Source organism: Sphingopyxis sp. 550B (assembly GCF_057401805.1).
Map to the genome: position 1 here is coordinate 1,273,244 of NZ_CM171610.1, position 110,647 is coordinate 1,383,890.

At 68.0% G+C, this 110,647-nt stretch carries 114 protein-coding genes (2 of these 114 cut by a window edge); 69 read left to right on the plus strand and 45 right to left on the minus strand.

The features are described 5' to 3' along the window. The 5 genes in view from AC2S9W_RS05920 to gp17 are tightly spaced (at most 16 nt apart) and all read left to right on the plus strand, a layout consistent with a single transcriptional unit that may run on beyond the window. Window positions 1-254: the end of a tail fiber domain-containing protein gene (locus AC2S9W_RS05920; RefSeq protein WP_104959298.1), read on the plus strand. It extends 1,267 nt beyond the left edge of the window; only the last 254 of its 1,521 coding nucleotides appear in the window; its start codon lies off the left edge, out of view; the stop codon is at window positions 252-254. Beyond that, entirely contained in the window at window positions 251-409 is a 159-nt protein-coding gene (locus AC2S9W_RS05925) for a hypothetical protein (protein ID WP_156483119.1), read from the plus strand. Before AC2S9W_RS05920 ends, AC2S9W_RS05925 begins: the two co-directional genes overlap by 4 nt. Before the next feature lie 16 nt (window positions 410-425). Further along, window positions 426-707: a phage fiber-tail adaptor protein gene (locus tag AC2S9W_RS05930; protein ID WP_076073764.1), complete on the plus strand. Its 282-nt coding sequence runs from the start codon at window positions 426-428 to the stop codon at window positions 705-707. Continuing rightward, window positions 704-1,249, plus strand: coding sequence for a head-tail connector protein (locus tag AC2S9W_RS05935; RefSeq protein ID WP_076073767.1), 546 nt, complete (start codon window positions 704-706; stop codon window positions 1,247-1,249). Before AC2S9W_RS05930 ends, AC2S9W_RS05935 begins: the two co-directional genes overlap by 4 nt. After that, window positions 1,249-1,659: a tail completion protein gp17 gene (gene gp17 / locus AC2S9W_RS05940; RefSeq protein WP_076073768.1), complete on the plus strand. Its 411-nt coding sequence runs from the start codon at window positions 1,249-1,251 to the stop codon at window positions 1,657-1,659. The genes AC2S9W_RS05935 and gp17 overlap by 1 nt, the downstream gene beginning before the upstream one ends. Window positions 1,660-1,745: 86 nt before the next feature. On the opposite strand, the gene AC2S9W_RS05945 is transcribed toward gp17, so the two are convergent. Beyond that, entirely contained in the window at window positions 1,746-2,084 is a 339-nt protein-coding gene (locus AC2S9W_RS05945) for a hypothetical protein (RefSeq protein WP_067112904.1), read from the minus strand. A 46-nt stretch (window positions 2,085-2,130) separates the two neighbouring features. Between AC2S9W_RS05945 and AC2S9W_RS05950 the strand changes: the two genes are divergently transcribed. The 11 genes from AC2S9W_RS05950 to AC2S9W_RS06000 all read left to right on the plus strand — a co-directional run bounded on the left by AC2S9W_RS05950 (window position 2,131) and on the right by AC2S9W_RS06000 (window position 11,171). Further along, a complete protein-coding gene (locus AC2S9W_RS05950; protein ID WP_067112902.1) occupies window positions 2,131-2,538 on the plus strand; it encodes a phage tail tube protein in 408 nt (135 codons plus the stop codon). Then, a complete protein-coding gene (locus tag AC2S9W_RS05955; protein ID WP_076073770.1) occupies window positions 2,535-2,849 on the plus strand; it encodes a gene transfer agent family protein in 315 nt (104 codons plus the stop codon). The genes AC2S9W_RS05950 and AC2S9W_RS05955 overlap by 4 nt, the downstream gene beginning before the upstream one ends. 102 nt (window positions 2,850-2,951) lie before the next feature. Next, on the plus strand, window positions 2,952-3,125 hold the full coding sequence (locus AC2S9W_RS05960) for a phage tail assembly chaperone (protein WP_104959299.1): 174 nt from the start codon (window positions 2,952-2,954) through the stop codon (window positions 3,123-3,125). After that, on the plus strand, window positions 3,118-3,693 hold the full coding sequence (locus AC2S9W_RS05965; RefSeq protein ID WP_076073771.1) for a tail tape measure protein: 576 nt from the start codon (window positions 3,118-3,120) through the stop codon (window positions 3,691-3,693). Before AC2S9W_RS05960 ends, AC2S9W_RS05965 begins: the two co-directional genes overlap by 8 nt. After that, the gene (locus AC2S9W_RS05970) at window positions 3,693-6,014 is read left to right on the plus strand and encodes a phage distal tail protein, Rcc01695 family (RefSeq protein WP_486571728.1); all 2,322 of its coding nucleotides are present in this window, start codon (window positions 3,693-3,695) and stop codon (window positions 6,012-6,014) included. Before AC2S9W_RS05965 ends, AC2S9W_RS05970 begins: the two co-directional genes overlap by 1 nt. After that, window positions 6,008-6,871 carry a DUF2163 domain-containing protein gene (locus AC2S9W_RS05975; protein WP_486571729.1) on the plus strand — a complete coding sequence of 288 codons (864 nt, stop codon included), beginning with the start codon at window positions 6,008-6,010 and terminating at the stop codon, window positions 6,869-6,871. Before AC2S9W_RS05970 ends, AC2S9W_RS05975 begins: the two co-directional genes overlap by 7 nt. Further along, on the plus strand, window positions 6,864-7,265 hold the full coding sequence (locus AC2S9W_RS05980; RefSeq protein WP_234002549.1) for an NlpC/P60 family protein: 402 nt from the start codon (window positions 6,864-6,866) through the stop codon (window positions 7,263-7,265). Before AC2S9W_RS05975 ends, AC2S9W_RS05980 begins: the two co-directional genes overlap by 8 nt. Before the next feature lie 12 nt (window positions 7,266-7,277). Further along, a complete protein-coding gene (locus AC2S9W_RS05985; RefSeq protein ID WP_486571730.1) occupies window positions 7,278-7,730 on the plus strand; it encodes a hypothetical protein in 453 nt (150 codons plus the stop codon). A gap of 56 nt (window positions 7,731-7,786) precedes the next feature. Beyond that, entirely contained in the window at window positions 7,787-9,454 is a 1,668-nt protein-coding gene (locus AC2S9W_RS05990; RefSeq protein ID WP_486571731.1) for a phage tail protein, read from the plus strand. A gap of 14 nt (window positions 9,455-9,468) precedes the next feature. Then, entirely contained in the window at window positions 9,469-9,915 is a 447-nt protein-coding gene (locus AC2S9W_RS05995) for a DUF2793 domain-containing protein (RefSeq protein WP_486571732.1), read from the plus strand. Between the two features lie 137 nt (window positions 9,916-10,052). Then, window positions 10,053-11,171 (plus strand): OmpA family protein, encoded by a 1,119-nt coding sequence (locus AC2S9W_RS06000; protein ID WP_067111084.1) that lies wholly within the window; start codon window positions 10,053-10,055, stop codon window positions 11,169-11,171. 546 nt (window positions 11,172-11,717) lie between these two features. On the opposite strand, the gene AC2S9W_RS06005 is transcribed toward AC2S9W_RS06000, so the two are convergent. Next, the gene (locus AC2S9W_RS06005; RefSeq protein ID WP_104960274.1) at window positions 11,718-12,254 is read right to left on the minus strand and encodes a DUF1993 domain-containing protein; all 537 of its coding nucleotides are present in this window, start codon (window positions 12,252-12,254) and stop codon (window positions 11,718-11,720) included. 37 nt (window positions 12,255-12,291) lie between these two features. After that, entirely contained in the window at window positions 12,292-14,103 is a 1,812-nt protein-coding gene (locus AC2S9W_RS06010) for an ABC transporter transmembrane domain-containing protein (RefSeq protein ID WP_076073780.1), read from the minus strand. A gap of 239 nt (window positions 14,104-14,342) precedes the next feature. On the opposite strand from AC2S9W_RS06010, the gene AC2S9W_RS06015 reads away from it, so the two are divergent. After that, window positions 14,343-15,563 carry a polyhydroxyalkanoate depolymerase gene (locus tag AC2S9W_RS06015; RefSeq protein ID WP_076073782.1) on the plus strand — a complete coding sequence of 407 codons (1,221 nt, stop codon included), beginning with the start codon at window positions 14,343-14,345 and terminating at the stop codon, window positions 15,561-15,563. 219 nt (window positions 15,564-15,782) lie between these two features. Here the strand turns inward: AC2S9W_RS06015 and AC2S9W_RS06020 are convergent, their stop codons facing one another. Then, window positions 15,783-16,178: a YkvA family protein gene (locus AC2S9W_RS06020; RefSeq protein WP_486571733.1), complete on the minus strand. Its 396-nt coding sequence runs from the start codon at window positions 16,176-16,178 to the stop codon at window positions 15,783-15,785. A gap of 24 nt (window positions 16,179-16,202) precedes the next feature. On the opposite strand from AC2S9W_RS06020, the gene AC2S9W_RS06025 reads away from it, so the two are divergent. Continuing rightward, the gene (locus tag AC2S9W_RS06025; protein WP_486571734.1) at window positions 16,203-17,195 is read left to right on the plus strand and encodes a dipeptide epimerase; all 993 of its coding nucleotides are present in this window, start codon (window positions 16,203-16,205) and stop codon (window positions 17,193-17,195) included. 33 nt (window positions 17,196-17,228) lie between these two features. Here AC2S9W_RS06025 and AC2S9W_RS06030 read toward each other — a convergent pair whose 3' ends face one another. Both AC2S9W_RS06030 and AC2S9W_RS06035 read right to left on the minus strand, forming a co-directional pair. Further along, the gene (locus tag AC2S9W_RS06030) at window positions 17,229-17,690 is read right to left on the minus strand and encodes a pyridoxamine 5'-phosphate oxidase family protein (RefSeq protein ID WP_067111070.1); all 462 of its coding nucleotides are present in this window, start codon (window positions 17,688-17,690) and stop codon (window positions 17,229-17,231) included. Window positions 17,691-17,764: 74 nt separating this feature from the next. Next, the gene (locus tag AC2S9W_RS06035) at window positions 17,765-18,166 is read right to left on the minus strand and encodes a VOC family protein (RefSeq protein ID WP_486571735.1); all 402 of its coding nucleotides are present in this window, start codon (window positions 18,164-18,166) and stop codon (window positions 17,765-17,767) included. 326 nt (window positions 18,167-18,492) lie between these two features. Here AC2S9W_RS06035 and soxR point away from each other — a divergent pair, with 326 nt between their 5' ends. Next, entirely contained in the window at window positions 18,493-18,963 is a 471-nt protein-coding gene (soxR, locus tag AC2S9W_RS06040; RefSeq protein ID WP_486571736.1) for a redox-sensitive transcriptional activator SoxR, read from the plus strand. Window positions 18,964-19,051: 88 nt separating this feature from the next. Here the strand turns inward: soxR and AC2S9W_RS06045 are convergent, their stop codons facing one another. The 8 genes from AC2S9W_RS06045 to AC2S9W_RS06080 form a co-directional block, all read right to left on the minus strand. Continuing rightward, complete coding sequence (locus tag AC2S9W_RS06045; RefSeq protein ID WP_067111062.1) at window positions 19,052-19,342, minus strand: putative quinol monooxygenase; 291 nt, start codon at window positions 19,340-19,342, stop codon at window positions 19,052-19,054. A gap of 19 nt (window positions 19,343-19,361) precedes the next feature. Then, complete coding sequence (locus tag AC2S9W_RS06050) at window positions 19,362-19,958, minus strand: carboxymuconolactone decarboxylase family protein (RefSeq protein WP_486571737.1); 597 nt, start codon at window positions 19,956-19,958, stop codon at window positions 19,362-19,364. Further along, window positions 19,958-21,139 carry an acetyl-CoA C-acyltransferase gene (locus tag AC2S9W_RS06055; RefSeq protein WP_067180995.1) on the minus strand — a complete coding sequence of 394 codons (1,182 nt, stop codon included), beginning with the start codon at window positions 21,137-21,139 and terminating at the stop codon, window positions 19,958-19,960. Before AC2S9W_RS06055 ends, AC2S9W_RS06050 begins: the two co-directional genes overlap by 1 nt. A gap of 63 nt (window positions 21,140-21,202) precedes the next feature. After that, window positions 21,203-21,661, minus strand: coding sequence for a MaoC family dehydratase (locus AC2S9W_RS06060; RefSeq protein WP_067111056.1), 459 nt, complete (start codon window positions 21,659-21,661; stop codon window positions 21,203-21,205). Between the two features lie 93 nt (window positions 21,662-21,754). Further along, the gene (locus AC2S9W_RS06065) at window positions 21,755-22,885 is read right to left on the minus strand and encodes a mechanosensitive ion channel family protein (RefSeq protein ID WP_083674970.1); all 1,131 of its coding nucleotides are present in this window, start codon (window positions 22,883-22,885) and stop codon (window positions 21,755-21,757) included. 65 nt (window positions 22,886-22,950) lie between these two features. Further along, a complete protein-coding gene (locus tag AC2S9W_RS06070; RefSeq protein WP_076073793.1) occupies window positions 22,951-23,961 on the minus strand; it encodes a DNA topoisomerase IB in 1,011 nt (336 codons plus the stop codon). A 58-nt stretch (window positions 23,962-24,019) separates the two neighbouring features. Beyond that, window positions 24,020-25,399: a putative O-glycosylation ligase, exosortase A system-associated gene (locus AC2S9W_RS06075; RefSeq protein ID WP_076073796.1), complete on the minus strand. Its 1,380-nt coding sequence runs from the start codon at window positions 25,397-25,399 to the stop codon at window positions 24,020-24,022. Then, entirely contained in the window at window positions 25,392-25,562 is a 171-nt protein-coding gene (locus tag AC2S9W_RS06080) for a hypothetical protein (protein ID WP_199775049.1), read from the minus strand. The genes AC2S9W_RS06075 and AC2S9W_RS06080 overlap by 8 nt, the downstream gene beginning before the upstream one ends. A 95-nt stretch (window positions 25,563-25,657) precedes the next feature. Between AC2S9W_RS06080 and AC2S9W_RS06085 the strand changes: the two genes are divergently transcribed. Next, the gene (locus AC2S9W_RS06085) at window positions 25,658-26,860 is read left to right on the plus strand and encodes a TIGR04063 family PEP-CTERM/XrtA system glycosyltransferase (protein ID WP_076073799.1); all 1,203 of its coding nucleotides are present in this window, start codon (window positions 25,658-25,660) and stop codon (window positions 26,858-26,860) included. Between the two features lie 5 nt (window positions 26,861-26,865). Then, window positions 26,866-27,696 (plus strand): hypothetical protein, encoded by an 831-nt coding sequence (locus AC2S9W_RS06090; RefSeq protein WP_486571738.1) that lies wholly within the window; start codon window positions 26,866-26,868, stop codon window positions 27,694-27,696. Window positions 27,697-27,834: 138 nt separating this feature from the next. On the opposite strand, the gene AC2S9W_RS06095 is transcribed toward AC2S9W_RS06090, so the two are convergent. Continuing rightward, on the minus strand, window positions 27,835-28,161 hold the full coding sequence (locus AC2S9W_RS06095; RefSeq protein ID WP_234002551.1) for a hypothetical protein: 327 nt from the start codon (window positions 28,159-28,161) through the stop codon (window positions 27,835-27,837). Next, window positions 28,158-28,421: a hypothetical protein gene (locus AC2S9W_RS06100; protein WP_486571739.1), complete on the minus strand. Its 264-nt coding sequence runs from the start codon at window positions 28,419-28,421 to the stop codon at window positions 28,158-28,160. The genes AC2S9W_RS06095 and AC2S9W_RS06100 overlap by 4 nt, the downstream gene beginning before the upstream one ends. Before the next feature lie 135 nt (window positions 28,422-28,556). Here AC2S9W_RS06100 and AC2S9W_RS06105 point away from each other — a divergent pair, with 135 nt between their 5' ends. Next, window positions 28,557-29,228: a S24 family peptidase gene (locus tag AC2S9W_RS06105; protein ID WP_067107086.1), complete on the plus strand. Its 672-nt coding sequence runs from the start codon at window positions 28,557-28,559 to the stop codon at window positions 29,226-29,228. Window positions 29,229-29,271: 43 nt separating this feature from the next. Here the strand turns inward: AC2S9W_RS06105 and AC2S9W_RS06110 are convergent, their stop codons facing one another. Then, a complete protein-coding gene (locus tag AC2S9W_RS06110) occupies window positions 29,272-29,577 on the minus strand; it encodes a hypothetical protein (RefSeq protein ID WP_067107089.1) in 306 nt (101 codons plus the stop codon). A gap of 217 nt (window positions 29,578-29,794) precedes the next feature. Between AC2S9W_RS06110 and aqpZ the strand changes: the two genes are divergently transcribed. Continuing rightward, a complete protein-coding gene (gene aqpZ, locus AC2S9W_RS06115) occupies window positions 29,795-30,520 on the plus strand; it encodes an aquaporin Z (protein ID WP_067107091.1) in 726 nt (241 codons plus the stop codon). Between the two features lie 34 nt (window positions 30,521-30,554). Here aqpZ and galU read toward each other — a convergent pair whose 3' ends face one another. The 6 genes from galU to AC2S9W_RS06145 all read right to left on the minus strand — a co-directional run bounded on the left by galU (window position 30,555) and on the right by AC2S9W_RS06145 (window position 35,460). After that, window positions 30,555-31,418, minus strand: coding sequence for a UTP--glucose-1-phosphate uridylyltransferase GalU (gene galU, locus AC2S9W_RS06120; RefSeq protein WP_076073804.1), 864 nt, complete (start codon window positions 31,416-31,418; stop codon window positions 30,555-30,557). Window positions 31,419-31,471: 53 nt separating this feature from the next. Next, window positions 31,472-31,972 (minus strand): outer membrane lipoprotein YfiB, encoded by a 501-nt coding sequence (gene yfiB / locus AC2S9W_RS06125; RefSeq protein ID WP_076073807.1) that lies wholly within the window; start codon window positions 31,970-31,972, stop codon window positions 31,472-31,474. 16 nt (window positions 31,973-31,988) lie between these two features. After that, window positions 31,989-33,188 (minus strand): diguanylate cyclase DgcN/YfiN, encoded by a 1,200-nt coding sequence (dgcN, locus tag AC2S9W_RS06130; protein WP_067107099.1) that lies wholly within the window; start codon window positions 33,186-33,188, stop codon window positions 31,989-31,991. Continuing rightward, on the minus strand, window positions 33,185-33,730 hold the full coding sequence (yfiR, locus tag AC2S9W_RS06135; protein WP_286749558.1) for a regulatory sequestration protein YfiR: 546 nt from the start codon (window positions 33,728-33,730) through the stop codon (window positions 33,185-33,187). Before yfiR ends, dgcN begins: the two co-directional genes overlap by 4 nt. Before the next feature lie 138 nt (window positions 33,731-33,868). Beyond that, the gene (gene msrA / locus AC2S9W_RS06140) at window positions 33,869-34,405 is read right to left on the minus strand and encodes a peptide-methionine (S)-S-oxide reductase MsrA (protein WP_067107219.1); all 537 of its coding nucleotides are present in this window, start codon (window positions 34,403-34,405) and stop codon (window positions 33,869-33,871) included. A gap of 56 nt (window positions 34,406-34,461) precedes the next feature. Next, on the minus strand, window positions 34,462-35,460 hold the full coding sequence (locus tag AC2S9W_RS06145; RefSeq protein WP_104959303.1) for a M48 family metallopeptidase: 999 nt from the start codon (window positions 35,458-35,460) through the stop codon (window positions 34,462-34,464). 451 nt (window positions 35,461-35,911) lie between these two features. Here AC2S9W_RS06145 and AC2S9W_RS06150 point away from each other — a divergent pair, with 451 nt between their 5' ends. The 4 genes from AC2S9W_RS06150 (at window position 35,912) to rpsI (ending at window position 38,855) form a co-directional block, all read left to right on the plus strand. Beyond that, window positions 35,912-36,940: a COX15/CtaA family protein gene (locus AC2S9W_RS06150; protein ID WP_076073816.1), complete on the plus strand. Its 1,029-nt coding sequence runs from the start codon at window positions 35,912-35,914 to the stop codon at window positions 36,938-36,940. Further along, a complete protein-coding gene (locus tag AC2S9W_RS06155; RefSeq protein WP_076073819.1) occupies window positions 36,937-37,704 on the plus strand; it encodes a hypothetical protein in 768 nt (255 codons plus the stop codon). The genes AC2S9W_RS06150 and AC2S9W_RS06155 overlap by 4 nt, the downstream gene beginning before the upstream one ends. A 174-nt stretch (window positions 37,705-37,878) precedes the next feature. Then, entirely contained in the window at window positions 37,879-38,358 is a 480-nt protein-coding gene (gene rplM / locus AC2S9W_RS06160; protein ID WP_067107115.1) for a 50S ribosomal protein L13, read from the plus strand. After that, window positions 38,358-38,855: a 30S ribosomal protein S9 gene (gene rpsI, locus AC2S9W_RS06165; protein WP_067107118.1), complete on the plus strand. Its 498-nt coding sequence runs from the start codon at window positions 38,358-38,360 to the stop codon at window positions 38,853-38,855. The genes rplM and rpsI overlap by 1 nt, the downstream gene beginning before the upstream one ends. 90 nt (window positions 38,856-38,945) lie before the next feature. Here rpsI and AC2S9W_RS06170 read toward each other — a convergent pair whose 3' ends face one another. Genes AC2S9W_RS06170 through AC2S9W_RS06185 form a run of 4 tightly spaced genes read right to left on the minus strand, consistent with a single transcriptional unit; the run spans window position 38,946 to window position 42,811 of the window. Further along, window positions 38,946-39,989, minus strand: coding sequence for a phosphotransferase family protein (locus AC2S9W_RS06170; RefSeq protein ID WP_076073821.1), 1,044 nt, complete (start codon window positions 39,987-39,989; stop codon window positions 38,946-38,948). Next, window positions 39,986-41,086 (minus strand): Rv3169 family protein, encoded by a 1,101-nt coding sequence (locus tag AC2S9W_RS06175; RefSeq protein WP_076073824.1) that lies wholly within the window; start codon window positions 41,084-41,086, stop codon window positions 39,986-39,988. Before AC2S9W_RS06175 ends, AC2S9W_RS06170 begins: the two co-directional genes overlap by 4 nt. 49 nt (window positions 41,087-41,135) lie before the next feature. After that, on the minus strand, window positions 41,136-41,984 hold the full coding sequence (locus AC2S9W_RS06180; RefSeq protein ID WP_076073826.1) for a metallophosphoesterase family protein: 849 nt from the start codon (window positions 41,982-41,984) through the stop codon (window positions 41,136-41,138). Then, a complete protein-coding gene (locus AC2S9W_RS06185; RefSeq protein ID WP_076073829.1) occupies window positions 41,981-42,811 on the minus strand; it encodes a diacylglycerol/lipid kinase family protein in 831 nt (276 codons plus the stop codon). The genes AC2S9W_RS06180 and AC2S9W_RS06185 overlap by 4 nt, the downstream gene beginning before the upstream one ends. 113 nt (window positions 42,812-42,924) lie before the next feature. Here AC2S9W_RS06185 and AC2S9W_RS06190 point away from each other — a divergent pair, with 113 nt between their 5' ends. From AC2S9W_RS06190 to AC2S9W_RS06200, 3 genes are read left to right on the plus strand one after another with little or no spacing between them, the layout of a single operon-like run. Further along, the gene (locus AC2S9W_RS06190; RefSeq protein ID WP_076073830.1) at window positions 42,925-43,854 is read left to right on the plus strand and encodes an alpha/beta hydrolase; all 930 of its coding nucleotides are present in this window, start codon (window positions 42,925-42,927) and stop codon (window positions 43,852-43,854) included. After that, entirely contained in the window at window positions 43,851-44,633 is a 783-nt protein-coding gene (locus tag AC2S9W_RS06195) for a nucleotidyltransferase family protein (RefSeq protein WP_076073832.1), read from the plus strand. The genes AC2S9W_RS06190 and AC2S9W_RS06195 overlap by 4 nt, the downstream gene beginning before the upstream one ends. A gap of 55 nt (window positions 44,634-44,688) precedes the next feature. After that, window positions 44,689-45,453 (plus strand): phosphocholine cytidylyltransferase family protein, encoded by a 765-nt coding sequence (locus tag AC2S9W_RS06200; protein WP_067181043.1) that lies wholly within the window; start codon window positions 44,689-44,691, stop codon window positions 45,451-45,453. On the opposite strand, the gene AC2S9W_RS06205 is transcribed toward AC2S9W_RS06200, so the two are convergent. From AC2S9W_RS06205 to AC2S9W_RS06225, 5 genes are all read right to left on the minus strand, one after another. Further along, window positions 45,441-45,869 (minus strand): HIT family protein, encoded by a 429-nt coding sequence (locus AC2S9W_RS06205; protein ID WP_076073834.1) that lies wholly within the window; start codon window positions 45,867-45,869, stop codon window positions 45,441-45,443. The genes AC2S9W_RS06200 and AC2S9W_RS06205 overlap by 13 nt on opposite strands. Further along, complete coding sequence (locus AC2S9W_RS06210) at window positions 45,866-46,948, minus strand: CDP-alcohol phosphatidyltransferase family protein (RefSeq protein WP_083674971.1); 1,083 nt, start codon at window positions 46,946-46,948, stop codon at window positions 45,866-45,868. The genes AC2S9W_RS06205 and AC2S9W_RS06210 overlap by 4 nt, the downstream gene beginning before the upstream one ends. Further along, a complete protein-coding gene (locus AC2S9W_RS06215; protein WP_083674973.1) occupies window positions 46,941-48,053 on the minus strand; it encodes a glycosyltransferase in 1,113 nt (370 codons plus the stop codon). Before AC2S9W_RS06215 ends, AC2S9W_RS06210 begins: the two co-directional genes overlap by 8 nt. A 65-nt stretch (window positions 48,054-48,118) precedes the next feature. Continuing rightward, on the minus strand, window positions 48,119-48,811 hold the full coding sequence (locus AC2S9W_RS06220) for an HAD family hydrolase (protein ID WP_076073839.1): 693 nt from the start codon (window positions 48,809-48,811) through the stop codon (window positions 48,119-48,121). Window positions 48,812-48,823: 12 nt separating this feature from the next. Next, window positions 48,824-50,353: a lipopolysaccharide biosynthesis protein gene (locus tag AC2S9W_RS06225; RefSeq protein WP_067107152.1), complete on the minus strand. Its 1,530-nt coding sequence runs from the start codon at window positions 50,351-50,353 to the stop codon at window positions 48,824-48,826. Window positions 50,354-50,488: 135 nt separating this feature from the next. Here AC2S9W_RS06225 and AC2S9W_RS06230 point away from each other — a divergent pair, with 135 nt between their 5' ends. From AC2S9W_RS06230 to zapE, 4 genes are all read left to right on the plus strand, one after another. Continuing rightward, window positions 50,489-51,259 carry a hypothetical protein gene (locus AC2S9W_RS06230; RefSeq protein ID WP_104959305.1) on the plus strand — a complete coding sequence of 257 codons (771 nt, stop codon included), beginning with the start codon at window positions 50,489-50,491 and terminating at the stop codon, window positions 51,257-51,259. Window positions 51,260-51,426: 167 nt separating this feature from the next. Then, window positions 51,427-52,209: a succinate dehydrogenase iron-sulfur subunit gene (locus tag AC2S9W_RS06235; RefSeq protein WP_067107158.1), complete on the plus strand. Its 783-nt coding sequence runs from the start codon at window positions 51,427-51,429 to the stop codon at window positions 52,207-52,209. Window positions 52,210-52,255: 46 nt separating this feature from the next. Continuing rightward, entirely contained in the window at window positions 52,256-52,747 is a 492-nt protein-coding gene (locus tag AC2S9W_RS06240) for a PaaI family thioesterase (protein WP_082737069.1), read from the plus strand. Window positions 52,748-52,781: 34 nt separating this feature from the next. Further along, on the plus strand, window positions 52,782-53,924 hold the full coding sequence (gene zapE / locus AC2S9W_RS06245) for a cell division protein ZapE (RefSeq protein WP_067107161.1): 1,143 nt from the start codon (window positions 52,782-52,784) through the stop codon (window positions 53,922-53,924). On the opposite strand, the gene AC2S9W_RS06250 is transcribed toward zapE, so the two are convergent. Continuing rightward, on the minus strand, window positions 53,874-54,917 hold the full coding sequence (locus tag AC2S9W_RS06250; RefSeq protein WP_067107164.1) for a polysaccharide deacetylase family protein: 1,044 nt from the start codon (window positions 54,915-54,917) through the stop codon (window positions 53,874-53,876). The two genes, zapE and AC2S9W_RS06250, sit on opposite strands and share 51 nt — an antisense overlap. Before the next feature lie 403 nt (window positions 54,918-55,320). On the opposite strand from AC2S9W_RS06250, the gene mdh reads away from it, so the two are divergent. The 9 genes from mdh to AC2S9W_RS06295 all read left to right on the plus strand — a co-directional run bounded on the left by mdh (window position 55,321) and on the right by AC2S9W_RS06295 (window position 66,404). Continuing rightward, window positions 55,321-56,283, plus strand: a complete 963-nt coding sequence (gene mdh, locus AC2S9W_RS06255) for a malate dehydrogenase (protein ID WP_067107167.1) — start codon at window positions 55,321-55,323, stop codon at window positions 56,281-56,283. 117 nt (window positions 56,284-56,400) lie between these two features. Beyond that, window positions 56,401-57,291: a succinate--CoA ligase subunit alpha gene (sucD, locus tag AC2S9W_RS06260; protein ID WP_067181068.1), complete on the plus strand. Its 891-nt coding sequence runs from the start codon at window positions 56,401-56,403 to the stop codon at window positions 57,289-57,291. A gap of 105 nt (window positions 57,292-57,396) precedes the next feature. After that, complete coding sequence (locus AC2S9W_RS06265) at window positions 57,397-57,687, plus strand: GIY-YIG nuclease family protein (protein WP_067107173.1); 291 nt, start codon at window positions 57,397-57,399, stop codon at window positions 57,685-57,687. A gap of 51 nt (window positions 57,688-57,738) precedes the next feature. Then, the gene (locus tag AC2S9W_RS06270) at window positions 57,739-60,558 is read left to right on the plus strand and encodes a 2-oxoglutarate dehydrogenase E1 component (RefSeq protein WP_486571740.1); all 2,820 of its coding nucleotides are present in this window, start codon (window positions 57,739-57,741) and stop codon (window positions 60,556-60,558) included. Between the two features lie 81 nt (window positions 60,559-60,639). Further along, window positions 60,640-61,875, plus strand: coding sequence for a 2-oxoglutarate dehydrogenase complex dihydrolipoyllysine-residue succinyltransferase (gene odhB, locus AC2S9W_RS06275; protein WP_486571741.1), 1,236 nt, complete (start codon window positions 60,640-60,642; stop codon window positions 61,873-61,875). A gap of 111 nt (window positions 61,876-61,986) precedes the next feature. After that, window positions 61,987-63,384: a dihydrolipoyl dehydrogenase gene (gene lpdA, locus AC2S9W_RS06280; protein ID WP_067107182.1), complete on the plus strand. Its 1,398-nt coding sequence runs from the start codon at window positions 61,987-61,989 to the stop codon at window positions 63,382-63,384. 42 nt (window positions 63,385-63,426) lie between these two features. Next, the gene (locus AC2S9W_RS06285; protein WP_486571742.1) at window positions 63,427-64,791 is read left to right on the plus strand and encodes an amidohydrolase; all 1,365 of its coding nucleotides are present in this window, start codon (window positions 63,427-63,429) and stop codon (window positions 64,789-64,791) included. Between the two features lie 13 nt (window positions 64,792-64,804). Then, window positions 64,805-65,452, plus strand: coding sequence for a trimeric intracellular cation channel family protein (locus AC2S9W_RS06290; RefSeq protein ID WP_486571743.1), 648 nt, complete (start codon window positions 64,805-64,807; stop codon window positions 65,450-65,452). Between the two features lie 49 nt (window positions 65,453-65,501). Continuing rightward, window positions 65,502-66,404 (plus strand): alpha/beta fold hydrolase, encoded by a 903-nt coding sequence (locus AC2S9W_RS06295; RefSeq protein ID WP_076073851.1) that lies wholly within the window; start codon window positions 65,502-65,504, stop codon window positions 66,402-66,404. 7 nt (window positions 66,405-66,411) lie between these two features. Here AC2S9W_RS06295 and sppA read toward each other — a convergent pair whose 3' ends face one another. The 5 genes from sppA to AC2S9W_RS06320 form a co-directional block, all read right to left on the minus strand. After that, window positions 66,412-68,391 (minus strand): signal peptide peptidase SppA, encoded by a 1,980-nt coding sequence (gene sppA / locus AC2S9W_RS06300; RefSeq protein ID WP_486571744.1) that lies wholly within the window; start codon window positions 68,389-68,391, stop codon window positions 66,412-66,414. A gap of 107 nt (window positions 68,392-68,498) precedes the next feature. Continuing rightward, the gene (locus tag AC2S9W_RS06305) at window positions 68,499-69,416 is read right to left on the minus strand and encodes an NAD-dependent epimerase/dehydratase family protein (RefSeq protein WP_486571745.1); all 918 of its coding nucleotides are present in this window, start codon (window positions 69,414-69,416) and stop codon (window positions 68,499-68,501) included. A 40-nt stretch (window positions 69,417-69,456) separates the two neighbouring features. Next, window positions 69,457-70,563 (minus strand): glutamate 5-kinase, encoded by a 1,107-nt coding sequence (proB, locus tag AC2S9W_RS06310; protein WP_486571746.1) that lies wholly within the window; start codon window positions 70,561-70,563, stop codon window positions 69,457-69,459. Between the two features lie 126 nt (window positions 70,564-70,689). Beyond that, window positions 70,690-71,733, minus strand: a complete 1,044-nt coding sequence (gene obgE, locus AC2S9W_RS06315; RefSeq protein ID WP_076073853.1) for a GTPase ObgE — start codon at window positions 71,731-71,733, stop codon at window positions 70,690-70,692. 68 nt (window positions 71,734-71,801) lie between these two features. Beyond that, on the minus strand, window positions 71,802-72,410 hold the full coding sequence (locus tag AC2S9W_RS06320) for a TetR/AcrR family transcriptional regulator (RefSeq protein WP_067107232.1): 609 nt from the start codon (window positions 72,408-72,410) through the stop codon (window positions 71,802-71,804). Between the two features lie 76 nt (window positions 72,411-72,486). On the opposite strand from AC2S9W_RS06320, the gene AC2S9W_RS06325 reads away from it, so the two are divergent. Continuing rightward, entirely contained in the window at window positions 72,487-73,377 is an 891-nt protein-coding gene (locus AC2S9W_RS06325; protein ID WP_076073856.1) for a metal-dependent hydrolase, read from the plus strand. Between the two features lie 144 nt (window positions 73,378-73,521). Then, window positions 73,522-74,052, plus strand: coding sequence for a GNAT family N-acetyltransferase (locus AC2S9W_RS06330; protein ID WP_067107235.1), 531 nt, complete (start codon window positions 73,522-73,524; stop codon window positions 74,050-74,052). Between the two features lie 239 nt (window positions 74,053-74,291). Here AC2S9W_RS06330 and AC2S9W_RS06335 read toward each other — a convergent pair whose 3' ends face one another. After that, window positions 74,292-74,738: an NfeD family protein gene (locus AC2S9W_RS06335; protein WP_234002554.1), complete on the minus strand. Its 447-nt coding sequence runs from the start codon at window positions 74,736-74,738 to the stop codon at window positions 74,292-74,294. 1 nt (window position 74,739) lies between these two features. Beyond that, window positions 74,740-75,651: an SPFH domain-containing protein gene (locus AC2S9W_RS06340; protein ID WP_067107203.1), complete on the minus strand. Its 912-nt coding sequence runs from the start codon at window positions 75,649-75,651 to the stop codon at window positions 74,740-74,742. 67 nt (window positions 75,652-75,718) lie between these two features. Between AC2S9W_RS06340 and AC2S9W_RS06345 the strand changes: the two genes are divergently transcribed. Next, on the plus strand, window positions 75,719-76,525 hold the full coding sequence (locus AC2S9W_RS06345; RefSeq protein WP_076073861.1) for an HpcH/HpaI aldolase/citrate lyase family protein: 807 nt from the start codon (window positions 75,719-75,721) through the stop codon (window positions 76,523-76,525). A gap of 290 nt (window positions 76,526-76,815) precedes the next feature. Next, window positions 76,816-78,315 (plus strand): M28 family peptidase, encoded by a 1,500-nt coding sequence (locus AC2S9W_RS06350; protein ID WP_486571747.1) that lies wholly within the window; start codon window positions 76,816-76,818, stop codon window positions 78,313-78,315. Between the two features lie 236 nt (window positions 78,316-78,551). Here the strand turns inward: AC2S9W_RS06350 and AC2S9W_RS06355 are convergent, their stop codons facing one another. Further along, window positions 78,552-79,925, minus strand: a complete 1,374-nt coding sequence (locus AC2S9W_RS06355; RefSeq protein ID WP_067186907.1) for a class II 3-deoxy-7-phosphoheptulonate synthase — start codon at window positions 79,923-79,925, stop codon at window positions 78,552-78,554. A gap of 251 nt (window positions 79,926-80,176) precedes the next feature. On the opposite strand from AC2S9W_RS06355, the gene AC2S9W_RS06360 reads away from it, so the two are divergent. The 13 genes from AC2S9W_RS06360 (at window position 80,177) to AC2S9W_RS06420 (ending at window position 94,845) form a co-directional block, all read left to right on the plus strand. Next, window positions 80,177-80,851, plus strand: coding sequence for a Crp/Fnr family transcriptional regulator (locus AC2S9W_RS06360; RefSeq protein ID WP_076073866.1), 675 nt, complete (start codon window positions 80,177-80,179; stop codon window positions 80,849-80,851). A 76-nt stretch (window positions 80,852-80,927) separates the two neighbouring features. After that, on the plus strand, window positions 80,928-81,272 hold the full coding sequence (locus tag AC2S9W_RS06365; RefSeq protein WP_076073868.1) for an ArsC family reductase: 345 nt from the start codon (window positions 80,928-80,930) through the stop codon (window positions 81,270-81,272). Between the two features lie 75 nt (window positions 81,273-81,347). Then, window positions 81,348-81,890, plus strand: a complete 543-nt coding sequence (locus AC2S9W_RS06370) for an RNA polymerase sigma factor (protein WP_067107213.1) — start codon at window positions 81,348-81,350, stop codon at window positions 81,888-81,890. Further along, window positions 81,890-82,969 carry a FecR family protein gene (locus AC2S9W_RS06375; RefSeq protein WP_076073874.1) on the plus strand — a complete coding sequence of 360 codons (1,080 nt, stop codon included), beginning with the start codon at window positions 81,890-81,892 and terminating at the stop codon, window positions 82,967-82,969. The genes AC2S9W_RS06370 and AC2S9W_RS06375 overlap by 1 nt, the downstream gene beginning before the upstream one ends. A gap of 453 nt (window positions 82,970-83,422) precedes the next feature. After that, window positions 83,423-86,878: a TonB-dependent receptor gene (locus AC2S9W_RS06380; RefSeq protein ID WP_486571748.1), complete on the plus strand. Its 3,456-nt coding sequence runs from the start codon at window positions 83,423-83,425 to the stop codon at window positions 86,876-86,878. 338 nt (window positions 86,879-87,216) lie between these two features. Further along, window positions 87,217-88,293: a glycerophosphodiester phosphodiesterase gene (locus AC2S9W_RS06385; RefSeq protein ID WP_104959308.1), complete on the plus strand. Its 1,077-nt coding sequence runs from the start codon at window positions 87,217-87,219 to the stop codon at window positions 88,291-88,293. Beyond that, on the plus strand, window positions 88,290-89,225 hold the full coding sequence (locus tag AC2S9W_RS06390; RefSeq protein ID WP_076073879.1) for an aldo/keto reductase: 936 nt from the start codon (window positions 88,290-88,292) through the stop codon (window positions 89,223-89,225). Before AC2S9W_RS06385 ends, AC2S9W_RS06390 begins: the two co-directional genes overlap by 4 nt. A 378-nt stretch (window positions 89,226-89,603) precedes the next feature. Continuing rightward, window positions 89,604-90,467, plus strand: coding sequence for a 3-methyl-2-oxobutanoate hydroxymethyltransferase (gene panB / locus AC2S9W_RS06395; protein ID WP_067113598.1), 864 nt, complete (start codon window positions 89,604-89,606; stop codon window positions 90,465-90,467). Window positions 90,468-90,613: 146 nt separating this feature from the next. Further along, window positions 90,614-91,384, plus strand: coding sequence for a tetratricopeptide repeat protein (locus tag AC2S9W_RS06400; protein ID WP_286749031.1), 771 nt, complete (start codon window positions 90,614-90,616; stop codon window positions 91,382-91,384). 1 nt (window position 91,385) lies between these two features. After that, entirely contained in the window at window positions 91,386-92,723 is a 1,338-nt protein-coding gene (locus tag AC2S9W_RS06405) for an outer membrane protein assembly factor BamB family protein (RefSeq protein ID WP_076073884.1), read from the plus strand. A gap of 42 nt (window positions 92,724-92,765) precedes the next feature. Beyond that, window positions 92,766-94,136 (plus strand): ribosome biogenesis GTPase Der, encoded by a 1,371-nt coding sequence (der, locus tag AC2S9W_RS06410; RefSeq protein WP_076073887.1) that lies wholly within the window; start codon window positions 92,766-92,768, stop codon window positions 94,134-94,136. Next, entirely contained in the window at window positions 94,126-94,347 is a 222-nt protein-coding gene (locus AC2S9W_RS06415) for a sulfurtransferase TusA family protein (RefSeq protein ID WP_076073890.1), read from the plus strand. The genes der and AC2S9W_RS06415 overlap by 11 nt, the downstream gene beginning before the upstream one ends. Window positions 94,348-94,449: 102 nt before the next feature. Beyond that, window positions 94,450-94,845: an Hpt domain-containing protein gene (locus tag AC2S9W_RS06420; RefSeq protein WP_234002698.1), complete on the plus strand. Its 396-nt coding sequence runs from the start codon at window positions 94,450-94,452 to the stop codon at window positions 94,843-94,845. Here the strand turns inward: AC2S9W_RS06420 and AC2S9W_RS06425 are convergent. Continuing rightward, the gene (locus tag AC2S9W_RS06425; protein ID WP_286749030.1) at window positions 94,839-96,098 is read right to left on the minus strand and encodes a DUF418 domain-containing protein; all 1,260 of its coding nucleotides are present in this window, start codon (window positions 96,096-96,098) and stop codon (window positions 94,839-94,841) included. The genes AC2S9W_RS06420 and AC2S9W_RS06425 overlap by 7 nt on opposite strands. A 355-nt stretch (window positions 96,099-96,453) precedes the next feature. On the opposite strand from AC2S9W_RS06425, the gene AC2S9W_RS06430 reads away from it, so the two are divergent. After that, on the plus strand, window positions 96,454-97,278 hold the full coding sequence (locus AC2S9W_RS06430) for a Coq4 family protein (protein ID WP_076073896.1): 825 nt from the start codon (window positions 96,454-96,456) through the stop codon (window positions 97,276-97,278). A 179-nt stretch (window positions 97,279-97,457) separates the two neighbouring features. Here AC2S9W_RS06430 and AC2S9W_RS06435 read toward each other — a convergent pair whose 3' ends face one another. From AC2S9W_RS06435 to AC2S9W_RS06445, 3 genes are all read right to left on the minus strand, one after another. Further along, on the minus strand, window positions 97,458-98,198 hold the full coding sequence (locus AC2S9W_RS06435) for a DUF72 domain-containing protein (RefSeq protein WP_076073899.1): 741 nt from the start codon (window positions 98,196-98,198) through the stop codon (window positions 97,458-97,460). Next, window positions 98,195-100,435, minus strand: a complete 2,241-nt coding sequence (gene purL, locus AC2S9W_RS06440; RefSeq protein WP_076073901.1) for a phosphoribosylformylglycinamidine synthase subunit PurL — start codon at window positions 100,433-100,435, stop codon at window positions 98,195-98,197. The genes AC2S9W_RS06435 and purL overlap by 4 nt, the downstream gene beginning before the upstream one ends. Window positions 100,436-100,508: 73 nt before the next feature. After that, entirely contained in the window at window positions 100,509-101,213 is a 705-nt protein-coding gene (locus AC2S9W_RS06445) for a hypothetical protein (protein ID WP_486571749.1), read from the minus strand. 25 nt (window positions 101,214-101,238) lie between these two features. Here AC2S9W_RS06445 and AC2S9W_RS06450 point away from each other — a divergent pair, with 25 nt between their 5' ends. The 8 genes from AC2S9W_RS06450 to AC2S9W_RS06485 form a co-directional block, all read left to right on the plus strand. After that, window positions 101,239-101,514 carry an exodeoxyribonuclease VII small subunit gene (locus tag AC2S9W_RS06450; protein ID WP_067186910.1) on the plus strand — a complete coding sequence of 92 codons (276 nt, stop codon included), beginning with the start codon at window positions 101,239-101,241 and terminating at the stop codon, window positions 101,512-101,514. A 3-nt stretch (window positions 101,515-101,517) separates the two neighbouring features. Continuing rightward, a complete protein-coding gene (locus tag AC2S9W_RS06455) occupies window positions 101,518-102,441 on the plus strand; it encodes a polyprenyl synthetase family protein (protein WP_076073906.1) in 924 nt (307 codons plus the stop codon). Continuing rightward, entirely contained in the window at window positions 102,441-102,947 is a 507-nt protein-coding gene (gene coaD / locus AC2S9W_RS06460; protein ID WP_067108184.1) for a pantetheine-phosphate adenylyltransferase, read from the plus strand. Before AC2S9W_RS06455 ends, coaD begins: the two co-directional genes overlap by 1 nt. Before the next feature lie 92 nt (window positions 102,948-103,039). Continuing rightward, window positions 103,040-103,861 carry a peptidylprolyl isomerase gene (locus AC2S9W_RS06465; RefSeq protein WP_104959309.1) on the plus strand — a complete coding sequence of 274 codons (822 nt, stop codon included), beginning with the start codon at window positions 103,040-103,042 and terminating at the stop codon, window positions 103,859-103,861. 90 nt (window positions 103,862-103,951) lie between these two features. After that, window positions 103,952-105,007 (plus strand): tRNA preQ1(34) S-adenosylmethionine ribosyltransferase-isomerase QueA, encoded by a 1,056-nt coding sequence (gene queA / locus AC2S9W_RS06470; RefSeq protein WP_076073909.1) that lies wholly within the window; start codon window positions 103,952-103,954, stop codon window positions 105,005-105,007. Between the two features lie 270 nt (window positions 105,008-105,277). Further along, window positions 105,278-107,551: a TonB-dependent receptor gene (locus tag AC2S9W_RS06475; RefSeq protein ID WP_207797346.1), complete on the plus strand. Its 2,274-nt coding sequence runs from the start codon at window positions 105,278-105,280 to the stop codon at window positions 107,549-107,551. Window positions 107,552-107,606: 55 nt separating this feature from the next. Continuing rightward, on the plus strand, window positions 107,607-109,208 hold the full coding sequence (locus AC2S9W_RS06480) for an arylsulfatase (protein WP_076077531.1): 1,602 nt from the start codon (window positions 107,607-107,609) through the stop codon (window positions 109,206-109,208). 133 nt (window positions 109,209-109,341) lie between these two features. Continuing rightward, window positions 109,342-110,647 carry the 5' portion of an EAL domain-containing protein gene (locus AC2S9W_RS06485; RefSeq protein ID WP_104959310.1) on the plus strand. Its footprint extends 869 nt past the window's final position, so 1,306 of the gene's 2,175 nt are visible here — the first part of the coding sequence; it begins with the start codon at window positions 109,342-109,344; the stop codon falls past the right edge of the window.

Here is a 110,647-nt window from a genome sequence, read left to right on the forward strand (position 1 = left end):
ATTTCGGGGTGCGGGCGCAGGCGGTGTGGGCGATCATGGCCGACGAAGGGCTGGCCGATCCGGTCGGCATCGGGGCCGATCCGACCAGCCGCCATGCCTTTCTGTGCTGGGACCGCTGGGCGGAGGAGCGCGACGCCGAGGGACGGATCGTCCGCGCGGCGGGCGAGCGGTTCGGCATCCGCCCCGACCAGCTCGCGCTGTTCCTGATCGCGGCGCAGGAGGCGCGGCTCGCGGCGCTGGAGGCGGCGGCATGACCGGCGGCGCGGCGCTGGGTTCGCGTGCGATCGGCGACGCCAGCGGCCGCGTCCTCGCGATCGAGTGGCGCGGTCCCGACCGGGCGGCGCCGCCGCGCGCGCGCGTTCGCCTGGCGCCCGATCCGGCGCGCCGGATCGCGGTGGCCGGACGCTGACCGGAAAGGATCGACGATGGCGATGATGGTGAAGGATCCGGGGACGCGGATCGACTTCGAATTCGACTGGGCGGCGGCCTGTCCCGCCGGGCAGGCGGTGGCGGCGAGCGACTGGACGGTGTGGCCCGACGAGTCCGAGGGGGTCGCGGTGGCGGCGATGACGCACGGCCTGGCGCGCGCGACCGTGACGCTGGCGGGCGGGATCGCCGGGCGCGTCTATCGCGTCACCAACCGGGTGACGATGACCGATGGCCAGGTCGAGGAGCGGTCGATGGCGGTGCGGGTGGAGGAACGATGATGGTGGAGAGCCTGTTGCCGGGCGAGGTCCCGGTGAGCCTGGACGAGGCGCGCGGCTGGCTGCGGATGGGGGCGACGATCGACGATGCGGTCGTCGCCGGGCTGGTCCGTGCCGCGGCGAGCATCTGCGAGGCCTTTGTCGGCCAGTGGCTGATCGTGCGCGCGGGCGAGGAAAGCCTTGTCCTGCGCGGCGGCGCCCTGCGGCTTGCCGCGCGGCCGGTCGTCGCTGTCGATGCGGTGACGCTGCTGCGGCCCGATGGCGCGGAAACGGTGCTGGGCGCCGACCGCTACCGCGTGACGATCGCGCGCGACGGGTCGGCACGGGTGGCGATCCACGCCGCCGGCGATGCCGGATATGCGCGCATTGCGTTCCGCGCCGGCATGGCCGCGGGCCCCAATGCGGTGCCCGAGGCGATCCGCCAGGGCCTGCTGCGCATGATCCAGCACCTCCACGCCGCGCGCGACGGTGCGGACGAGACGCCGCCGGCGATGATCGCGGCGCTGTGGCAGCCGTGGCGGCGGCGCACGCTGGGAGGCGCATGATGACGGGCGCGGAACAGGCGGTGCGCGCGAAGGCGCTGACGGTGCTGGGCGCGGACGACGCGCTGGCCGGGCTGGTGCACGGCGTGTTCGACGGCGTGCCGCCGCGCGCGAGCGCGCCCTATGTCTCGGTCGGCGCTGCCGAGGGCCGAGACTGGGGGACGAAGGACCGGCCCGGGTGCGAGGTGCGGCTGACGCTGAGCCTGACCGGTGCCGGGTTGCCGGCCGACGCGGGCGGGGCGGCGGCGCGGATGGAGGCGGCGGCGGGCGCGCTGCGCGGCCCGGCGGGCGGCTGGACGGTCGTCGCGGTCAGGGCGCTGCGCAGCCGGCTGGCGTTCCGGCGCGAGGGCGGCTGGCGGCACGATCTGGTCGTGCGGTGCCGGTGCCTGGCGGGGGTGCGGGAGGAGGCGTGACCCGCTTCGGCGTCATGCCGCTCTGGGTCCCCGCCTTTGCGGGGACACGGGAACGCTTCGCTCAGGGACGACCGGGACAGGGGCGATCAGGAATCGCCGGGGAGGGTGTTGGTCGAGGAATAATCCTTGAACTTCTCGATGAAGTTCACGTGATAATCGTCGATCTGCATGTCGGCATTCTCGGTGGCGTCGGCCTCCGAATCGCCGCTCGCGCGGTCGAGCGCGATCACCGCCTGACGAAAGGCGGTGCGCTCCGCGGTGCAGGCACCCTTGATCGCCATTTCATATTCGGCGTCGCCCATCTTGCCCTCGAGCGACTTCTTGAGGTGGTCGCGCAGGCATTTGGTGAAGGCGGCGCGCGACGTGTCGACCGCGGCGGTGGGCGATGGTGCCGCCAAGGCCAGGAGCAAGCTTGTGATCAACATCCTGCGACTCCCCGTTTGCAGATGATTTGCGAAGGAGAATTAAACCATGGGGATCGAAAATGGGAGCGCTTTTCTGCTGAAGGTCGGCGATGGCGCGACGCCGCCCGCCTTCGGCACCGTCGCCGGGCTGCGCACGACGCAATTGTCGGTGAACGGCGAGGCGGTGAACGTCACGACCAAGGATTCGGGCGGCTGGCGCGAGTTGCTGTCGGGCGCGGGGGTACGGTCGGTTTCGGTGAGCGCGGCGGGCCTGTTCACCGGGTCGGCGGCCGAGGTGCGGCTGCGCGGCCATGCGCTGGCGGGCACGATCGACGATTATGAGCTGAGCTTCGAAAGCGGCGAGCGGCTGCGCGGGCGCTTCCTGGTGACGCGGCTCGATTATGCCGGCGATTACAATGGCGAGCGCCAATATGTGCTGGCGCTCGAGTCGAGCGGCGCGGTGGTCAGCCTGTGAGCGCGGTCGCGAACCCGCTGCGCGGCGAGGCGGTGCTGCGGATCGGCGGCACCGCGCATGTGCTGCGCCCGAGCTTCGGCGCGCTGGTTGCGGCGGAGGCCGAGCTGGGGCCGCTGTTCGCGCTGGTCGAGCGCGCCGCCGACGGGCGGCTGGCGCTGGGCGAGCTGGCCGGGCTGTTCTGGCATTGCGTGCGCGACCGGCCGGCGGAGCTGACGCGCGAGACGGTCGGCGAAGCGGTGGTCGCGCAGGGGCTGGCGGCGGTGACGCCCGCGCTGCGGATGCTGCTGGGGCAGATCTTGCAGGGGCGGTGATCGGTGACGGAGAAGGCTGCCCACCCCGCTACGGCTGGCCGGCAAGCCGCCAAGCCTCGCTGCCCCTCCCGCGAGCGGGAGGGGCGTTTCGGTGAGGGCGCGATGCGATTGTCGGGTGTGATGGCGCGGCTGAGCGGGTGGCGGCCGGGGGAGTTCTGGGCGGCGACGCCGGCCGATGTGGCGGCGGTGCTGGCGGGCTGGGCGACAGACGATGGCGCGGACGGCGTCGATCGCGCGGCGCTGGCGGCGATGATGGAGCAATATCCCGATGGATGACGAGATCGATGAGATGGTCGTCGCGGTGCGCGCCGACACCGGCGCCTTTCGCCGCGACATGGCGGCGCTGCGCGCCGAACTGGGCGCGCCGCTGGCCGATGCCGCCGATGCGGGCGCGCGCGGGATCGAGCGCGCGCTGGGCCGGGCGGTGGTGTCGGGCAAGCTGGGGTTCGAGGATCTGAAGCGGCTGGCGCTATCGGTGATGGCCGACATCGCGCGCGCGGCGGTGTCGGGCGGGGTCGGCACGGTGCTGGGCGCGGCGCGCGGCGGCGGGGGGCTGCTCGCGGTCGGGCAGAGCCTGGCGCTCGGGCTGCTCGGCGCGCCGGGCCGCGCGACCGGCGGACCGGTGAGCGCGGGGCGTGCCTATCGCGTCGGCGAGCGTGGGCCGGAGCTGTTCGTGCCGGGCGCGAGCGGGCGCATCGAGCCCGCGGCGGGCGCGGCGGTGCGCAATATCGCGATCACGGTGAACGTGCGCGGAGCGGCGGGGAGCGAGCCGGGGCGGCTAGCGCAGACCGGGCGGCAGCTGGCGCGCGCGGTGCGGCGCGCGGTGGCGGAAGGCGAAGGCTGATGGGCTGGGCGCTCGTCGCGGCCGAGCCGCATCACCGCAGGGGCTGGATCAAGCGTTTCGACCCGCGATTCTGGACCGTCGATTTCGCGCGGCCGATGATGGCGAGCGTGGTGACGACCGCGCCGACGGCGCTGCGCGTCGAGGCGGTCTTTTACGACAAGGCGGACCTGGCCGGGCTGATCTGGGAGGCGGAAGACCGCTGGGACCACCCGCTGCTCGCCTATGAGACGCGGCGCGATTTCCGGCACGTGCGGCTGCGGTTCCGCTGGCGATCGGGTGGGGTGAAGCCGCTCGACGCGCTGCACGGGCCGACGCTGACGATCGAGGGGCGTGACGCGGCGGGCAACCCGCGCGCCTGGTATGTGCGGCTGTGGAACTATGCCGAGGGCAGCGCCGAGGATGCGGTGGTGACGCTCGATTTCGACGCGCTGACCGGCGGCTTTCTGTTGCCGGGGGAAAGCGACCCGGTGTGGGCGGGCGACGTCGACCGATTGTTCGTCTCGCTGGTCGCGCCGGGCTATGACGGCGGCGCGGGCGCGCTTGCGGCGCCGGCGCAGGGCTGGGTCGAGGTGAGCGACATCGCCTGTTCGGGATCGGGGTCGGTGCTGGCGATCGGCGACGCGGTGCTGCCCGAACAGCGGCTGGGGATCGCGAACGGCTATGACGACTGCTATCACCTGACCCCGGCGCGGGTGGTGCGGCAGGTGGAGCAGCTCGGCTATCGCGGCGACGTCGTCCATTATGTCGGGATGAGCCATTATATGCGGCTGGCGGCCGAGGGCGGCGGCTATCGCGTGCAGGCGGCGGGCGGGGTGCTGAACGCGCCCGCCGCGGCGTGGCACCGGGCGCTGGCGAGCGCCTGTGCGGGCGCGGGGCTGGGGCTGGTCTGGTCGCTCTCCTACGAATTGTTCGACGCCTATTGCCCCGAGGGCTGGAAGCAGCGCGACGCCGACGGCGCGCCGGCGCTGACCGGGTGGGAGCCGCCGTCGACCCTGCTGTCGCCCGCGCATACCGAGGCGATGGGGTGGCTGCAACTCGTCGCGCGGGCGTTCGCGGCGATCGGGCGCGACGCGGGCCTGCCGGTGAAGTTCCAGGTCGGCGAGCCGTGGTGGTGGGTCGCGGCGGACGGGCGGCTCTGCGCCTATGATGCCGCGACGACGGCGATGCTGGGCGCGGCGAGCGTCGCGATTCCCGATGTGCGCGGCGCGCTGGACAGCGGGCAGCGCGCGATGCTCGACGCGCTGGGCGCGATATTGGCGGGATCGACCGCCGCGCTCGTCGCGGCGGCGCGCGACGAGGCGGGGGCGGCGCCCTTCACGAGCCATCTGCTCGTCTATCTGCCGACGGTACTCGACCCGGCGGCGCCCGAATTGCGGCGCGCCAATGTACCCATGGGCTGGGCGGCGCCGGCGTTCGACGTGCTGCAACTCGAGGATTACGACTGGGTGACGGGCGGGCGCGGGGCCGAGACCGATGCGGCGCGCGCCGCGATGGTCGCGCGGCTCGGCTATCCCGTCGCGGATCAGCATTATTTCGCGGGCTTCGTGCTGCGCGGCGAGGATCGCGGGCAATGGCGCGCGATCGCCGAGGCGGCGGCGCGGGCGCGCCGCGCCGGGGTGACGCGCGCCTTCGTCTGGGCGCTGCCGCAGGCCGCGCGCGACGGTTTCGTGGCCTTTGACGGGGAGGAAGAGATGCAGGCTTTCGACGCGGTGGATTTTCCGCTCGCGATCGGGCGCGAGGCGATGGTCGCGACCGAATTCTCCACCCAGATCGTCGCTTCGCCCTCCGGGCACGAGCAGCGCGCGAGCGAATGGGCCGATGCGCGGATGCGCTACGACGCGGGGCCGGGAATCCGGTCGGAGGCGGATGTGCGGCGGCTCGCCGATTTCTTCCGCGCCCGGCGCGGCGCGGCGCGCGGCTTTCGTTTCCGCGATCCGTTCGATCACAGCTCGGCGGCGGACGGCGGGCCGCCGGGCTTTGCCGACCAATGGCTGGGCATCGGCGACGGGGCGCGGCGGCAGTTCGCGCTCGTCAAGCGCTATGGCAGTGGCGAGGCGGCGCAAGCGCGCGCGATCCGGCTGCCGGTCGCGGGCAGCGTCCGCGCGTCGGTGGGCGGGGTCGAGACGGCAGCCTTTGCCTTGACGGGCGATGGCGAGATTGCGTTCGACGCCGCGCCGGCGGATGGCGCGGCGGTGCGCGCGGGCTTTCTGTTCGACGTGCCGGTGCGTTTCGCCGAGGATCGGCTGGAGGTCAGCCGCGCGACTTTCCTTGCGGGTGAAGTGGCGAGCGTGCCGCTGATCGAGGTGCGTGCGCCATGGTGAGTGCGATGGTGAGCGCGGACGATGATTTCGGCGCGATGACGGGGGCGCCCGCGTGGCTGCGCGCCGAAGTCGCGACGCTCGCCTGGTGCTGGCGCCTGTCGCGACGCGACGGGGTGACGATCGGGCTGACCTCGCACGACCGCGACCTGTTCGTCGGCGGGCTGCTCTATCGGGCCGCGCCGGGAATGAAACCGTCAGCGATCGAGACGCGCGACAGCCTCGATGCCGAGACGCTCGACCTGCAAGGCGCGGTGGCGAGCGACGCGATCGCGGCGGACGACCTCGACGCCGGGCGCTGGGACGGCGCGGCGTTGCGGCTGTTCGTGACCGACTGGGAGCATCCCGAGGCGGCGCCGGTGACGGTGGCGCGCGGGATGCTGGGTGCGATCGAGCGGCGCGGCGCCGCCTTTTCGGCCGAGTTGCAGGGGGTGACCCGGCTGCTCGACCGGCCGGCGTGCCCCGCGACCTCTCCTTCGTGCCGCGCGTCGCTCGGCGACCGGGCGTGCCGGGTCGATTTGGCGCCGCGGACGCACCGGCGCCGCGTCGTCGCTGTCGCCGGGCGGTCGGTGACGCTCGATGCGGCGGTGGGGGGCGGGGCGATGGCCTTTGGCGAACTCGTCTGGATGGAAGGGGCGGCCTGCGGGCTGGCGAGCCCGGTGATCGCCGCCGACGGCGCGGTGCTGATGCTGGCGGAAACGCCGGGCGTGCCTCTGGACCTGCCGGTGCGGGTGCGGCTGACCGAAGGGTGCGACAAGCAGCTTTCGACCTGCCGCGACCGCTTTGCCAATGCAGTCAACTTTCGCGGCGAGGCGCATCTGCCGGGCAACGACCTGCTGACGCGATACCCCGGTGGATGAGATCGGCGCGCGCGCCCTTGCGGCGGCGCGGGGGATGATCGGCGCGCGGTTCCGGCCGCAGGGGTGCGACCCCGCGACCGGGCTCGACTGCGTCGGGCTGGTATGGGCGGCCTATGCCGCGGCGGGGCGGCGGCTGCCGCGGCCGCGCGCCTATCCGCTGCGCGGGTGGAGCGATGCGCGGATCGTCGCGGCGCTGCGGGCGGCGGGGTTCGCGCGCGATGAAGGCCGCGTCGCGATGGGCGATGTCGCGGTGATCGCGCTGCCCGCGCAGCAATTTCATCTGGGGCTGCTGGGCGGCGAAACGATGGTTCACGCGCATGCCGGGCTGCGGCGTGTGGTCGAGACGCCGCTGGACGATGCGGCGCGGACGGCGTCGCGATGGCGGCTGGATTGAGGAGGGACGGACATGGCAACGCTGGTGCTGACGGTGGTCGGCGGGATCGTGGGCGGCCCGGTCGGCGCCGCGATCGGCGCGGCGATCGGGCAGCAGGCCGACGCGGCGATCTTTCGCCCCAAGGGCCGCGAGGGGCCACGCCTCGCCGACCTGAAGGTGCAGGCATCGACCTATGGCCAGCAGATACCGCAGCTGTTCGGGACGATGCGCGTCGCGGGCAGCGTGATCTGGGCGACCGACCTGATCGAGCGGCGCAGCAAGCGCGGCGGCGGCAAGGGGCGGGCGTCGGTCACCGAATATAGCTATGCCGTGTCGCTGGCGGTGGCGCTGTCGTCGCGGCCGATCCGCGCCATCCGGCGCATCTGGGCCGACGGTAATCTGCTGCGCGGGGCGAGCGGCGGCTTTCAGCAGGCTGCACCTTTCGCTGGTATGACGGCGGCGAGGACCAGCCCGCCGATCCGCTGATCGCCTCGGCGCTCGGTCCGGCTTCGGTCAGCGGCTTTCGCGGCATCGCCTATGCCGTGTTCGAGGAGCTGGAACTCGGCGCCTTCGGCAATCGCATCCCGTCGCTGACCTTCGAGGTCGAGGCCGATGTCGGGGCCATCGACGCCGGGCTGGTCGGCGATACGCTGTTCGGCGAAGCGGGGCGCTGCCTGGGCGGGACGCGCTTCGTGGGCTATGCGGCGTCCGGCGACCGGTTGCGCGAGGCGCTGGCGCCCTTGTTCGATGCCGATGCGGTGCGGCTGGCCAGCGACCCCGGCGGCTGGCGGCTGGCGCCCGCGGACGGCGCGCGCGCGCCGGTGCCGCTGGCCGATTTCCGCGAAGCGCGCCGCGAAGAGGCGGCACGCGACCGGGTCGAGCGCCGCCGCGCGCCGCTGGCCGATGTGCCGGGAACCATTCGCCTGCGCCATTACGATCGCGAGCGCGATTATCAGCTCGGCCAGCAGACCGGCTCGGTGGCGGGTGGCGGCGCGGCGGAGCAGCGGATCGATCTGCCCGCCGTCCTGTCCGCCGCGGCCGCCCGGGCGCTGGCGCAGCGGCTGGCTGCGGCCGCCGCCGACGGGCGTGAAAGCTGCGTCTGGCGAATGGACCTGGCGGCGCTCGCGCTGCCGGTGGGGGCGGTGGCGATCGCGGGCGACGGCAGCCGATGGCGGATTGCCGCGCGGACGGTTCGCGATACGCAGGTCGAAGTCGAACTGCGGCGGCACCAGCCGCTCGACCTCGACATGCTGCCCGCCGATTCCGGCGCGCCGGTGCGCGCACCCGACTGGCCGGAAGCGACGGCGCTGGTCCGCGCCTTCGACCTGCCGAATCTGGGCCCGGCGGCGGCGACCGCGCCGCAGGTCGTGATCGCGGGCGCAGGAAGCAATGCGGGGTGGCGCGGTGCCGACACCTGGTTCGTGCCGATGCCCGATGCCGCGCCGATGCCGCTGGGCACGCTGCGCCCGGCGGCAGCGCTGGGCGTGCTGGCGGAGCCGCTGGCGCCGGGCGGCGCGCTGCTGTTCGACGATGCGGGCGCGGCGATCGTCGCGCTGATCGATCCGGCGATGGAACTGGAGGCGGTGAGCGACGCGATGCTGCTCGGCGGGGCGAATCGCGCGATGGTCGGCGACGAACTGGTGCAGTTCGGCGGGGCCGAACCGCTCGCGCCTGGGCGATGGCGGCTGACGCGGATGCTGCGCGGCCGCGCGGGCACCGAAAGCGCGGTGGCGCATGCGGCGGGAACGCCCTTCCTGCTGCTCGACGATCCCGCGCTGCTGCCGATCCCGGCCGACCATGGCGAGTGGGTGGCGGGCGGCGGCGCGCGCCTGCAATGGGCGGCGTGGAACGACACGAGCCTTTCCGACCTGCCCGTCCCGGCGGGCCTGCGCGCACTGCGCCCGCTTGCGCCAGTGCATGGCCGGGTCCGGCCCGATGGGGAAGGCGGACTGGTCATCGGCTGGGCGCGGCGGAGCCGGGCCGATGGCGGCTGGCGCGACCATGTCGACCTGCCGCTCGGCGAGACTCGCGAGTTGTATCGCGCTTCAATCGAGCCGGCGGTGGCCGGGATCGGGCCGTGGGACCTGGAGGTTCCGACGCTGCGCCTGACGGCGGCGGATGCGGCCGCGCTGGCACCCGGCAGCCTGATCGCGATCCGTCAGATCGGCGATGCTCTGTCGTCGGCACCGCTTCTTCTAACTCTTAAATAGAAAGGATATTCGGCATGACCGACCTGCCCGTCACCGCGCGGTTCGCGCTGCCCCTGCTCGTACAGGCGCAGGCGCAGAAGGAGATCACGCATAACGAGGCGCTCGTACTGATCGACGCGCTGCTGCAGGCGAGCGTCGAGGATGGGCCGCTCGCCGCGCCGCCGGCGGCGCCGGATGCGGGACAATGCTGGATCGTCGGTGCCCCGGCGAGCGGCGCGTGGGCGGGGCGCGAGGCGGCGCTGGCGGTATGGACGGCCGGCGGCTGGCGCTTCGCCGAGCCTCGGCCCGGGATGCGGGTCGTGCGGTCGCGGGACGGGGCGTGGCTGCGATTCGCGGACGGCGCGTGGGTCGAACCTGGCGCGGTCGCCCAGCCGGTGGGTGGAGCGACGGTCGATTCCCAGGCGCGGGCGGCGATCGAGGCGCTGACGACCGCGCTCAAAGCGCATGGCATGCTGATTTAGAGGGGTTTTTTCGTTGCATTCGGGGCTCAACTGCGACTTTTTGGCAACAGATTAGCGATTTGTTATCTTGCGTGGAACCAAAGCCGCGAGTAGGACGTCTGTCGAGACGTATATCTCAATTGAAAGGGGAATCTGTTATGAGGAAGCTAGCCGTCGCCGTGGCGTTGGCCTCCACTGCCCTCGCGTCGCCCGCCGTGGCGCGCGACAACTCTTGGTATGTTGGTGTCGGTGGTGGTGTCACGATCGTCGAGGACATCGACCTCGATATCGGCACTGCAGCCAATGCTGTCAGTCTGGATCACCGCAAGGGATATGATTTTGAAGGCGTCGTCGGCTACGACTTCGGCGGCTTCCGCGCGGAAGTGGAAGTGGGCTATCGCGAAGCCGATATCCGCAACGCATCCGTCAATGCGCCGGGCGTTCCCGCCTTGGCCAACGGTGGTCCTCTCGTGACCGGCAACTACCCCATGAACGGCGACAGCAATGCGCTGAGCTTCATGGTCAACGGTATGTTCGACTTCGGTGACGATGACGGCATCCAGGGCTTCATCGGCGGTGGCGCGGGTGTCGCTCGCGTTTCGGTCCAACCCGTCTTCGCGGGTGCCTGGCTTGACGATTCGGATACCGGTTTCGCCTGGCAGGCGATCGCGGGCGTCCGCGCGCCGATCAGCAACAACTGGGATGTCGGCCTGAAGTATCGCTTCTTCAACGCCGATGGTCTCGACCTGGTCGACCAGCTCGGCCGCGACGTGTCGGGCCGTTTCCGTTCGCACTCGCTGCTCGGGACGCTGACCTACAACTTCGGTGGAGCCGAGGCGCCCCCGCCGCCGCCTCCCCCGCCGCCGCCGCCTCCCCCGCCGCCGCCGCCTCCCCCGCCGCCTCCGCCGCCTCCGCCGGTCGTGTGCGCACCGGGACCGTATATCGTGTACTTCGACTGGGATCAGTCGGCGATCACGCCCGAAGCGGCTTCGACGCTGGACAACGCGATCAGCGCCTACAACCAGGGCTGCAGCGGTCAGCAGGTCATGCTCGCCGGTCACGCCGACCGTTCGGGTTCGGCCAAGTACAACGTCGGCCTGTCGCAGCGCCGTGCCGACGCGGTCAAGGCGTATCTGACCGCGCGTGGCGTCTCGGACGGCTCGATCACGACGCAGGCGTTCGGCGAAACCCGCCCGGCGGTTGCGACCGCCGACGGGGTCCGCAACGACCAGAACCGTCGCGTGGAAATCACCTACGGTCCGGGTTCGGGCATGTAAGATCGATTTCCAGCCCGAAAGGGCTCGGACGAAAAGCGAAGGGCGGCATCGAAAGGTGCCGCCCTTTCTTTTTGGGCTGGTGGCGGCATTTTATTCGGACCGGGAGCTTTTGCGCAGGGATGCGGAACGGAAACCTGAGAGCAGTGCGCTCGAATCGCTGTTGCTTGCTCTGAGCGTGTCGAAATCCATCCCGAGAATCCGCGAGGCATTTGCGAGGATTAATCGTCTCTGCGCGGCTCAACGAAAAGCGGAGCTTCGACAAGCTCAGCGCGAGCGGAAGAGAGGGTGGCTCGAATTTATCGGGCGCCGTTCCGAGTTTACCCGGCATGCAGAATAGGCATTCACCGCGGAGGGGCGACCCTTCTTCCCGGGAGGGTGAAGTCGGCGAGATCGAAGGGTTCTGACGATCTCATGACTCCACACCATCCCCATGACTCCACACCATCGCGTGAAGTGGAAGTCTCTGCGATCTCTGCGCCTCTGCGCGAATTTCATGGCCTCAGGCATCGTGTTGCTGCACGCTGAATGCCCGGTTCCGCCGGGCGGTCAGGTGGTCGGGGCGGTGCCGGGACGCAGATATTGCATCATGTAGCCGACATAGTCGGCCTTGCCGAGCGGGACGCCCATGTGGCGCATCACCGCATAGGCGGCGACGAGGTGGAAATAATATTGCGGCTGCGCCCAGTCGCGGATGTAGCTTTTCGCGTCCATGTCGAAGGCCATGCCGTTGGGCAGGTCGAAGCTGACCGGCCGCGCAGGGTCGGCGTCAACCGTCGCGGCATCGACGGTGTCGAGCCAGGCGAGGGTCGCCGCGATCTGCTCCTGAAGCCCGGCGAAATCGGCGGCGTCTTCCGCAAGCGCGGGCGCGCTCGCGGCGCCGAGGCGCGCAAGCGGCTGGACCGCCTGAAGGCAGGTGAAGCGGACCTGCGCCGCGAGCGGGAACATGTCGGGCGCCAGCCGTGCCGCGATGAACTGTAACTCGCCGACATTGTTCGCGGCACCCCAGGCGAGCGCCTTTTCGAGCTGGGCCGAGAGGGCGCGCAGTCCGTTGGCGTAGGCGGGGACGGTGAGATCGTACAGCATGACGGGCATCCTTCGAGCGCTGGAGGGGATCGCGGGGTCAGACCGCGGCCATATTGTCCTGAAATTGCAGGCGCGCGAGGCGGGCATAGAGCCCGTCGGCGGCGACGAGATCGTCATGGCGCCCTTCCTCGACGATGCGCCCCTCGTCCATTACGACGATCCGGTCGGCAGCGCGCACCGTCGCGAGGCGGTGCGCGATGACGATTGTCGTCCGGTCGTGCATCAGCGCCTCGAGCGCGTCCTGCACGAGCCGTTCGGACTCGGCGTCGAGCGCCGAGGTGGCTTCGTCGAGCAGCAGCAGCGGCGCGCGGCGAAGCAGCGCGCGCGCAATCGCGACGCGCTGGCGCTGGCCGCCCGACAGGCGCGCGCCGCCCTCTCCCATGAAGGTATCGAGCCCCTGCGGCAGGCGGCGCAGGAAATCCTCGGCGTTGGCGGCGCGCGCGGCCTCCCACAATTGCTCGTCGGTAGCGGCCCAGTTGCCGTAGCGCAGATTGTCGCGCGCCGACGCGGCGAAGATCACCGTTTCCTGCGGCACCATCGCGATGCGCGCGCGGATCGCGGCGGGATCGGCCTCGGGAAGCGGGACGCCGTCGAGCAGCACCCGGCCGTGCTGCGGATCGTAGAAGCGCTCGGCGAGCTGGAACAGCGTCGACTTGCCCGCGCCCGAAGGCCCGACGATGGCGACCGTCTCGTTCGGGCGGACGGTCAGCGAGAAATCGTGGAGCGCGGGCATGTCGGGCCGCGTCGGATAGCGGAAGGTCACATGCTCGAAGGCGAGCGTGCCGACCGGCGGTTCGGGAAGCGGGCGCGGATGCGCGGGCGGAGCTATGTCCGGTTCCGCCTCGAGCAGCTCGCCGAGCCGCTCGGCGGCGCCCGCCGCGCGCAGCAGGTCGCCATAGACCTCGGTCAGCGCGCCGAAGGCGCCCGCGACGAGGCCGCCGGTCAGGACGAAGGCGGCGATGGTGCCGCCAGTGATCGTCCCCGCCGCCACGCCCTCTGCCCCATACCAGAGCAGGGTGGTGATCGCGCCGAACAGCAGGCCGATCACCGTTGCGGTAATGAAGGCGCGCAGACGGATGCGGCGCTTGGCGGTCGCGAAATTGGCCTCGACCGCGGCGGTGAAGCGGTCCGCCTCGCGCGGTTCCTGGCCGAACGCCTGGACGATCTTCATCGCTCCCAGCTGTTCGGCGGTGGTCGCCCCGATGTCGGCGACGCGGTCCTGGCTGGTGCGCGACACTTTCTGGAGGCGGCGGCCGAGCAGCACGATCGGCATGATGATCACCGGAATGCCGACGAGGATGCCGCTGGTGAGCGCGGGCGACAGGGTGAACAGATAGGCGATGCCGCCGATGCCCATCACCAGGTTGCGCAGCGCCACCGACACCGTCGTGCCGACGATCTGTTCGATGATCGCGGTGTCCGACGTCATGCGCGAGGCGATTTCGGACGGCCTGTTCTCCTCGAAGAAGCCGGGCGCGAGCCGCAGCAGGTTTTGCTGCACCGCCTCGCGGATGTCGGCGACGGTGCGTTCGCCGAGCCAACTCACGAAATAGAAGCGCAGCGCCGTCGCCGCGGCGAGCATCAGCACGATCAGGTAGAAGAGGCGGAAATGCGGCGCGACATCGCCGCCGCCGGCGACAAAGCCGCTGTCGATCATCTCCTTGAACTGCCAGGGGATGGCGAGCGTCGCGAGCGCCGCGACGCCGAGCGCCACCGCCGCCACGAGCAGCGCGAGCGGATAGCGGCTGGCATAGCGCCAGACCATGCGCAGGCTGCCGAGCTTGCGTCGCCGCGGCTCGGACGGGTCGGCGGGGGCGGGCGGGGCGGATTGATCGGATGCGGTCGCCATCGCCGACGGCCCTAGCAGCCGCGGTGGGGACGCTCAATGTCTGAGAATGGCGCTGCGCTTCACAAGGCTTGAAGCGGCACGACAGGATCGCCCGCGACCGGCACTTTTTCCCGATAATCTCGCGCTTGCGCCGTCGTTGGTGGCTTTGATGCATTGCACAATGGAACCGAAGGCGTAAGACTGGCGCGAAAACAGGGGGCGCAACACGCGCCGGAACGGACGCGAGGAACGACTGCACGATGCTGTATCAAGCCTTTGACTTACAGAAGAGCTGGCTCGCCGGGGCGAGCGCATTGGCCACCGCGGGGGCGCAGGCGATCCAGCATCCCGCCAACCCGCTCGGCTATTTCGGCGGTAGTCCGATGTTCGCCTCCGCGCTCGAGGTGTTCGCGCATGCGGCGGCGCCGCGCGGCAAGCCCGCCTTCGATCTGTACGAGACGGTCGTGGACGGCGAAGCGGTGCGGGTGTCCGAGGCGATCGAGGCGCGCAAGCCGTTCGGGCAACTCAAGCATTTCAAGCACAAGGGCGCGAAGGGGGCGCCGAAGCTGCTGATCGTCGCCCCGATGTCGGGCCATTATGCGACATTGCTGCGCGGCACGGTCGAGCGGATGCTGCCCGATCATGACGTGTGGATCACCGACTGGCGCGACGCGCGCAACGTGCCGTTGACGGCGGGGCGCTTCGACCTCGACGATTATGTCGACTATCTGATCGACTGGCTCGGCCATATCGGGCCGGGCGCGCATATGCTCGCGGTATGCCAGCCGTCGGTGCCGTGCCTCGCCGCCGCGGCCGTCATGGCGGCCGACGGACACAAGTGCCGGCCGAAGACACTGACGATGATGGGCGGACCGATCGACACCCGCAAGGCGCCGACCGCGGTCAACCAGCATGCGACGACGCGCCCTCATGCCTGGTTCCAGGAAAATGTCATCGCGACGGTGCCCGCCTATTATCCGGGCGCTGGGCGCCGCGTCTATCCGGGCTTCCTCCAGCTTGCGGGCTTCATGTCGATGAACCTCGGCAACCACATGATGAGCCATTGGGAGATGTTCAAGCATCTGGTCGACGGCGATGGCGAGAGCGCGGACAAGACCAAGGAATTCTATGACGAATATCGATCGGTCTGCGATATGACGGCCGAATTCTACCTCCAGACCGTCGACGCCGTGTTCCAGCGCCACCTGCTGCCCAAGGGCGAGATGGAGCATCGCGGACGCAAGGTCGACTTGACCGCGATCGAGGATATTGCGATGCTGGCGATCGAGGGTGAGCGCGACGATATTTCGGGGATCGGCCAGACCAGGGCGGCGCTGACGCTCGCGAAATCGCTGCCCGCGGAGCGCAAGAAATATCTGATGGCGAAGGGCGTCGGCCACTACGGCATCTTCAACGGCCGCAAGTGGCGCGAGGAGATTGCGCCGGTGGTTGAGCAGTGGATACGCGCCAACGGGGAGTGAGGGCGGCTTTCGGTCGAGAGTTGACGTTTGTCCCCCCTCCCGCAAGCGGGAGGGGCCGGGGGTGGGCAGCGGCCTCGCAGAGGCCCACCCCGCTGCGACTAACGAACAAGTTCGTAAGTCTCGCTGCCCCTCCCGCTTGCGGGAGGGGAAACCAGGGCATGGCTCAAACATCCGCTTCCCACCCGACGACCTTCGGCGCCGCCTGTTCCCAGCGGCGCTTCAATGCCAGGGCGACGTCCGCACGCTCCAATAGACGAGATAGAGCAACCCCGCCCAGATCAGCAGGATGGCGACCATGCCGGCGCGGCTCGACGGACGGTCGCTCGCGGTTTCGGCGGCGGCGTGGAGTTCGGCCCATAGCGGATCGGGAATCAGCCGGCGCACCGCCCACAGGCCGAGCGGGACGATCAGCAGATCGTCGATCCAGCCGAGCACGGGGATGAAATCGGGGATCAGGTCGATCGGCGACAGCGCATAGGCGGCGACCGCGACCGCGAGGAAGCGCGCGAGCCACGGCGTGCGCGGATCGCGCGCCGCGAGCCAGGCGGCGTGCGCCTCGACGGCGAGTCGGTGGCCGAGGTCGCCGATGCGTTCGGATAGGGATTTGCCGGTCATGGCGCACAGCATTACTGTTCTTCGATGGCCATCCAACTGAAAAGCGCGCGCGTCGAACGCTGGCCGGTCGCCGAGCCGTTCGTGATCAGCCGCGGCGCGAAGATTCATGTCGATGTCGTGGTCGTCGAGGTCGCGGCGGACGGCTGCATCGGGCGCGGCGAGGGAACCCCCGTCGATTATCTGGGCGAGGATGCGGTGGGATGCCGCGACCGGATTTTGCGCGCGGCGCCGCATATCGCCGCGATGGGCGCGGCCGATGCGCGGGCGGCGGTGCAGGAACTGATGCCGCCGGGCGCGGCGCGCAATGCGCTCGACTGCGCGCTGTGGGATCTCGAGGCACGGCAGCGCGGGCTTCGGCTTTGGCAGCTTGCCGGCTGCGACGGGGCGCCGACCGCGCGCGTCACCGCCTTCACCATCTCGCTCGGCACCCCCGGCGCGATGGCCGAGCGGGCGGCGACCGCCGAGGCCGACGGCTATCGGCTGCTCAAGATCAAACTGACCGGCGAGGACGATCGGCTGCGCGTCGCCGGGGTGCGCAGGGGCGCGCCGCATGCCCGACTGATCGCCGACGCCAACGAAAGCTGGGGACAGGTCGACATATTGAGCGAGGCCGAAGCGCTCGCCGACATGGGGGTCGAGATGATCGAGCAGCCGGTGCCCGCGGGCGCCGACGCGCTGCTCGATCCCATCTATGCGCCGATCCCCTTCGTCGCCGACGAAAGCTGCCACACCGCCGCCGACGTCGCGCGCATCGGTCCCTTCTACGACGGGGTGAACATCAAGCTCGACAAGGCGGGCGGCCTGACCGAGGCGCTGCGCATCGCCGACGCCGCCGATGCGGCGGGGCTGTCGATCATGGTCGGCTGCATGCTGGGCACCAGCCTGGCGATCGCCCCCGCCTTCGTCCTCGCGCAACGGGCGCGCTGGGTCGATCTCGACGGCCCGGCGCTGCTCGCGCGCGACCGCGAAGGCGGGTTCGCGTTTCGCGACGGGCGGATCGGGCCGCCGGTGGGGTAATCGGCCCCGCTTGTCCGGATCAGCGACGGCGTCCTACAGCGATACCGTTGCGTGCTGCCCGAGTTCGCCTTCCTTCATCGTCATGCCGGTCGCGAGCTTGAACATGCCCTTGAGGCCCGGTTCGGCGGTCCAGATTTCGGCATCGCCGATGTCGAAGCGCAGCAGGACGAGCTTCGGGTCGTCCTTCCCGCCGGAGTACCAGGCGGCGACGCCGTTGTTCCAGAGCTTGTCGAGCACCGCGCGATCCGTTTCCGGACGCAGCGTGCCGGCGAGGCAGGCGAAGAGGTCGTGGCCCTTCGACGCGAATTGCACCATCGCCGCGCCGCCGCCCGCAAGGCGGTTGTCGGTCGCGGTGAAGAACCAGAAGGCGCCGTCGGCATCCTTGTCGAGTTGCGCATTCATCGGGATGTGATGCGCGTGCTCGCCGGTCATGCCGACCATCACATAGGGGCTGGCGTCGAGCGCCTTCCAGAAATCCTGCTTGATATCGCTCATCGGTAGAGACTCCTTTTCTGCCTCCCCCAGAACACCCCGATGACCGATCAACGCGGCAGCGGCGGCAATGTTGCTCATGCCGTCGCGGGCTGCACCGCGGCATAGCTCACCACCTCATATTCGATGCCGTCGGGATCGAGGAAATAGAAGCGGCGGCCGGGGTCGTAATCGGCGTGCGCGAAGGGCACCAGGCCCGCCGCGATCACCTCCGCCTCGATCGCGTCCAGGTCGTCGACCTGGATTCCGACATGGTTGAGCGGTTCGCCTTTCGGATAGCGCTGCGCGGCATGCGCGCCGCCCGGGCCGGTGTAGAGCGCGACATAGGCGCTGTCCGATCCGACGTGGATCGTCGTGCCGCCGTCGCGTGCCGGGCCGCGCCAGCGCTCGCGCCAGCCGAAGATCGCCGCCATCAGCGCGGCGCTGCGCTCGGGATCGCTGACGGTGACGTTCACATGCTCGATGAAGGGGCGCGTCACGGATTTTCTCCTGATTCGGGTTGACGCGCACCAATATGAAAGTTCAAGTGAGGTTTAGATCAAGGCTTTTATTTGCCCCCGCGAGCGGGGCGGGAGGCGGGCGCTGGAGCATGATGACATCGGTTGGGTTCGTCATTGCGAGCGGCAAAGCCGCGCGGCACTCCAGAGTGAGCGTAGACTGCTCTGGATTGCTTCGCTCCGCTCGCAATGACGAAGCGGGTCAATCCGACGTCATCAGGCCCTAATCTCCGGCGGTCGGCGGGCGCAAGGCCGATGGCTGGAGATTGCCGCACGGCTTTGCCGTTCGCAATGACGGGAGAAAGCAGATGCACGGGACCGACCTGATCGCGATCGGCGAGTTGGCGGCGCGCACCGGCGTCGCGGTGTCGGCGATTCGCTTCTACGAGGCGAAGGGGCTGCTCGCCGCGCTGCGAACCGGCGGCGGGCAGCGGCGGTTCCTGCGCGCCGACATCCGCCGCGTCTCCTTCATCCTGATCGCCCAGCAGATGGGGCTGAGCCTTGACGAGGTCGCGGACGAACTCGCGCGCCTACCGGCGGGGCGCACCCCCAACGCCGCCGACTGGACGCGGATCAGCACCGGGCTGCGCGCGCGGATCGACGCCCGCATCGCGGCGCTGAGCCGCACGCGCGAACTGCTCGACCAGTGCATCGGCTGCGGCTGCCTGAGCCTCAAGAAATGCGGGCTCTACAACCGCGAGGACAAGGCGGCGCAACGCGGCGCGGGGCCGCGCTACGTGCTCGGCGACCGCGCAGGCGAGATTGCGGAGATGCCGTGACGCCAACGCGTCCGCCCCGGGGGGCGGCCTTTGAAGGATAGCGCCGATTTCCCTTCCCGCCTGCGGGAGGGGAGAAGAACGGCCGCGGTCAGGCCGCGCTCAACCGTTCGACGTCGGGTGCGCCGGCGAGCCAGGGGCCGAAACGGGCGCCGATCTCGCGGAAATGCGTCGAAGCGCGATGGGCCTCGACTGCCGCGGCATCGTCATAGCATTCGAGCACCTTGTAGGTCCCGGTCTCGTCGGTGCGGAACAGGCGGTAGAAGCTGTTGCCGGGTTCGTCCGCATTGACCGCGGCGGCAAGTTCGGCGAAGGCCGCCTCGAAATCGGCTTCCTTGCCGGGCTGCACGCGCAGCGTCGCGATCACGCCGATGGCACTCATGTTCTTCTCCCTTTCTTGATCAGGCGCGAAGGTCGGGATCGACCTCCCACCCCTCTTCGACCTGAATGCCGAAGCTGTTCAGGATCATCGACACCTGCGTATATTGGCCGACGGTGAACACCAGATCCATGCGCCCCTTGTCGCCGAGCGGCGCGAGCGCCGCCCAGGTCGCGTCGGTGACGAAATGGCGGCCGGTGAGTTCGTCGGTCGCGCGCAGCATCGCGCGCTCGATATCGGTCCAGCCGTCCGCCTCGGGGCCGGTCTTGATGTGCTCGATCTCGCTTTCGGACAGGCCGCTGTCGAGGCCGATGCGCTTGTGCTGCGTCCATTCGTAGCCCGAGCGGCAGTTGTAGCCGGTGCGCAGGATCACGATTTCGCGATCGCGCGCCGACAGCGCGTTGCGCTTCGACAGGATATAGCTGCCCCAGCCGAGGAAGGCGGTCAGTGCCTTCGGCGCATGGGCGAGGGTGCGGAAGATGTTGAGCACCCGGCCGCCCCCGACCTTACCGCCAACCACTCCGGTATCGGGGGCAAGGAAGGGTTCGAGCGCCGCGCGCTGGTCGGCATCGAGCCGGTCGAGGTCGACCGGCTCGATCCGGGGCGCGTCGAGACGCATCAGAGGATCTCGAACAGTCCCGCCGCGCCCTGGCCGCCGCCGATGCACATGGTGACGACGGCATATTTGACGCCGCGGCGCTTGCCCTCGATCAGCGCGTGGCCGACGCAGCGCGCGCCGGTCATGCCGAACGGGTGGCCGATCGAGATCGAGCCGCCGTTGACGTTGAGGCGGTCGCCCGGAATCCCCAGCTTGTCGCGGCAATACAGGACCTGCACGGCGAACGCCTCGTTCAGTTCCCACAGGCCGATGTCGTCCATCTTCAGCTCGAAGCGTTCGAGCAGCTTGGGGATGGCGAAGACGGGGCCGATGCCCATCTCGTCGGGCTCGGTGCCCGCGACCGCCATGCCGACATAGCGGCCGAGCGGGGTCAGGCCGCGCTTCTCGGCGACCTTGGCCTCCATCAGCACCGCGGCCGACGACCCGTCCGAAAGCTGGCTGGCGTTGCCCGCGGTGATCGTGTGGCCTTCGCCCATCACCGGCTTCAGGCTGGCCAGCCCTTCCAGCGTCGTGTCGGGACGGTTGCACTCGTCCTTGTCGGCGACGACCTCCTTGTAGGAGACTTCCTTGGTCTCCTTGTCGACCACGGCCATCGTCGCCTTGCACGGGACGATCTCGTCGGCGAACTTGCCCGCGGCCTGCGCGGCGGCGGTGCGCTGCTGCGACTGGAGCGAATATTCGTCCTGTGCTTCGCGGCTGATGTTGTAGCGCTTCGCGACCACCTCTGCCGTGCCGATCATCGGCATATAGGTGTCCTTGTGCATCGCGATCAGTTCGGCGTCGGGCTCGATGAACACCTTGCCGCTGCCGCTGACCTTCGAGATCGATTCGACGCCGCCGGCGACGACGATGTCCTGGCGGTCGACGATGATCTGCTTCGCGGCGGTCGCGATCGTCATCAGCCCCGACGAGCATTGACGGTCGATCGACATGCCGGGAACGGTGACGGGCAGGCCGGCGCGCAGCGCGATCAGGCGTGCGACGTTCGGCGACTGCGAACCCTGCTGCATCGCGGCGCCGAAGAGGACGTCGTCGATCTCTCCGCCTTCGAGCCCGGCGCGCTCGACCGCGGCCCTGACCGAATAGGCGCCGAGCGTCGGCGACGGCGTGTTGTTGAACGATCCGCGCGCCGCCTTGGTCAGCGGCGTACGGGCGGTGGAAACGATGACGGCGTCACGCATGTCGATAATCCTCTTGTTTGGGTCCGGTGGATCTTTCGGGGGAGGGCGGCCGGTTGAACGGGATCAGACGAAGAACTGGCTGATCCATTCGGCGATCAGCGCGGGCTTGTCCTCGCCCTCGATCTCGACCGAGAATTCGAGCGTTTGCTGCCACTGGCCGGGGCGCTTCTCTTCGAGCTCGAGCAGCTTGAAATGGCCGCGCACGCGCTTGCCCGAGCGGACGGGGGCGAGGAAGCGGACCTTGTTGCCGCCATAGTTGACGCCCATCTTCACGCCTTCGGGGCGCGGGCAGTCGGACTTGGCCATCAGCAGCGGGAACAGCGACAGCGTCAGGAACCCGTGCGCGATGGTCCCGCCGAACGGCGTCAGCTTCGCCTTTTCCTCGTCGATATGGATGAACTGGTGGTCGCCCGTCGCGTCGGCGAACTTGTTGATCATCTCCTGATCGACGAGCACCCATTCGGAACTGCCGAGCGTTTGCCCGACCAGCTTCTGCATCTCCTGCGGCGGAATCGCGCCCATGTCTCATCCTCTCGAGCTTGTTGAAGGCGCGGTTCTAGGCCGTTCATGCCGCATTGCACAAGAGCCTTGGCTCGACGCTGCGGCGCCGTAGCGTCACTCTTTCGTGCGCTTCGCCTTCGGCGTTGCCGTGTCTTCGGCAAAGGGCAGAATCATCGTGCCGTCGGGCGCGGCGGTGAAGGTCGTCTGCGTCGGATAGGCGAAGTCGTAGCCCGCCGCGGTCATCGCCTCGAACAGCCGCACCGCGACATCGCCGCGCGCCGCCGCGACAATGTTGTAATCGTCCGCATGCACGTCGAACAGCAATTCGAAATCGAGGCTCGACGGGCCGAAGCCGGTGAAGCTCGACCGGATGAAGTCATGGCCCGCCGCCTTTACCTGCTCCTCCAGCAGCGCGGGCAGCGCGCGCAGCATCGCGGGGCTGGTCTGATAGATCACCCCGATCGAGAACTGGACGCGGCGGCGGTGGAGATGCGCGTAGTTGGTGATCTCCTTCGACAGCAGGTTGGTGTTCGAGATGACGAGCAGCTCGCCGTTGACCGAACGCAGCCGCGTGCTCTTCAGCCCGATACGCTCGACCGTCGCGGTGCTGGTGTCGTATTTGATCGTCTCGCCGACGCGGAACGGCCGGTCGAAGATGATCGACAGCGAGGCGAAGAGGTCGGAAAATATGCCCTGCGCCGCGAGGCCGATCGCGATGCCGCCGATGCCGAGCCCGGCGACCAGCCCGGTGACGTTCACCCCCATGTTGTCGAGGATGACGATCGCCGCGATCGCGAACAGCGCGACGCTGATCAGCAGGCGGATGATGCCCATCGCATTGGTCAGCGTTTCGTTGTGCCCGTCGGCGGCGCGCCGCTGGATCAGCCCGATCGCGATCTCGCGCGCCCAGATCGCGACCTGCAGCGCGACGGCGATGGTGAAGACGAACTGGATGATCTGCAGGATCGTCGCCGGCGGCTGGGCATAGCCCGCGACCATGCGGATCGCGACGATCGCGAGCACCGTCGACTTGGTCTTGTGGATCACGCGCCCGACGATGTCGGTCAGCGTGAACTGCCCCGGCGCCGCCTGCGCGCGCTTCAGCGCGAAGGTGCGCACCAGCGACAGCAGGACATAGATGACGAGCCCCGCGCCGATCGCGATCGCGATCTGCAGCCAGTGGCTGTTCACCCAGGCGATGGAGCCGTTCCACATGTCGCGCAGGTCGGCGAACGGCCCCTGCATGGCGGGCGGCGGCGTGGCGGCGGAAATCGGCAGGGTCACGTCGGTCCTCGAAATCGGTCAAAGGGTCAGGCGGACCGGAGCAGCGTCGCGGCATCGGGCGCCTGCTCCAGATAGGTCAAAAATCCGCGTTCGTAACGCGAAAGATAGCGGGTCGAGCGCGGCAGCCGCCCCGCCGCCTGCGCGAAGTCGCCGCGGGCCTGTGCGGCGGCGATCATCGCCGGATGGACATAGGCGCGCCGCGCGACCGCGGGGGTGTTGCCGAGCCGCTGGGCGACATGGCCGAGCACCGCCTTGAGCGACGGCGGCTCGGGCGCCTCGTACAGGAAGGCGAAGGCCTCGACGCTGCCCCACCAGGTGCGGAAATGCTTGGCGCTGAAATCCTCCCCCATCGCCTCGCGGATATAGGCGTTGACGTCGTCGGACGCGACCGCGTGGGTGCCGTCGGCGTCGCGATACTGGAACAGATGCTGGCCGGGCAGGTCCTGCAGCCGACGGACGAGGGTCGCCAGATTCCGGTCGCTGATCGTCACCTCGCGCCTCGCGCCACCCTTGGCGCGATAGCTGAGGCGCAGCGTCGCGCCCGACAGCCGTGCATGGCGCTGGCGCAACGTGGTGGCGCCGAAGCTGTTGTTCGCGGCGGCATATTCCTCGTTCCCGACGCGCAGCGCGGCGAGGTCGAGCAGCCGGACGACCGCCGCGACGACGCGCTCCTGGCAGAGCGTGCGGCGGGAAAGATCGTCCTGAAGCCGCGCGCGCAGCAGCGGCAGCGCCTGGCCGAAGGCGGCGCAGCGGTCGTATTTGCCCGCGTCGCGCGCCAGCCGGAAATCGGGATGATAGCGATATTGCTTGCGCCCGCGCGCGTCATAGCCGGTGGCGAGGATATGGCCGTTCGGCGCCGGGCAGAACCAGGCATCCTCATAGGCGGGCGGCAGCGCGACGGCGTCGAGCCGCGCGATTTCGGCGCGATCGCGGATCAGCCGGCCCTTCGCGTCGCGATAGCGCCAGCCGTCGCCGGAGCGTTCGCGGCGGATGCCGGGCAGGCTGTCGTCGACATGGATCAGGCGGGCGCGGGGCATGATGGCATAGCGTCCGGCGGCGCCCGATGGTTCCCGGTCCCGGGGTGAGACGTGCGCGCTACGATCGCACGTTCGAAAAGGACTGGCGGGCCGGGACCTGTGCCGGGCGCGCCATCAGCGGCCGCCACCCCGCCTCGCGCTCGCGGCGGCGGCAATAGGTCGAAAGCCCGATCTCCAGCGCCAGCATCATGTAGATGAAGGGCTGGAAGGCGATGCCGACGAACAGCGATCCGACCATGTAGACGATGTGCCCGTGCTGGAGCGCGGTCGCGAGCGGGGCGATCCATTGCTCCTCAGCGCGCCGGGTCTTCAGATAGCGGCGGCGCAATCGCTCCATCTGGACAAGCCCGGCGGCCTGGAGCAGCAGCCACAGCGCCAGCCCCGGATAGCCCTGTTCGCCCAGCATCTCGAAATAGCTCGAATGATAGGCGCGCCCCTTGTCCTCGTAGACGATCGGCCCGCCCTGCGCGCCTTCGTCATTGGCGCCGGCCTGGCGCTCGACGCGGAGTTGATTCTGGAGGAAGGCGTTGAAGCCGCCCCCGAACGGATGGTCCTTCGCATAGTCCCAGGTCCATTTCCATACCGCGACGCGGGTGGATGCGGACGAATCGGCCTTGTAGCCCTGGATCGTCTCCATCCGCTCGGTATAGCTTTGCGGCAGGAAGGGGATCGCGGCGAGCGTCAGCATCCCGATGCCGGCGACATAGAGAAGCCGGTGCCGCACCGCGCGCAGCGACAGCACCGCGAGGACGACCAGGCACACGAGCCCGGTGCGCGCCTGCGTCCCCACCGGCAGCAGCATGCAGGCGAAGCAGAGCGCGAAGCAGAAGAGCGACACGCGCCAATCGGGTGGAAAGACGGTGCCGTGGCGGCGGTACCAGAGGATCAGCGGGATGATCGCGATCCCCACCGTCGACATGATCGAGCCTTCGTAAAGCCCGAAATTCTCGTTGAGCAGCAGTTGCAGTTCGCCATAGCCGCCGCCGCCCGCCGCGGTCTTGAGGCCGCCCGCGATCGCGATCGACCCGGCCGACAGCAGCATGATCAGGATCAGCGATTCGATGCGAAGCCGCGTGCGCAGCGTCAGCGGCAGGAAGATCGCCCACACCAGCGCCTTCCACACCCAGCTCCATTTGTCCTGCGCCTCGACCGGGAAATCGGCGTACATCGTCGTCACGCCGCAATAGATCAGCAGCAGGACCAGCAGCACCTGCCGGCCCGACCAGCGCGTGTCGCGCTTGTCGTCGAGAACGAGCCAGCCGCCGATCGCGAGAATGAAGACGATCAGCGAGATCGGGATCGAATTGATCAGGAAATAGCTGAGCCGCTGCGGCGCGACGATGTCGATGTAGCAGAAGCAGAGGATGAACAGGAACGGCTTGCGGAAACCGACCCCGATGAAGGCAAACAGGAAGGCCACGAAGGCGATGTCACGCATCGCGCGGCCCCTGCGCGGCCTCGGCCGCCGCCTCCGCGTCGCGGCGGCGCTGCCACAGCATCCGCGGGCTCACCTCGTTGTCGAGGTCGTCGCGATAGAGCAGGCGCCACAGTGCGATCGCCATCAGCGCATGGGTGAGGCCAATCGAGAGATTGTCGATCATGGACGGCTGGGCCTTGCTGTGCGCCTGCGGATGCGGCGGTGCTATAGCATCGGGGTTGACGCGGCGTTAAGGCTTGTCGGGCATAGGCGACCGCAATGACCCGCATCCTCCACGTCCTCGATCACAGCCTGCCCGCGCACAGCGGTTATACCTTTCGCACCCGCGCGATCATGAAGGCGCAGGCGGCGAAGGGGTGGGAGGTCGCGGGCGTCACCGCCGTGCGCCATCCGCTGCCCGGACCCGCGTGCGAGGTCGTCGACGGGCTGACCTTCCACCGCACCGCTCCGATCGCCACGGCGCCGTCGCCGATCCGCGAATGGCGCGAGATCGGCGCGCTCGCGGCGCGGGTCGAGGCGCTGGCGCGCGAATGGCGCGCGGACCTGCTCCACGCCCATTCGCCGGTGCTCGACGGGCTCGCGGCGCTGCGCGCGGGCCGGCGGCTCGGCATCCCCGTCCTCTATGAAATCCGCGCCTTCTGGGAGGATGCGGCGGTCGGCAACGGCACCGGGCGCGAGGGAAGCGCGCGCTACCGCCTGACGCGGCGCATCGAAACCCATGTCGTCAAGGCCGCCGACGCGGTCGCGGTGATCTGCGAAGGGCTGCGCGGCGACCTGATCGCGCGCGGGGTCGATCCGGCGAAGATCATCGTCTCGCCCAACGGCGTCGATCTCGACCTGTTCGGCGACCCACCCCCGCGCGACGACGCGCTGGCCGCCGAGCTCGGCATCGCGGCCGACGACGCGGTGATCGCCTTCATCGGCAGCTTCTACGACTATGAGGGGATCGACGACCTGATCGCGGCGATGCCTGCGCTTGCCGTGCATCAGCCCCGCGCGCGGCTGCTGCTCGTCGGCGGCGGCCCGCGGGAGGCGGCGCTGAAAGCGCAGGCGGCGGCCTCGCCGGTCGCCGGCCGCATCCATTTCGTCGGCCGCGTGCCGCACGAGCGGGTCGAGCATTATTATTCGCTGGCCGACGTCCTCGCCTATCCGCGCAAGAAGATGCGGCTCACCGACCTCGTCACGCCGCTCAAGCCGCTCGAGGCGATGGCGCAGGGGCGTCTCGTCGCCGCGTCCGATGTCGGCGGGCACCGCGAGCTGATCGAGGATGGGGTGACCGGCACGCTGTTCGCCCCCGACGATCCGGCGGCGGTCGCCGGGGCGCTCGCCGCGCTGCTCGCCGACCGGGCGGGCTGGGACGCGCGGCGGCGGACGGCGCGCGCCTTCGTCGAAACCCATCGTAACTGGTCGTCAAACATTCTACGTTACGAACCGGTTTACCAGCGATTGCTGCGCCTTTAGCGATCATGCGGATCTGGAGCGATATGGACGACGCCAGCGAAAAGCCTGCCAAAGCCCCCGCGGCCGCATTGTGGCGCGCGCTGCGCCCCGCGATGCCCGCGATCATCGGAGCGGCGGCGCTGACCTTCCTGTTCGGCGCGGTGATGCCGTCGGGCTGGGTCATGGGGATCAGCTGGAACCTCTATCTCGACCGACTGTCGGAGCTGTTCGTGCCGCCGGTCGGCGATGCCGGCCGGCTTGCGCTCGCGCTCGGCATGGCGGCGGTCGCGGCGCTGATCGCCGGGCTGGTCGCGTTGATCGCTGCCAGCCCCGATGCGGCGGGACTCGGCGCGCTGCGCCGCCGCCGTCGGGGCGCGGTCGACGACGCGCTGCCGCGCCGCCGCGCCGATCTCCATCCCGACGCGCCGCCGCGCCCGCCGATCCGCGCCGGGCGCGACCTGCCGGCGCTGGGGCTGGGGCCGCTGCCTGCCGAGGCCGAAACCGCCATGCCTGCGGAGCCGCTTCCCGCCGAAGCGGCAGAGGCCGACGATACGCTGATCCTTGCCGACCTCGCGCCCGACGACGCCTTCGTCGAAGGCGCGGAACCCTGGCTGCAACCGGTCGAGGCGGCGGGCCCCGCGATGCCCGATCCGGCCGACGCGTCGCTCGGCGCGATGGTCGCCCGCTTCGAGGCGGGGCTGGCGCGACGGCGCCAGGCGCGCGGCGCACCGGCATCGACCGCCGCGATTCCGGTCGAGACGCCGCCGGCGAACGAAGATGCCGAGCCGCCCGTCGATTTCGCGCTCGAAGCGGCGCTCAGCACCCTCCAGCGCATGACCGGCCGCGCCGTCGGCTGATCGATCATCGTCTTTGATTGAACAGCCGCGTGCTCCCGCGGAGGCGGGAGCCCAGAGCGGCACAAAGCCTGCGTTGGCGTCAGGACGCTCTGGGTTCCCGCCTCTGCGGGGACACGGCGTTGTTTCGTTCAAGGCCGATCAATCCTCCACCGTCAGCACCTCGATGCGAAGGCCGCGTGCGGCTTCGTCGAATTCGACCGCGATGTCGGCGACGATATGCCCCGGCAGCCGCCATTCGACGGCGCTCAGCCGCGCGCGTAGCGAGCGGCGGATCGCTTCGAGGTCGCCGACTGCCGCCTGACAGGGGAACGCATGGCGCGCGCCGACGAAGCTGGCGCTTGCCCACGGCCGCCACGTCGATGGGCCGAGCGCGAGGCCGGGCGGCAGCTCGCGCGCGATCAGACGGCCCAGCCGGCCGTGCGGGCATGCATGGGGACGCGGTGTGGCGAGGGACGTGTGGATCATGGCCGGGCCTCCATCGTGGCGGCGCGCATCGCGCGGGTGCGGCGGTCGCCGCTCGGGCCGATGCGCCTGGCATGCCGCTCGGCGCGCCATTTGTTCATGAAATGTTCCACGCGGCATTCGACGCTGCGCCCCACTGCGCGCCCGCCGCGCAGGTCGCTGATCAGCCGCGGGTCGTGGACGGCGTCCCGACCGAGAACGCTCGGCGGCATCCGCGATTCGGTCAGAAAGGCCTCGATCCGTTGCAGCAGCGTCTTTTCCATTCCGTTCCTCCCTATCGACATCCGGTAGCGGGCGAGTCGCCTTTAATAGGATTTTTCCTATTTGAGATAGGATTTCCTACTTGTCTAGGAAAATTCCTGTTGCTACATGCGAAATAGGAAGGAGCCCGCTGGCCGATGACCGATTTCGACGACGATCCGCGTGCCGCGCTCGATCGCCTGCTGCAGGAAAGGGGGATCGACTATGCGCAGCTTTCGGCGCGCATCGGGCGCAATCCCGCCTATATCCAGCAATATATCAAACGCGGTTCGCCGCGCCGGCTGGCGGAGGAGGACCGGGCGCGGATCGCCGCCTATCTGGGCGTGGCCGAAGCGCTGCTGGGCGGCCCGGCGCGCCGCGTCGCCGCACCGGCGTTGCAACGCGGCGCGGGCGACATGGTGCTGGTGCCCAAACTGGCGATCGGCGCCTCGGCCGGCGCGGGCGCGAGCATCGACGGCGAGCCGGTCGAAGGCGCGGTGGCGTTCGACCCACGCTGGCTGCGCGACCTGGGCGCCGACCCGCGCGCGCTCAGCATCATCCGCGTCGCGGGCGATTCGATGGCGCCGACGCTGGGCGACGGCGACGATATATTGGTCGACGGCAGCGACGCGGCGACGCTGCTGCGCGACGGCATCTATGTCCTGCGGATGGACGATGCGCTGATGGTGAAGCGCGTCGCGCGCGCGCCGGGGGAAGGGCGGATTTCGGTGATCAGCGACAATCCCCACTATCGCAGCTGGGACGATCTGCCGATGACCGCGGTGCAACTCGTCGGCCGTGTGGTATGGACCGGGCGCCGGGTGCGCTAGCGCCCTATCCGCGAAGACATCCCCCTCGGGCCGGCCGGTCCGACTACATCGGCTCGGCCATCACCGCTTCGATTTCGTGGCTCAGCACCTCGGCGCGCTGACACTGGTCCTGTCGGCCGTCGCGGCATTTCTGCGCCGCCTTGTCGCGCTGGCGCGTCAGCTTGCCGACGCGTTCCTCGCGCTGGCGCAGGGCGCGGCCGCGGTTGCGGTCGGCTTCCTCCTGGCTGGTCGTCGACCAGTCGGCGACCTGGCCGACCGCCTTGACGGGGGCGGTCACCACCGTCTTCACCGCGCTCACGCAGCCGGCAAGCAGCGGGGCGGCCGAAAGGGCGAGAAGCATTGCACGCATCGACAGGTCTCCGGGGAGGGCGGATCGGCCGGTATCATCGCACGGCCGTGCGGCCGGGGCCAGAGGATTGCGACGGGCCGCGCCATTGCCCGGCCGCCCTTCGCCCCGAATCCCGCCGCGGGACACATGGTTTACAAGGTCTTGCCGCGCCCTTTCCCTGTGTTAGGCTGATCCGCGCGCCGGCAGCGCGATGACCGCCGGCGGGGAGGAGGGTCATATGACGAATATGCAAAAGGGTCTGGCCGAGGGCATCGGCACCTTCTGGCTGGTGTTCGGCGGCTGCGGCAGCGCGGTGCTCGCGGCGGCCTTTCCCGATCTCGGGATCGGCTTCGCCGGCGTGGCGCTGGCCTTCGGTCTGACGGTGGTGACGATGGCCTATGCGATCGGCCATATCTCGGGCTGCCATCTCAATCCCGCGATCACCGTCGGGCTGTGGGCGGGCGGGCGCTTCGACGCGCGCGACATCCCGCTCTATGTGGTCTCGCAGGTCGTCGGCGCGATCGCCGCGGCCTTCCTGCTCTATTATATCGCGAGCGGCAATCCGGGCTATGATCTGGCGACCAACGGCCTCGCCGCCAATGGTTTCGGAGAGGGGTCGCCGGGCGGCTACGACCTGATATCGGGCTTCACGATCGAGATCGTGCTCACCGCCTTCTTCCTGTGGATCGTCATGGGGTCGACCGACGGCCGCGCCCCCGCGGGCTTTGCGCCGCTCGCGATCGGCCTCGCGCTGACGCTGATCCACCTGATCGCGATCCCGGTGACGAACACCTCGGTCAACCCGGCGCGCAGCACCGGCCCAGCGCTGGTCGTCGGCGGCCTCGCGCTCCAGCAGCTCTGGCTGTTCTGGGTCGCGCCGCTGCTCGGCGGGCTCGTGGGCGGCTGGCTTTACCGAACGGTGGGGGCCGACAGCTTCCCCAAGCCCAATATCGAGGGCGAATGACGGCGGTGCCGGCGGCTCCGGCCGCCGGCGCGCGTCAGGTCAGAAGATCGACAGCGAAGGCCCGAACGTCGGCGGCGATATCGGGGCGTTCGAGCGCGAGCGCGAGATTGGCCTGGATATAGCCGGCCTTCGACCCGCAGTCGTAGCGCGCGCCGTCGAAGGTCACGGCGTGGAAGGGCTGCGTGCCGATCATCGCCGCCATCGCGTCGGTGAGCTGGATTTCACCCCCGGCGCCCTTTTCCTGCCGTTCTAGCACGCGCATCACCTCCGGCTGGAGGATGTAGCGGCCCGAGATGATCAGGTTCGACGGCGCGGCCTCGACCGCCGGCTTCTCGACCAGCCCCCGAACCTCGGTCAGCGCGTCGTCGCGGGAGCCGGGGGCGATCACGCCATAGCTCGAAACCTGCTCGCGCGGCACTTCGAGCACTGAGATCAGGTTGCCGCCGACCTTGCGATACGCATCGACCATCTGCTTCATGCAGCCGGGCGAGCCGTGCATGAATTCGTCGGGCAGGAAGATGGCGAACGGCTCGTCGCCGACGATGTCGCGCGCGCACCAGATCGCGTGGCCCAGCCCCATCGGTTCCTGCTGCCGGACATAGGCGCAATTGCCGGGTCCGAGGCGCGTCGGTTCGAGCACCGACAGGTCCTTGCCGCGCTCGGCCATCGTCTTCTCCAGTTCGAAGGCGATGTCGAAATGATCCTCGATCGCGCTCTTGCCGCGCCCGGTGACGAAGATCATCTGCTCGATCCCCGCCTCGCGTGCCTCGTCGACGGCATATTGGATCAGCGGCCGGTCGACCACCGGCAGCATCTCCTTGGGGATTGCCTTGGTCGCGGGCAGGAAGCGGGTGCCGAGGCCGGCGACGGGGAAAACGGCTTTGCGGATCGGTTTCATGCGCGGCAGCCTTAGCGGCGAAAGCCCGCCGGGAAAAGGCCGCGCGAAAGGCCTTATTGGGGTTCGACGATCACCACCACGCGCCGATTGTCCTGCCGCCCCTCGGGCGTGTCGTTGGGCGAGATCGGCAGGCTTTCGCCACGCCCGACGATCTGGGCGGGGGTGAAGCGCATGCCGTTCGCCTGCATCGGCGCGGCGACCGCTTCCGCCCGCGCCTGCGACAGGGTCAGGTTATAGGCGTCGCTGCCGGTGGAATCGGTGTGGCCTTCGACCCGCGCGGTGGCGATGCCGACCGACTGCAGGCGATGCGCCATGGTCGAAATCCGCTCGATCTGCTCGGGGCGGAGCGCGCTTTCGTTGACGCCGAAGAGCAGCCGTTCGTTGAGCGTCAGCTCCCAGTCGGGCCCGGTGTCGACGAAGCCTTCGGATTGCAGGACGGCGATCTGTTCGGGGGTGAAGCCGGACTTCACCGGAACGCTCTGACAGGCGGCGAGCAGGCCGGCGATGCCGGCGGCCAGGATGGTGCGGCGGACGATGGGGAGAGAAAGGGTCATGATCGGACCTCCATGATCATGTCTGCGAACGTTTGGCGAGCTTTTCGGCATACATGGCGGCGTCGGCCGCGGTCAGCAGCGCGGCGGGATCGGCGCCGTCGGTCGGGAAGGCGGCGACGCCGATACTGACCGCGAGGCGATAGGTGTCGCCGCCCGGCAGAACGACCGGATCGGCCATGCCCGTGCGGATCGGGCCGGCGAGCGTTTCCGGATCGGTGGCGATGTCGAGCGGATCGACGAGCACGATGAATTCGTCGCCGCCGATCCGCGCCGCGAAATCGCCGGGCCGCAGCGTCGCCTTGATCCGTTCGGACAGTGCGACGAGCAGGGCGTCGCCGGCGGCGTGCCCGAAGCTGTCGTTGGCGAGCTTGAAATTGTCGGCATCGACGAACAGCAGGGCAAAGCGCGTGCCGTCGGCCCCCGCCTTGCCGATGCGCTGCGCGAGCTGTTCGTCGAAGGCGGCGCGGTTGGGCATCGCGGTCAGCGGATCGTGCGACGCGCGGTGCGCCAGCATGCGATGCTCGCTTTCCATATGCCCCTGCCACCCCTGCAATTCGTCGAGCAGCGCGTTGATGTCGCCGCCCAGCCGGTCGAGCTCGGCGATGCCGAGCGGCTGGACGCGCTTGTCGAAGCGGCGGTGCAGCCGCACGTCGTGGGCGACGGTCGCGATCTCGCCGAGCGGCTTGACCAGCTCATATTCGAAGCGGCGGGCGAGGATGATCGTGCCGAGTGCGGTGACCAGCAGGCAGCCGAGCCCCGCAAGCAGCCCGATCCGGACATAGGCGGTCAGCGTCGACGAATCGCCCCACACCTCGATCGTCCCGATCGCCGACCCGTTGCGGCGGACCGTCATCGTGGACGGTTTGCCGAAGAAGAGATCGGTCAGCAGCGGCGCCGGGTCGGCGTGGGGCGACGTCCATTCGGTCAGCGGCCGGCCTCGGTCGTCGAGCACGAGCAGCCGGGCGATCCCCGGAATATGGGTGAGCGGATCGAGACCCTCGCGCGCCGCCTCGGGATCGTTGAAGACCAGCGCCGGTTCGACGCCATAGGCGCCGAGCTGCGCCGCCAGTTCGAGGTTGCGGTCGGCATAGCCGCGCAGCGCGGCGACGCCGGCGAGCAGGATGGTGAGGCCCGACAGCGCCACTGCGAACAGGGTGACGCCGAAGTGGAAGCGCGACAGCAGCTTCTGCAGGGTCGTCCGGGTCGGAGCGGTCATGGGGCGCCTCCGTCGGATCGGCCGATCTTGAGCACGCGCGGGTCGATGCGCAGCGGTCCCCGGCCAATAGCGTCGAGATTGACCGAAAAGCCGATGCCTCCCGGCTTTGCGGCGAGGCAGAACATCGCGCCGTAAAGGCAGTCGGGGTCGTCGTCGCTGATCGTCAGCACCGGACGGTCGCGCACCCAGGCGATCAGGCGGCGGCGGTCTTCGGCGGGCATGCGGCCCAGATAGAGGATGTCGCAGTCGCCGCCGCCGGTCGCGGCTGCCGTGGTTGTCCTCCGCACCACGACGGCCCCGCCGCCGGGCAGGACCGGGACAGGCCGGACAGTGAGCCGCGGCGCGCCGACGACGCACATCGTCCGCGGCGCGTCCGGCGTGTTCCCCGGCCAGCGCGTATAACTGATGATACCGCCGATCATGCGGTCGACCGCGCGCGCCACGCCTGCGGCGCCATCCTCCACGATGGTCTGGCTGGCGGCCTGGACCGACATCTGCGGCGTCGTGACCGCCGCTCCTATCAGGAACAATGATGCCAGCACCCTGTCGCGACCCTATAACTGCGCTTCGGGGTCATCCTGCCCGCGCAGAACCGGGTCCGCTAGTCCGGACGGCGGTAAAGTCAATGAAAATTAACCTTATGCGACTCGAATGCAACACTGGGCCGGTCGCGCGCGGCCTCAGTCTTCGCGCAGGCGGTCGGCGAAGCCCTTGCGCAGCTTGGCGAGCTTCGGCGGGATGGAGGCAAGGCAATAGGGGCTGCTCTGTCCCTCGCCGTTCCAATAGGCCTGGTGATAATCCTCCGCCGGATACCATGGAGACACCGGCTCGATCGCGGTGACGATCGGTTGCGGCCAGTTGGGCTGTGCACGGTCGATCGCGGCGCGCGCTGCGGCGGCCTGCTGGTCGTTCAGCGGAAAGACGGCGCTGCGATACTGCGTGCCGATGTCGTTGCCCTGACGGTTGAGCTGCGTCGGGTCGTGCGTCGCGAAAAGCACGTCGAGCAGATCGTCGTAGGCGATGACGGCGGGATCATAGGTGATGCGGATCGCCTCGGCATGGCCCGTGTCGCCGTTGCACACCTGCTTGTAGGTCGGGTTGGCGACGCTGCCCCCGGTATAGCCGCTCTCGACGCGCTCGACCCCCGCGAGCGATTGGAAAACCGCTTCGGTGCACCAGAAACAGCCTCCGGCGAAGACGGCGGTGTCGTGGGGCATGGCGGGCATCCTTGCGAAGAGTGGGAGGAGGCCCTTCAGATAGGAGGCCGCGCCCGCTATTCCAAGGGCGGCATGTCGTCGATCAGCGGCGGATGGAGCGGTTCGCCGGCGGCGCGCGCGGCCGCGATCGCCGCCGCTTCGCGCTCGACCGAAGCGACCCTGTCGCGCCACCCCGGATGGGTCAGCGCCGGAAAGAGCGGGCGCCCCTTGCGTCCGCCGAACTTGCGCCAGAAGCGCGCCGCGGCTTCGGGATCGTAACCCGCACCGGCGAGCAGCCAGACCGACAGCCGGTCGGCCTCGGCCTCGGTCTGGCGGAACAGGCGGGCGCTGCGGCCGAGTTCCTTGAACAGGCCGCGATCGACCCCCGCCGCGTCGAGCCGCGCGCGGTGGCGCAGGATATTGTGCGCCAGTTCGTGCGCGACCGCCGCCGCCAGTTCGGCATCGTCGGTCGCGAAGCTCGCCAGCCCGGCACTGATCCGCACCAGCCGGCCGTCGGCGCCGCCGGCAGGCCGGTCGGCCGCCTCGACGCGGAAATCGCTCGCACAGCCGACGATGGGGATGACCTCCGCATCCCGTCCGTCGGCGATCGTGAGCGCCGCGGGCGCCTCGACAGGCAGCGCGGCGGCTTGCGTCTCCAAAACGGCGATACGGGCAAAAGGGTCCGCGTCATCGGCGGGCGGCACGGGGATGCCGTCGATCGCGAACACCGGCGTTCCGCGATGCAGTCCGGCGCGCGCGGCGGGCGAGTCGGGCGCGACGGCGGCCAGATAGGGCGTGTCGGCGTCGGGTGCGGCATAGGCGGCGAGTGCGGCGGGGCGCCGGTTCGCGTCATAGAGGCGCGGATCGCCCCAGATCCAGCCGAACTGCGGTTGCTGCGCGGTGCACCACGCCGCATTGGCGGTGGTCAGACGAAAGCCGATCGCCGCGACCCGCGCCTCGAGGCCCGCGAGCTGGTCGTAAAGACCGGCTGGCCCGGGTGTCGCCGCGACCGCGGGCGTGGCGGTGCTGGCGGCGAAGGCGGTCAGGATGGGCAGGAGGAGACGGACGCGCGGCATCGGTCCGCCCTATCAATCCTCGCCTGTCGCAGCCATGAATTTCAGAATCGCTCCCCTCCTGCTCGCGGGAGGGGGCAGCGAGCGTTGCGAGCTTGCTCGCTACGCGCAGCGGGGTGGGCCTTGGCCATGCCGCTGGCCCGCCCGATCTCTCTCGCTAGAGCATCGTGCGTTAAACCTGCATCATCCTTTCTGCCGTTCGTGCTGAGCTTGTCGAAGCACCGTCGTTCTTCTTGCGGCGCCAAGAGAAAGGACGGCCCCCTTCGACTGCCTTGCAGGCGCTCAGGACAGGCTTCGACAGGCTCAGGACAAATGGTTCAGATTTAACGCACGATGCTCTAGCGAGAGGGAGACCCGGCCGAGGAAGACAAGTGCGCCTCTCAAGGCCAGATGGCGCCACCCTCCTCCCTTCGGGCCCTTGCCTATCGCATCGCAAGCGGCGATAGGGCGGGCGATGACGCAGGCTCCCGTTCATCCCCGCCCGGCGGCGCTCGCGCGCTGGCTGTGGGCCGTTGCGCTGCTGGTGATCGCCGTGGTCGCCGTCGGCGGCATCACCCGCCTCACCGAATCGGGGCTCTCGATCACCGAATGGAAGCCGGTGTCGGGCGTGTTGCCGCCGCTGACCGACGCCGCCTGGCTGGCGGAGTTCGAGAAATACAAGCAGATACCCGAATATCGGGAGATCAACTTCGGCATGTCGCTCGCCGCGTTCAAGGCGATCTTCTTCTGGGAATGGCTGCACCGCATCCTCGGCCGGCTCGTCGGGCTGGCGCTGCTCGTCCCGCTTGCCTGGTATGCGTGGCGCCGCGCGGTTCCCGCGGGCTATGGCTGGCGGTTGCTGGCGCTGGCCGCGCTCGTCGGATTGCAGGGCGCGATCGGCTGGTGGATGGTCGCCTCGGGACTCGTCGATCGCACCGACGTCAGCCATTACCGTCTGGCGACCCATCTGCTGACCGCGCTCTTCCTGCTCGCCGCGCTGGTCTGGACCGCGCGCGATCTCGGCACCCTCGCGCGCGATCCCGCTGCCCGGCCCGCGCCGTTGACCGGGCCGGGGATCGCCGTCGCGCTGATCCTGACCGTCCAACTTCTGCTTGGCGCCTGGGTCGCGGGGCTCAACGCCGGCTATGTGGCGAGCGACTGGCCGATGATGAACGATCATTTCGTGCCGCGCGGCATCGATTGGTCGAACGGTGTCTGGTTCGCCATCACCAACGACCCCTTTCTGCTGCATTTCCTGCATCGCTGGTGGTCCTGGGTTGCCGCGCTTGCGCTGTTGCTGCTGGCGCGTGTGCTGGCGCGGCGCGGCGCGCGGGTCGAGCCGGCGCTGCTGCTGCTCGTCGTCGCGGCGCAGATGACGCTCGGCATCCTCACCGTCGTCAGCGGCATTTCGATGTGGATCGCGGTGCTGCACCAGTTGACGGGCGCGCTGCTGGTCGCGGTGACGGCGGCGGCGCTGCATCGGCTCGGCCGCCGCACCGCATGATGTTCGCCGCCGCGTTGCTGTGGCTCGCCGGCCCGGCATCCGCGCCGCCGCCCGTCGTCGTCCCGGCGCCTGCGGCATCGGTCGTCTTTGCGCCGCCGCTCGACCGGCCGATGCGCTATCGCGTGACGACCCGCCGCCTGGGGCGCGACGGCGGGCTGCTCGGCTTCTCGTTGCTCTACGACCTGCAATGGCAGCGCGCGGGGCGCGGCTACCGGCTGGTCGCGACGCTGCGCCGGATAGATTCGGACGCGCCGCCCCGCGCCGTGCGCGCGCTGACCGCGGTGCTCCAGCCGCTGGTCGGCGAGGCGATGACCTATCTCGTCGCGCCCGATGGCGGCCGGATCGACCTGATCGACGCCGAACGGCTGTGGGATCGCGCGATGGCGCGCACCGCAGCGCTTGCCGCCGCCGCGGACCAGCCCGAGGCGAAGCAACTGGCGGCGCTGGTCGCGGCGCTCTCGCCCGATGAGCGCGCGGCGCTCGCGAGCGCGGACATCCGCGCGCTGCTCGCGCCCGCCAACGCCGCCAGCCGGATCGGCGGCACCGTGTCTCCGGACGGCGACAGCACGCGCGAAACGGCGGCAAAGGTCGAGGCTGCGACCGCCGCGGCGCAGCCGCTCACCGTCGAGAGCCTGTGGACCATCGACCGGACGACGGGACTGGTCCTGCGCGAGCAGCGGCAGAGCTGGATCGTTGGGGACGGTGGCGGCGCCCGCACGCTCGTCGAGGAGCGGATTCGCGCGATCGAACCCGACGTTTCCTGATCAAGGTATCATGATACCTGTCGGCAAGGCCGCGCGATACTTGACTTTCCGCACCGTTCCCGCCATTGGCCCGCTCCGAAGCGCCGCTTCGCCCCTTGCGGGCAGGCGGCGCGGCTTGTTTCGGGGCGGCGGCCGGTTCCGTCGCCCGGTTCCATCTCTGTCAAGGAGCGTGCCATGAAGGCGCTGACCAAGACGACCCAGTCGGCGAACGCCGCGACGGTCGAAAAGAAATGGGTGCTGATCGATGCCGACGGCCTGGTCGTGGGCCGCGTCGCGACGATCATCGCCAACATCCTGCGCGGCAAGCACAAGCCGAGCTTCACCCCGCACGTCGATTGCGGTGACAATGTCATCGTCATCAACGCCGAAAAAGTGAAGTTCACCGGCAAGAAGCTGACCGACAAGAATTATTACAAGCACACCGGCTATGCCGGTGGCATCAAGGAAATCTCGGCGCAGAAGGTGCTCGAGGGCCGCTTTCCCGAGCGCGTGCTCGAAAAGGCCGTCGAGCGCATGATCCCGCGCGGCCCCCTCGGGCGCCAGCAGATGCGCAACCTGCGCGTCTTCGCCGGCAGCGAGCATCCGCACGCCGGGCAGAACCCCGAAGTGATCGACGTCGCGTCGATGAACCGCAAGAACAAGGTGGGTGCATAATGGCTGACGAACAGACCATGACCGATCTCAAGGATCTCGCCGGCGCCGTCGAAGGCACCGTCGCCCCCGCGGCTCCGGCCGCGCCGCTGCGCGAAAAGCAGGTCGACAAGCAGGGCCGCGCCTATGCGACCGGTCGTCGCAAGGACGCCGTCGCCCGCGTGTGGGTGAAGCCCGGTTCGGGCAAGATCACTATCAACGGCCGCGACCAGGAAACCTATTTCGCGCGCCCGACGCTGCGCCTCGTCATCAACCAACCGTTCGGCGTTGCCGATCGCGTCGGCCAGTATGACGTCGTCGCGACCGTCAAGGGCGGCGGCCTGTCGGGCCAGGCGGGCGCCGTTAAGCACGGCATCGCGCAGGCGTTGACCCGCTTCGAGCCCGCGCTGCGCGGCACCGTCAAGGCGGCCGGCTTCCTGACCCGCGACAGCCGCGCGGTCGAGCGTAAGAAGTATGGCAAGGCGAAGGCCCGCCGCAGCTTCCAGTTCTCGAAGCGCTAATCAGCTTTTTCCGCCGACGGGTGGAAAAGAGGAGGGCGGTCCGGCAACGGGCCGCCCTTTTCGCATCGGGACGGGTGCCGCCCCGGTGCGCTACAGCAGGTCGAGGCTGCCGAGCGCCAGCGCCTGGCGTGCCGGGCGTTCGGCCATCACCGCGAACATCTCGTCGCCGCGATCGGTGCGCTCGACATTCATCGAAGCGAAGACCGCCATGAAATAGCCGCTGAGGGCACCGACGCGGTAATCGGCCCACAGCGCCTGGGCATCGGCATCGATGCCACGCGCGCGCAGCGCGGCGATCCAGCGGTCGAAAGCGGGCCGGTCGGCCGCGGCGCGCTCGGCCGGATCGGCGATGCTGGTGCCCACCAGATAGGCGAGATCGGTCGCGCCGCTGCCGCGTCCCAACGTCTGCCAGTCGACGAGCCAGCAACGCGCCGCGTCGGTGGAGAAAAGGATATTGTCGATCCGGAGGTCGCCGTGGACGATCGTCCTGGCGGCGGGCACGCGTGTCAGCCAGGCGTCGAGCCGGTCGACGATCCCGGCGCCGAGATCAAGCGCCTCGCGGTCGAGCCGCGCCGCGTAGCGCTCGCGAAAGCCCGCATAGAGCTGGGGGAAGAGCGCGCGGACGACATCGGCGCTGTCGCGCGCGAGCCACGGCAGCGCATCGAGCCGTGCGTCGTTCCACAGCAACGCATGCAGCCCCGCCGCCGCGTCGATGCACGGGCCGAGCCCGGCGAGACCCAGCCCGGCCAGCTGGTCGCCTTGCCGTGCCGGCGCGAGGTCGGACAGGATCAGGATGAAGTCGACGGCATTGTCGGCGATCTCGGCATGGTGGCAATGCGGTGCGGCGACCCCGCTTCCCGCCGCAAGTTCGCGATACCAACTCACCTCCTTGACATAGGTGCCGACGACCGCCGCGATGTGACGGCTCGCTTCGTCGCGGCTCGGGCATTTGGCGACGACCGTCGCTGGGGTTTCGGCGCCATCGATCCAGTCGAGCGTCAGGCGGAAGCTGTCGCACATCTGCCCGGTGCCGATCGGCGTCGCGGTGAACCCGCGGAGCGCGCCCGGCGGTCGGCCGAGCGCGCCCGCGAGCCAGTCCGCCGTCATGTCATCCGGCGTCGTCGGAAAGCTCATGTCGCAGGGTCCATCAAGCCGGAAAGGCCGCTCGGCGCATGCGGGCCGACGAAAAGCTGTTCGAGCACTCCGACGCCGCGCTGCACGCCGCCGCCATCGGCGAGTTCGGCCGCGACGAAGGCCTGGATATGCATGGCGAGCGGATTGCCCCAGTCGCGCTCGGCTTCGTTCAGCCTGTCGTGCGCGACGGCGTCGTCGCCATGGTCGAGGCCGTGGCCCCAGACCGGGTGGCCATAGCCCAGCCCGCTCATCGCGAACACCGGCCCCGACGGGGTAAGCGTCAGCGACCGGCCGGCGCCGAGGGCGGCGGTCAGCTTCGCGATGCGCCGCGTGCCGCCTTGCCAGGCGATTGCGAAGGTCGCGGCATCGAAATGCCGTTCGCTGCCCTCCTTGCTCGAGGCATCGCCGACGATCACGGCGCGGCGATTCCACGGCGCCCCCGCGCCATCGTCGTTGCTGTGGAAGAACAGCGAGCTCCGGTCGAAGTTGCACGGCGTCCAAAGCCAGAAGAACTGGTTGAAATTGCCCTCGGGCGGCGGCTGCGGCTCGCTGGCGCCGACCGGGCGCACGCCCCAGCTCCGGTCGCGCGTTCCCGTCCAGTCGGCGCCGGCGTCGATGCGGACGCCGTCCACCGACAGCCAGCCCGTCCAGCGGCCGTTCTGCGTCAGCCGCGTATAGTCCATGAACAGGCGCGTCCCGTTGCGACGGATGAAGCGCGGCTCCTCGATCGGAAAATGACGGCCGGTGAAGCTGAGCTCGGCGGCCAGCGGCCCGTCGTTCGGGGCGATGCGCAGCGTCAGCCGTTCGAGCGGCGCGTCGATGCGGATCGCGATCGGGCCGACCGCCAGGTCGAGCCGCTCGCCGCCCGAGCGCCGGCTTGCGCGCAGATTATACTGAATGCCGTCGACGATCGCGCAAAAGCTGGCGTCGACGATGCCGAGCTGCGGATAGAAGCCCATCGCCGCGGCGAAGAAGACCGACCCGTCCGGGCTGGCGCCGTTGAAGAAATAGCGATCATAGAAATTGCGGTCGGTGCCCGCGAACGCAATCGGCTCGCTGGTCTGGTGAAGCGGAAAATCGTCGCCCTTGGTCAGCATGGTTCCTCATCCCGTTTTTCCTTGCAACCTAACGGGATAGGGCCGCGCGTCAATGCACCGGCGGATCGACCGGCGGCACCGCGCCGATCGGGGCGACCGGCTCGTCCGCGTCGCGCGGCGGCAGTGCGTCGGGCGGCACGGCGTCTATCTGCATGTCGCGGGTCGGGACGTGGGCGAGGTTGCGAACGTGCACCTCGACCCGCGTGCCGTCGAGGGTGATGGCGTTGAAGCTCGGCGGGGTCGATCGGATACGCTGCGACAACGTGCCCGCACCGATCATGCGGATCGGACCCGCGGGGGTCTCCCGCATCAGGTCGAAGGGGTCGTGGACATGGCCGGTCAGCACCGCCGCCACCCCGCGCGCGGCGAGCGCGGTCAGCGCCGCCTCGCCGCCCCGCGTCAGCGCGCGCCCCTTCGTTCCCGCCTCGACAAGTGGGTGGTGCGCGGTGACGAGGACGGCCGCGTCCTTCGGCAGCGCGTCGATCGCGGCGAGCGTCCTGTCGAGCGCGCGCGGGGTCACGCAGCCCTTCGACCAGTCGAGCCGCCACTGCGCGCGCGCCGTGGTCTTGAGCGGCACGACCGAGACGCCGGCGAGATCGAGTTCGCGTTCGACCAGCGCACGAATCCGCCCGATGCGGGCATAGGGGCGAAAGGCGCGCGCGATGGGATTGAAATAGGGCAGATCGTGGTTGCCCACTTCGACCGTCACCGGCAGGTCGAGCGCCGCGATCCAGTCGCACGCGGCAGCGAACTCGCGGCTTCGCGCACGCATCGTCAGGTCGCCGGTGATCAGCACCGCATCGGGGCGTTCGCGCCGCACGCAGTCGCGGAACCAGGCCAGCGCATCGCGATCCTCCAGCCCGAAATGCAGGTCGCTGATATGGAAGAGGCGCGTCATGCCGTCGCGATGAAGTCGACCGCGCTCTGTCCGATCGCGAAGCGCGCGGGGGCGGCGATCTCGTCGAGCTCGCCGTCATATTCGAGACTGATCGGGCTTTCGCTTTCGAGGACGATCGTTTCGCCCTGCGCGAGTTCCTCGCTCGGTCCGTCGCGGAAATCGCCGCCGAGCCACGCGAGACCGTGCCGCAGCACGTCGGCCGAACCGTCGACCACCACGCCGTCGGCGCGAAGGCCGCGACGCGTCGGAGTCAGGACGATCGCCGGATAGCTCTTTCCATCGCCGCCGATCCGCACGCCGGGGGCGTTCAGCATCGCGTCGATCGCCTCGGGCGCGTCGCGGCTTGCCTCGATCAGCCCTTGCTGGCGCATCGTCTCGCGCACCTCGGCCCAGCGCGTCGCGGGTCCGGCGACGACGGTTATGAATGCCTCGCGCGTTGCCGATCGGACGGTCGGAATGGGCGCGCGCCGCCCCTTTCCGGCCAGCGCATCGGTCAGGATGTCGACCGCTGGCCGGTCGCCGTGCAATTGCTTGGACAGCAGGTTCAGCGTTCCGCCGGGCAGCGGCAGGACCGCGCCCGGCCAGCCCGCGCATCGCGACGCTGCGGCGTTGATTGTCCCGTCGCCGGTCCACACGGCCAACAAGTCGATCTCCAGCGCGCGCAATGCCTCCGCATCGGGCAGGTCGTCGTCGGGCAGCGCGACGGTGGCAACGAGCGGGACGCCGGCCGCGCGGCAAGCCTCGACCAGTTGCCGGTGCACGGCTTCGTCGTAGCTGCCGCTCTCGCTGTTGCAGATCAGGGCGGGGCGGTGGAAGGCGCGGGTCATGCCGCATTCTACGCACGAGCGCGCAAATGGTGGCGGCGCGCGGCGCTTGTTCGGCGGCGCGCGGCCCTGTAGGGGCGATATCCTGCGCGGGCGCCGCGATGGAAAGGCGACGATTGATCAAGGTCCTCCTCCTCATCGGGCTGCTCGTCCTGCTGTTCGGTGGCGGCGCAAAGGCGGCCGTCTCCCACGGGACGAAGGCGCTCGACCTTGCCGACAAATTGCTTGGCAAAGGCGCGCGCGCCGCGCGGCGGTTGCTGGCCGGCCAGCCCTATGGCCGCGGACCGCGTCAACTGCTCGACATCTGGGTGCCGGAGGGCACGGAGCGCGGCGACCGGCTGCCGGTCGTCGTCTTCTTCTATGGCGGCGGCTGGAGCAGCGGCGAGCGCGAGAGCCATGGTTTCGTCGCCCGCGCGCTTGCCGGCGAGGGGTTCGTCGCGGTGATCCCCGACTATCGGCTGACGCCCAAGGCGCATTGGCCCGATTTCCTGGAGGATGCCGCCGCCGCGGTCGCCTGGACGCGCGATTATATCGGCGATCTCGGCGGAGACCCTGACCGTATTGCGCTGATGGGGCATTCGGCGGGCGCCTATAATGCGGTGATGCTCGCGCTCGATCCGCAATGGATGCGCGGCGCTGGAAGCGACGCATCGGTGATCCGCGGGGTGGTGGGCCTCGCCGGTCCCTATGATTTCCTGCCCTTCGAAAAGGGCGGCATGGCCGACAAGGCGATGGGCAAGGTTCGCCCGCCCGAACGGACGCAGCCGATCGCGCAGGTGCGCGGCGATGCGCCGCCGCTGTGGCTGGCGAGCGGCGACCAGGATCGCACGGTGCGTCCGCGCAACAGTCGCAATCTGGCCGCCGCAATCGAGAAGGCGGGCGGCTCCGTCACTTTGCGGCTTTATCCAGGCATCGGGCATATCGGGATCGTCACGGCACTGGCGGCGCCCTTCCGGGGCAAGGCGCCGGTGCTGGCAGACGCGAGCGATTTCCTGCGTGGTGTCACCGGACGCCGCATCGCGCCGGCAGAGGATGCCGCCCGATGACCGCCGCGCATCCGGTTCCCATCCCCGCCATCCTTCTCGCGGGCAGCCGACCCGGCCCCGATCCGCTGCTGACCGGAAGCGGCGTGTCGACCAAGGCGCTGCTGCCGATCGCGGGCCAGCCGATGCTCGTCCATGTCGTCGCCGCGCTGCGCGCCTCGCCGCTGGTCGGGCCGATCACCATCCTCGCGCAGGCCAGCGCCGAACTGGCGGCGGAGCCGGGGCTGGCGGGGTTCGCCGACCTGCATTTCGCGGACTCGGGACAGGGGATCAGCGCCTCGCTCGCCGCCGCGCTGCCGGAGGGCGACGCGCCGGTGCTGGTGACGACCGCCGACAATGTGCTGCTGACCCCCGCGATGATTGCCGCCTTCCTGACCGATGCGGAGGACAGCGACGTCGCGGTCGCGATGGTCGAGCGCGGGGTGCTGTTGGCACGCTATCCCGAATCGAAGCGGACGTGGCTCAAGTTTCGCGGCGGCTGGTGGTCGGGGGCGAACCTGTTCCGCCTGCGCGGTCGGCGCGTGCTGCCGCTGCTCGATTTCTGGGGCCGCATCGAGCGCGACCGCAAGAAAGGATTGAAGATCGTCGCCGCCTTCGGCCCGTGGCTGTTGATCGGGGCGCTGCTGCGGCTGTTCACGATCCAGCAGGGCGTCGCGCGCGCCGGGCGGCGCTTCGGGCTGAAGGCGAAGGTCGTGCCGATGGCGGAAGGCGAGGCGTGCATAGACGCCGACAAGCCCGCGGACATCGAATTGATCGAGCGGATTCTCGCCGCGCGCCGCTGAACGCTGCGGTCACTTTTTGTGGCAACCGGCGCCAAGCGGTTCTAGGGCGACGGCCATGAGCATCAAGAAAGCCATCATCCTGTCCGCCGGGCAGGGATCGCGGCTGCTGCCGCTGACCCGCGACCTGCCCAAATGCCTGATCGAGTTCAACGGGCGCAGCCTGCTTGGCTGGCAGGTCGCGGCGCTCGCCGCCAATGGCGTCGAGGATATCGTCGTCGTGACGGGATTCCGGACCGAGCGGGTCGAGGATCACGCGCTGGAACTCTATCGCGATACCGGCGCGCGCGTCCGCACGCTGTTCAACCCCTTCTTTCAGGTTGCCGACAATCTGGGCACCTGCTGGATCGCGCGCGGGGAGATGGACCGGGATTTCATCATCCTCAACGGCGATACCATCGTGTCCGACGAGATCGTAGCCCGGCTGATTGCCGGTGCGAGCGAACCGATCACCGTCACCGTCGACGTCAAGGACGCCTATGACGACGACGACATGAAGGTGACGCGCGATGCCGAGGGGCGGCTTCACGCCGTCGGCAAACGGTTGTTGCCCCCCGATACCAATGCCGAATCGATCGGCATGCTGGCGTTCGTCGACGACGGCCCCGCGATCTTTCGCAACCAGGTCGACCAGATGATGCGCACCCCCGACGGCGTCGAGCGTTGGTATCTGCGGGCGATCGACATCATCGCCAAGGGCAATCGCGTCGGTACCGTGTCGATCGAGGGCCTCGACTGGCAGGAGGTCGATTTCCCGCAGGACGTCGAGGCGGCCGATGCGCTGACCGCCCGCTGGGCGACCGAGGGACGCTACGCGAAATAGGGCTTGAGCCAGGCGGCGAGCGCCGCGACTTGCCCGTCGTCCAGCTTCACCGCCTGGCCGAGATCGGGCTGGCCGGGCCAACCGGCGTCGACGGCGGCCACGCCCGCCGCGGATCGTTCGCCCTCGTAGCGGGGCAGGACGTGGAAGTGGACGTGCGGGTCGACCATCATCAGCATCAGATAGTTGATTCTGGCATAGCTCACGGCGGCGGTCAGTGCCGATTCGATGGCGACCGTCACCGTCTTGAGTTCCGCATGAGCGGCAGCGGGCAGGTCGCCGAAGGCGGTCGCGTCGGACTTTGCCGCTAGCACCAGCGAACCGAGCGTCGGCTGGGCGGGGCGCAACAGGACGAGCCAATGGTCGAACTCGGCGATCAGCGTCGCCGGATAGCCGAATTTCTCGATGGTTGCGTTCATGGCGCGGCCTCCTCCATCCAACTGACGATCGGGCGCCCGGATCGGCGCATTCGATAGGCCTGGGCGAGCCGCACTGCATGGACGATCAACGAGATGACCGTCCACCAGGCAAGCGCGATCAGGCCGATGTCGGGCCGGCCGGCGAGCGTCGCGACGAAAAGGATCGCCATGTTCGGATTGCGGCGCGCGGTGATCAGGCGAAAGCGGCTGTCGAATTTCTGCCAGACATGGATGTCCATGCCGAAATCCTTGATGAACAGCCCCTCGATCACGCGCTGGAGGATATAGCCCGCGATCACTGCGACCATGACCAGCAGAAACGCCTGGCTCGACAGGGCAAGCCCCCAGGCGGAAAGGCCGACGCCCCAGAAATACCACCAGAAAGGCGGGTGGATCAGGTCGACGCCATGATCGGCGACATTGCCCCATTTGGACGAGGTGATGGTGCAGCGCGCAAGCTTTCCGTCGACCGTGTCGAGCACCATGAAGATGAATCCCGCCAGCATCCCCGTCCAATACTGCCCCTGCGCGAACAGGACGGTGGCATAGACGCACAGCGCCGCACCGATCGCGGTCACCATGTTGGGCGTCATGCCCAGTCGGGCCGCGATCCGCGTCAGCCACAGCGCGAGTTCGGGCCACAGATATTTGGTAAGCAGGTCGGTCACGCCCTTGTAGGCGCCGAAATAGCTTTGCCGTTCGATGGCCCGGCTTCTTTCCGGTGTCAGCCGCTCGGCAAACGGCGTTTCCAGCTTGCGAAGCTGCTCGTTGTAAAAGCTGCGGTTCTCCAGCGGCAACCGTTCGATCCCGTCGAGCCGCAGGGGATCGGTGTCGTCCGGCAAGACGCCCAGCACCAGTTCGCCGCCGATCGTCAGCGCGACGCCCGGGCGCTTGATCGCCTCGTCGATCAGCGTCGGATCGAAAGCAAAGGCAAGATTGACGTACAGCGCCTCGCCCGGTGCGATCCGTTCGGCGATGGCGCGCTTGACGGCCAGCCGCCGCACGCGCTCGGCGTTGCTCATTCCCCAGATCGGCGTGGCATTGTCGCCGATCAGGCGCAGCGCGGATATGTCACCCATGATTGTCCTGTCCCTCACCCATCGCGGCCAGGTGGCTCGCGACGGCATTGGCTGTTGTATAGGGAAGCGCGAAACGCCTGAGATCGGTGCGCGGAGGCGGTGCCTCGAGCCATTTCCGCAGCGCATCGCTCAGCGCTTCCGTCGACCGCTCGACCGCCGCGCACCCGGGCAGGTCGGCCAGCAGTTCGCGTGCGCTGGCGAAGCAATCGGTGCTGACGACCGGAAGGTTGGATGCCAGGGCCTCGATCACCACCGCGGGCAGTCCTTCGTAGTCCGAGGACAGGACAAACAGGTCGGCGGCGGCCATCTGCGCCGGCATGTCCGGTGTATAGCCGATCATCTCCACCCGATCCGCCACGCCGAGATCGGTGGCAAGGGCGGCGAGGGCCGCGCGCTGCGGACCGTCGCCCGCGATGCGCAGCCGCGCGTCGCGCGGATTGGCGGCGGCAAAAGCCCGCAGCAGCCGGTCGAAACGCTTTTGCGCGGTCAGTCGGCCGGCGCCGAGCAACAGGATCGGGCCATCCGCGCGCCCTTCGCGCTCGGGCGCGGCAAAGGCATCGGTCAGATAGGCATTGTGCACCATATGGAACCGGTCGCCTGCGGCCGGAAACTGCTTCCGGAGCAGCGTCGTTTCCGCATCGCTCAGCGTCAATACCCCGGCGGCGCGGCGAAAGATCAGGCCATAGACCGCACGCCGCAGCCGGCCGGCGACGGCGCCGTCCGACTGGCGGACGATCGGGTTCGTCGTCTTGATGTAATAGCGCGCGTGCGTTTTGGCTGAGATCACGCCCAGCGCCGCGAACCAGTTGATATTGTTTCCGGTCGCCAGCACGATGTCGGGACGATGCTTGCGCAACCAGCGGCGATAGGAAAGGAAGGTGACGATCTGTCCCAGCGCCCGGCTGCGCTGGCGGCGGTCGGCGAGCGCATGGCTTTCGACGCCCGGGCGCGGCATGTCTTCCAGATCGGGAGCCAGACCTGTCGAGGTGCAATAGAGGATGGCCACCCGGTGCCCGGCTTCCGCGAAGCCGTTGGCGAGATGGTTCAGCACGCGCGTCGTTCCGCCCTGATCCGCAGCATAGGCTACGAGTGTTATGAAGGCCAAGCCGGGGTCCTTTGCGCAAGCCGGCCGATGCCGTCAGGGGGTCCTACTAGAGCCGTTGGACGCGTTCAAGCCGGGCGTGAGAAGTCGACCAGCGTCCATCCCTGTTCGCGCGCCTGCCGTGCCAGTTTGCGGCTTCGTCCGACGGCATAGCGTTCCTCGGCCAACGCGAAGCTGGGCGCGTCGCTGGCGTGGTCCGAATAGAAGCGCAGCCGGCGCCGGCCTGGACCCGCATGTTCGGCGAGCCATTTTTCGATCCGCCGGGCCTTTTCGGCCCCATAGCAGTTGGTTCCGTCGATCGTCGGCAGCCACGCGCCGTCGGCTTCACGCAAGTGCCGCGTCGCGACCACGCCGTCGAATCCGAGCGCCGCGCCGATGGCCTCCGCATAGAATTCGGGCGCAGCGGTGGCGAGCAGCAGGCGATATCCCTCCGCCCGGTCGCGCGCTATCGCCGCCGCGGCTCCGGGCGGAATATCGGCCGGTACGCGCCAAGCGGCGAAGCGCTGTGCCAGATCGGCCGCGCGCGCGGTGGAAATCCGTTTTCCCAGCATCAGCCGGATCGCGGCGGGCTTGAATCGGTCGCGCCCGAACAGTTTCAATCCGGCCCCCGCCAATAGAAGCAGCAGCACTGGCAGCGCCAGCAGCCGCCACGGCGCGACGCGCGCGGCCGCCCACAGCAGGAACAGCGTGAAGGTCGGTTTGCGCAGCACGGTGCGGTCGAGGTCGTAGATTGCGATACGGACGGGGGTGGGCGAGGTCATGGCTTGGGGCTTTCAAAACAGCCGCAGTCGGCGCCCGGTCTTGCCCAGCGACGCCCGGTCGGCGAGCGGCAGGGCGAAGCGCAGGGCGGCCCAGATCGACGCGGCCGCAATCAGGGCGATCAGGGGCAGGGCGACCGGATCCGGCAGCTGCGCGGCGAGCAGCGCCGCGCCGCCCGCCGCGACCGTGATCGCGATCCCGTGCAGGGCGACGGTGGGAAACCGGGCATCGAACGGGTGCAGCTTCTCGCTGATCGCGAGTTGGGTCATGGGAATTGCCGCCATCGCGACGAGGCCGATCGACATGGCCAGGGTGACGCCGGTGAGCGGGTCCAGATGCCCGACGATGACCCAGCCCGCGCCGACCGCGATCGCCAGCCCGAACAGGCCCGCGACAAGCTGGTGGCGAAAGGCGGCGACGACCTGAAGCACGGGCAGCGAGATGCCGAGCACCGCCTCGAAAGCGCGCGCGAACAGCAGGATCACGACGGCGGCCTGCGCGACATGCGCTTGCGCCCCGAACAGACTGAGCAGCGACGAACTGCCCGCGGCGAGCACCGCGGCGAGCGGTAGCGCGATCGCAAAGATCAGTCGCGTCGCATAGGCATAGATGTCGGCGACCTGTGCGCGGTCGGCGCGCTCGGCACTCGCGGCAAGCGGCGCGAGCACATAGGAGAAGGCGATGCGAACGAGTTGGACGACGCTCGACAGCTTGCGTGCGATGGTGAACAGCCCCGCCGCCGCGGCGCCCGCCGCACCGGGAAGCAGCAGGTTGAGGATCAGCGCGGGCGCATCGCCGAACAACCGCCCGATGATGTTCGACGGCAGGATCGACAGCCCCGCCCGCAAGGTGTCGCGCTCGGCCGTGCTGCCGCGTCCCCCGCGCCGCAGTTCGGCGAAATCATAATAGCGCGCCAGCAGGCGAACGCACAGCAAGGCGGTCACGGCGAGCGAACAGAGGTGCGCGATGAACAGGCCCTTGAGCCCGAGTCCGCCCGCGAAGAACAGTCCCGCGAACACCAGCCGCAGAATCTGCTCCCAGACGATGCGGAGGCGGATTTCGGCGCCGAATACCATGCGCGCGCGCATCGCGCTGGTCGCGATCTCGACGAAGGCCCACAGCGGCAGTGCCCAGACGAACAGTTGGATCGCGGGTACGACGAGCGGCCGGTCGCGCTCGGCGACGTTGAGCAGCGGCGCCAGGTCGGCGGCGAAGGTCGCGATCAGCGCCGCGACGACCAGGCATGGCACGACGCCGAACAGCATCGCGGTGCGCAGCGCCGCCGCGGCCTCGGCTTCGCTCGCCGACTGCGGCACGGTGCGCTGCAGCGCGTTCGTCATGCCGGCGTCGCAGATATTCTCGAGCAGATTGACCGCCGCCCACAGCACCGCATAGAGCCCATAGCCGGCGAGGCCGAACATCAGGACATAGAGCGGCTGCGCGACGATCTCGATCACCCCGCCCAGTCGTGCGAGCACCGTCGTTCCCAGCCCGCGCGCGACATGGCGGCTGGTCACGGCGGGCTGGGCTGGCGTGTCGGTCATGGTCCGCGCGCCCTAGCGGCAAATTTCGCCCATTACACCCTTCCTCTTCGGGGAAGGGGTTTTATTGCCGCCCCCTTGTCCCTGCCGCGCGACGAGTCTAGTCGAGGCCGCCACGGCATCGGGGGGAGTCAGCATATGGCCCAGTCTCGCCGGACGGGGGACGACCAGGGTAGGGAGGCGGTTGACGCGACAGGCCCCGCTTCAGCCCCGGGGAGTAGGTTCCGCAGGTTTTCGCCCGCGAACGGCTGGTCCGGCTTCATCACCGAACTGGTCATCGTTGTCCTCGGCATCCTGATCGCGCTCGGCACGCAGCAGGCGGCGGACGGGTGGAAAGACCGCAGGGATGTAGCGGCCTTCCGCCGGGCGCTGAACGCCGAACTGGCCTTCAATCTGGCCGCATATCAGACGCGGGCAGCGCAGAGCGATTGCGTGGTGCGCCGGCTGGATCAGCTCGAACAGTGGCAACGGGAGTGGCAGGACGGCGATGGCCCGGCCATGAGCGGGATGATCGGTCGCCCGCTGGCGCCGGGACTGCACCTTGGCGGGTGGCGCAGCGGCGGCGCCGGCATCGCGGGCAAAATGCCGCTGGAGCAGCGGCTGAACTATACCGATGCCTATGATTCCTTCGAACTATATGATTCGCTGCGCTACCGCGAACTGGATGTCTGGATGGAGCTTTTCGCGTATGATGGCGCTTCGCGGCTGTCGCCGCCGGAGGTCAACAAGCTGCGGGGGTTGATCCTGATGGCACGTTCGATCGACCGTTCGATGACCCTCAACCTGCCCTCTGCCATCGAAATCTCGGCCCAGCTGGAGGTCAAGCCCGAACCTGTTGATCGGGAGGGGCAGGAGCGTTTCATCGCGCTCAGCGGCCTCTGCGCACCGCTCGCCTTTGTCCGTCGCTGAAGCCGGGTGAAACCGGAATTATGGAGCACGGGCGTGCGCGCTGGCGGTAAAGCCACCCATCGCGCCTGCCTTCCTCCGAGGCTGCGGGCTTAATTGCCGCCTCACCCTCTTGCCGACTCTGCCAATCGGGTCTAGTCGGACCCCGACTGCATCAGGGAGCCCGCGCCATGGCCGAATTTCGCCTGCCCAAGAACAGCCGCATCCACAAGGGCGGCACGGTCCACAAGGCCGAGGGCGCGACCAACGTCAAGAAATTCAAGGTTTATCGCTACGACCCCGACAAGGGGGAGAATCCGCATTTCGACACTTTCGAGATCGACCTCGACACCTGTGGTCCGATGGTGCTCGACGCCCTCATCAAGATGAAGAGCGAGCAGGATTCGACGCTGACCTTCCGCCGCTCGTGCCGCGAGGGCATCTGCGGAAGCTGCTCGATGAACCTCAACGGCAAGAACGGCCTCGCCTGCACCACCGCGATCGAGGACCTGAAGGGCGACATCACGATCACCCCGCTGCCGGCGATGGACGTGATCAAGGACCTCGTCCCCGACTTCACCCATTTCTATGCCCAATATGCCTCGATCGAGCCGTGGCTGAAGACCAAGTCGACGACGCCCAGCGGCAAGGAACGGCTCCAGTCGCCCGAGGAGCGCGAGAAGCTCGACGGGTTGTACGAGTGCATCCTGTGCGCCTGCTGCTCGACGAGCTGCCCCAGCTATTGGTGGAACAGCGACAAGTTCCTCGGCCCCGCGATCCTGCTCCAGGCCTATCGCTGGCTCGCCGACAGCCGCGACGAATATACCGGCGAACGGCTCGACGAACTCGAGGATCCCTTCCGCCTCTATCGTTGCCACACGATCATGAATTGCGCCAACGCCTGCCCCAAGGGGCTCAGCCCGGCGCGCGCGATCGCCGAGATCAAGAAGCTGGAAATCGAGCGGCAGGTTTGACGTTGGCTGGCGTCGGCCTGCTCCCCCATTTCTCGAAAGTGCGGACGTGAACGACGGCATCGAGGAACCGAAGCGCCGCGAGAATTTCACCGCCGAGGAACTCGCGGACGGCTGGATAAGCTGGAATATCAAGGACCCGAGCCGCTTCAACGCCTTCATCGAACCGCTTGCGGTCCGGACGGAAGGGCTGACGCCCGACGGACGGCCGCGCGCCCGCGTGCGGATGCACCCGACGCGCAAGCACAGCAATCTCGGCGACAATGTCCATGGCGCGGTCAGCCTGGCGCTCGTCGACATCGCGCTGTTCGCGGCCTCGCATCAGTTCGGCGCGCTCGACGCGGGGCATTCGGTGACGCTCGACCTGTCGACGCAGTTCGTCGGCGCCGGCCGGGTCGGCGAACCGATGGACGCGCTGGTCGAACTGGTGCGCGAGACGGGGCGGCTGGTTTTCCTGCGTGGGCTCGTCGTCCAGGGCGAAGACGATGCGCATATCGTGCTCAGCTTTGCCGGGACGATCCGCAAGGCGAGCCGCAAATGACGGGCGCGGCCGCGAGCGGGGGCTGCCGTTCCGCATGACCGACCTGCTCGCTGCCTATGATAGGCTCGTCGCCGATGGCGAACTGAAGCCCGATCCCGAACAGCGCGCCGCCGCGGAACGGCTGGCCCGGCTGCAACAGGAACTGGAGGCCGCGCCGCCGCGCGGCAGCCTGCTCTGGCGGATCGCCGGCCGCAGGCCGGAGGCGCCGCGCGGCGTCTATCTGTGGGGCGCGGTCGGGCGCGGCAAGTCGATGCTGATGGACCTCTTCTATGACCGGCTGGCGATCCGGCGAAAGCGGCGGGTCCATTTCCACGCCTTCATGCTGGAGGTGCACGCGCGGATGCGCGAGGTGCGCAAGAGCGAGAGCGGCGACCCCATCCCGCAGGTGGCGGCGGCGCTGGTCGAGGATGTCCGCTGTCTCGCCTTCGACGAGATGGTGGTGAACAACAGCGCCGACGCGATGATCCTCTCGCGGCTGTTCACGGCGCTGATCGGGCATGGCGTGACCGTAGTCGCGACATCGAATCGGCCGCCGTCCGATCTCTATAAGAACGGGCTTAACCGCGAGCATTTTCTGCCATTCGTTGCGTTGATCGAGGCGAAACTCGACGTGATGAGTCTGAACGGCCCGACCGATTATCGCCGGCATCGGCTGGGCGACGGCAAGCGCTGGTTCGTGCCCGCAGACGCGGCGGCGACCGAGGCGCTGTCGGCTGCCTTCTTCCGCCTCACCGACTATCCGCCAGAGGATCGCGCGCACGTCCCCTCGCTCGACCTCGATGTCGGCGGCGGGCGGTTGCTGCACGTGCCAAAGGCGCTGAAGGGCGTCGCCGTCTTCTCCTTCAAGCGGCTGTGCGCGGAGGCGCGGGGGGCGTCCGACTATCTGGCTGTCGCGCGCCATTTCCACACGGTGATCATCGTCGGCATTCCGCGCATGGGGCCGGAAAACCGCAACGAGGCGGCGCGCTTCGTGACGCTGGTCGACGCGCTCTACGAATATAAGGTCAAGCTGCTGGCGAGCGCCGCGGCCGAGCCCGACCAGCTCTATGTCGCCGGCGACGGCGCCTTCGAGTTCGAACGCACGGCAAGCCGTCTCGCCGAAATGCAGTCGGACGATTATCTGGCTCTAGGCCATGGCCAGGATGATGCCGCCGACGATCTTGCCCCAACGCGATGAGTTGATGGCGACATAGGCGACGTTGCGGACGTAGCGGACCTCGTGCGCCAGATGGCCGAACGCCTGCTCGACGACGCGGCGCGCGGTCCGCAGCGGGCGTGGCGCGGCGACCTCGATCCGTCCGGGGCGTGGTGGCGGCAGCGGCAGCGTCGCAAAGCCGCCATTCGTGATCCGCGGATCGTCGGCGACGGCCCGGCACAGTGCTTCCATCCGCGCGACCGCCAGCCAATTGGGCACCGCGCGGTCGCGGCTCAGCAATTCGAAACTGTGGCTGAAAGCCGAGAACTGGATCGCGCCGCTCTCCGCCGCATGGTCGAGCGCGTCGCGCATTTCCTCTTCGGACATCGCGCAGAGCTGAGCGGGGCGAAAGCGGCCGCTGCCTTCCATCAGTCCGCTGACCGGGACCTCGCAGACACCGTGGTGAAAGCGCATGCCCATGTTCGCCGGGTCGAGCGTGATCGCGCAGCCGTGATCCCGATAGGCGCCGTTGAAGCTGCTGTCGTAGCGAAAGCCGAGCGCGGCGACCGCGCGCAGCGTGTCGTCGTTGGCGCCGAAGTTTCCGGCGCGGAAGGCAACCGGCCGCGGCACCCCGGCGCGCATCAATATGTCGCGGGCGAGGGCGATCAGCTTCTTCTGCGCCGGCAGGGGGAAATCGGCGATGTTGCGTCCCGTCAGCCGCCCCGCCGGATTGAACGGCGCGAACTGCAGCCATTCGGTATGGATGTGCAACTGCACCTCGTGACCGCGCCGAAGAATCGGCTCGACGATCGCCTCGACGATCCGCGGGCCATGAACCAGCGCGGGCATCGGGTCGACGAAGAAGACGCCCTTCAGGCCGTGGCGTTCGAGCATGTCCATCTGGAACAGGATGCCGAAGTCGCCTTCGCGGCAGCGACCGAGGATCGAGCTTTCGAAATTCGCGCGCGCGTCGACCCCCCGCTGGTGGAGCCCGGCGGAAAGTTCGGTGTCGAAACTGATGATTGCCCGCGTCATCGGCGGGGACCCTAGCGTACAGGGGGTAAAGGAGGGTTAATCGCCGGTCCGGGATTCCCGCTGGAAATGCGGGATCGTCGGAATGCCTCTGCCGGCTTTCCCCTTTGCCCGGCCGATCGGTTTCGCGCGATCCGGGAGGGGCGTTGCTTTTCCCGACGAACGTGCCCCGGAACCGATGCTTTCCGGCCGCGCCATCGCGGACGACCAAACCGCCTCATTCCCCATAATGATATTGCGAACTGTTTGCAGAAAAACCCGGTTATTCGTGCTTTTCGCGGTTGTTTCGCCTGGGGAATCAGCGTAGGGGCGGCGCGAGTCTTGGGACCGGCATGCGGCAATGGCCCGTGCCCCGCCGGTCCGTGAACCGCATTGCCGGGCTTGCCAGAAGGGAGTGCCGCGCGCCATGGGACGCAAAAAGATCGCTTTGGTCGGAGCCGGGATGATCGGGGGCACGCTCGCCCACCTCGCCGCCATGAAGGAAATGGGCGACATCGTCCTCTTCGACATTGCCGAAGGCATGCCCAAGGGCAAGGCGCTCGACCTTGCACAGGCGGGACCGGTCGAGGGCTATGATGCGGGGCTCAAGGGCACGAGCGATTATGCCGACATCGCCGGCGCCGACGTCGTCATCGTCACCGCGGGCGTGCCGCGCAAGCCGGGGATGAGCCGCGACGACCTGCTCGGCATCAACCTCAAGGTCATGAAGGCGGTCGGCGAGGGCATCAAGGCCAACGCTCCCGACGCCTTCGTCATCTGCATCACCAATCCGCTCGACGCGATGGTGTGGGCGCTGCGCGAATTCTCGGGGCTGCCGCACAACAAGGTCGTCGGCATGGCCGGCGTGCTCGATTCGGCCCGCTTCCGCCACTTCCTCGCCGAGGAATTCAACGTCTCGGTCGAGGACGTCACGGCATTCGTGCTCGGCGGGCACGGTGACACGATGGTTCCGGTCATCGAATATTCGACCGTCGCCGGCATCCCGGTTCCCGATCTGATCAAGATGGGCTGGTCGACGCAGGAGCGGATCGACGCGATCGTCGCGCGCACCCGTTCGGGCGGCGGCGAGATCGTCCAGCTCCTCGGCAACGGCTCGGCCTATTACGCCCCCGCGACGAGCGCGATCGCGATGGCCGAAAGCTATCTCAAGGACAAGAAGCGCCTGCTGCCCTGCGCCGCGCATCTGACCGGCCAGTACGGCGTCGACGACCTCTATGTCGGTGTGCCGGTGGTGATCGGGGCGAACGGAGTCGAGCGCGTCGTCGAGATCGCGCTGAACGAAGGCGCGAAGGCGAACTTCGACAAATCGGTCCACGCGGTCCAGGAGCTGCTGGTCGCGTGCAAGGGTCTGGAGCCGAGCCTGGCCTGAGTCCCGACGCCCCGCGAAGGCGGGGCCCGTCGCCCGCCCCCTCGAAACGAGGGTGCGGGTGAACTGGTATCTGGAGGTGGTCCCACCCGGGGCGCACGGAAAACGGAACGAAAATCTATGAGCATCCTGATCGACAAGAATACCAAGGTCATTACCCAGGGAATGACCGGCGCGACCGGCACTTTCCACACCGAACAGGCGCTCGCCTACGGCACGCAGATGGTCGGCGGCGTGACGCCGGGCAAGGGCGGCACGACGCATATCGGCCTGCCGATGTTCGACACCGTCGCCGAGGCGAAGCAGGCCACCGGCGCGACCGCGTCGGTCATCTATGTGCCGCCGCCGTTCGCCGCCGATTCGATCCTCGAGGCGATCGATGCCGAGGTCGAGCTGATCGTCGCGATCACCGAGGGTATTCCGGTGCTCGACATGGTCAAGGTGAAGCGCGCGCTGTCGGGCTCCAAGTCGCGGCTGATCGGCCCCAACTGCCCCGGCGTGCTGACCCCCGACGAATGCAAGATCGGCATCATGCCGGGGTCGATCTTCAAGAAGGGCAGCGTCGGCGTCGTCTCGCGCTCGGGCACGCTGACCTATGAGGCGGTGTTCCAGACCTCGAACGTCGGACTGGGCCAGACGACCGCGGTCGGTATCGGCGGCGACCCGGTCAACGGCACCAACTTCATCGACGTGCTCGAACTCTTCCTTGCCGACGAGGCGACCAAGTCGATCATCATGATCGGCGAGATCGGCGGCGATGCCGAGGAGCAGGCGGCGCAGTTCCTGATCGATGAGGCGAAGCGCGGCCGCAAGAAGCCGATGGTCGGCTTCATCGCGGGCCGCACCGCGCCTCCGGGGCGCCGCATGGGCCATGCCGGCGCGATCGTGTCGGGCGGCAAGGGCGATGCCGAAAGCAAGATCGCTGCGATGGAAGCCGCGGGCATCACCGTGTCGGCCTCGCCGTCGGAGCTGGGCACGACGCTGGCGGAGGTGCTGAAAGAGCGGGTGTGACCCCCAATTGCTCCCCTTTTTCGTGTGTCCCCGCGAAGGCGGGGACCCATTGCTGCGTCTCCTGGACCCCCGCCTTCGCGGGGGAACACGTCGGGACGATTTAGGATGGTCCCGCCCGGCTATGTCTATATCATGGCGAGCCGGAAAAACGGGACGATCTATATCGGTGTGACCAGCGATTTGCCGAAAAGGGTTTGGCAACATCGCGAAGGCATGATCGAAGGTTTTACGAAGCGTTATGGTTGCAAACTGCTGGTGTGGTTCGATAGCTTTGAAAGCATCCACGACGCCCGGCAGCTTGAAGTGCGGATGAAGAAATGGAACCGGGCGTGGAAGATCAATCGCATCGAGGAGCATAATCCCGAGTGGAATGATTTATCCGAAACGCTGAATTAGGCCTCTGGAGATCGGTCCCTGCCTTCGCAGGGGCACGAATAGGTTGGGAAAATGAACCTCGAACGACAAAGCTTCGACATCGACGAACCGCAGCCCGGACCGAGCTGGGCGCCCAGAAACTGGCCCCTGGTCGACAGCGACGACCTGACCGCCGCGCTCGATCCGCAGCAGATGCAGGTCGCGGTGAAGGCCGCCGCGGCGAAGGCCGGCGCGCCGCTCTCGAACGCCGAGGTCGAGCGCGCGGCCGACGAGGCGATCCGCGCGATGATGCTGATCCGGACCTATCGGGTGCGCGGCCATCTGGCGGCATCGCTCGACCCGCTCGGTCTGTCGAAGCATGAACTGCCCGCTGACCTCACCCCCGAATATCACGGTTTCGTCGGCGCCGACCAGGATCGGCCGGTCTTCCTCGGCGGAACGCTTGGGCTCGAAAAGGCGACGGTGCGCGAGATCGTGGCGATCCTGCAGGCCAATTACTGCGGGAATGTCGGCCTCGAATATATGCACATTGCCGACGTCGAGGAGCGGCGCTTCCTGCAGGACCGGATGGAGGGCGCCGACAAGCATGTCGAGTTCACCCCCGAGGGCAAGCAGGCGATCCTCAACAAGGTGATCGACGCCGAGGAGTGGGAGAAATTCCTCGCCCGCAAATATGTCGGCACCAAGCGCTTCGGCCTCGACGGCGGCGAGGCGATGATCCCCGCGATGGAAGCGATCATCAAATATGGCGGCCAGTACGGCGTGCGCGAGATCGTCTATGGCATGGCGCATCGCGGCCGGCTCAACATGCTCGCGAACGTGATGGCGAAGCCCTATCGCGTCATCTTCCACGAATTCCAGGGCGGCAGCGCGAATCCCGAGGCCGTCGGCGGTTCGGGCGACGTCAAATATCACCTCGGCACCTCGACCGACCGCGAGTTCGACGGCATCTCGGTGCACATGTCGCTGGTGCCCAACCCGTCGCACCTCGAAGCGGTCGATCCGGTGGTGCTCGGCAAGGTGCGCGCGCAGCAGGTGGTGCGCGACGACCTGATCGAGCATGAACAGGTGCTGCCGGTGCTGATCCATGGCGACGCGGCTTTCGCGGGGCAGGGGATCGTCTGGGAATGCCTCGGCTTCTCGGGCATCCGCGGCTACAACACGGGCGGCTGCATCCACTTCATCGTCAACAACCAGATCGGTTTCACGACCAGCCCGCAGTTCGCGCGCTCGTCGCCCTATCCGTCGGATGTCGCGAAGGGCGTCCAGGCGCCGATCCTGCACGTCAACGGCGACGATCCGGAGGCGGTGACCTTCGCCTGCAAGCTAGCGATCGACTTCCGCCAGCAGTTCAAGCGCGACATCGTCATCGACATGTGGTGCTATCGCCGCTTCGGCCATAACGAGGGCGACGAGCCGTCGTTCACCCAGCCGCTGATGTATGCCCGCATTCGCAAGCATCCGGCGGTGTCGGACCTTTATGCGCAGCGGCTGGAGGAAGAAGGGGTGATCGCGGCCGGCGACGCCGACGCGCACCGCCGCGAATTCACCGCGCGGCTCGAGGAAGAGTTCGAAGCGGCGAAAAGCTACAAGCCGAACAAGGCCGACTGGTTTGCCGGTCGCTGGTCGGGGCTGCACATGCCCGGCGATTCCGAACATGCGCGGCGCAATATCGCGACCGGCGTTTCGGAAAAGCTGTTCGACAGCATCGGCCGCATCATGACGACCATTCCCGACGACCTGCAGGTGCACAAGACGTTGCGCCGCGTCATCGACGGGCGAGCCGCGATGTTCGCCGACAAGAAGAATGGCGACGTGTTCGATTGGGCGACCGCCGAATCGCTCGCCTTCGGCACCCTGCTCAGCGAAGGCTATCAGGTGCGCCTGTCGGGCCAGGATTCGGGGCGCGGCACCTTCAGCCAGCGCCACGCCGTCTGGGTCGACCAGACCGACGAGCATAAATATATTCCGCTGAAGACCGTGCCGCACGGCCGCTTCGAGGTGCTCGACAGCCCGCTGTCGGAATATGGCGTGCTCGGTTTCGAATATGGCTATGCGATGGCTGATCCGAAGAGCCTCGTGCTGTGGGAAGCGCAGTTCGGCGACTTCGCCAACGGCGCGCAGATCATGATCGACCAGTTCATCGCGGCGGGCGAGGCCAAGTGGCTGCGTGCCAACGGCCTCGTGATGCTGCTGCCGCACGGTTACGAGGGGCAGGGGCCCGAGCATAGCTCGGCGCGCCTCGAACGCTTCCTGCAACTGTGCGCGGGCGACAATATCCAGGTGTGCAATATTTCGACCCCGTCGAACTATTTCCACGTCCTGCGCCGCCAGATGCTGCGGTCGTTCCGCAAGCCGCTGATCATCATGACGCCCAAGTCGCTGCTCCGCCACAAGCTGGCGGTTTCGCAGCGCAGCGACTTCATCGGCGATGCGCATTTCCGGCGCATCATGTCCGATCGCAACCCGCCCGAGGACGGCGCGATCCGGCGCGCCGTCTTCTGCTCTGGCAAGGTCGGCTATGATCTGATGGAGGCGCGCGATGCCGCGGGCCTGACCGACACGACGATCATCCGCATCGAGCAGCTCTATCCCTTCCCGGGCGAAGCGCTCGCGGCGCGGCTGAAGCGGATGACGAACCTCGAAGAGGTCGTCTGGGCGCAGGAAGAGCCGCGCAACAACGGCGCGTGGTTCTTCGTCGAGCCGCTGATCGAGGAAGCGCTGGACGAAGCCGGGCACAAGGGCAAGCGCGCCCGCTATGTCGGCCGCGCCGCCGCCGCCTCACCGGCGACGGGCCTGATGAGCCGTCATCAGACCGAGCAGGGCGCGCTCGTCGCCGATGCGCTCGGCCTGTCGGTTCGCGCCGAGATTCGCCGGACGAAGAAGAAATAGGGGCTGGCGCGCCCAACCCGATGCAACGACAATCCCGATGGTCAGGGGTAGTCCCTGTCCATGGTCCCCAAGGAAGAAGCGATGAGCACCGAAGTCAAAGTCCCCACCCTGGGTGAAAGCGTGACCGAAGCCACGGTCGGCGAATGGCTGAAGCAGCCGGGCGATGCCGTCGCGGTCGATGAACCGATCGCGAGTCTCGAAACCGACAAGGTCGCGGTTGAGGTGCCGTCGCCGGTCGCGGGCGTGATGGGGCAGCAGGTCGCCGCCGTCGGCGACACCGTCGCGGTCGGCGCGGTGATCGCGACGATCGAGGCGGGTTCGGGCAAGGCGCCGGCCGCGGCGCCCGCTCCGGCTGCCAAGGCCGAAGCCGCAGCCCCCGCGCCCGCCGCGACGGCCAGCGACAATGCGGTCGACACGGTGACGACGATGTCGCCCGCGGTGCGCCGCCTCGTGCTCGAACACGGCGTCGATCCCACGAAGATCAAGGGGACCGGCAAGGACGGCCGCCTGACCAAGGAGGATGTGCTCGCCGCCGCCAATGCTGCGCCCGAGGCCGCTCCCGCTCCCGCTCCCGCTGCGCCTGCCGCATCCGCGCCGGCCGCCGGCGGCGCCCCGGGGCGCCGCGAGGAGCGCGTCAAGATGACGCGGATGCGCCAGACGATCGCGAAGCGCCTGAAATCGGCGCAGGAAACCGCGGCGATGCTGACGACCTTCAACGACTGCGACATGTCGGCGGTGATGGCGGCGCGCGAGCGCTATCGCGACAGTTTCGAGAAGAAGCATGGCGTGCGCCTTGGCTTCATGAGCTTCTTCACCAAGGCGGTCGCGCTCGCCGCGCACGATATTCCGGCGGTCAACGGCCGGATCGAGGGCGACGAGATCGTCTATCACGACTATCTGGACGTTTCGGTTGCGGTCAGCGCGCCCAACGGGCTGGTCGTGCCGGTCGTGCGCAATGCCGAGAGCCTGAGCTTCGCCGAGATCGAGAAGGCGATCGCCGACCTCGGCAAGCGCGCCAAGGACGGCACGCTGACGATGGCCGACATGACGGGCGGCACCTTCACCATCTCGAACGGCGGCGTGTTCGGCGGCCTGATGTCGACCCCGATCATCAACCCGCCGCAGTCGGCGGTGCTCGGGCTTCACCGTATCGAGGACCGCCCGGTCGTGCGGAACGGCGAGATCGTGGTCCGCCCGATGATGTATCTCGCGCTCAGCTACGATCACCGGCTGGTCGACGGCCGCGAGGCGGTGACCTTCCTCAAGACGATCAAGGAAGCGATCGAGGACCCGACGCGGCTGCTGATCGATCTTTAAATATCCCACATCCGTTCGGGCTGAGCTTGTCGAAGCCCCGTTCTTCTCTTGAGAGCGACGGATTGAGAAAAGTACGGCCCTTCGACAAGCTCAGGGCGAACGGAGATTGAAATGTCGGACTTTGACTACGACGTCCTTGTCATCGGTGCCGGGCCCGGCGGCTATGTCGCCGCGATCCGCGCGGCGCAGCTGGGCCTGAAGACCGCGTGCGCCGAAGGACGCGAAACACTCGGCGGCACCTGCCTCAACGTCGGCTGCATCCCGTCGAAGGCGATGCTCCACGCGTCCGAATATTTCGAAGCCGCCGCCGGCGGCGCGATGGCGAAGATGGGCATCAAGGTGAAGCCCGAACTCGACCTCGATACCATGCACGGCCAGCGCAAGGACGCGGTCAAGGGCCTGACCGGCGGCATCGAGTTCCTGTTCAAGAAGAACAAGGTCGACTGGCTGAAGGGTTATGCGAAATTCACCGCGGCCGACACGGTCGAGGTCGCGGGCAAGGCGGTGCGCGCAAAGAACATCATCGTGGCGACCGGTTCGTCGGTGACACCGCTTCCCGGTGTCGAGGTCGATAACGCCAAGGGCGTGATCGTCGATTCGACCGGCGCGCTCGAACTCGCGAAGGTGCCCGGCCACATGGTGGTGATCGGCGGCGGCGTGATCGGGCTCGAACTCGGCAGCGTGTGGCGCCGCGTTGGCGCCAAGGTGACATGCGTCGAGTTCCTCGATCAGATCCTGCCTGGCATGGACGGCGATGTCCGCAAGGAAGCGAACAAGATTTTCAAGAAGCAGGGCATCGAGTTCAAGCTCAAGACCAAGGTCACGAAGGCCGAGGTGAAGGGCAAGAAGGCGGTGCTGACGCTCGAACCCGCTGCGGGCGGCGATGCGGAGACGCTGGAAGCCGACGTCGTGCTGGTGTCGATCGGGCGCCGCCCGAACACCGACGGGCTCGCGCTCGACAAGGCTGGACTCTCGGTCAACAAGCGTGGCCAGATCGAGGTCGATCATGATTTTCGCACCGCGGTCGACGGTATCTGGGCGATCGGCGACGTGGTGCCGGGGCCGATGCTCGCGCACAAGGCCGAAGATGAAGGCATCGCCTGCGCGGAGAATATCGCGGGACTGACCGGCATCGTGAACCACGACGTCATCCCGTCGGTCGTCTATACCATGCCCGAGATCGCCGGGGTCGGCCTGACCGAGGAAGCCGCGAAGGAGCGGGGAGAGGTCAAGGTCGGCAAATTCCCGATGCTCGCGAACAGCCGCGCCAAGACGAACCACGAGCCCGACGGCTTCGTCAAGGTGATCGCCGACGCGAAGAGCGACCGCGTGCTGGGCGTCTGGTGTATCGCCAGCGTCGCGGGCACGATGATCGCGCAGGCCGCGCAGGCGATGGAATTCGGTGCGACGAGCGAGGACATCGCCTACACCTGCCACGCGCATCCGACGCACAGCGAGGCGGTGAAGGAAGCCGCGATGGCGGTGACGGGCAAGCCGATCCATATCTGACGCCGCCGTCGGCGGTCGGGGCACGAACGGGGGAGAGTGACGATGGCGGCACGACTGGGATTATGGATGGCGGCATCGATGGCGGCGGCGTGGCCGCTCGCCGTACAGGCGGCCGATGACGCCGTTCCGGTGGCTGCCGCGCCTGATCTTTCGGTCGTCAGCCAGCGCCTCGACGCGTTGCTCGACCGCGATTATCCGGCGCTCGAAGCGCTTTACAAGGATCTGCACGCGCACCCCGAACTGGGGATGCAGGAGGTACGCACCGCCGGCATCCTCGCGGCGCGTCTGCGCGCGGCGGGTTTCACCGTGACCGAGAAGGTTGGCGGCACCGGCGTCGTCGCCGTGCTCCGCAATGGTGTGGGGCCGACGATCCTCGTCCGCGCCGACATGGACGCGCTGCCGCTCGAGGAAAAGACCGGCCTGCCGTGGGCGAGCAAGGCGCGCGCGACCTATGAGGGCAAGGACGTGCCGGTGATGCACGCCTGCGGTCACGATACGCATGTCGCCTATCTGGTCGGCGTCGCGCAGGCGCTCTCCGCGATGCGCGACAGCTGGTCGGGGACGGTGGTGCTGATCGGCCAGCCAGCCGAAGAGCCGCTGCAGGGTGCCCGGGCGATGCTCGACGACGGGCTGTTCAAGCGCTTTCCCAAGCCCGATTTCGGCTTTGCCGCGCATGTCAGCAATCTGCCCTCGGGCGTGGTGGCGATCAAGGCGGGGCCGTCTTCTTCGGCATCCGACAGCTATTCGGTCGTTTTCCATGGGCGCGGTGGTCATGGTTCGATGCCTGCGGCGACGATCGACCCGATTCCGATCGCGGCGCGCTTCGTCACCGACGTGCAGACGGTAATCAGCCGCGAAAAGGACCCGGCGGCGTTCGGCGTGCTGACGATCGGCGCGATCCAGGCCGGCAGCGCGCCCAACATCATCCCCGACAGCGCCGAGGTGAAGGTCAACCTCCGCTCGCAAGCACCCGATGTACGCGAACTGCTGCGCAGCGGCACCGCGCGTGCGGCGAAGGCGGCGGCGCAGATGGGCAATGCACCCGCGCCGACGATCAGCTATCTGGGCGGCACCGGTGTGCTGATGAATGATGAGAGCATGGCGGTCGCGGCGGCCGCGACACTGAAACCCGCGTTCGGCGACCGCCTCGTCTTCGCACCGGCGAGCGCGCCGCCGATGTCGGGCAGCGAGGATTTCTCCGAATTCGTCGATGCCGGCGTCCCGTCGATCTTCTTCGCGATCGGCGGCTACGATCCCGCCGTCCTTGCGGCGCTCAAGGCGAAGGGCGAACCTGCGCCGACCAACCACTCGCCTTTCTTCGCCCCGCAGGCCGAGCCCGCGATCCGCAACGCGGTGACGGCGATCGTGCTGTCGATCGTCGGCGGTGTCCGGCCGGCGGAGCACTGACCGGCCCACGCCGATGGACACCATCGACAACGCGCTGCTCGTCCGCCTGCTTGATCTCGTCGGGATCGGCGTGTTCGCGCTGTCGGGCGCGCTGATGGCGGTGCGGTTGCGACAGACCTTGGTCACGGCCTGCTTCTTTGCATTGGTCACGGGCGTCGGGGGTGGCAGTGTGCGCGACCTACTGATCGGCGCGCCGGTGTTCTGGGTTCAGGACGGCGCAATCGCCGCGGTGTGCATCGCGATCGCGCTGATCGTCTGGCTCACCCCCGAACGATGGTGGCGGCGCGGGCAGTTGCTCGAATGGGCCGATGCGGTCGGGCTCGCTGCCTACAGCGTCTTCGGCACCGCCAAGGCGATGGCGTGGGGCGTGCCGCCGGTGCCGGCGCTGATGATGGGCGTCATCACCGGCTGCGTCGGGGGCACGATCCGCGACGTGCTGGCGGGCGTGCCGTCGATTATCATGCGCCCCGAAATCTATGTGACCGCGGGGGCGTTGGCATCAGGCCTGTTCCTGGCGCTGCTCTGGCTCGGCGCCGGGACGGCCGCGGCGGCGGTGACGGGCGCGGCCGCGGGCTTCATCCTGCGCGGCGCGGCGATCAACTGGTCGCTGGGCCTGCCCACCTATGGCCGCGCCGGCGGCGATGGGCACGCTGACGCTTGACCATCGCGCGCGGCGCGGCAAGGTTGGCGTCCTTTGGCAGGGGACACGCATGACGACCGACCGGACGACCGCCAACGGCATCAGCATCGCCTTCGAGGACAAGGGGCCGCGCGATGCGCCCGCGATCCTGCTCGTCATGGGATTGGGCGGGCAGCTGACGCTGTGGCCCGACGAGTTCGTCGATGCGCTGGTCGCGCGCGGGTTCCGCACCATCCGCTACGACAATCGCGATGTCGGCCTGTCCACCCGCTTCGATGCGGCTGGGGTGCCCAACCTGAAATGGATGTTCGTCAAGGCTGCGCTGGGCCTGCCGGTGCGCAGCGCCTACCGGCTCGCCGACATGGCCGACGACGGCGTCGCGCTGCTCGACCGTCTGGAGATCGACCGGGCGCATGTCGTCGGCGCGTCGATGGGCGGGATGATCGCGCAGCATATCGCCGCCAGCCATCCGGGCCGCACCCTGTCGCTGACCTCGATCATGTCGACGACCGGCAACCGCCGCCTGCCGCGCGCGAAGAAGGAAGCGATGCAGGTGCTGGCGAACCGGCCGATGAGCGGCGATCCGGAAGACATGATCGCCTATTCGGTGCGCGCCGCGCGGGTCATCGGCAGCCCCGGCTATCCGGCGGAGGAGGAGCGTTTGCAGCGCCGGGTGCGCGGCGATTTCGAGCGCGGCTGGTATCCGCAGGGCGTCGCGCGCCAGATGGCGGCGATCGTTGCCGACGGCGACCGGCGCCCGATGCTGAAGGCGGTGCGGGCGCCGACCCTCGTCATCCATGGCGAGGCCGACCCGCTGGTCCCGATCGCGGGCGGCCGGGACACGGCGGCGCATATCGCGGGGGCGCGGCTGATGACGATCCCCGGCATGGGGCACGACCTGCCGCTGGCGCTGGTCGACACGCTCGCCGATGCGATCGCGGAGCACGCCAAAGGCGCGGCCGTGGCGGCCTGATCGGCCGTCACCTCAACAGCAACGCCAGCGCGGCGAACACGCCTTTCGGGCTGGTCGCGCCCGGCCGCGGCACCACCGGCAGATAGGCGCGGCAGTCGAGGCACGCCGCCTGCACCGACCCCGACGCCGACAGCATCGACAGGTCCTGCACCAGCCGTCGTTCGGCCAGCTGCCGATTCATCGCCGCGATGCCGAACCAGCCGCGCGGCGCGGCGGCATCGGCGCTGTCGTCACGCGTCAGGCTGGCGAGCAGCTTCGACCACTCGCTCGGCTCGTCCTCGAAATATTTGGCGTGGAAGGCGCCGTCGACCTTCGCCAGCTTCGCCGCCGCGGCCAGCGCGTCGGGCAGGCCGCCGAACTGGTCGACCAGCCCGATCTGGCGCGCCGTCCCTCCGGCCCATACCCGGCCTTCGGCGATCGGCAGCACCTTGTCGAGCGGCTGCTTGCGGCTCTTGGCGACGAGGCCGGTGAAGCGGGCATATATCTGCTCGACGCTCGCCTGTGCGAGCTGGTTGAACGGTTCGTTGACGCCGCCCAATATGTCGGGCTGGCCCGACAGCGGCGTCGTCGCGATGCCGTCGGTGGTCACGCCGATCTTCGCCAGCGCCTGATCGAAGCTCGGCAGGATGCCGAAGACACCGATCGAGCCGGTGATCGTGTCGGGCTCCGCGAAGATGCGGTCGGCGGGGGTTGATATCCAGTAGCCGCCCGACGCCGCGACATTGGCCATCGATACGACGATCGGCAGCTTCTTCGCCTTGGCGGCGAGCAGCGCCTGGCGAATCTGTTCGGACGCCAGCACCGATCCGCCCGGCGAATCGACGCGCAGCACGATCGCCTTCACCCCGCCGTCGCTCGCGGCGTCGAGGATGTGACCGGCGATCGTTTCCCCGCCGGCGGTTCCGTTCGAGGCTTCGCCGTCGACGATCTCGCCCGCCACCGGGATCACCGCGATCGCGCGGCCCTTCTGCGCGGGCGGATTGGCAGCGACCCAATTGTCGAGCGGGATGGCGTTATAATCCCACGGCCGGCTGTCGTCCGCGACGCCGCTGATTTCAGCCACGCGCGCGCCGAATGCCATGCGTCCGCCAAGCTTGTCGACCAGCCCGGCGGACAGCGATGCCTGGCCCAGGTCGCCGCTTGCCGCCCGGACCGCGCCCGGCGTATCGGCGATGAAAGCGTCGAGCTTTGCCTTCGGCCTTGCCGCCTTCACGTCGGCGAGCCACTTGTCCCACAGCACGCCGGCATAGGCGAGGTCGGCCTGCTTCGCTTCGGGCGACTGGTCGCCGCGCAGATAGGGCTCGACCGCGCTCTTGAAGGTGCCGACGCGATAGATGTGGGCGGTGATGCCGAGCCGGTCCATCAGCCCCTTGTAATAGAGGCGCGACCCGCCGGGCCCGGCGATGGCGACGCCGCCCATGTCGTCGGCCCATATCTCGCTGGCGTGCGCCGCGACCTGATAGCTGTCGGTCGTGTAGGCGGTGGCGAAGGCGAGCACCGGCTTTTTCTTCGCGCGCACCTTGTCGATCGCGGCGCCGATCTCTGCGAGCGAGACCTGCCCGCCGCCCAGGAAGCGGTCGAGATCGAGGACGACCGAGGTCACGCGCTTGTCGTCGGCGGCGGTTTCGAGCGCCTGGACGATGTCGCGGACGCGATATTCGCGAAGCTGCGCGCCGCCCGAAAGCGCCGCGAACGGGTCGATTTCCGCCGGCTGCTCGGTGACGATTCCGTCGAGTTGGAGCAGGAGCGCCCCGTTGCTGACCGGCAGCGAGGCGTTGGGACGGCCCGCGAGCAGGCCGAACAGCGCCGCGAAGAACAGCAGCAGGAAGACGAGCGCCAGCCCATCCTTGATCGCCACGAGCAGCCGCCAGACCCGGCGCGGAAAGCTGATCGTGCCGCGCGGCGCATCGTCGCCGGGCAGCCGACGGCGTACGGGGATGGCCCAGGGGCCGGCGGGATTCGGGGCGGAGGTTGGGGCGTCGGTCATTGTGCAAATCTAGTGCGTGATGATCCGAGATGGAACCGTCATTGCGAAGAGCCGAAGACGGCGAAGCGATCCCATCTCTCCTCGCGCTTGCGGGAGCGGAGACGGCGTCACAGCCATCCTTCCTGCCGGTACCAGCGCACCGTCTCGGCGAGGGCATCGGCGGTGTCGACGGCGGGGCGCCACAGGTCGGGCGGCGGACAGGCGCCCTCTGCCGCCACCCAGTCCGGATGCGCGATATAGCGGGCGCGGTCGGCGGTCAGCTTGGCGCGGTGGCGGCGCACCAGCATGTCGAGTCGGCCTCCGGCGTGCAGCAGCGGCGCCGGGACAGCGAGCGTCGCGACGCGATCGCGCCCGACGGCGCGGCCGATGGCGCGCGCGAAGCCGCGATGCGACCAGCCGCCGGGCTGGCCGTCGTCGGGTTCGTAGGTCTGCCCGACGCCGGCATGGCGCTCCGCCGCGAGCGCGACCAGTAGCCGCGCCAGTTCGTCAACGTAGATCGCCGACATCCGGCCGCGCGGCGGGATCAGCATCAGGCTGCGCCGCGCCATGCGGAACAGGTCGAGCATCTCGGTATCGCCAGGGCCGAAGACGGCGGGCGGGCGCACGATCGTCCAGTCGAGTCCGCTCGCCTCGACGATCGTCTCGGCGCGCGCCTTCGACCAGCCATAGTGCGACAGGCCGGGTTCGCGCGCGGCGAGCGAGGAAACGTGGACGAAGCGCCGCACCCCGGCGCCGCGCGCGGCCTCGACGACATTCGCCGTGGCGACCACGTTGCCCGCCTCGAACGCTGCGCGGGTCGGGACGTTGACCACGCCCGCGATGTGGAGCAGCGCATCGGCCCCGGCCGCCATCTCTGCAAGGCTGTCGGGCCGGTCGAGCGCGCCGGCGATCCATGTGACGCCGTCGCGCGCCTCCTGCGCCCGGCGGGTGAGCGCGCGGACGTGCCAGCCGGCTTCGACCGCCTGGCGCAGCGTCGCGCGCCCGACGAAGCCGGTTGCGCCGGTCATAGCCAGCGTGGGTTGCATCAGAGCCGCCCCTGCACGGGAAGGATTTGGTCGCGCGTCATCACAGCAGCACCATGTGGTCGCGATGAACAACCGCACTGCGCGGTGCATGGCCGAGCGCCGCCTCTTGCGCGTCACGCCCGAGGCCGAGGATCGCCGCGGCGTCGGCGACCGGATATTCGGACAGGCCGCGCGCGACGATGCGCCCGTCGGGGCCCGCGATATCGACGATGTCGCCGCGCGCGAAATCGCCGCTGGCGGCGGTGACGCCCGCCGCGAGCAGGCTGGCGCCGCCCTGTAGCGCGCGGAGCGCGCCAGCGTCGATGGCGAGCCGGCCCTTGACGGTCAGTCGTCCCGCGAGCCACGCCTTGCGCGCGCTGGCGCCGCGCTTGGGAAGGAACAGCGTATACCGCGCCTCGGCCGACAGCGGCCGGTCGATGCGGCCCGACGCGATCGCGAGATGCGCGCCCGCGGCGTTGGCGATGCGTGCCGCCGCGATCTTCGACACCATGCCGCCCGATCCCATGCCCGAAGCCGACCCGGCATCGGCCATCGCCTCTATCCGCGCGTCGATGCGCTCGACCCTTGCGATATGCCGTGCGCCGGGAATCGCAGGATTGCGGTCGTAGAGCCCGTCGACGTCGGACAGCAGCACGACGCCGTCCGCCCCGGCCGCCTGCGCGACGCGCGCCGCGAGCCGGTCGTTGTCGCCGAAGCGGATTTCGGCGGTCGCGACGCTGTCATTCTCGTTGATGATCGGCACGACGCGCAGCGAGAGCAGCCGGTCGAGCGTCGCCGCGGCGTTGAGGTAGCGGCGACGATGTTCGAGATCGTCGAGGGTCACGAGCATCTGTGCCGCGGTGAGACTCTCGGCGCCGAGCAGCTCGGCCCAGACCTGCGACAGCGCGATCTGGCCGGTCGCGGCGGCGGCCTGCGCATCCTCCAGGCTCGCGCGCCCGCCCTTGGCGAGCCCCAGCCGCCGCGCGCCCAGCGCGATCGCGCCCGACGACACGACTGCGACCTGCTGCCCGGACCGCGCGCGCACAGCAATATCGGCGGCGATCCCAGCGACCCAGTCGCGCCGCACCGCGCCATCGGGATCGACGAGCAGCGCCGATCCGATCTTGACGATCAGCCGCGGACAGGAGGCGGGAGGGAACAGCATCATGCCGCCGCCGATAGCGCGCGCGGCGCGGCGCGCCAATGCGAATATCCCCGAGTCGCACAGGGAAAAATGGGAATGGCGCCTTTTCGGGCGAAACCGGCTGGCCTGCGGTTTCGCCCGTCAGGTCGTTCAGATCGGCGACCAGTCGCCGCCGGCGTCTTCTCTTTCGTCGCTGCCTGGTTGGGGATGATCGATCGCTTCGAGCAATTTGTCGAGCACTGCCTCGACCCCCGCGCCGCTCGCGCCCGAGAGCGCCATAACAGGCTTGCCGCTCTCTTCGGCGAGTTCCGCCGATAGCGCCGCGATCAGTTCGTCGTCGAGTATGTCGACCTTGTTGAGCGCGACGATCACCGGCTTGTCGGTCAGCCCGGCGCCATAGGCCTCTAGTTCATCGCGCACGATGCGATAGCTGGTCGCGACATCCTCATCATTGGCGTCGACGAGGTGCAGCAGCACGCGGCAGCGTTCGATATGGCCGAGGAAGCGGTCGCCGATCCCAGCGCCGTCGGCGGCGCCCTCGATCAGCCCGGGAATGTCGGCGATCACGAATTCGCGACCCTTGTGGCTGACCACGCCGAGCTGCGGCCGCGTCGTGGTGAAGGCATAGGCGCCGACCTTGGCCTGCGCGTTGGTGACGGCGTTGATGAAGGTCGACTTGCCGGCGTTGGGCAGGCCGACGAGCCCCGCGTCGGCGAGCAGCTTCAGCCGCAGCCACACCCACATCTCCTCGCCCGGCCAGCCGGGGCCATGCTGGCGCGGCGCGCGGTTGGTCGAACTCTTGTAGCTCGCATTGCCGCGCCCGCCGTCGCCGCCGCGCAGGAAGACGACGCGCTCGCCCGCCCGGGTCAGATCGGCGAGCGGCGTCCGTTCGTCATCGTCGGCGAGGATCTGCGTGCCCACCGGCACCTCGATCACCAGATCGTCGCCGCCCGCGCCGGTGCGGTCGCGGCCCGCGCCGGGGGTTCCGCGCCTCGCCTTGAAATGCTGGGTATAGCGGAAGTCGATCAGCGTGTTCAGCCCGGCGACCGCCTCGAACACGACGTCGCCGCCCTTGCCGCCGTTGCCGCCGTCGGGGCCGCCATATTCGATATATTTCTCACGCCGAAAGCTGACGGCGCCGGGGCCGCCGTCGCCCGACTTGATGAAGATCTTGGCCTGATCGAGGAAATGCATCGCCGCCCTTTACGGGGAAGGCGGGGACTTGGCTAGGGATCGTCGCCCCGGCTTGCGCCGGGCGATAGTCAGCAGCCCGGCTTCCCGCCCTGTTCGGCCCAGAAGGTTCCGATCCGCCCGGCGATCAGTTCGGTCGCCAGCGCGCGCGCGGTGTCGCGCGGCAGGCCCAGCGCCTCGGCCATCGGGCCGCCGAGGTGCGCGTCGCCCATCGCCATCAGTACCAGCGCGAGTGTGTCCTCGTGCATCAGGCGCTTTTCGTGCGCGTCGGGGGCCATGCCGTCGATCAGCCGGTGGATCGCGGCGATGATCGGGTCGAGCGAATCGTCGTTGCCGGTCGCCGCCATCCACGTCGCCAACGCCCCCGCGCCGCCGCTGTCGAAAGCGTCGAAGGCGAGGTCGACGATCTCGCGCACGTTGCGTTCGCCCGGCGGCGAGGCGGTCATCTTTGCGGCGATCGTGTCGCACACCGTTTCGGCCAGATAGGCGGCCAAGGCCTTTTGCAGGCCTGCCGCGCTGCCGAAATGGTGGAGCAGATTGGCGTGGGTGCGGTCGATGCGTCCCGCCACCGCCTTCAGCGTCACCGCCTGCGGCCCCAGTTCGATCAATATCTGACGGGCTGCTTCCAATGCGACCGACCGGCTCTCCTCCGGGCTCAGTCGCTTCTTTGCTATTGACACCACTGTAAGTAATTCCTAGATACTTGCCCCTGAGGCGCCCCCGCGCCTTCACCCCCTATTCGCCGGTGAGGAAGATATGTCCAGCCTTTCGCTCTCCCCCACGCCGCATGATCTGGCGATCACCCCGCGCGACATGCGCTTCGGTCGCGACGACCGGCAGGGGCGCTGGTGGCTGAACGGCGATCCGATCGCCTCGACCTTCCACACCGCGCTGTCGGTGACCTTTCCAAAGGGCGAGGCGATGTTCATCGAGGCGGTGAAAGCCCACCGCGATGGCGTGCCCGACAAGCTGGCGCGCGAGATTCGCGCCTTCACCCAGCAGGAAGTGATCCACAGCCGCGAGCATGTCGTCTTCAACCGCAAGGCGGAGGAGGCGGGCTACGACCTCTCCGAACTCGAGGCCGATGTCGACGCGGTGATGGAACTGATCAAGCAGCGACCGCCGATCGTCAACCTGATGGCGACGATCGCGCTCGAACATTATACCGCGATGCTCGCGGCGATCATGCTCAAGGATCCCGCCATGTATCAGGGGGCCGAGCCCGAGTGGGGCGCGCTGTGGAAATGGCATGCGATCGAGGAGATCGAGCACAAGGGCGTCGCCTACGACACCTGGCTTCACGCGACGAAGGACTGGAGCCGCTGGCGGCGCTGGAAGGCGAAGTCGCTGATGATGCTCGTCGTCACGGCGCGCTTCTGGCCGAAACGCGTCCGCGGCATGAAGATATTGCTACGGCAGGACGGGCTGACCGGCTGGCGGGTGACCGCGCGCATCTGGTGGTACCTGCTCGGCAAGCCGGGGGTGCTGCGCAAGAGCCTGCGGCCCTGGCTTGCCTATTTCCTGCCGGGCTTCCACCCCTGGAACCATGACGATCGCGCGCTGATCGGCCGCTATGAGGGCGCTTATGCCGACGCGCTGATGCCCGCGCATTCGTCGGCGGCGCCCGCGGCGGCCGCTGCCGCCTGAAGCGTCGGGCTTTCGCAAGCAGAGCGTTTCGCGAAGGCGGCCGGACCGGTCTTCTCTCTCCCGGTCGTCCGGCTGCCTTCGCGGAAATCGCGGGCTTGCATGACGGCGATTGCCGTCCGCGGCGCGATGCGGCATGGCGCATCCATGATCAGTGCTCCCCCCGTCATCGAGACCGACCGTCTGCGCCTGCGCGAGCATCGCCTGTCGGACAAGGATGTCCATATCGCGATGTGGGCCGATCCGCGCGTGACGCGCTTCATCGGCGGCGAGCCGCGCGCGCCTGATGTCGCGTGGGGCAAGTTCCTGAGCTCGGCGGGGATGTGGCCGGTGCTCGGCTATGGCTATTGGGTGTTCGCCGACAAGGCGACCGACCGGCTGGTCGGGCAGGGCGGCCTGTCCTATTTCTGCCGCGGCATCGCCGAACTGGAAGGGCAGCCGGAAGCGGGCTGGGCGTTCGACGCCGACCACTGGGGCATGGGCCTGGGGACGGAGGCGATGCGCGCGGTTCTTGGCTGGGCCGACGCGACGCTCGACGCGGCCGAAGTGCGCTGCATCATCGATCCCGGCAACGAGGCGTCGGAGCGGGTGGCGGAGAAGCTCGGCTTCCGCCTGATCGGCGACAGCGACGCGCTGGGCCATGTCGTCGCGATTTACAGCCGCCCGCGCGGGGGGTAGCCCCGCTTTCGTCATTGCGAGCGTAGCGAAGCGATCCAGTGCGGATTTCGCCTGCTTCATGCTGGCAAGGGGCCGTTCCCCGGCGCAAGCCGGCGCCCACGCGAGGCAGCGCCAAGCTATCAGGACCCCGGCTTGCGCCGGGGAACAGGGGTCACGGATGCTGAAACAAATTCAGCACGACGGAAAAAGGACAATGCGGAAACCGGGATTCCCGCAGATCGCAGGCCGTCGACGCGGTTTCAGGCCGGTTCCACCACCAGCACGCCGCCATCGGCGCTGACGACGCGGACCTTGGCGCCCTCGGCGGCGTCGGGGCCGTGGACCGGCCATTCGCCGTCGCCGACCTTCGCGCGGCCGCGGCCGTCCTCGATCGCCCGCGTCACCGTCAGCACCTCGCCGACCAGCCGCCCGGCGCGCTGGTTGAGGTGGGGATCGGCGGACGCGATCGGGTTGGCCTTCAGCCAGCGCCGCGCGGTGTAGAGCGCGATGAACGACAGGATCGCGAAAACGCCAAGTTGCAGCGGCACCGAGATCGGCACGATCCAGGCGACGACCCCGGTGACGATTGCGGCGGCGCCCAGCCAGATGAGGAAGAAACCCGGCGCGACGATCTCCGCCGCGGCGAGCAGCACGCCGAGCGACAGCCACACCCAATGCGGGTCCATGTGCGACAGCCAGCCCGGCACGTCAGGCGCCCTTGCGTTCGATGGCGTCGCGCGCCAGTTCGCCGATGCCGCCGAGCGTGCCGATCAGCTGCGTCGCCTCGACTGGGAAGAGGATCGTCTTGCTGTTCGGGCTGGTCGCGAACTGGCTGACCGCCTCGACATATTTCTGCGCGACGAAATAGTTGATCGCCTGCGCGTTGCCGCTGGCGATCGCGTCCGACACCATCTGCGTCGCCTTCGCCTCTGCCTCCGCCTCGCGCTCGCGCGCCTCGGCGTCGCGGAAGGCGGCTTCGCGGCGCCCTTCGGCCTGCAAGATCTGGCCCTGCTTCTCGCCCTCGGCGCGCAGGATTTCGGAGGCGCGCAGACCTTCGGCCTCGAGGATCGCGGCGCGCTTTTCGCGCTCGGCCTTCATCTGCCGCGCCATCGCGTTCGAGATGTCTGCGGGCGGGCGGATGTCCTTGATCTCGACGCGGGTGATCTTGACCCCCCAGGGCGTCGTCGCGTCGTCGACGACATGCAGCAGCCGCGTGTTGATCTCGTCGCGCTTCGACAGCGTCTCGTCGAGGTCCATCGACCCCATCACGGTGCGCAGGTTGGTCGTCGTCAGGTTCATGATCGAGAGGTAGAGGTCGCTGACTTCATAGGCGGCCTTGGCGGCGTCGAGCACCTGGAAGAAGACGACGCCGTCGACCGCGACCATCGCATTGTCCTTGGTGATGATTTCCTGCCCCGGAATGTCGAGCACCTGCTCCATCATGTTCACCTTGCGCCCGACGCGGTCGAAGATCGGCATGATGAAGTTGAGCCCGGGCTGGGCGGTGTGCGTGTAGCGGCCGAAGCGCTCGATCGTATAGGCATAGCCCTGCCGCACGGGCGTCAGTGCCCAGACGAGGAACACCAGCGCCAGAACCACCAGTGCGAGTGCGAATTCCATCGGTCGTCCCTCCTGCAAATCCTTTCCCTTATTGCGGCAATGGCGCGGGTGCGCCACAGAAAAGCGCATGATCGACTTTGCCCCCCGCTCGCTGCTCTACGTCCCCGCCTCCAACGCGCGCGCGCTTGAAAAGGCGCGCGGGCTTGCTGCCGACATGCTGATCGTCGACCTGGAGGATGCGGTGCCGGCGGACCGCAAGGCGGAAGCGCGCGAGGCGATGCGCGCCGCGGTCGCCGCGGGCTTTCCCGGCAAGCGCGTCGCGGTGCGGATCAACGGTACCGGCAGCGCGCATCAGGCGGCCGATCTCGATGCGCTTGCCGGGCTGGCGCTCGACGCGGTGGTGCTGCCCAAGGTCGATGCACCCTCCGATCTCGCTCCCGCGCGCGGACTCGGCCTGCCGCTGTTCGCGATGATCGAGACGCCCGCCGCCATCTATGCCGCGCGCGACATCGCCGCCGACCCGGCGACGCACGGGCTGATCGCCGGGCTCAACGACCTCGCGCACGAGCTGAAGCTTCCCGACGGGACCGATCGCGGCGCAATGAGCCACGCGATCCAGGCGATCGTGCTTGCCGCGCGGGCCGAAGGCGGCTGGTGCTTCGACGGCGTCTATAACGCCATCGACGATGCGGCGGGCTTTGCGGCCGAGGCGGCCGACGGGCGGCGGCTCGGCTTCGACGGCAAGACGCTGATCCACCCGACACAAGTCGATCCGTGCAACGCCGCCTTCGCTCCGTCGCCGCGTGAGATCGTCGCCGCCGAGGCGCTCGTCGCAGCCGCGACCGGCGGGGCGCAGCGACACGAAGGACGGATGATCGAGGACATGCACGTTGCTGCGGCACGGGCGTTGCTAGAGCGGGCGGGGCGCGGATAGGAGATTCGCGCAGAGGCGCAGAGATCGCGGAGGGTTCAGGCCGACAGGCTTCCTCATTCCGCGACCTCGGTTCGAAATCTGCGGTTGAGAGAAATAGCTGCGGCGCGGAAAAGGCTATTTCTCCATACCTCCGTGTCTCCGCGTGAATCCTGTCATGCGACCACCTGTTCTCCCCTCCCGCTTGCGGGAGGGGAGGCAGGTTTTTGCGGCCAAGATGACCTGCCGATGCCTTTCGTCGTTCGACGAACGCGCCTTGCCTGCCCGGGGCGGGCATGCCATGCGGCGCATCCATGAAAACGCCGAAATTCCGCGCCGCGCTTGCCGCCGTGGCGCTTGTCGCCCTTGCTGTCCCCGCCGCCCAGGCCAGGGACGATGCGCCGGTCACCGAGATCGAACTTGCCAATCATATCCGCACCCTGTCGGGCGACGCCTTCGAGGGGCGCGCGCCGGGGACCGGAGGCGAAGCGCGCGCCATCGCCTATATCGTCGGCGAGTGGGCGAAGGCGGGGCTGAATCCGGTGCAGGGTAGCGCCACCCCCTGGCTCCAGCCGGTTCCGCTGGTCGAGACGCAGGCCACGGGAAGCCAGGCGCATTTCAAGGTGCGCGGGCGCGATTTTGCGATCGAGGAGGATGGCGTCATCCTGACCGGCCGCGATGCCGCGGCGGCGCTGTCGGACCTGCCGGCGGTCTTCGTCGGCTATGGCGTCGACGGCGAAGGCCGGGTCAACGCCGACGTGCGCGGCAAGCTGGCGATGATGCTGATGGGCAATGCGCCGTTCGGCGACGACCTGCCGCGCTATCGCGAACGGCGTCAGCTGCTCGCCGATGCGGGCGCCTCGGCGGTGCTGGTGATCGCGACCGACGCGCTGCCCTGGGCACAGCTTCGCGATGCGCTGGGCAGTCGGACGACGCGCCTCGCTGACGCGAAGGCCGGCCCGCCGATTGGCGGCTTCCTGTCGCTCGAGGCGAGCGACGCCCTGTTCGCCAAGGCGGGGGAGGACGGCGCGACGGCGCGGGCGGCGGCCGCGGCGGCCGACTTTCGCGGGCTGGCGCTGCCGGTCACGGCCGACCTGTCGGCGACGGCGACCGTCCGCAGCGTCGACAGCCATAATATCATCGCGAAGCTGCCGGGCGCAAAACCCGACGGCAAGGCGGTGCTATTCCTCGGCCATTGGGATCATCTGGGCATCTGCGCGCCCGAAGGGGCGGCCGACCGCATCTGCAACGGTGCGGTCGACAATGCGAGCGGCATCGCGGTGCTGATCGCGGTCGCCCGGCGGCTTGCCAAGGGACCGCGCGCCGACCGCGACATCTATTTCATGGCGACGACGGCGGAGGAGAAGGGGCTGCTCGGCGCGCGCTGGTTCGCCGATCATCCGGTGCTGCCGCTGACCGACATCACCGTCGCGCTCAACATCGACACTATCGCCGTCTCGCCGCGCGGCACGCCCGTCGCGACGATCGGTCGCGGGCGCCCCGCCCACGACGCGCTGGTGCGCGAGGTCGCGTCCGCGCTCGGCCGCGCGATCGACGACGATGGAGAGGCCGACCCCTTCATCCAGCGGCAGGACGGCTGGGCGCTCGGTGCCAAGGGCGTGCCGTCGCTGATGGTGGGGGGCAGCTTTTCAGACATGGGGCTGCTGGAGGCGTTTCTGGAAAGCGACTACCACGGACCCGGCGACGAATTTTCGGACAAGGTGCCGCTGGGCGGCGCGGCCGAGGATGCCGACCTGCACGTCGCGCTGGGGCGGGCCTTTGCCGATACCAAGCGGTGGCCGGGGACGAATTAGTGCATCGAGTCTTGATCTGAGATGATGCTGACTGAACGTACGCCGCTCTCGTCATTGCGAGCGGCAAAGCCGCGCGGCAATCCAGAGTAGACGTAAACTGCCATGGATTGCTTCGCTCCGTTCACAATGACGCACCGGACAATCGAAAACCATCGCCCTGCGAAAGCCGCGGCCGCTGGCTGACGGGCGCGAGATCGTGCGTGGCCCCCGGCTTTCGCCGGGGCGACGTTTATCTATCAGGCCGCCTGCTTCGCCCGGTCGGCCATTTCCTGGTTCAGCATCTCGGCCAGCAGGAACGCCAGTTCCAGCGACTGCCCGGCGTTGAGGCGTGGGTCGCAGTGGGTGTGATAGCGGTCGGCGAGGTCCATCTGGGTCACGTCCATCGCGCCGCCGGTGCATTCGGTGACGTTCTGGCCGGTCATCTCGATGTGGATGCCGCTGCCGTGCGTTCCCTCGGCGCGGTGGACGGCGAAGAAGCCGCGTACCTCGGCGAGGATGCGTTCGAACGGGCGCGTCTTGTAGCCGGTCGAAGTCTTGATGACATTGCCGTGCATCGGGTCGCACGACCAGACGACGGGGTGACCCGATTCCTTCACCGCGCGCACCAGCTTCGGCAGATGCGCTTCGATCTTGTCGTGACCATAGCGGGTGATCAGCGTCATCCGCCCCGGCACATGGTTCGGGTTGAGCGTGTCGAGCAGCCGCAGCAGCGCGTCGGGCTCCAGCGTCGGGCCGCATTTCATGCCGACCGGATTGCCGATGCCGCGCAGATATTCGATATGCGCCGACCCCTCGAAGCGGGTGCGGTCGCCGACCCACAGCATGTGCGCCGACGTGTCGTACCAGCCGCCGGTCAGGCTGTCCTGCCGGGTGAGCGCCTGCTCATAGGGTAGCAGCAGCGCCTCGTGGCTGGTGTAGAAGCTGGTGCCCTTGATCTGCGGGACCGTTTCGGGCGTCACGCCGCACGCCTCCATGAAAGCGAGCGCCTCGGAAATGCGCGCGGCGGTTTCCTGATATTTCTTGGCCCATGGACTGCGGTCCATGAAATCGTGCGTCCAGGCGTTGACCTGATGCAGGTTCGCATAGCCGCCGTGCGCGAAGGCGCGCAGCAGGTTGAGCGTCGCCGCCGCCTGGCTGTAGGCGCGGACCATGCGCCGCGGGTCGGGCTCGCGTCCCACCGCCTCGAACGCGATGTCGTTGATGATGTCGCCGCGATAGCTCGGCAGCTCGACGCCGTTCACTTCTTCCATGTCGGCCGAGCGCGGCTTGGCGAACTGACCCGCCATGCGGCCGACCTTCACCACCGGCACCTTTGACGCGAAGGTCAGCACGACCGCCATCTGGAGCAGGACGCGGAAGGTGTCGCGGATGTTGTTCGGATGGAATTCGGCGAAGCTTTCGGCGCAATCGCCGCCCTGCAGCAGGAAAGCCTTGCCTTCGACCGCCCGCGCGAGTTCGTCCGTCAGCGCCCGCGCCTCGCCCGCGAAGACCAGCGGCGGATAGCTCGCGAGCTCGCGCTCGGCCGCGTTCAGTGCGGCCTCGTCGGCGTAGGTCGGAAGCTGGCGGGCCTCGTGCGAGCGCCAGCTATGCGGTTGCCATGGTTGCGTCATCTTTTGCGTCTTCTGCTTCCAAAATCGAATCTCGCGCGCCGCCTTGGCTCGGATGGGCCAGGGAAGCAAGGACAGGAAATTAGCATCATCGGCCCATTTATGCACCCGCGCTTTTCTTGCGCCGCGGAAACTGGTAATTTGCTGCGGTTTCGGCAGGCGCGATCGGGGGCGCACCGCCGCGCGCCGTTCGGAAATTGGTAACCGTTTCATACCTAAGTGTCTCGACGGGACCACAACGCGAAACGAAGGCTATGGCACACTTCGATTCCGCCTGGTTCGGCTATGCCGCCCTGTTGTTGCTGCTCGCGACAGGCTTTGCCGTCCGCATCGATCATGTGCGGATCGGAATCGCGCTGGCGGCGCTGCTCGCCCTGCCCATGGCGCTGTTCGGTCGCGGCCCCGGCGGGGTGGCCCTGCTCCTCGCGCTGCTCGCGCTCGTCAATTTCGGCCTCGGCCTTCGCGGCTGGATCCGCGACACGCGAATCGCTTTCTCGCCCGAGGAGCAGCAGTTGCGCCAGTTGCATTTCGGCGGCCTCGGTCCCGTCGAGGCGCGGCGCCTGATCGACCAGGGGCACTGGATTTCGGCGCGCCGCGGCGAGGTGCTGATCCGCGAGAACGAGGCCGTCCCCAGCCTCTTCTATCTGGCGGAGGGAGAGGCGGCGATCCAGCGCGACGGCGCCGATGTCGGCCTGCTGTCCGACGGTGCGCTGATCGGCGAGGCGACGGTGCTCGACGGAGCGAATGCGACGGGAACGGTGACGCTGGCTACCCGGGCCCGGCTGTGGTTCGTGCCCGCTGAGGCGCTGCGATCCTATCTGGCGGCGAACCCCGGGATCGCGGCGGCGCTGCACGAAGGCTTCGCACGCGCCCTGCGCGGCAAATTGGCGAGCGCGAACACTCGCCTTGCCGACCGGACGCCGCTATGACCCTGAACTGCGCGTTCATTGCAACGCTGAAGATTAAATAACGCGCTGTTCCGATTCGAAATTTGAAGGTGTGAAAATGCCCGTCACCCTATTCGGGATTCCCAACTGCGACACCGTCAAGAAGGCTCGCGCCTGGCTTGCGGATCGCGGCGTCGATTATGCGTTTCACGATTACAAGAAAAGCGGCGTCGACGCCGACCAGCTGGAGGACTGGACCCGCCGATTCGGTTGGGAAAAGCTGCTCAACCGGTCCGGCACGACGTTCCGGAAACTGCCCGACGAGGTGAAAGCCGATCTGGACGCCGCGAAGGCGATAGCGATCATGATCGCGAATCCCTCGGCCATCAAACGCCCGGTCGTGGTCCATGATGGCGGGGTATTGCTGGGCTTCGACGCGGCCGAATGGGAGCAGGCGCTGTAGCGGACCCCGTCCACCCACAACCCGTCTTGCGGCCATGGAAATTGTGAATCATCCTCGCGCGCGAGGGTGAGGGACATGGTCAGACGACAACGCCGATACGAATATAGCGAGGAAGACAGGGCGGCGCTCGACCGGCTCGACCGCGATTTCCGCCGCTCGCTGCTCAGCTGGTTCGGCCGCCGCACGCGCGACCGCGCCGATCTGGAGGACATGGTGCAGGAGGTGTTCGAGCGCCTTATCAAGCGCGGCGGCGCCTCCGAACTCGAACGCCAGAATCTCAGCGCCTATGTGTTCGAGACCGCCAGCAGCGTCCTGACCGATCATCTGCGCAAGAAAGTGACGCGCCATTCGGACGCCCACGAACCATTCGATCAAAATCGGCATGGGGGTGCGGATTTCTCGCCCGAGCACGTTCTGATGGATCGGCAACAGCTTGCGCGGGCGACCGCCGTGCTGCTCGAACTGCCGGAACGGACCCGGGTGATATTTGTGCTGAGACGGCTCGAAGGCATGCGCCTGAACGACATAGCGAAGCGGCTCGGAATATCCGTGAGCGCGGTGGAGAAGCATATGCAGCGCGCCATCACCCACATCATGCGAAGGATCGACTTCGAGTGATGACAATCCCCTTTCCCTCGACCCTGCGCGGACTGGCGCCCGACGAGGCCGCCGCCGCGTGGCTCGTCCGCATCGACGCGGGACCGCTCGGCCCAGAGGAACAGGACGAGTTCGACGCCTGGCGCGCGGAATCGGCCGCGAACGCCGCCGCTTTCGCCAAGGCCGAAGCCGCATGGAACCTGTTCGACAGCGTGCCGGATGACCCCGCGCTGGACGCCCTGCGCGCCTCGGCGCTCGCGGCCGGGAAGGAACCGCGGCGCGGCCTGTGGGCCGGGATCGGCGTCGGTATCGCGGCCTCGCTGCTCGCGGCGGTCGCGCTGGGCACCGATTATCTGCCGTTCGGTCAGAAGACCGACGCCCCGCAGGTCGCGGCCCGATCCGTCCCGGCGACCGCCGCCGCCCCCAAGGCACCCGACAGCGGCGAGTTCGCCACCGCCAGGGGCGAGCGCCGCACCGTCCGCCTTGCCGACGGCAGCGCGATCACCCTCAACACCGACAGCGCGATCCGCGTCGGCTACGTCGCCGACCGCCGCCTCGTCCGCCTGCTGCGCGGGCAGGCGCTGTTCGAGGTCGCGAAGGACCCGCATCGTCCCTTCGTCGTTCAGGCGGGCGCGAAGCAGGTCACCGCGCTCGGCACGATCTTCGAGGTCCGCTTGCTCGACTCCGACCGCATGAAGGTCACGCTGGTCGAGGGCAAGGTCGTCGTTGACGAGGGCGAGGATCGGCCCGCCGCCGATGCGCCTGTCATGATCCCCGCCGTTCTCGCCCCCGGCGAGGCGCTGCTCGTGTCCGACGGCGCGCGGCCCGTGAAGTTCAAGGCCGACATCGACCAGCAGCTTCGCTGGCGCGAGGGCTTCGTCGAGTTCAACGACGCGACGCTGGCCGAGGCCGTTGCCGAAATGAACCGCTATTCGGGCAAGCAACTCGTCATCGACGATCCCGCGACCGGCAATCTGCGCGTCAGCGGCGTGTTCCGCACCGGCAGCCCCGAACGCTTCGCCGCCATCGTCGGCGAGCTTCTGCCTGTCCGCCAGCGCTCGCTGCCCGACGGTGGGGTCGAATTGCGCGCCGGGCGTTGATCTCTCGCCCGCAACCGGTCTCTCTTCTTCCGTCATGCTGAACTTGTTTCGGCATCCAAGGCCAGGCCTCTCCTTCAAGGCCGCGTTTATTCGAGGGCAGGCGATGGCCCCTGAAACAGGTTGGCAATTATCCCTTTTCGACAAGGAACTGTTCCCCGGCGAAAGCCGGGGTCCATGCGGGGCAGCGCCGTGCCATCTGGACCCCGGCTTTCGCCGGGGAACAGCTCCTAGCTTGCCTGAAGGGTATATATCCCAAACAAGTTCAGGGTGACGACGGAGGGAGAATGCGAAGCGGAGGGACTGAGAGAAGGAGCGCCATGACGCTACGGTAAGGCAGCACTGCGGGCTGTGCGGAAATTTTCTGCACATTTCCGATGCGGATTTTTCGCCCGCTCACGTTCTGATGTCCGACGCCGTCAACCGGCGCGGAGCATCACAGAGGGAGGGGCAAGCATGGCATTCGCTACACGCACCGCATTTTCGTTCAAGGCGGCGATGTATCTGGGGGTCGCCACGCTGGCGGTGAGCGCGGCCGGCGCGGCGCAGGCGCAGGCGGCCGAAGCGAAGCAACTCGACATTCCGGCGCAGGCGCTCGCGAACACGCTGACCCAGATCGGGCGGCAGACCGGCAGTGAGGTCGTCTTTCAGGCGGGCGACGTGCGGGGACGCAACGCCCCAGCGGTGCGCGGCGCGCTGACCGCCGGTCAGGCGCTGGACGCGGCTTTGCGGGGAAGCGGCCTGCGCGCCCGCCATACCGCGCAGGGAGCTTATGTCGTCGAACGCGCCGCGACCCCGCCGCCCGCCGCGCGCAACGAGATCGACGATGGGTCGGAAATTGTCGTCACGGCGCAGCGGAAGGAAGAGAAGATCATCGACGTGCCGATCGCGATGACGGCGCTGTCGTCGAACCGGCTGGACGATCTGAAGATCGAAGGCGGGGCGGAGTTGTTGCGCGCCGTCCCGAACGTCAGTTTCACCAAGACCAATTTCAGCATGTATAATTTCTCGATCCGCGGGATCGGGACGCAGTCCATTTCCGCAACGAGCGATCCGGCGGTCGCCGTCAGCTTCAACTCAACGCCGCTCGTCCGCAATCGCCTGTTCGAAGCCGAATTCTTCGACATGCAGCGTATCGAAGTGCTGCGCGGGCCGCAGGGCACGCTCTATGGCCGCAATGCGACGGCCGGTGTCGTCAACATGATTCCCGCCCTTCCCGACACGCGCGCCTTCGCGGGGGAAGTGAAGGGCGAAGTCGGCAACTACAGCACGACGCGCCTCAGCGGGATGCTGAACGTGCCGCTGTCCGACACGCTGGCCGTTCGCGCCGCCGGCGCGTGGACCAAGCGCGACGGTTTCGATTACAACAACTTCCTCGGCACCCGCATCAACGGGCGCGACCTGTGGTCGACGCGCGTGTCGGCCCAGTGGGAGCCCAGCGACCGTTTCAAGGCCAATGTCATCTGGCAGCATTTTTCGGAAGACGACAATCGGTCGCGGTCGGCCAAGCAATTGTGCACGACCGATCCCGGAATCGACCGAATTGGCGATGTGGAAATTACCGACCTCAGTCTTCGCGGCCGTATCGGCCAGGGGTGCCTGCCCGGATCGCTTTATGACGATGCGGCCTTTGGCAAGCCCAATAGCAATGCGCTCGTTTATCTTTACTTTCCACATTATTATTTGACTGTCGGAAATCGGTTGGAGGGCCGTACGCAGATTCCTGTACGCGCGGTCACCGCTGATCCGATGGGCGGCGGTATGCAATCCAGGAACTTGCGGGAAATCGAATCCAACTGGGATCCGATATTCCGTGCCAAAAATGATGTCGTCCAGTTCAACTGGGAATATAAGCCGTCCGAAACCCTGCAATTTATCTCGCAAACCGCCTATTCCCGTGATCGCTTCTATTCATCGCAGGATTATAACCGGTTCCTTACGGAACCGATGTTTGCGGATAGCTCAGCTCCGCCTATGTATGCAGGTTCGAGATTGATTGATTCGGAAGAATTTCCGGGGCCGACACCGGGCGGTGTGTATTGCGATCCACAATTGGGCTGTTCGGATCGCATGGTGTCGGCGGATTTGAGCCGGTCGAGAAACCGGCAATGGTCCCAGGAATTCCGCCTTCAATCCAGTTTTGACGGGCCGCTCAATTTCCTGGTCGGTGCCAATTATCTCGATTTCAAATCGCAGGACGATTATTATGTCTTCAACAATATGTTCACCTATATCGCTCAGTGGCAATATAGTAGGGCACCAACTATAGCTGCTGCACCTGGTTTTGCTGGTTATGGATGGGTATTACGGCCCTGCGAATTGGGCAATGAAGATCGAGAATGTCCCTATGTTGATCCTAACCAAATCGACAGTTTAAACAATCAGGGTCACAATTACTTTCTTAGCCAGAACGGTGTTCGTATTAAATCGAGAGCACTTTTCGGTGAATTATATTATAACATCAATGATAATTTGAAATTAACCGTTGGCGTTCGTTATACAAAGGATAAGAAAAAAGCAGATCAAATTCCCAGTCAGCTATTATTGGGTGGAGGAAGGAATAATCCAAGTACCGTAGCTAACGGTGGCCCTGATGATCCATATGGTTCCCAGTTTATTGGAGATATCACTGGTGGTCGTGTCAACAGCGGCTATCCCGCTCAGGATGATATCAATCAGTCATGGGGGAAATTCACTGGGCGCGTGGTGCTCGATTGGAAGCCGGATATCGGCTTCACCGACGACAGCCTCATCTATGCCTCGATATCCCGTGGCTATAAGGGCGGCGGCGTAAATCCGCCTAGAATCGATTTCAACCCGAATGTGGTGCAGTTCCAATTCCTGCCGCAGACCTTCCGTCCGGAATATGTCAATGCCTTGGAAGTGGGCATGAAACATAGCTTCAACGGCGGCCGCTTCACATTGAACGCCACTGGGTTTTTCTATGATTACAAGGATTTTCAGGTTTCGCAGATCGTCGACCGCATTGCCTATAATGAGAATTTCAATGCGACGAGCTGGGGCCTGGAACTGGAGGCGGCATGGCGCCCGTCGCGTGCTTTCAGGGTCGATGGCAATCTGGGCTATCTCCGGACACGATTGGGCAAGGGCGCGCAATCGATCGACGTGATGGACCGGACGCAGGGCGACCCCGATTGGGTCGTGCTACGGCCCTGGCTGCAGGTGCCGTCCAACTGCATCGCCCCGCGCGCCCTGGTGGAACAGCTGTTGCGCGTGGAGGCTGGTAAGTTGATACCTCCGTCGCCGGGAACCACCGCACAAGTTTTGGCCACCCTATGCCCGGGCGCGGACCGTTTTGGCAGCTGGAATCCCGCCAGGCCGGTCAGGGTCGGTACCCTCAATTACTGGAATCCCAACCGGGGGAACGTGCTTGTAAATCCGGCCTATGGTTTCACCTATGATCCGCTGGCGCCCTATAATCCCGCAACTGTCGGTGCGCTCGTGCCCTATGATCCCGCCAATCCCGAAGCCTGGATCGGGGGGTCGAGCGGCGCGCCCAATGGTGGCCGCGGATTTTATGCGGACCTCGAGGGGAATGAGCTGCCCAACGCGCCGCGCCTGACCGCAAATATCGGTTCGCAATATACATTCTTCCTCGAAGGCGGCGATTGGGAACTGACCTTCCGCGGCGACTATTATTTCCAGTCGAAAAGCTTCGGCCGGGTTTACAACACGGAGTTCGACAGGTTGCGGGCGTGGGACAATATGAACGTCGCCGTCATGCTGACCAGGCCGGAATCGGGTCTCTCGTTTCAGCTCTATGTCAAGAACCTGTTCAAGAAAATGCCGATCACGGGGTTCTTCGTGAACAGCGATGACAATGGCCTGACGACCAACGTGTTCACGCCGGACCCGCGCATCATCGGGTTTAACGCATCGATGAAGTTCTAAATCTTCTCCGCCCACTCCACTGGGGAAACCTCGGGTCGATGTCGTGCTCACTCCCAGGCCGACGTCGGCCCGGTCTTTTTACACTCCGATGACTTTGGATTGACCCAGTGCCATCATGCTCGGGACGCGGCGCTCAACGAAAGCGCGGACCATGATGTTGAACCAGGTTCAGCATGACGAAGAGCGGGATGGGCGCGGCGAAGCCCGCGCCCGCACGTGAAACTTTTTCCTCCGGACCCCGAAAACCGCTGGCCAAGGCGGCGGCGTTCGGCCTATTTTCCGCACGTGGTCAGGCTCCCGCTGCTCGCCGCCGATGACCGGCAGGCCCGCCTTGCGGCATGAGGCGCTGGTACGCCGCCGTGCTGGCGTTGCTTTTGCCCGCCGGCTGTGCCGCTGAGCCGATGGCGGCGGTGCCCACCCTCGACGGCCAACCGCCGATCGTCATCGCGCATCGCGGTGCGTCGGGTGAGCGACCCGAGCATACGCTGGCGAGCTATGAACTGGCGATCGAGCAGGGGGCCGATTTCATCGAGCCCGACCTGGTGTTGACGAAGGACGGCGTGCTCGTCGCGCGGCACGAGAATGAGATTTCGGAGACCACCGACGTCGCCGACCGTCCAGAGTTCGCGGATCGAAAGGCGACCAGGCGGATCGACGGCAAGGACGTCACGGGCTGGTTCACCGAGGATTTCACCCTCGCCGAACTCAAGACGCTGCGCGCGAAGGAGCGCATTCCGCGGCTGCGCGGCACTGCCAACGACGGCAAGTTCGAGGTTCCGACCTTCGAGGAGATTCTCGACCTTCTCGCGCGCGTGAACATGGAGCGCACCCATCCGGTCGGCGTCTATCCCGAGACCAAGCATCCGGGCTATTTCGCCGCGATCGGTCTGCCGCACGAGGCGCCCTTGCTCGCGCTGCTCGAAAAATACGGTTATCGCGGCCGAACGGCGCCGGTGTTCATCCAGAGCTTCGAGGTCGGCAATCTCAAGGCGATCCGCGCGAAGAGCGACCTGCCGCTAATCCAGCTGATGGACGATGAGGGCGGGCCCGCCGATGACCCGCGGACGAGCTATGCCGCGATGGCGTCGCCCGCGGGGCTGAAGGCGGTCGCCGCCTATGCCGACGGCATCGGGCCGAACAAGGCGATGGTCATCCCGCGCGGCGCGCTGGGCACGCTGGGCGATCCGACGTCGCTCGTCCGCGATGCCCATGCGGCGGGGCTGAAGGTGCATCCGTGGACCTTCCGCCGCGAGAATTATTTCCTGCCGCTGGGCGACAAGAGCGGGATCAATCCGGCGGGGCACGGCGACCTGGCGGCGGAGATCGCCGCCTATCTGGCGACGGGGATCGACGGGCTGTTCAGCGACAACCCGCGCGAGGCGGTGCCCGCGGTGAAGGAAGGAGCGTCACGATGACCGAACGCGCACTGGGCAAAAGCGGCCTGTCGATCCGGCCGTTCGTACTCGGCGGCAATGTCTTCGGCTGGACCGCCGACCGGACGGCGAGCTTCGCGATTCTCGACCGCTTTGCGGCGCGCGGCGGCAGCATGATCGACACCGCCGACGTCTATTCGGCGTGGGTGCCAGGGCATCGGGGCGGCGAATCCGAGGCGATGATCGGCGCATGGCTCCGCGAAAGCGGCGCGCGCGACCGGGTGCTGATCGCCACCAAGGTCGGGATGGGGGAGGGCGGCCTGCGCCCCGATGCCGTTCGCGCGGCGGCGCAGAGCTCGCGCGACCGGCTGGGGGTCGACGCGATCGATCTCTATTTCGCGCACCAGGACGATCCCGACGTGCCGCTCGACGAGGTGCTGGGCGCGTTCGGCGAATTGCGCGACGCGGGGATCGTGCGCGCGATCGGCGCGTCCAACTATTCGGCCGAACGGCTGGGCGAGGCGCTGCGCGTCGCCGATGCGAAGGGGCTGCCGCGCTTCACCGCGATGCAGCCCGAGCTCAATCTGCTCGACCGCGCGCAATATGAAGGTGCGCTCCAGCGGCTCTGCATCGCCGAGGGGCTCGGCGTCATTCCCTATTACAGCCTCGCCGCCGGCTATCTGTCGGGGAAATATCGCAGCGCCGACGATCTCGGCCAGAGCCCGCGCGGCTACAAGGCCAAGGCCTATATGGCGGGCAAGGGGCCCGCGGTACTCGCGGTCATGGATCGCATCGCCGCCGAAACGGGCGCCAGCCTGGCGCAGGTCGCGCTCGCCTGGGTGGCGGCGCAGCCGGGCGTCACCGCACCGATCGCCAGCGCGACTACGGTCGCGCAGCTCGATGACATCATGGACAGCATGGCGCTGCGGCTGACCGGCGAACAACTGGCCGCGCTGACCGAAGCGGGGGCCTGAGGAGCGGCAACGGACGGGGGACGGCGTGCGACTGTCTGTCTCCCTTCCCGCTTGCGGGAGGGGGCGGGGGTGGGTCGGCGCCGTCGCGAAGGCCCGCCCCGCTGCGGCTGGCAAACGAGTTCGCAAGCTTCCACATTGGATTGACCCACTCGTCATTGCGAGCGAAGCGAAGCAATCCAGGGCGGATTGCGCATACTCTGGATTGCCGCGTCGCTTCGCTCCTCGCAATGACGATTCCAACTCATGTCATCATGCTCTAGCCTTGCTGCCCCTCCCGCGAGCGGGAGGGGAGACGGCATACCGCCTGTTCGAGTTGCGTTGCCTCCCGACGAAACTCTGTCTTTCGCAGCGCAACATAAATCGCTAGGCTCCCGTCCCATGTCCACGCTCCCCAAGACGCTCACCCTCGACACCTCGACCAGTCGCGCCAACCCGACGCCGCAGCCGATGAAGCGCCTGACGGTGCCGCGCATCCGCCAGCGCAAGGGGGGCGAGCCGATCGTCATGCTCACCGCCTATACGGTGCGCCAGGCGCAGCTTCTCGATCCGCATTGCGACATGCTGCTGGTCGGCGATTCGCTCGCGCAGGTGATCTATGGCCTGCCGCATACCGTCGCGGTGACGATGGAGATGATGGCGCTGCACGGCGCCGCGGTGGTGCGGGGCAGCTATCATGCCGCGGTGATCGTCGACATGCCCTTCGGCAGCTATGAGGCCGGCCCCGAGCAGGCGTTCGCCAACGCCTCGCGCCTGCTCAAGGAAACCGGCGCCGCCGCGGTGAAGGTCGAGGGGGGCAAGGTGCTTGCCCCGACGATCGAATTCCTGACCCAGCGCGGCATTCCGGTGATGGGGCATGTCGGCCTGACGCCGCAGGCGGTCAACATCCTCGGCGGCTATGGCGTGCGCGGCAAGAGTGACGAGGAAGCGCGCTCGATCGTCGAGGACGCGGTCGCGGTGGCGAAGGCCGGCGCCTTCTCGATCGTCATCGAGGGCGTGCTCGAATCGATCGCGATCGAGATCACGAACAAGGTCGCCTGCCCGACGATCGGCATCGGCGCTTCCGCGCAGTGCGACGGTCAGGTGCTCGTCACCGACGACATGCTCGGCATGTTCGAGCGCGTGCCGCGCTTCGTGAAGCGCTACAGCGACATGGCGAGCGTCATCGACGGCGCGGTCCGGGACTATGCCGAGCAAGTCAGGTCCCGTTCATTCCCGACATCCGAACAGATCTACGCCGGTTGAGGCCGGACGAATGGGCGCGGCGCAGCCCGGCGGAGCGCCGCCGCGGCCGGGTGAGTGAATCGCTTGGCCTTTCCGGGCCTCGCCGCTAAGGAAAGCGACCGGCGGGCCATGCGCCCCGCGCCCGTAGCGAGACGATGGAGGTTTGATTGGCCCTGAGCCCGGACAATGCCGCCTTTTTGCTGGAAGTCGACGAGGCGGTCCGCAAGGACCGGCTCGACACGCTTTGGCGGCGCTATGGCTGGTGGATCATCGGCGCGATCGTCGCGGCATTGGTCGCCTTCGGCGGCTGGCTCTATTGGGGCCACGCGCAGCAGGTGCAGCGCGGCGAGCAGGCCGAAGCGCTGGTCGCGGCCTTTGAAAAGGCGGCGGCGAGCCAGCCGAACGCCGCGGCGAAGGATCTCGAGACGATCGTCGCGGAGGGCAGTCCCGCCTATCGCTCGGCCGCGCTGATGCAGCAGGCGAACATCAAGGCGCAGGCCGGCGACCGCAAGGGCGCTGCCGCGCTGATGGCGAAGGTCGCGGGCGACAAGAAGATCGACCCGGCGCTGCGCAACGCCGCGCTGCTTCGCCAGACCGCGCTCGAATTCGACACGCTGAAGCCGCAGGCGGTGATCGACCGCATGAAGCCGCTGGTCGAGGCGAAGGACCCCGCGTCGAGCTGGTTCGCCAGCGCCGCCGAACTCAGCGCCATCGCTTATTATCAGCTCGGCCAGTACGATCGGGCGGGCGAACTCTATGGCCGTATCGCCAAGCTGCCCGACGTACCGAAATCGCTCCAGTCGCGCGCGGTGCAGATGGCGGGCATGCTGGGCGTCGATGCCGTCACCGACCGTGCCGGCGAAAGCGCGGACAAGGATCGCAAGGACGCCGCCGGGTCGCAGACGGCGGCAACCGAAAAGACTGAGGAAACCAAATAATATGCTGAAGAAGCGGCATTATATTCTCTGCGCGGCCCTGTTGGCGCTGCCCCTGTCGGGCTGCGGCGCGTTCAAGGACAAGGGCGGACCCAAGACGCCGACGGTCGGCGAGCGGGTGTCGATCCTGTCGAACGACAACAGCATCAAGGTCGATCCGGCGACCGCGGAGATCGCGGTGGTGCTCCCCGAGCCCGTCGTCAACGCAAGCTGGGCGCAGTCGGGCGGCAACGCCTCGAAGGCGATGGGCCATGTCGCGCTGGGCGCGACCCGCGCGCGACTGTGGCAGGCCAGCATCGCCGGCAGCACCAAGAAGCAGCGCCTCGCCGCGTCGCCGGTCATCGCCGACAATCGCCTGTTCGTCGTCGATACTGACGCGGTCGTCTCGGCCTTCGCGGCCGACACCGGTGCCTCGCTGTGGCGCACGCCGATCGGCAGCACGGGCAAGGATTACAAGGATTCGCTGTTCGGCGGCGGTGCCGCGGTCGACGGCTCGGTCGTCTATGCGACCAGCGGGTCGGGCGATGTCGCGGCGCTCAACGCCGCCGACGGGTCGGTGATCTGGAAGGTGAAGCCGGCCGGTCCGCTGCGCGGCGCGCCGACCATCGCCTTCGGCGGCGTCTACGTCATCAGCCAGGATAATCAGATCATCGCGCTCAGTGCCGCCGACGGCGCGGTGCAGTGGCAGGCGACCGCGTCGCTCGAACCCGGCAGCGTCTTCGGCGCCGCCTCTCCCGCGGCGGGGCAGGGCACGATCGTCGCCGGCTTCTCGTCGGGCGAGGTGCAGGCCTATCGCTACGAGAACGGCCGCGACCTGTGGGAGGATGCGCTCGCGCGCACCTCGATGGCGCTGTCGGTGTCGACGCTGTCCGACGTCGATGCCGATCCGGTGATCGATCGCGGCCGCGTCTTCGCGCTCGGGCAGGGTGGCCGCATGGCGAGCTATGAGCTCGTCACCGGCCAGCGGACCTGGGAAATCTCGATCGCCGGCATCTCGACCCCCTATGTCGTCGGCGAGTGGGTCTATGCGATGACCGACGATGCCAAGCTGCTGTGCGTCGCGCGCGGTTCGGGCAAGGTGCGCTGGATTCAGCAGCTTGCGCGTTTCCGCGTCGAGACCGACAAGAAGAAGAAGGACCCGATCCGCTGGACCGGACCGATCCTCGCCGGCGGCAGGCTGATCGCGGTCAATACCGAGGGCACGCTCGCCGAATATTCGCCTACCGACGGCTCGCTGCTCGCCTCGACCGAGTTCAAGTCGCCGCTGTCGCAGACGCCGGTGGTCGCCAACAATATCTTGTATATTCTGGCGGACGACGGACAGATCACCGCCTGGCGATGACGGGATGGGGCGCCGCGCGGCCCCGCATGATAGGATAAGCAGATGGCGCGATCCGCAACGATCGCCATTGTCGGCCGGCCCAATGTCGGCAAGTCGACCCTGTTCAACCGGCTCGTCGGCAAGCGGCTCGCGCTTGTCGACGATCAGCCGGGGGTGACGCGCGACCGGCGCGAGGGCGACGGGCAACTGCTCGGCCTGACGTTCAGCATCGTCGATACCGCGGGGTTCGAGGATCAGGACGCCGCGACGCTGCCCGGCCGGATGCGCGTCCAGACCGAAAAGGCAGTGCGCGAGGCCGATGCCGCGCTGTTCCTGATCGATGCGCGCGCCGGCGTGACGCCGCTCGACGAAGAGATCGCCCGCTGGCTGCGCAGCGAGGACACGCCGATCATCCTCTGCGCGAACAAGGCCGAGGGCAAGCAGGGCGAGGCGGGGCTGATGGAGGCCTATGCGCTCGGCTTCGAAAACCCGATCGCGCTCAGCGCCGAACATGGCGAGGGGCTGGTCGACCTGTTCGACGCGCTGCGCCCGATCGTCGAACCGTTCATGGAAGCCGAGGAAGCCGAAACCAGCGAGGATGACGAGGAGCCGCTCGGCCCGCTCAAGCTCGCGATCGTCGGGCGGCCCAACGCGGGCAAGTCGACGCTGATCAACCGCATGATCGGCGAGGACCGGCTGATCACCGGGCCCGAGGCGGGGATCACGCGCGATTCGATCCGCGTCGACTGGCAATGGGAAAAGGACGGCGAAGTCCATCCGATCCAGTTGTTCGACACCGCAGGAATGCGCAAGCGCGCGAAGGTGCAGGACAAGCTGGAGAAATTGTCGGTCGCCGACGCGCTCCACGCGGTCGATTTCGCCGAGGTCGTCGTGCTGCTGCTCGATGCGACGAAGGGGCTCGAGGCGCAGGACCTGCGCATCGCCGACCGGGTGCTGGAGGAAGGGCGCGCGCTGATCGTCGCGCTCAACAAATGGGACGTCGCCAAAAATCCGTCGGCGCTGTTCAACGGCGTGCGCACGGCGCTCGACGACGGGCTGTCGCAAGTCAAGGGCGTGCCGCTGCTCAGCATCTCCGGCGCGACGGGCAAGGGGATCGACACGCTCGTCCGTGTCGCCTTCGAACAGCGCGACATCTGGACACGCCGCATGTCGACCGCGAAGCTGAACCGCTGGTTCGAGGGTGCGGTCACCGCCAATCCGCCGCCCGCGCCGGGGGGCCGGCGGATCAAGCTGCGCTACATCACCCAGGCGCGCACGCGGCCGCCGACCTTCGTCGTCTTCGGCAGCCGCACCGACGCCCTGCCCGCCAGCTACCAGCGCTACCTGACCAACGGCATGCGCAAGGAACTGGGGTTCCAGGGGGTGCCGATCCGGCTCAACTTCCGCAACACGCGCAATCCCTATGACGATTGAGGCGCCCGTCGTCGTCGACGCGCGCGGGATGCGCTGCCCCTGGCCGGCGCTGCGGCTGGCGCGCGCGATGCGGGCCGAGGCGCAGGTGCTGCTGATAGCCGACGATCCGAAGGCGGAGCGGGAGGTCGCCGCGCTCGCCGCCGAACAGGGGTGGACGCTCGCCGCCGACCCGGGCGCGTCCGGTTCGGGACGCTGGATGGTGACGCGCTGAACCAGCCGTCCGCCGCCGTAACCGCCTATTAACCGCCTTTTGGCATGCAGGCTTCGGGACCACCGGCCGAATTGCATGCCAAGGGACGGAACATTGGACGAGATGCTGGTCGATTGGAATGAATTCCGCGCGACGCGCACCCAGCTGGGCGCGGCGTTCATCCGCATATTGGGCTATTTCCGCGAGGACGGCATCAAGTCGGTCGCCGCGATCGAAGAGGCGATGCGCGCCCGCGACGCGCGCGGGCTCGTCATGCCCGCGCACACGCTGAAGAGCGAGGCGCGTCAGTTCGGCGGCGAGCGGCTGGGCACGCTGGCCGAGGATATAGAGATGTTCGCGCGCCACTGCGTCGAGGCGCAGATCAGCCCCGAGGAATATCTGCCGCGCGTCGTCACGCTGCGCCCGCTGTTCGAGGAAACGCTGGCGGCGCTGGAGCGCGAGGCCAATCCGCTCGTCCAGCGCGGCCGCCCGAGCTTCGGCCGCGCCGTCGGCTACTGAGCCGGGGACGCCCGCCGCATCGGCTGCACGGCCCCGCGTGCGAGGCTGCGCCACAGCCATTCGAGCGGCCCGTAGCGGAAGCGCGCGAGCCACGGCTTCGACCATAGCAGCATCAGCGCCGAGGCGCCGATCACGAACAGATAGAGCGGCAGGCGCCCGACCGTGCCGAACAGCCCGAGGCCATAGCCGTAGAAGAGGCTCGTCATCACGAGGCTGGTGCCGATGTAGTTGGAGAAGGCGGCCTGCCCCGCCGCCGCGATGCGGGCGATCCAGCCGCTCGCGGCATGACGCCGGATCAGCAGGACCAGCAGCGCGGCATAGCCGATCGTCATCATCAGCCGTGCGGGCTGCGCCCAAGCGAGGAAGATGTTAAGCGACAGCAGATAATCGAACCCGCCGCGCCACTGGACCCATGCCAGCACTATCGTCAGCAGCAGTCCCGGCGGTAGCCAGCGGAGCGCCGTGCGGCGATAGGCGGCGGACTCCCAGCGCCCCGCAAGGAAGCCGCTGCGCAGCAGCGCCATGCCGATCATCATCAGCGGCAGCGTTTCGAGCGCGCTCATCAGCACCATCAGCAACGGCGTGTCCGCATGGCCGAGCCGCTCGGCGAGGATCGGCAGATAGCCGCCGCGATAGAGCGCCAGTTCGGCGTCGACCGCATCGCCAAGCCCCGCATATCCGGCGATCACGTCGCGCCCCGCCGCGGCCATCGCCGCCGACGCGCCGGAATCGTCCGCTGCCTGCGCGAGAACGAGCTGCGCGCCGAAGAGCAACGTCATCAACAGCGTGCCGAGTGCGAACAGCCCGACCGCCCAGCGGATCAGCCGCCGCGCCTCCCAGTCGCGAAAGGCGAAGGCGATGCAACCGATGCACGCATAGAGGAACAATATGTCGCCCCACCAGAGGAAGAGATAATGGGCGAACCCGAACACCGCGAGCCACGCCATGCGCCGGTAATGCACCGTCGCGGCATCCTGTCCCGACGCCCTTGCGCGCTCGACGATCAGCAGCATGCTCGCCCCGAACAGGATCGAGAACAGCCCGCGCATCTTGCCGTCGAAGAGGATGAAGCCGATCGCCCAGCCAGCCAGATCGGCCGGCGTCTCCCCGCCATAGGCTTTCGGCGAAATATAGGCCGCCTCGGGCATTGCGAAGGCGACGATGTTCATCGCCAATATGCCCATCACCGCGAAGCCGCGCAGCGCGTCGAGCGTGACCAGCCGCTGCGCCGATGCGCCGTCCTGCTTCTCCATTCGCGCCTCCGCTGCGTCCCGCCGGAAGGCTATAGGGCATTCGCTTCGGGATCATATCCCTCTCGGCGCGGTGGCAACGCCCTTTGGTTTTGAAGGCGCCTGCCTCTTCGTCACTGCGGACCTGGTCGGCATATATGTCCTTCAGGCAAGTCAGGAGCTGTTCCCCGGCGAAAGCCGGGGTCCATGTGAAGCAGCGCTGTGCCATCTGGACCCCGGCTTTCGTCGGGGAACAGCTCCTTGTCGAAAAGGGATAATTGCCGACTTGATCCGGGGTGACGGGAACAGGCGACACCTATTGACATGTATGTCAATAATGCTATTGCGAGCCACGAAGCCGAAGCATGAGAGATTCGCCATGACCGCTCTTCCCCTTTGCCATCCCGACCGTGCCGACACCGGGTTCCGCCCGCTGAAGGCGTGGCACCATTTCCGCAAGCTGATCGCCGACAAGGAGGACACCGAACAGGTGTTCCACATCATCGACGCGCTGCGCGACAATCGCTTCACGCGGTCGGTCGAAGCGTTCTTTGCGACCGCGGTGGGGGCGAAGGTTCTGGCCGAGCGCCCCTATCTGCCGACGCTGCTCGACGATCACGACCGGTTGAAGGCCCTGCCCGAGGGAACCGTCGGGCGCGTCTATGTCGATTTCATGGAGCGCGAGGGGCTGACCGCGCAGGGCCTCGTCGACGAATCGATGAAATTCCGCGAGAAAAAGCCGCGCTACGATGACATGATGGAGGTATTCGGCGACCGGCTGCGCGACACGCACGACCTGTCGCACATCCTGACCGGCTATGGCCGCGACGCGCTGGGCGAACAGTGCGTGCTCGCCTTCTCCTACAGCCAGACGCCGAGTTGGGGCACGCTGTTCATCGCCTGGGCCGGCGCGCGCGAGATCCGCAAGGGCTTCGGTCGTCGCTATCCCATCTATGCGGCGGTGCGCGAAGGCCAGCGTAACGGCCGCGCCGCGCGGCACATCGCGCATCAGGATATCGAGGCGCTGCTCGCCGAGCCGATCGAGGCGGCGCGCAAGCGGCTGGGGATCGTCGAACCGACGATCTACAAGCAGGTCCATGCGATGATGCGCGCCGACGGCATCGACCCCTATGACCTGCTGGGGACGAAGGCGACCGAAACCGCCGCGGCACCCGCGCAGCCGGAACTGGCGAAGGCGGCCTGACTCCGTCGCCGGTAGGACTGGACCGGAGAAAGTTATAGTGACGCGTCCCCGCGCAGGCGGGGACCCGGAGCGTTATACACGAACGTGCACTTTTCCGCTCTGGCTCCCCGCCTGCGCGGGAACACTATATTGATTCATCCAAAGTCGATGACGATCCAGCCGTAGATGGTAAACGAGCGTCAGCTCTCCAGCCGCGCGATCAGCGCCTGCGCTGCCGCGGGGTTGCGGACTTTCGCGCCGGCGATGAAGAAGAGGTAGACGTCGCGCCCGCCCTTCGCCCAGTCGCGCGCGCGGTCGGCCCAGCCGTCGAGCGCCGCCTCGTCATAGCCGGCAGGTTCGCTCTCCACCGTTCGCTGCAGGCGGGCATAGGTGAAATCGGCCGTATCCTCGTCGATGCAGGGAAATTCTTCGCTGTCGGCGAAGACGATCGCCATGTTCCGTTCGCGTGCAAGGTCGACGAACGCCGGATCGCGGAAGCTTTCGTGCCGCACCTCGAGCGCATGGCGCAGCGGCAGACCGTCCTGCGTCGCGGGCAGCAGATCGAGGAAGCGTGCGAAATCGTCGCGGTCGAACTTTTTCGTCGCCATGAACTGCCAGAGGATCGGACCGAGCCGGTCGCCGAGCCGGGTCAGCCCCTGCGTCAGGAATTTCTCCACCGACGCCGCGCCGTCGGCGAGCAGCTTGCGATTGGTCGCGAAGCGCGACGCCTTGACGCTGAAGCGGAAGCCGTCGGGCACCGCCGCCGCCCAGTTGGCGAAGCTTTCGGGCTTCTGGCTGCCGTAATAGGTGCCGTTGATCTCCAGCCCGGTCAGATGCCGGCCGGCATATTCGAGTTCGCGCTTCTGCGGATGGCCGGGCGGGTAGAAGGTGCCGCGCCACGGCTCATAGGTCCATCCGCCGATGCCGACGTGGATGCTCACCCTTCCATCAGCTTCGGGAAGAAGCCCTCGTGCGCTTCGCGCAGTTCCGCGAGCGTGACCTGGTGGTCGCTCTCCGGAAGCTCGAACACGATGCGGTCCCTGATCGTGCGGCCGAGCGGGTCGACCGGTACGTCGGCGCGGTTCGCCGCGTCGAGGAAGTCGGCGAGGCACGTGTCGCAGACGGTGACGATGTAGAGCCCCTGATCCTCGCCGAAGAAGCTTTCGGCGATGCCGAAGGGCTGTTCCTCGCTCACCAGAACGCCGATATCCGACCGGAGCGCCATTTCGGCGAGCGCGACGGCGACGCCGCCATCCGACACGTCGTGGCAGGCCGTGATCCAGCCCTGGTTGATCGCATGGCGGATGAAGTCACCGGTGCGCTTTTCCGCCTTCAGGTCCACCGGCGGCGGCGGGCCTTCCTCGCGGCCGTGAATCTCGCGCAGCCAGATCGACTGGCCCAGATGGCCCATCCGCTCGCCGACCGCGAGGACGATGTCGCCGGTGCGCTTGAAGCCGATGCCGACGGCCTTGCTCAGGTCGTCGATGACGCCGACGCCGCCGATCGCGGGGGTAGGCAGGATCGCGCTGCCGCCACCGGTCGCCTTCGATTCATTGTAGAGGCTGACGTTGCCCGACACGATCGGATAGTCGAGCGCGCGGCACGCCTGCGCCATGCCGTCGAGACAGCCGGTGATCTGGCCCATGATCTCGGGCCGTTGCGGATTGGCGAAGTTCAGGCAGTTGGTGATCGCGCGCGGCGTCGCGCCGACCGCGGTGATGTTGCGCCACGTCTCGGCCACCGCCTGCTTGCCGCCCTCGACCGGGTCGGCATGGCAATAGCGCGGGGTGCAATCGGTGGTCATCGCGAGCGCGCGGTTCGTGCCGTGGATGCGGACGAGCGCCGCGTCGCCGCCGGTCTGCACCGTATCGGCGCCGACCTGGCTGTCATACTGCTCCCAGATCCAGCGGCGCGACGCGATGTCGGGACTGCCCATCAGCGTCCTGAGGTCCGCCGCGACGTCCTGCGTTTCGGGGACATTCGCAAGCTCGGCCTGCTTCGGCGTCGGCACGTGCGGCCGGTCATAGAGCGGCGCGTCGTCGGCGAGCGGCGCGAGCGGGATGTCGCAGACGATCTCGCCATGATGCTCCAGCACCATGCGGCCGGTGTCGGTGACGGTGCCGATCACGGCGAAGTCGAGTTCCCACTTACGGAAGATCGCCTCCGCGAAGGCTTCCTTGCCGGGCTTCAGCACCATCAGCATGCGTTCCTGGCTTTCGGACAGCATCATCTCATAGGCTGTCATGCCGGCTTCGCGCTGCGGCACGTCGTCCATCCTGAGGTGGAGGCCGACCCCGCCCTTCGACGCCATCTCGACCGACGAACTGGTCAGCCCCGCGGCGCCCATGTCCTGGATCGCGACGATCGCGTCCGACGCCATCAGTTCGAGGCACGCCTCGATCAGCAGCTTCTCGGTGAACGGATCGCCGACCTGAACGGTCGGGCGCTTCTCCTCGGCATCCTCGCCGAAGTCCGCCGATGCCATCGTCGCGCCGTGGATGCCGTCGCGGCCCGTCTTCGACCCGACATAGACGATCGGATTGCCGACGCCGCTTGCGGCCGAATAGAAGATCTTGTCCTGCTCGGCGACGCCGACGGTCATCGCGTTGACCAGGATATTGCCGTCATAGGCCTTGTGGAAATTGACCTCGCCACCGACCGTGGGGACGCCGACGCAATTGCCGTATCCGCCGATACCGCGGACGACGCCCGATATTAGATGCTTCATCTTCGGATGGTCGGGACGGCCGAAGCGCAGCGCGTTGAGGTTCGCGACCGGCCGCGCGCCCATCGTGAAGACGTCGCGCAGGATGCCGCCGACCCCGGTCGCCGCGCCCTGATAGGGTTCGATATACGACGGGTGGTTGTGGCTCTCCATCTTGAAGATGGCGGCGAGCTTTTTGCCGCCCGGCCCTTCGCCGATGTCGATCACGCCCGCATTCTCGCCGGGACCGCAGATCACCCATGGCGCTTCGGTCGGCAGCTTCTTCAGGTGGATGCGCGAGCTCTTGTAGCTGCAATGCTCGGACCACATGACCGAGAAGATGCCGAGCTCGACGAGATTCGGCTCGCGGCCGAGGGCGTTCAGGACACGCTGATATTCCTCCGGCGACAGGCCGTGCTCGGCGACGATTTCGGGGGTGATAGCGGGCGAGGGGGCTACGGCGGACTGGGTCATGGCGCGCCTTTAGCCGGGCCGGCGCGATAGGAACAGACCCCAATATCGCCGGCACCGCTCACAAGATGCCGCCTCAGCTATGGGAAAGCGGCGCGCGGGTCCGTCCCGCCCACCAGGCGGCGAGCGACAGCAGCGCGTAGGCGAAGAGCATCGTCGCGGGGATCGCGAGCGAATAGGCGCTTTCCTGCGGCCCGAACCAGTTGATGGCCTGGACCAGCGCAAGCAGCGCGGCGAGCGCCCACAGGCGGCCGTTTCCGGCCGGGTCGCGCGTGCGGCTGGCGTAATAAGCGAGAGCGCCGCCGACCAGCGCGACCTCCAGCGGCATCGCGACCAGCGGATGGTTCCACAGGCCAAGCCCGATCTTCGGAGGCGCGCCGAACAGCGTGAGATCGGGGATGTGGACGAGCAGGTCGATGAACCAGTGCGACACGACGACGATCGCGGCGCCGATCGCCGCCTCGCGCCGCCGCGTCGCGGCCCAGACGATCAGGCCGAACAGCAATCCCCACAATCCCGCGCCGAGCAGGCTATGCGTATAGGGCATGTGGTAAAGGTCCATCGGGTTCATCGCGGTGATGCCGGGCGCGATCCGCATCGCCTCCACCCCCGGGATCAGCAGCGCCGCGAAGCCGATGTCGACAAGCTGCGCCGCGACGAACAGCGTTCCGAGCCCGGCGGCGCGCGGGCGGGCGGCGACGATCAGCGCCGGGGCGAAATGGCCGACGAACATGCGGCCCGACCCTATCGCGGTGCCGGGCGACGTCAAGCTTGACCGCATGGGGGCGAGCCGCCAAAGCAGGGGGATGACCGACACGCCCGACCCCGCTGCCGCGCCGGCCCCGGCCCCCGAGATCGCGTCGCTGTCGTTCGAGGCCGCGATGGGCGAGCTCGAAACGATCGTGCGGCGGCTCGAGAGCGGTGACGTCAGCCTCGAGGAATCGGTGGCGCTCTACGAGCGCGGGCATGCGCTGCGCGCGCATTGCGAGGCGCGCCTTGCCGCCGCGCAGGCGCGGATCGAACAGGTCGGCTTCGGTGCCGACGGCCGGCCGGCGGGAACCACGCCCTTCGGCGAGAGCTGATCCATGGCCGCGCGCGCCGATGGCGAAACCGTGGTAGAGGCGTCGCTGTTGCACGCCGCGCAGGCAGAGGTCGCGGCGGGGATCGACGCCCTGTTCGACCGGCGTCTGGCCATTCCCTCCGATCCGCGCGAGCGGCTCTATCGCGCGATGCGCCATGCCGCGACGGGCGGCGGCAAGCGGCTGCGCCCCTTGCTCGTCCGTGCCGCGGGCGACCTGTTCCATGTCGATCGCGCGCTGTCGTTGCGCGTCGGCGCGGCGGTCGAGGCGATGCACGTCTATTCGCTGATCCACGACGATCTGCCGTGCATGGACGATGATGACGTGCGGCGCGGGAAGCCGACGGTCCACCGCGCCTATGACGAGGCGACGGCGGTGCTCGCGGGCGATTCGCTGCACGCGCTCGCCTTCGAATGGCTCGTCGATCCGGCGACGCATGCCGACCCCTTCGTGCGCAGCGAACTGGTGCGCGAACTCGCGCTGGCGGCGGGCCCCGCGGGCATGGCGGGCGGGCAGATGATGGACCTGGCGGCGGAGACGATCAGCTTCGACCTGCCGACGGTGACGCGGCTGCAACAGCTCAAGACCGGCGCGCTGATCGGCTTTTCGGTCGAGGCGGGCGCGATCCTCGCGCGCGTTCCGCCCGAGGGGCGCAAACCGTTGCGCGCCTATGCGCGCGACATCGGGCTCGCCTTCCAGATCGCCGACGACATATTGGACGTCGAGGGCGACGAGGCACTGGCGGGCAAGGCGCTGAACAAGGACGCGGCGGCGGGCAAGCAGACCTTCGTGACCCTGATGGGAATCGACCGCGCCCGGGCGCAGGCCAGCCTGCTCGTCGATCAGGCGACCGCCCATCTGGCGGGCTTCGGCGACGAGGCCAGGCTGCTGCGTGAAATCGCGCACTATATTGTGGAAAGGGACCGTTGATGCGGATTGGGGTCTATCCCGGAACCTTCGACCCGATCACCCTCGGGCATATGGACATCATCCGGCGCGGGGCGAAGCTGGTCGACCGGCTGGTCGTCGGCGTGACCACCAACATCGCCAAATCGCCGCTGTTCGACGACGAGGAGCGGATCGAGATGGTCCGGGGCGAGGTCGCGGCGCTGGGCGGCGACATTCGTGTCGTCGGCTTCAACTCGCTGCTGATGGACTTCGCCGAGCGCGAGGGCGCGAGCGTCATCGTCCGCGGGCTGCGCGCGGTCGCCGACTTCGAATATGAATATCAGATGGCGGGGATGAACCAGCAGCTCAACAACCGTGTCGAGACCGTCTTCCTGATGGCCGATGTCAGCCTGCAGCCGATCGCGTCGCGGCTGGTCAAGGAGATCGCGATCTTCGGCGGCGCGATCCACAAGTTCGTCACCCCCGCGGTGCGCGATGCGGTCGTCGCGCGCATCGCCGAGCGCGGCCTGCGCCAGGGTGAGGGATGACGCAACGCTTCCTCATTGAGCGTTCAGCTTTTACCCGCTAGGTCGCGCGCAAGCGGGGCGCACAGATATTCCACGATAGAGGCCGATCCAGCATGACCATCACATTCCGCCCCCTGATCCTGTCGGCCATGGCGCTCGGTCTCGCGGTGTCGGCTGTCGCGCAGGAGGCGCCGCCCGCGCCGTCGCCCGACGGAACCCCGGCCCCCGCGCCGACCGAAAGCGAAACCGTTCCGCCCATCGACCCCGCGCCCGCTCCGACGCCGGCCCCCGCTCCCGCACCCGCGCAGGGCGATGCGGCCCCGGCGGCGGAAGCGCCGGCCGCACCGGCGATGACCCCCGATCAATATATCGGCAACCCCGAATATATGCTGAACCTCGACCTTTCGACCGGCGGCAGGGTGGTGATCCAGCTGTATCCCAACCTTGCCCCGCAGCATGTCGAGCGCGTCAAGCAACTGGCGCGCGCGGGGTTTTACGACGGGGTGAAATTCCACCGCGTGATCGACGGCTTCATGGCGCAGACGGGCGATCCGACCGCGACCGGGCAGGGCGGCTCGCAGCTTCCCGACCTGAAGGCCGAATTCAATCCGATGCCGCATCTGCGCGGCACCGTGTCGATGGCGCGCGCCGAGAGCGAGGACAGCGCGAACAGCCAGTTCTTCATCATGCTCCAGCCGCGCTTCGCGCTCGACCGCCACTATACGGTCTTTGGCCGCGTCGTGTCGGGGATGCAATATGTCGACGCGATCCACAAGGGCGAGCCGCCCGCGGTGATGTCGCGCATGGTGCAGGCGTCGGTCGCCGCCGACAACCGGCCGATGCCGCCCGCCTCGATGCTGACCGATCCGGCACCCGCCTCTGCCCCCGCGGCGGAGATCACGCCCGACCAGCTCAACGCGCCGATCGGGCGCTGAGCTGCTTCCTTGAAGGATGACTCCGGTTTATTCCGTTCGCTCGACACGAACGGACAGGGGAATCCTTCCGAAGCTGTCGGCCTTTAGCCGATGCGCGTAGATGCCTTCGATTTCGAACTGCCGCCCGATCGCATCGCGCTGCGTCCGGCGCGTCCGCGCGATGCGGCGCGCATGCTGGTCGTCGCGGGCAGGGGGTTGCATGACGCGGGGGTGCGCGACCTGCCGGCGTGGCTGCGCCGCGGCGACTGCCTCGTCTTCAACGACACGCGCGTCATCCCCGCCCGGCTCGAAGGCGTGCGCGGCGGCCGTGACAGAGATGGCGCCGCCGGGGCGAAGATCGGCGCGACGCTGCACAAACGCGTCGACCTGCGCCGCTGGCAGGCCTTCGTGCGCAACGCGAAGCGGCTGCATGTCGGGGAAACGGTCGATTTCGGCGCGGGCGTGATCGCCGTCGCCGAGCAGCGCCTGCCCGACGGCAGCTTCGTCCTTGCCTTTCAGGGGGACGAGCCGGTCGAACTGCTGCTCGACCGCGCCGGGACGATGCCGCTGCCGCCCTATATCGCGGGCAAGCGCGCGACCGACGAGGCCGACCGCGCCGATTATCAGACGATGTTCGCCCGGACCGACGGCGCGGTCGCGGCACCGACGGCGGCGCTGCATTTCACCCCGGCGCTGCTCGCCGCGCTCGGCGAGGCGGGGATCGCCAGCGAGACGCTGACCCTGCACGTCGGCGCGGGCACCTTCCTGCCGGTGAAGGCCGACGACACGGCGGACCATGTCATGCACGCCGAATGGGGATGCATCGACGCCGACGCCGCGGCGCGACTCAACGCGGTGCGCGCCGCTGGCGGCCGGGTGATCGCGGTCGGCACCACCAGCCTGCGCCTGCTCGAAAGCGCGGCGCGCGCCGACGGGACGATCGAGCCGTTCACCGGCGACACCTCGATCTTCATCACGCCCGGCTATCGCTTTCGGGCGATCGACGGGCTGATGACCAATTTCCACCTGCCGCGCTCGACGCTGTTCATGCTGGTCAGCGCCCTGATGGGGCTCGACGCGATGCGCGCGGCCTACGACCATGCCATTGCGGAAGGCTATCGTTTCTACAGCTATGGCGACTCCAGCCTGCTGCTGCCGGCTGGATAAGGCGAAAGCCGTCCCGGCGCATCCGCATCCAGCGAGAAGCCGGATAGCGCCGCCATCATTATGCAAATGAGGAATAGCGAGGACGCGTTTTTTTATTATTATGATATAATCCGGTCTGCCACCCAGCAATTCCGATACGCATATAAAAATGGAATAGGGGAGGCTGTGATGGCTGTAAGGGCGTCGTCGTTGGGGGGAATTCTGCTGCCCCTGTCCTGTCTTGCGGTGGCGGGAAATGCCGCTGGCCAGACGGCCGATCCGGCGCCGGGCATGGATGAAATCGTCGTCACGGCCGAAAAGCGCGCGACCAATTTGCAGGATACTCCGATCGCGGTGTCGGTGCTGACGGGCGATGACGTCACGCGCTCCGGCATCAGCGGCATGGCCGGTCTCAACGACCGCGTTCCCAATCTCGATATCGCGGGCGACGTCAGCACGCCGAACGCCACGCGCGTCACGCTACGCGGCATCGGCGCCCAGAATGTGACGCTCAACGGCGAGGCGGGCGTCGCCTTTCATCAGGACGGCATCTATTATGCGCGGCCGCAGGGGGTCAACGCCTCCTTTTTCGACATCGAGCGCGTCGAGGTACTGCGCGGCCCGCAGGGCACGCTTTACGGACGCAATGCGACCGGCGGCACGGTCAACATCATCGGCAAGCGGCCGCGGATGAACGAATTCGGCGGCGAGGCGACGCTGTCCTATGGCAATTACGACGCCTTTGTCGGCGGCCTCGCCGTCAACGTCCCGATCCTGACCGACGTCATGGCGATGCGAGCCAGCATCTTTCGCGACCAGCACGACGGCTATGCCCGCAATGTGGCGGGCAACAACCTGCCGAATCTCGACGACGCAGATGATCTGTCGATGCGGCTGCAACTGCTGATCGAGCCGAGCGACCGCCTGTCACTGTTGCTGCGCGGCAATTATTTCAAGCGCGGCGGCGTCGGCAGCGCGAGCAAGCTGATCGCCGATGCGGCCGTGTTGCCCGACGGCGCGCCCAATCCAGGCGCGGGGGATCGGAATCCCGACTATGTGATGGTTCCGGGTACGGGTTTCGGCCGGATTCCCAAGGCGGGCAATTACGACCTCGGCTATTACCAGCGGAACGGCCTGATCCCGATCAGCAACGACCCCTGGGAAGTTGCCTATGATTTCCCCAGCCGTATCCGCAATACGCAGAAGACCGTGTCGGCGGAACTGAACTGGGATGCGGGGCCGGCCAATCTGACCGTTCTGGGCGCGATCATCGAGGATTCGATCTTCCAGCATTACGACAGCGACTACACCAACGTCGCGGCCGGGACGAAATATTTCCGGGGCAAGACCCGCGAAAGGACGCTCGAGGTCCGGCTGGCGTCGCCGTCGGGGTCGCGGCTCTATTGGGTCGCGGGCGCCTATTATTTCGACGAGGAGAACCGGCCGACCGGCGGGCCGCTCAGCGATAATTTCGGCGGATTGCAGATCCTCAACATCCATTATCCGCCGCTGGAAAATCTGGTCGGCCCGGGGGTAACGCTGCCGCCCGAATTCTCGGGCCCGATCGTCGTCGGACAAAGGATCGACAATGCCTCGCTCGCCCTGTTTGGGCAGATGACCTATCCGCTGACCGACGCGCTGAATATCACCGGTGGCCTGCGGTGGAATCGCGACCGCAAGTTCGCGCGGCGGACCAACTATAATAATTTCGCCATCCCCGCGGCCGCGCTGACCAACGACAGTAACCGGGCGACCTTCGAAAAGGTCACGTGGAAGCTGGGCCTCGACTGGAAGGTCGCCCCCGACGCCATGGTCTACGGCTCGGTTTCGACGGGCTTCAAGCCCGGCGGCATTTCCTTCACCGCGGTCGACAAGCCCTATGGTGCCGAAACGATCACCGCCTATGAGGTGGGCGCCAAGACCGAATGGCTCGATCGCCGCCTCCAGCTCAACCTTTCGGCCTTCTATTATGATTATTCGGGGCTTCAGGTCAGCCAGCTCATGCCCGATCTCGTCGGCTTCATCATCGTCAACGCCGCGCGCGCGCAGGTGAAGGGGCTGGAACTCGAATGGCAGGCGCGGATCACGCCGCAATTCAGGCTCAGCGGCAGCGCTGCCTATCTGGACGCGACGTTTGAGGATTATGCCGACGCGCCCTATGACCCCTATCTCGCCACCAGCCTGACGCCGCAGACGGTGGACCTCAGCGGAGCACGGATGCCGAACGCGGCGCGCTTCACGGCGACGGGCGGCTTCGATCACAAGCTCGACCTCGCCAATGGCGGGACGATCACCTCGACCGCGCGCCTGTCTTACCAAGGGGCCATGTATCTTCAGCAATATACGGCCTCGCATTATCGCCGCGCGCCTTATGCGAAGCTCGATGTGTTGCTGACCTATGGAGCGCCCGGCGGGGCATGGTCGATCACCGGCTTCGTCAACAATCTCACCAACAGCAAGGTCCTCAAGGCGATCGAAAGCATGGGAACGAATCTCGGCAATGGATTGGCGGCCCGCTATGCGGCGCCCCGCACCTATGGCGTGCGCGCCAGCCTGTCCTTCTGACATGGCGGCGCGGCGGGGTCGGAAGAGAAACGGGGCACGCCGAGCGGGCTGGCTGATGCTGGCGGTCTTTCTGGGACTGTCGGCGCCTGCTGCCGCTGCCGGAGAGGCGGCGGAAAAGCGTCCCAACATCCTGCTGATCCTTGCCGACGATCTCGGCTATTCCGACATCGCGCCCTATGGCGGAGAGATACCGACACCCAATTTGAGCTGGCTTGCCGGGCAGGGGCTGGCGCTCGACAATTTCTATGCCAGCCCGAGCTGCTCGCCGACGCGCGCGATGTTGCTGACGGGGCAGGACCATCATCGCGTCGGCTTCGGCAGCATGGAGGAACGGATCGCGCCCAACCAGATCGGGCGTCCGGGCTATGAGACCTATCTCAACGCGCGGTCGGTTTCGGTCGCCGCGCTGCTCCGCCGCGCGGGGTATCTGACGGCGATGGCCGGCAAATGGCACCTTGGCGCGGGAGAGGAGCACAGCCCGGCCGCGAACGGGTTCGACAGGTCGTTCGCCCTGCTCGAAGGGGCGGGCAGCCATTTTCCCGACCAGCTGGGAACCTTCGCCAGTGAGCCCGTCGCCCATTACCGCGAAAACGGCCGGATGGTCGAACGGCTGCCGTCCGACTTCTTCTCCACCCGCTTCTACACCGATTATATCCTGTCGGCGATCGACGAGAGCCGGCGCGAGCGGAAGCCCTTCTTCGCCTATCTCGCCTATACCGCGCCACACTGGCCGCTTCAGGCGCCGGACGCCTATCTGCGGCGCGCGCAGGGCCGCTACGATGCCGGCCACGAAGCGATATGGCGCCAGCGCCTCGCGCGGATGATGCAATTGGGAATCCTGCATGCGGGTCAGGCCGCGCCCGCGCACTTTTCGCGCGCATGGCAGGACATGTCCCCGGCCGACCGTGCGGTCGAAGCGAAGCGGATGGAAATCTATTCGGCGATGGTCGAGCAGATGGACGATGAAATTGGCCGCGTGATCCGACATCTGGCCGACGGCGGCGATCTGGCGAACACGCTGATCCTGTTCCTGTCCGACAATGGCGCGGAGGGCGTCCAACCCGACCGCTTTCCGCGTAATGCACCGTGGGTCGCACGAACCTTCGACAATAGCCTCGCCAATATGGGGCGCGCCGGGTCCTATATTTCCTATGGGCCCGATTGGGCCGCAGTGAGCGCGGCGCCCTATGGCGGGTCGAAGGGCTCGGTTGCCGAAGGCGGTATCAAGGTGCCCGCCATTGTCGCCGGCCCGGCTCTCGGCATCCGCAGAGGCGAACGCAGCGCGGCGCTGATGACGATCCGCGATCTTCCCGTCTCGCTGCTCGCGTTGGCGGGCGTGAAGGCGCCCGATTCCTATTCCGGTCGATCCATCCTCGCTCATGCCCGCGGACGCCAGCCGCGCGTCCATCGGGAGGAGGAGCGGTTCGGATGGGAGTTGCATGGCAGTCGCGCCATGCGCCAGGGCGACTGGAAGCTGAGTCGGCCGGCTTCGCCGCAGGCGGCGTGGCGACTCTTCGACCTCGCCGCCGATCCCGGCGAAACGCGGGATATCGCCGCCGCAAAGCCGTCGCTGGCTGCAAGGCTGGCGGAATATTGGCGCCGTTATGCGGCGGCGAACGGCGTCGTATCGCCCGAACCGTCCGGCGTGGGGCGGTAATGCCGCGCTTCTGAGCGGGCCGTTGCGCGGGTTCGTCCGGCGTGGCGACATTTACCGTATCGCAAGGCCTGATTGGCATAGCGGTCTGATGGCGGGGATCAGTACGAATCGGGGGACCCAATCGTCCGCGCGCATGCGTGCCGACGATCCGGCGGACGCGGGCGCTGCGGAGCAGCGCGGCTTTCTGGGCAAGCTCGGTTCGCGGCTCGGTGGACAGCGCGCAGAGACGCCGCTGCCCGGCCTGCATACGCGCGAGGCGGTGCTGCTGCTCCGCAATTACGAGGACAGCGGTCGCGGCTGGTTCTGGTCGACCGATGCCGGCGGCGCGCTGACCTATATCAGCGAAGCCGTCGCCGAAGTCATGGACAAGCGGGCCGCCGACCTGCTCGGCACGCCGCTCACCGACCTGTTCCACCCCGCCGACAGCCATGGCGAGCGGCAGCGCACGCTGCCTTTCCTGCTGACCCGGCAATCGAAGTTCGACGAGCTGCCGCTGCGTGCGGCGATCGATGGCGAAGAGCGCTGGTGGTCGGTTTCGGGGCGCCCGCACTTCGACGCCGCGGGCCAGTTCACCGGCTATCGCGGCAGCGGCACCGACGTCACCGCGCAGCGCCGCTCGGCCGAGGATGCCTCGCGTCTCGCCCTATACGATTCGCTGACCGGACTCGCGAATCGCTTCCACATCTCGAAGAAGCTCGAATCGACGCTCGCCGCCTTCACGCAGCAGCAGCGGAGTTGCGCGATCATGCTGCTCGACCTCGACCGCTTCAAGCAGGTCAACGACACGCTCGGCCATCCGGCGGGCGACGCGCTGCTCAAGCAGGTCGCCGAACGGCTGCTCAAGATCGTCGGCGACAAGGAGATGGTCAGCCGCCTGGGCGGCGACGAATTCCAGATCATCCTGCCCGATCAGGACGACCGCGGCAAACTGGGCGACCTTGCCGCCGAAATCATCGCCAACCTGTCGCAACCCTATTCGGTCGAGGGCAGCCGCTGCATCATCGGCACCTCGGTCGGGGTTGCGATCGCACCCTTCGACGGCATGACCAGCGAAGACCTTGTGCGCAACGCCGACCTCGCGCTCTATGCCGCGAAGGGGGGCGGGCGCGGGCGCTTCCGCTTCTATTCGAGCGACCTCCATCAGGCGGCCGAGGATCGCCGCGCGCTGGAGGAGGATCTGCGCGATGCACTGGCGCGCGGGCAGATGGAACTCAGCTATCAGCCGGTCGTCCATTCGCAGTCGAACATGGTGACCGGGGTCGAGGCGCTGGTGCGCTGGTTGCATCCCGAGCGCGGAATCATCTCCCCCTCGATGTTCATCCCGATCGCCGAGGAGGCGAATCTGATCTGGCCGCTCGGCGAGTGGGTGCTGCGCAAGGCGTGCGAGGACGCCGCGCGCTGGCCGGGCGGGCTGCGCGTCGCGGTCAACGTCTCGCCGA

Bases quoted from the DNA above. Each gene is read 5' to 3' on its own strand.
- AC2S9W_RS05925 (WP_156483119.1), top strand. From the start codon at position 251: ATGACCGGCGGCGCGGCGCTGGGTTCGCGTGCGATCGGCGACGCCAGC.
- AC2S9W_RS05930 (WP_076073764.1), top strand. From the start codon at position 426: ATGGCGATGATGGTGAAGGATCCGGGGACGCGGATCGACTTCGAATTC.
- AC2S9W_RS05935 (WP_076073767.1), top strand. From the start codon at position 704: ATGATGGTGGAGAGCCTGTTGCCGGGCGAGGTCCCGGTGAGCCTGGAC.
- gp17 (WP_076073768.1), top strand. From the start codon at position 1,249: ATGACGGGCGCGGAACAGGCGGTGCGCGCGAAGGCGCTGACGGTGCTG.
- AC2S9W_RS05945 (WP_067112904.1), bottom strand. From the start codon at position 2,084: ATGTTGATCACAAGCTTGCTCCTGGCCTTGGCGGCACCATCGCCCACC.
- AC2S9W_RS05950 (WP_067112902.1), top strand. From the start codon at position 2,131: ATGGGGATCGAAAATGGGAGCGCTTTTCTGCTGAAGGTCGGCGATGGC.
- AC2S9W_RS05960 (WP_104959299.1), top strand. From the start codon at position 2,952: ATGCGATTGTCGGGTGTGATGGCGCGGCTGAGCGGGTGGCGGCCGGGG.
- AC2S9W_RS05965 (WP_076073771.1), top strand. From the start codon at position 3,118: ATGGATGACGAGATCGATGAGATGGTCGTCGCGGTGCGCGCCGACACC.
- AC2S9W_RS05970 (WP_486571728.1), top strand. From the start codon at position 3,693: ATGGGCTGGGCGCTCGTCGCGGCCGAGCCGCATCACCGCAGGGGCTGG.
- AC2S9W_RS05975 (WP_486571729.1), top strand. From the start codon at position 6,008: ATGGTGAGTGCGATGGTGAGCGCGGACGATGATTTCGGCGCGATGACG.
- AC2S9W_RS05985 (WP_486571730.1), top strand. From the start codon at position 7,278: ATGGCAACGCTGGTGCTGACGGTGGTCGGCGGGATCGTGGGCGGCCCG.
- AC2S9W_RS05995 (WP_486571732.1), top strand. From the start codon at position 9,469: ATGACCGACCTGCCCGTCACCGCGCGGTTCGCGCTGCCCCTGCTCGTA.
- AC2S9W_RS06000 (WP_067111084.1), top strand. From the start codon at position 10,053: ATGAGGAAGCTAGCCGTCGCCGTGGCGTTGGCCTCCACTGCCCTCGCG.
- AC2S9W_RS06005 (WP_104960274.1), bottom strand. From the start codon at position 12,254: ATGCTGTACGATCTCACCGTCCCCGCCTACGCCAACGGACTGCGCGCC.
- AC2S9W_RS06010 (WP_076073780.1), bottom strand. From the start codon at position 14,103: ATGGCGACCGCATCCGATCAATCCGCCCCGCCCGCCCCCGCCGACCCG.
- AC2S9W_RS06015 (WP_076073782.1), top strand. From the start codon at position 14,343: ATGCTGTATCAAGCCTTTGACTTACAGAAGAGCTGGCTCGCCGGGGCG.
- AC2S9W_RS06020 (WP_486571733.1), bottom strand. From the start codon at position 16,178: ATGACCGGCAAATCCCTATCCGAACGCATCGGCGACCTCGGCCACCGA.
- AC2S9W_RS06025 (WP_486571734.1), top strand. From the start codon at position 16,203: ATGGCCATCCAACTGAAAAGCGCGCGCGTCGAACGCTGGCCGGTCGCC.
- AC2S9W_RS06030 (WP_067111070.1), bottom strand. From the start codon at position 17,690: ATGAGCGATATCAAGCAGGATTTCTGGAAGGCGCTCGACGCCAGCCCC.
- soxR (WP_486571736.1), top strand. From the start codon at position 18,493: ATGCACGGGACCGACCTGATCGCGATCGGCGAGTTGGCGGCGCGCACC.
- AC2S9W_RS06045 (WP_067111062.1), bottom strand. From the start codon at position 19,342: ATGAGTGCCATCGGCGTGATCGCGACGCTGCGCGTGCAGCCCGGCAAG.
- AC2S9W_RS06050 (WP_486571737.1), bottom strand. From the start codon at position 19,958: ATGCGTCTCGACGCGCCCCGGATCGAGCCGGTCGACCTCGACCGGCTC.
- AC2S9W_RS06055 (WP_067180995.1), bottom strand. From the start codon at position 21,139: ATGCGTGACGCCGTCATCGTTTCCACCGCCCGTACGCCGCTGACCAAG.
- AC2S9W_RS06060 (WP_067111056.1), bottom strand. From the start codon at position 21,661: ATGGGCGCGATTCCGCCGCAGGAGATGCAGAAGCTGGTCGGGCAAACG.
- AC2S9W_RS06065 (WP_083674970.1), bottom strand. From the start codon at position 22,885: ATGCAGGGGCCGTTCGCCGACCTGCGCGACATGTGGAACGGCTCCATC.
- AC2S9W_RS06070 (WP_076073793.1), bottom strand. From the start codon at position 23,961: ATGCCCCGCGCCCGCCTGATCCATGTCGACGACAGCCTGCCCGGCATC.
- AC2S9W_RS06075 (WP_076073796.1), bottom strand. From the start codon at position 25,399: ATGCGTGACATCGCCTTCGTGGCCTTCCTGTTTGCCTTCATCGGGGTC.
- AC2S9W_RS06080 (WP_199775049.1), bottom strand. From the start codon at position 25,562: ATGATCGACAATCTCTCGATTGGCCTCACCCATGCGCTGATGGCGATC.
- AC2S9W_RS06085 (WP_076073799.1), top strand. From the start codon at position 25,658: ATGACCCGCATCCTCCACGTCCTCGATCACAGCCTGCCCGCGCACAGC.
- AC2S9W_RS06090 (WP_486571738.1), top strand. From the start codon at position 26,866: ATGCGGATCTGGAGCGATATGGACGACGCCAGCGAAAAGCCTGCCAAA.
- AC2S9W_RS06095 (WP_234002551.1), bottom strand. From the start codon at position 28,161: ATGATCCACACGTCCCTCGCCACACCGCGTCCCCATGCATGCCCGCAC.
- AC2S9W_RS06100 (WP_486571739.1), bottom strand. From the start codon at position 28,421: ATGGAAAAGACGCTGCTGCAACGGATCGAGGCCTTTCTGACCGAATCG.
- AC2S9W_RS06105 (WP_067107086.1), top strand. From the start codon at position 28,557: ATGACCGATTTCGACGACGATCCGCGTGCCGCGCTCGATCGCCTGCTG.
- AC2S9W_RS06110 (WP_067107089.1), bottom strand. From the start codon at position 29,577: ATGCGTGCAATGCTTCTCGCCCTTTCGGCCGCCCCGCTGCTTGCCGGC.
- aqpZ (WP_067107091.1), top strand. From the start codon at position 29,795: ATGACGAATATGCAAAAGGGTCTGGCCGAGGGCATCGGCACCTTCTGG.
- galU (WP_076073804.1), bottom strand. From the start codon at position 31,418: ATGAAACCGATCCGCAAAGCCGTTTTCCCCGTCGCCGGCCTCGGCACC.
- yfiB (WP_076073807.1), bottom strand. From the start codon at position 31,972: ATGACCCTTTCTCTCCCCATCGTCCGCCGCACCATCCTGGCCGCCGGC.
- dgcN (WP_067107099.1), bottom strand. From the start codon at position 33,188: ATGACCGCTCCGACCCGGACGACCCTGCAGAAGCTGCTGTCGCGCTTC.
- msrA (WP_067107219.1), bottom strand. From the start codon at position 34,405: ATGCCCCACGACACCGCCGTCTTCGCCGGAGGCTGTTTCTGGTGCACC.
- AC2S9W_RS06145 (WP_104959303.1), bottom strand. From the start codon at position 35,460: ATGCCGCGCGTCCGTCTCCTCCTGCCCATCCTGACCGCCTTCGCCGCC.
- AC2S9W_RS06150 (WP_076073816.1), top strand. From the start codon at position 35,912: ATGACGCAGGCTCCCGTTCATCCCCGCCCGGCGGCGCTCGCGCGCTGG.
- AC2S9W_RS06155 (WP_076073819.1), top strand. From the start codon at position 36,937: ATGATGTTCGCCGCCGCGTTGCTGTGGCTCGCCGGCCCGGCATCCGCG.
- rplM (WP_067107115.1), top strand. From the start codon at position 37,879: ATGAAGGCGCTGACCAAGACGACCCAGTCGGCGAACGCCGCGACGGTC.
- rpsI (WP_067107118.1), top strand. From the start codon at position 38,358: ATGGCTGACGAACAGACCATGACCGATCTCAAGGATCTCGCCGGCGCC.
- AC2S9W_RS06170 (WP_076073821.1), bottom strand. From the start codon at position 39,989: ATGAGCTTTCCGACGACGCCGGATGACATGACGGCGGACTGGCTCGCG.
- AC2S9W_RS06175 (WP_076073824.1), bottom strand. From the start codon at position 41,086: ATGCTGACCAAGGGCGACGATTTTCCGCTTCACCAGACCAGCGAGCCG.
- AC2S9W_RS06180 (WP_076073826.1), bottom strand. From the start codon at position 41,984: ATGACGCGCCTCTTCCATATCAGCGACCTGCATTTCGGGCTGGAGGAT.
- AC2S9W_RS06185 (WP_076073829.1), bottom strand. From the start codon at position 42,811: ATGACCCGCGCCTTCCACCGCCCCGCCCTGATCTGCAACAGCGAGAGC.
- AC2S9W_RS06195 (WP_076073832.1), top strand. From the start codon at position 43,851: ATGACCGCCGCGCATCCGGTTCCCATCCCCGCCATCCTTCTCGCGGGC.
- AC2S9W_RS06200 (WP_067181043.1), top strand. From the start codon at position 44,689: ATGAGCATCAAGAAAGCCATCATCCTGTCCGCCGGGCAGGGATCGCGG.
- AC2S9W_RS06205 (WP_076073834.1), bottom strand. From the start codon at position 45,869: ATGAACGCAACCATCGAGAAATTCGGCTATCCGGCGACGCTGATCGCC.
- AC2S9W_RS06210 (WP_083674971.1), bottom strand. From the start codon at position 46,948: ATGGGTGACATATCCGCGCTGCGCCTGATCGGCGACAATGCCACGCCG.
- AC2S9W_RS06220 (WP_076073839.1), bottom strand. From the start codon at position 48,811: ATGACCTCGCCCACCCCCGTCCGTATCGCAATCTACGACCTCGACCGC.
- AC2S9W_RS06225 (WP_067107152.1), bottom strand. From the start codon at position 50,353: ATGACCGACACGCCAGCCCAGCCCGCCGTGACCAGCCGCCATGTCGCG.
- AC2S9W_RS06230 (WP_104959305.1), top strand. From the start codon at position 50,489: ATGGCCCAGTCTCGCCGGACGGGGGACGACCAGGGTAGGGAGGCGGTT.
- AC2S9W_RS06235 (WP_067107158.1), top strand. From the start codon at position 51,427: ATGGCCGAATTTCGCCTGCCCAAGAACAGCCGCATCCACAAGGGCGGC.
- zapE (WP_067107161.1), top strand. From the start codon at position 52,782: ATGACCGACCTGCTCGCTGCCTATGATAGGCTCGTCGCCGATGGCGAA.
- AC2S9W_RS06250 (WP_067107164.1), bottom strand. From the start codon at position 54,917: ATGACGCGGGCAATCATCAGTTTCGACACCGAACTTTCCGCCGGGCTC.
- mdh (WP_067107167.1), top strand. From the start codon at position 55,321: ATGGGACGCAAAAAGATCGCTTTGGTCGGAGCCGGGATGATCGGGGGC.
- sucD (WP_067181068.1), top strand. From the start codon at position 56,401: ATGAGCATCCTGATCGACAAGAATACCAAGGTCATTACCCAGGGAATG.
- AC2S9W_RS06265 (WP_067107173.1), top strand. From the start codon at position 57,397: ATGGTCCCGCCCGGCTATGTCTATATCATGGCGAGCCGGAAAAACGGG.
- AC2S9W_RS06270 (WP_486571740.1), top strand. From the start codon at position 57,739: ATGAACCTCGAACGACAAAGCTTCGACATCGACGAACCGCAGCCCGGA.
- odhB (WP_486571741.1), top strand. From the start codon at position 60,640: ATGAGCACCGAAGTCAAAGTCCCCACCCTGGGTGAAAGCGTGACCGAA.
- lpdA (WP_067107182.1), top strand. From the start codon at position 61,987: ATGTCGGACTTTGACTACGACGTCCTTGTCATCGGTGCCGGGCCCGGC.
- AC2S9W_RS06285 (WP_486571742.1), top strand. From the start codon at position 63,427: ATGGCGGCACGACTGGGATTATGGATGGCGGCATCGATGGCGGCGGCG.
- AC2S9W_RS06290 (WP_486571743.1), top strand. From the start codon at position 64,805: ATGGACACCATCGACAACGCGCTGCTCGTCCGCCTGCTTGATCTCGTC.
- AC2S9W_RS06295 (WP_076073851.1), top strand. From the start codon at position 65,502: ATGACGACCGACCGGACGACCGCCAACGGCATCAGCATCGCCTTCGAG.
- sppA (WP_486571744.1), bottom strand. From the start codon at position 68,391: ATGACCGACGCCCCAACCTCCGCCCCGAATCCCGCCGGCCCCTGGGCC.
- AC2S9W_RS06305 (WP_486571745.1), bottom strand. From the start codon at position 69,416: ATGCAACCCACGCTGGCTATGACCGGCGCAACCGGCTTCGTCGGGCGC.
- proB (WP_486571746.1), bottom strand. From the start codon at position 70,563: ATGATGCTGTTCCCTCCCGCCTCCTGTCCGCGGCTGATCGTCAAGATC.
- obgE (WP_076073853.1), bottom strand. From the start codon at position 71,733: ATGCATTTCCTCGATCAGGCCAAGATCTTCATCAAGTCGGGCGACGGC.
- AC2S9W_RS06325 (WP_076073856.1), top strand. From the start codon at position 72,487: ATGTCCAGCCTTTCGCTCTCCCCCACGCCGCATGATCTGGCGATCACC.
- AC2S9W_RS06330 (WP_067107235.1), top strand. From the start codon at position 73,522: ATGATCAGTGCTCCCCCCGTCATCGAGACCGACCGTCTGCGCCTGCGC.
- AC2S9W_RS06340 (WP_067107203.1), bottom strand. From the start codon at position 75,651: ATGGAATTCGCACTCGCACTGGTGGTTCTGGCGCTGGTGTTCCTCGTC.
- AC2S9W_RS06345 (WP_076073861.1), top strand. From the start codon at position 75,719: ATGATCGACTTTGCCCCCCGCTCGCTGCTCTACGTCCCCGCCTCCAAC.
- AC2S9W_RS06350 (WP_486571747.1), top strand. From the start codon at position 76,816: ATGAAAACGCCGAAATTCCGCGCCGCGCTTGCCGCCGTGGCGCTTGTC.
- AC2S9W_RS06355 (WP_067186907.1), bottom strand. From the start codon at position 79,925: ATGACGCAACCATGGCAACCGCATAGCTGGCGCTCGCACGAGGCCCGC.
- AC2S9W_RS06360 (WP_076073866.1), top strand. From the start codon at position 80,177: ATGGCACACTTCGATTCCGCCTGGTTCGGCTATGCCGCCCTGTTGTTG.
- AC2S9W_RS06365 (WP_076073868.1), top strand. From the start codon at position 80,928: ATGCCCGTCACCCTATTCGGGATTCCCAACTGCGACACCGTCAAGAAG.
- AC2S9W_RS06370 (WP_067107213.1), top strand. From the start codon at position 81,348: ATGGTCAGACGACAACGCCGATACGAATATAGCGAGGAAGACAGGGCG.
- AC2S9W_RS06375 (WP_076073874.1), top strand. From the start codon at position 81,890: ATGACAATCCCCTTTCCCTCGACCCTGCGCGGACTGGCGCCCGACGAG.
- AC2S9W_RS06380 (WP_486571748.1), top strand. From the start codon at position 83,423: ATGGCATTCGCTACACGCACCGCATTTTCGTTCAAGGCGGCGATGTAT.
- AC2S9W_RS06385 (WP_104959308.1), top strand. From the start codon at position 87,217: ATGAGGCGCTGGTACGCCGCCGTGCTGGCGTTGCTTTTGCCCGCCGGC.
- AC2S9W_RS06390 (WP_076073879.1), top strand. From the start codon at position 88,290: ATGACCGAACGCGCACTGGGCAAAAGCGGCCTGTCGATCCGGCCGTTC.
- panB (WP_067113598.1), top strand. From the start codon at position 89,604: ATGTCCACGCTCCCCAAGACGCTCACCCTCGACACCTCGACCAGTCGC.
- AC2S9W_RS06405 (WP_076073884.1), top strand. From the start codon at position 91,386: ATGCTGAAGAAGCGGCATTATATTCTCTGCGCGGCCCTGTTGGCGCTG.
- der (WP_076073887.1), top strand. From the start codon at position 92,766: ATGGCGCGATCCGCAACGATCGCCATTGTCGGCCGGCCCAATGTCGGC.
- AC2S9W_RS06415 (WP_076073890.1), top strand. From the start codon at position 94,126: ATGACGATTGAGGCGCCCGTCGTCGTCGACGCGCGCGGGATGCGCTGC.
- AC2S9W_RS06420 (WP_234002698.1), top strand. From the start codon at position 94,450: ATGCTGGTCGATTGGAATGAATTCCGCGCGACGCGCACCCAGCTGGGC.
- AC2S9W_RS06425 (WP_286749030.1), bottom strand. From the start codon at position 96,098: ATGGAGAAGCAGGACGGCGCATCGGCGCAGCGGCTGGTCACGCTCGAC.
- AC2S9W_RS06430 (WP_076073896.1), top strand. From the start codon at position 96,454: ATGACCGCTCTTCCCCTTTGCCATCCCGACCGTGCCGACACCGGGTTC.
- purL (WP_076073901.1), bottom strand. From the start codon at position 100,435: ATGACCCAGTCCGCCGTAGCCCCCTCGCCCGCTATCACCCCCGAAATC.
- AC2S9W_RS06445 (WP_486571749.1), bottom strand. From the start codon at position 101,213: ATGCGGTCAAGCTTGACGTCGCCCGGCACCGCGATAGGGTCGGGCCGC.
- AC2S9W_RS06450 (WP_067186910.1), top strand. From the start codon at position 101,239: ATGACCGACACGCCCGACCCCGCTGCCGCGCCGGCCCCGGCCCCCGAG.
- AC2S9W_RS06455 (WP_076073906.1), top strand. From the start codon at position 101,518: ATGGCCGCGCGCGCCGATGGCGAAACCGTGGTAGAGGCGTCGCTGTTG.
- coaD (WP_067108184.1), top strand. From the start codon at position 102,441: ATGCGGATTGGGGTCTATCCCGGAACCTTCGACCCGATCACCCTCGGG.
- AC2S9W_RS06465 (WP_104959309.1), top strand. From the start codon at position 103,040: ATGACCATCACATTCCGCCCCCTGATCCTGTCGGCCATGGCGCTCGGT.
- queA (WP_076073909.1), top strand. From the start codon at position 103,952: ATGCGCGTAGATGCCTTCGATTTCGAACTGCCGCCCGATCGCATCGCG.
- AC2S9W_RS06475 (WP_207797346.1), top strand. From the start codon at position 105,278: ATGGATGAAATCGTCGTCACGGCCGAAAAGCGCGCGACCAATTTGCAG.
- AC2S9W_RS06480 (WP_076077531.1), top strand. From the start codon at position 107,607: ATGCTGGCGGTCTTTCTGGGACTGTCGGCGCCTGCTGCCGCTGCCGGA.